The organism is Modestobacter sp. SYSU DS0875 (assembly GCF_054050915.1).
In genome coordinates this window covers 1-111,298 of the sequence record NZ_JBJHAH010000011.1, presented here as the reverse complement: position 1 = coordinate 111,298, position 111,298 = coordinate 1, and the positions used below count along the sequence as shown (strand labels likewise).

General features: G+C 74.9%; 115 protein-coding genes and 1 riboswitch (1 of these 116 cut by a window edge). Of the genes, 56 read left to right on the top strand and 59 right to left on the bottom strand.

Annotation, left to right across the window (positions count from 1 at the left end):
• Positions 1 to 319 carry the 3' portion of a pyridoxamine 5'-phosphate oxidase family protein gene (locus ACI79Y_RS09055; protein WP_457158155.1) on the top strand. The gene continues 137 nt to the left of window position 1, outside the view, so only the last 319 of its 456 coding nucleotides appear in the window; its start codon lies off the left edge, out of view; the stop codon is at positions 317 to 319.
• A 26-nt stretch (positions 320 to 345) separates the two neighbouring features.
• Here ACI79Y_RS09055 and ACI79Y_RS09050 read toward each other — a convergent pair whose 3' ends face one another.
• From ACI79Y_RS09050 to ACI79Y_RS09000, 11 genes are all read right to left on the bottom strand, one after another.
• The gene (locus ACI79Y_RS09050) at positions 346 to 1,023 is read right to left on the bottom strand and encodes a response regulator (RefSeq protein ID WP_457158154.1); all 678 of its coding nucleotides are present in this window, start codon (positions 1,021 to 1,023) and stop codon (positions 346 to 348) included.
• 248 nt (positions 1,024 to 1,271) lie between these two features.
• Positions 1,272 to 4,007, bottom strand: a complete 2,736-nt coding sequence (locus tag ACI79Y_RS09045) for an endo-1,4-beta-xylanase (protein WP_457158153.1) — start codon at positions 4,005 to 4,007, stop codon at positions 1,272 to 1,274.
• Positions 4,008 to 4,317: 310 nt separating this feature from the next.
• A complete protein-coding gene (locus ACI79Y_RS09040) occupies positions 4,318 to 5,175 on the bottom strand; it encodes a class III extradiol dioxygenase subunit beta (protein ID WP_457158152.1) in 858 nt (285 codons plus the stop codon).
• Positions 5,175 to 5,549 (bottom strand): protocatechuate 4,5-dioxygenase subunit alpha, encoded by a 375-nt coding sequence (gene ligA, locus ACI79Y_RS09035; RefSeq protein ID WP_457158151.1) that lies wholly within the window; start codon positions 5,547 to 5,549, stop codon positions 5,175 to 5,177. The genes ACI79Y_RS09040 and ligA overlap by 1 nt, the downstream gene beginning before the upstream one ends.
• Before the next feature lie 55 nt (positions 5,550 to 5,604).
• The gene (locus ACI79Y_RS09030) at positions 5,605 to 5,883 is read right to left on the bottom strand and encodes a muconolactone Delta-isomerase family protein (protein ID WP_153361195.1); all 279 of its coding nucleotides are present in this window, start codon (positions 5,881 to 5,883) and stop codon (positions 5,605 to 5,607) included.
• Positions 5,884 to 5,902: 19 nt separating this feature from the next.
• Positions 5,903 to 6,604: an alpha/beta fold hydrolase gene (locus ACI79Y_RS09025; protein WP_457158150.1), complete on the bottom strand. Its 702-nt coding sequence runs from the start codon at positions 6,602 to 6,604 to the stop codon at positions 5,903 to 5,905.
• Positions 6,601 to 7,305 carry a 4-carboxy-4-hydroxy-2-oxoadipate aldolase/oxaloacetate decarboxylase gene (locus tag ACI79Y_RS09020; protein ID WP_457158149.1) on the bottom strand — a complete coding sequence of 235 codons (705 nt, stop codon included), beginning with the start codon at positions 7,303 to 7,305 and terminating at the stop codon, positions 6,601 to 6,603. The genes ACI79Y_RS09025 and ACI79Y_RS09020 overlap by 4 nt, the downstream gene beginning before the upstream one ends.
• Entirely contained in the window at positions 7,302 to 8,027 is a 726-nt protein-coding gene (locus ACI79Y_RS09015; protein WP_457138534.1) for a PIG-L deacetylase family protein, read from the bottom strand. Before ACI79Y_RS09015 ends, ACI79Y_RS09020 begins: the two co-directional genes overlap by 4 nt.
• Positions 8,028 to 8,204: 177 nt before the next feature.
• Positions 8,205 to 8,909 (bottom strand): response regulator transcription factor, encoded by a 705-nt coding sequence (locus ACI79Y_RS09010; RefSeq protein ID WP_457158148.1) that lies wholly within the window; start codon positions 8,907 to 8,909, stop codon positions 8,205 to 8,207.
• Positions 8,906 to 10,447, bottom strand: a complete 1,542-nt coding sequence (locus ACI79Y_RS09005; protein ID WP_457158147.1) for a GAF domain-containing protein — start codon at positions 10,445 to 10,447, stop codon at positions 8,906 to 8,908. The genes ACI79Y_RS09010 and ACI79Y_RS09005 overlap by 4 nt, the downstream gene beginning before the upstream one ends.
• Positions 10,448 to 10,565: 118 nt before the next feature.
• Complete coding sequence (locus ACI79Y_RS09000; protein ID WP_457158146.1) at positions 10,566 to 10,742, bottom strand: hypothetical protein; 177 nt, start codon at positions 10,740 to 10,742, stop codon at positions 10,566 to 10,568.
• 350 nt (positions 10,743 to 11,092) lie between these two features.
• On the opposite strand from ACI79Y_RS09000, the gene ACI79Y_RS08995 reads away from it, so the two are divergent.
• A complete protein-coding gene (locus ACI79Y_RS08995; protein WP_457158145.1) occupies positions 11,093 to 12,559 on the top strand; it encodes an aldehyde dehydrogenase family protein in 1,467 nt (488 codons plus the stop codon).
• Positions 12,560 to 12,583: 24 nt separating this feature from the next.
• Here the strand turns inward: ACI79Y_RS08995 and ACI79Y_RS08990 are convergent, their stop codons facing one another.
• Complete coding sequence (locus ACI79Y_RS08990) at positions 12,584 to 14,353, bottom strand: FAD-dependent oxidoreductase (RefSeq protein WP_457158144.1); 1,770 nt, start codon at positions 14,351 to 14,353, stop codon at positions 12,584 to 12,586.
• Between the two features lie 226 nt (positions 14,354 to 14,579).
• Here ACI79Y_RS08990 and ACI79Y_RS08985 point away from each other — a divergent pair, with 226 nt between their 5' ends.
• A complete protein-coding gene (locus tag ACI79Y_RS08985) occupies positions 14,580 to 15,407 on the top strand; it encodes an IclR family transcriptional regulator domain-containing protein (RefSeq protein ID WP_457158143.1) in 828 nt (275 codons plus the stop codon).
• Between the two features lie 69 nt (positions 15,408 to 15,476).
• Here ACI79Y_RS08985 and ACI79Y_RS08980 read toward each other — a convergent pair whose 3' ends face one another.
• Genes ACI79Y_RS08980 through ACI79Y_RS08960 form a run of 5 tightly spaced genes read right to left on the bottom strand, consistent with a single transcriptional unit; the run spans position 15,477 to position 19,739 of the window.
• Positions 15,477 to 16,445, bottom strand: a complete 969-nt coding sequence (locus tag ACI79Y_RS08980; protein ID WP_457158142.1) for a quinone oxidoreductase family protein — start codon at positions 16,443 to 16,445, stop codon at positions 15,477 to 15,479.
• A gap of 1 nt (position 16,446) precedes the next feature.
• Positions 16,447 to 16,806 carry a hypothetical protein gene (locus ACI79Y_RS08975; RefSeq protein ID WP_457078909.1) on the bottom strand — a complete coding sequence of 120 codons (360 nt, stop codon included), beginning with the start codon at positions 16,804 to 16,806 and terminating at the stop codon, positions 16,447 to 16,449.
• The gene (locus ACI79Y_RS08970) at positions 16,803 to 17,699 is read right to left on the bottom strand and encodes a DODA-type extradiol aromatic ring-opening family dioxygenase (protein WP_457158141.1); all 897 of its coding nucleotides are present in this window, start codon (positions 17,697 to 17,699) and stop codon (positions 16,803 to 16,805) included. Before ACI79Y_RS08970 ends, ACI79Y_RS08975 begins: the two co-directional genes overlap by 4 nt.
• Complete coding sequence (locus ACI79Y_RS08965; RefSeq protein ID WP_457158140.1) at positions 17,692 to 18,549, bottom strand: citryl-CoA lyase; 858 nt, start codon at positions 18,547 to 18,549, stop codon at positions 17,692 to 17,694. Before ACI79Y_RS08965 ends, ACI79Y_RS08970 begins: the two co-directional genes overlap by 8 nt.
• The gene (locus ACI79Y_RS08960) at positions 18,546 to 19,739 is read right to left on the bottom strand and encodes a CaiB/BaiF CoA transferase family protein (protein ID WP_457158139.1); all 1,194 of its coding nucleotides are present in this window, start codon (positions 19,737 to 19,739) and stop codon (positions 18,546 to 18,548) included. The genes ACI79Y_RS08965 and ACI79Y_RS08960 overlap by 4 nt, the downstream gene beginning before the upstream one ends.
• Positions 19,740 to 19,973: 234 nt before the next feature.
• On the opposite strand from ACI79Y_RS08960, the gene ACI79Y_RS08955 reads away from it, so the two are divergent.
• The 3 genes from ACI79Y_RS08955 to ACI79Y_RS08945 all read left to right on the top strand — a co-directional run bounded on the left by ACI79Y_RS08955 (position 19,974) and on the right by ACI79Y_RS08945 (position 22,532).
• Positions 19,974 to 21,476: an amidohydrolase family protein gene (locus ACI79Y_RS08955; RefSeq protein ID WP_457158138.1), complete on the top strand. Its 1,503-nt coding sequence runs from the start codon at positions 19,974 to 19,976 to the stop codon at positions 21,474 to 21,476.
• A 124-nt stretch (positions 21,477 to 21,600) separates the two neighbouring features.
• Positions 21,601 to 22,005: a superoxide dismutase, Ni gene (gene sodN / locus ACI79Y_RS08950; protein WP_457158137.1), complete on the top strand. Its 405-nt coding sequence runs from the start codon at positions 21,601 to 21,603 to the stop codon at positions 22,003 to 22,005.
• Positions 22,002 to 22,532 carry a flavin reductase family protein gene (locus ACI79Y_RS08945; protein WP_457158136.1) on the top strand — a complete coding sequence of 177 codons (531 nt, stop codon included), beginning with the start codon at positions 22,002 to 22,004 and terminating at the stop codon, positions 22,530 to 22,532. The genes sodN and ACI79Y_RS08945 overlap by 4 nt, the downstream gene beginning before the upstream one ends.
• Here ACI79Y_RS08945 and soxR read toward each other — a convergent pair.
• From soxR to ACI79Y_RS08925, 4 genes are read right to left on the bottom strand one after another with little or no spacing between them, the layout of a single operon-like run.
• Positions 22,452 to 23,018: a redox-sensitive transcriptional activator SoxR gene (soxR, locus tag ACI79Y_RS08940; RefSeq protein WP_457158135.1), complete on the bottom strand. Its 567-nt coding sequence runs from the start codon at positions 23,016 to 23,018 to the stop codon at positions 22,452 to 22,454. The two genes, ACI79Y_RS08945 and soxR, sit on opposite strands and share 81 nt — an antisense overlap.
• The gene (locus ACI79Y_RS08935; protein ID WP_457158134.1) at positions 23,015 to 24,388 is read right to left on the bottom strand and encodes an FAD-dependent oxidoreductase; all 1,374 of its coding nucleotides are present in this window, start codon (positions 24,386 to 24,388) and stop codon (positions 23,015 to 23,017) included. The genes soxR and ACI79Y_RS08935 overlap by 4 nt, the downstream gene beginning before the upstream one ends.
• A complete protein-coding gene (locus ACI79Y_RS08930; protein ID WP_457158133.1) occupies positions 24,385 to 24,939 on the bottom strand; it encodes an NAD(P)H-dependent oxidoreductase in 555 nt (184 codons plus the stop codon). Before ACI79Y_RS08930 ends, ACI79Y_RS08935 begins: the two co-directional genes overlap by 4 nt.
• Positions 24,936 to 25,997 (bottom strand): LLM class flavin-dependent oxidoreductase, encoded by a 1,062-nt coding sequence (locus tag ACI79Y_RS08925; protein WP_457158132.1) that lies wholly within the window; start codon positions 25,995 to 25,997, stop codon positions 24,936 to 24,938. Before ACI79Y_RS08925 ends, ACI79Y_RS08930 begins: the two co-directional genes overlap by 4 nt.
• A gap of 90 nt (positions 25,998 to 26,087) precedes the next feature.
• Here ACI79Y_RS08925 and ACI79Y_RS08920 point away from each other — a divergent pair, with 90 nt between their 5' ends.
• The 12 genes from ACI79Y_RS08920 (at position 26,088) to ACI79Y_RS08865 (ending at position 34,451) form a co-directional block, all read left to right on the top strand.
• On the top strand, positions 26,088 to 26,564 hold the full coding sequence (locus ACI79Y_RS08920; RefSeq protein WP_457158131.1) for a MarR family winged helix-turn-helix transcriptional regulator: 477 nt from the start codon (positions 26,088 to 26,090) through the stop codon (positions 26,562 to 26,564).
• 9 nt (positions 26,565 to 26,573) lie between these two features.
• Positions 26,574 to 26,903 carry a putative quinol monooxygenase gene (locus tag ACI79Y_RS08915; RefSeq protein ID WP_457158130.1) on the top strand — a complete coding sequence of 110 codons (330 nt, stop codon included), beginning with the start codon at positions 26,574 to 26,576 and terminating at the stop codon, positions 26,901 to 26,903.
• 86 nt (positions 26,904 to 26,989) lie between these two features.
• On the top strand, positions 26,990 to 27,841 hold the full coding sequence (gene pdxY, locus ACI79Y_RS08910) for a pyridoxal kinase PdxY (protein WP_457158129.1): 852 nt from the start codon (positions 26,990 to 26,992) through the stop codon (positions 27,839 to 27,841).
• A 16-nt stretch (positions 27,842 to 27,857) separates the two neighbouring features.
• On the top strand, positions 27,858 to 28,571 hold the full coding sequence (locus tag ACI79Y_RS08905; RefSeq protein WP_457158128.1) for a sulfite exporter TauE/SafE family protein: 714 nt from the start codon (positions 27,858 to 27,860) through the stop codon (positions 28,569 to 28,571).
• Between the two features lie 44 nt (positions 28,572 to 28,615).
• Positions 28,616 to 29,095: a heme-degrading domain-containing protein gene (locus ACI79Y_RS08900; RefSeq protein WP_457158127.1), complete on the top strand. Its 480-nt coding sequence runs from the start codon at positions 28,616 to 28,618 to the stop codon at positions 29,093 to 29,095.
• Between the two features lie 270 nt (positions 29,096 to 29,365).
• Complete coding sequence (locus ACI79Y_RS08895) at positions 29,366 to 29,554, top strand: RGCVC family protein (RefSeq protein WP_457158126.1); 189 nt, start codon at positions 29,366 to 29,368, stop codon at positions 29,552 to 29,554.
• Positions 29,555 to 29,588: 34 nt separating this feature from the next.
• Positions 29,589 to 30,479: a pentapeptide repeat-containing protein gene (locus tag ACI79Y_RS08890; protein WP_457158125.1), complete on the top strand. Its 891-nt coding sequence runs from the start codon at positions 29,589 to 29,591 to the stop codon at positions 30,477 to 30,479.
• Between the two features lie 28 nt (positions 30,480 to 30,507).
• Positions 30,508 to 31,545: an L-glyceraldehyde 3-phosphate reductase gene (mgrA, locus tag ACI79Y_RS08885; protein ID WP_457158124.1), complete on the top strand. Its 1,038-nt coding sequence runs from the start codon at positions 30,508 to 30,510 to the stop codon at positions 31,543 to 31,545.
• A gap of 42 nt (positions 31,546 to 31,587) precedes the next feature.
• Positions 31,588 to 31,806, top strand: a complete 219-nt coding sequence (locus ACI79Y_RS08880) for a hypothetical protein (RefSeq protein WP_457158123.1) — start codon at positions 31,588 to 31,590, stop codon at positions 31,804 to 31,806.
• Positions 31,807 to 31,912: 106 nt separating this feature from the next.
• Positions 31,913 to 32,863: a metal ABC transporter substrate-binding protein gene (locus tag ACI79Y_RS08875; RefSeq protein ID WP_457158122.1), complete on the top strand. Its 951-nt coding sequence runs from the start codon at positions 31,913 to 31,915 to the stop codon at positions 32,861 to 32,863.
• Positions 32,854 to 33,573 (top strand): metal ABC transporter ATP-binding protein, encoded by a 720-nt coding sequence (locus ACI79Y_RS08870; protein WP_457158121.1) that lies wholly within the window; start codon positions 32,854 to 32,856, stop codon positions 33,571 to 33,573. Before ACI79Y_RS08875 ends, ACI79Y_RS08870 begins: the two co-directional genes overlap by 10 nt.
• Positions 33,567 to 34,451 (top strand): metal ABC transporter permease, encoded by an 885-nt coding sequence (locus ACI79Y_RS08865; protein ID WP_457158120.1) that lies wholly within the window; start codon positions 33,567 to 33,569, stop codon positions 34,449 to 34,451. The genes ACI79Y_RS08870 and ACI79Y_RS08865 overlap by 7 nt, the downstream gene beginning before the upstream one ends.
• Positions 34,452 to 34,562: 111 nt before the next feature.
• Here the strand turns inward: ACI79Y_RS08865 and ACI79Y_RS08860 are convergent, their stop codons facing one another.
• The 6 genes from ACI79Y_RS08860 to ACI79Y_RS08835 all read right to left on the bottom strand — a co-directional run bounded on the left by ACI79Y_RS08860 (position 34,563) and on the right by ACI79Y_RS08835 (position 43,382).
• Positions 34,563 to 37,202 carry an FtsX-like permease family protein gene (locus tag ACI79Y_RS08860; RefSeq protein ID WP_457158119.1) on the bottom strand — a complete coding sequence of 880 codons (2,640 nt, stop codon included), beginning with the start codon at positions 37,200 to 37,202 and terminating at the stop codon, positions 34,563 to 34,565.
• Complete coding sequence (locus ACI79Y_RS08855) at positions 37,199 to 37,945, bottom strand: ABC transporter ATP-binding protein (protein WP_457158118.1); 747 nt, start codon at positions 37,943 to 37,945, stop codon at positions 37,199 to 37,201. Before ACI79Y_RS08855 ends, ACI79Y_RS08860 begins: the two co-directional genes overlap by 4 nt.
• A complete protein-coding gene (locus ACI79Y_RS08850; protein WP_457158117.1) occupies positions 37,942 to 38,535 on the bottom strand; it encodes a PadR family transcriptional regulator in 594 nt (197 codons plus the stop codon). Before ACI79Y_RS08850 ends, ACI79Y_RS08855 begins: the two co-directional genes overlap by 4 nt.
• Before the next feature lie 152 nt (positions 38,536 to 38,687).
• The gene (locus ACI79Y_RS08845; RefSeq protein WP_457158116.1) at positions 38,688 to 40,109 is read right to left on the bottom strand and encodes an NADP-dependent succinic semialdehyde dehydrogenase; all 1,422 of its coding nucleotides are present in this window, start codon (positions 40,107 to 40,109) and stop codon (positions 38,688 to 38,690) included.
• A 129-nt stretch (positions 40,110 to 40,238) separates the two neighbouring features.
• Positions 40,239 to 41,567 (bottom strand): threonine/serine ThrE exporter family protein, encoded by a 1,329-nt coding sequence (locus ACI79Y_RS08840; protein ID WP_457158115.1) that lies wholly within the window; start codon positions 41,565 to 41,567, stop codon positions 40,239 to 40,241.
• A gap of 201 nt (positions 41,568 to 41,768) precedes the next feature.
• Positions 41,769 to 43,382 carry a BCCT family transporter gene (locus ACI79Y_RS08835; RefSeq protein ID WP_457158114.1) on the bottom strand — a complete coding sequence of 538 codons (1,614 nt, stop codon included), beginning with the start codon at positions 43,380 to 43,382 and terminating at the stop codon, positions 41,769 to 41,771.
• A 219-nt stretch (positions 43,383 to 43,601) separates the two neighbouring features.
• Here ACI79Y_RS08835 and ACI79Y_RS08830 point away from each other — a divergent pair, with 219 nt between their 5' ends.
• Together ACI79Y_RS08830 and ACI79Y_RS08825 are read left to right on the top strand one after the other, a co-directional pair.
• Positions 43,602 to 45,122, top strand: a complete 1,521-nt coding sequence (locus ACI79Y_RS08830; protein WP_457158113.1) for an acetyl-CoA hydrolase/transferase family protein — start codon at positions 43,602 to 43,604, stop codon at positions 45,120 to 45,122.
• Between the two features lie 105 nt (positions 45,123 to 45,227).
• The gene (locus ACI79Y_RS08825) at positions 45,228 to 47,042 is read left to right on the top strand and encodes an alkaline phosphatase D family protein (RefSeq protein WP_457158112.1); all 1,815 of its coding nucleotides are present in this window, start codon (positions 45,228 to 45,230) and stop codon (positions 47,040 to 47,042) included.
• 38 nt (positions 47,043 to 47,080) lie between these two features.
• Here the strand turns inward: ACI79Y_RS08825 and ACI79Y_RS08820 are convergent, their stop codons facing one another.
• The 3 genes from ACI79Y_RS08820 to ACI79Y_RS08810 form a co-directional block, all read right to left on the bottom strand.
• The gene (locus ACI79Y_RS08820; protein WP_457158111.1) at positions 47,081 to 47,518 is read right to left on the bottom strand and encodes a hypothetical protein; all 438 of its coding nucleotides are present in this window, start codon (positions 47,516 to 47,518) and stop codon (positions 47,081 to 47,083) included.
• A gap of 139 nt (positions 47,519 to 47,657) precedes the next feature.
• Entirely contained in the window at positions 47,658 to 48,764 is a 1,107-nt protein-coding gene (locus ACI79Y_RS08815) for an NAD(P)-dependent alcohol dehydrogenase (RefSeq protein WP_457158110.1), read from the bottom strand.
• Positions 48,765 to 48,951: 187 nt separating this feature from the next.
• A complete protein-coding gene (locus ACI79Y_RS08810) occupies positions 48,952 to 49,302 on the bottom strand; it encodes a hypothetical protein (RefSeq protein WP_457158109.1) in 351 nt (116 codons plus the stop codon).
• A gap of 113 nt (positions 49,303 to 49,415) precedes the next feature.
• Here ACI79Y_RS08810 and ACI79Y_RS08805 point away from each other — a divergent pair, with 113 nt between their 5' ends.
• Positions 49,416 to 49,859, top strand: a complete 444-nt coding sequence (locus ACI79Y_RS08805) for an Hsp20/alpha crystallin family protein (protein ID WP_457158108.1) — start codon at positions 49,416 to 49,418, stop codon at positions 49,857 to 49,859.
• A 78-nt stretch (positions 49,860 to 49,937) separates the two neighbouring features.
• On the opposite strand, the gene ACI79Y_RS08800 is transcribed toward ACI79Y_RS08805, so the two are convergent.
• Together ACI79Y_RS08800 and ACI79Y_RS08795 are read right to left on the bottom strand one after the other, a co-directional pair.
• The gene (locus tag ACI79Y_RS08800; RefSeq protein ID WP_457158107.1) at positions 49,938 to 52,085 is read right to left on the bottom strand and encodes an amylo-alpha-1,6-glucosidase; all 2,148 of its coding nucleotides are present in this window, start codon (positions 52,083 to 52,085) and stop codon (positions 49,938 to 49,940) included.
• Between the two features lies 1 nt (position 52,086).
• Complete coding sequence (locus ACI79Y_RS08795) at positions 52,087 to 53,268, bottom strand: glycosyltransferase family 4 protein (RefSeq protein WP_457140956.1); 1,182 nt, start codon at positions 53,266 to 53,268, stop codon at positions 52,087 to 52,089.
• A gap of 177 nt (positions 53,269 to 53,445) precedes the next feature.
• Here ACI79Y_RS08795 and ACI79Y_RS08790 point away from each other — a divergent pair, with 177 nt between their 5' ends.
• Entirely contained in the window at positions 53,446 to 54,036 is a 591-nt protein-coding gene (locus ACI79Y_RS08790; protein ID WP_457158106.1) for a hypothetical protein, read from the top strand.
• Between the two features lie 12 nt (positions 54,037 to 54,048).
• On the opposite strand, the gene ACI79Y_RS08785 is transcribed toward ACI79Y_RS08790, so the two are convergent.
• Positions 54,049 to 55,110, bottom strand: coding sequence for an SDR family oxidoreductase (locus tag ACI79Y_RS08785; protein ID WP_457158105.1), 1,062 nt, complete (start codon positions 55,108 to 55,110; stop codon positions 54,049 to 54,051).
• A gap of 333 nt (positions 55,111 to 55,443) precedes the next feature.
• Between ACI79Y_RS08785 and ACI79Y_RS08780 the strand changes: the two genes are divergently transcribed.
• The gene (locus ACI79Y_RS08780; protein ID WP_457158104.1) at positions 55,444 to 56,517 is read left to right on the top strand and encodes a DUF3616 domain-containing protein; all 1,074 of its coding nucleotides are present in this window, start codon (positions 55,444 to 55,446) and stop codon (positions 56,515 to 56,517) included.
• A gap of 9 nt (positions 56,518 to 56,526) precedes the next feature.
• On the opposite strand, the gene ACI79Y_RS08775 is transcribed toward ACI79Y_RS08780, so the two are convergent.
• The gene (locus tag ACI79Y_RS08775; RefSeq protein ID WP_457158103.1) at positions 56,527 to 57,378 is read right to left on the bottom strand and encodes a hypothetical protein; all 852 of its coding nucleotides are present in this window, start codon (positions 57,376 to 57,378) and stop codon (positions 56,527 to 56,529) included.
• Positions 57,379 to 57,431: 53 nt separating this feature from the next.
• The gene (locus ACI79Y_RS08770) at positions 57,432 to 58,022 is read right to left on the bottom strand and encodes a dihydrofolate reductase family protein (protein ID WP_457158102.1); all 591 of its coding nucleotides are present in this window, start codon (positions 58,020 to 58,022) and stop codon (positions 57,432 to 57,434) included.
• Between the two features lie 77 nt (positions 58,023 to 58,099).
• On the opposite strand from ACI79Y_RS08770, the gene ACI79Y_RS08765 reads away from it, so the two are divergent.
• A complete protein-coding gene (locus ACI79Y_RS08765; protein WP_457158101.1) occupies positions 58,100 to 58,708 on the top strand; it encodes a TetR/AcrR family transcriptional regulator in 609 nt (202 codons plus the stop codon).
• 22 nt (positions 58,709 to 58,730) lie between these two features.
• On the opposite strand, the gene ACI79Y_RS08760 is transcribed toward ACI79Y_RS08765, so the two are convergent.
• From ACI79Y_RS08760 to ACI79Y_RS08750, 3 genes are all read right to left on the bottom strand, one after another.
• Positions 58,731 to 58,913, bottom strand: a complete 183-nt coding sequence (locus tag ACI79Y_RS08760; RefSeq protein WP_457158100.1) for a hypothetical protein — start codon at positions 58,911 to 58,913, stop codon at positions 58,731 to 58,733.
• 74 nt (positions 58,914 to 58,987) lie between these two features.
• On the bottom strand, positions 58,988 to 59,806 hold the full coding sequence (locus tag ACI79Y_RS08755; RefSeq protein WP_457158099.1) for an HDOD domain-containing protein: 819 nt from the start codon (positions 59,804 to 59,806) through the stop codon (positions 58,988 to 58,990).
• A gap of 65 nt (positions 59,807 to 59,871) precedes the next feature.
• Positions 59,872 to 61,962 carry a putative bifunctional diguanylate cyclase/phosphodiesterase gene (locus ACI79Y_RS08750; RefSeq protein ID WP_457158098.1) on the bottom strand — a complete coding sequence of 697 codons (2,091 nt, stop codon included), beginning with the start codon at positions 61,960 to 61,962 and terminating at the stop codon, positions 59,872 to 59,874.
• Positions 61,963 to 62,231: 269 nt separating this feature from the next.
• On the opposite strand from ACI79Y_RS08750, the gene ACI79Y_RS08745 reads away from it, so the two are divergent.
• Positions 62,232 to 63,407, top strand: coding sequence for an acyl-CoA dehydrogenase family protein (locus tag ACI79Y_RS08745; RefSeq protein ID WP_457158097.1), 1,176 nt, complete (start codon positions 62,232 to 62,234; stop codon positions 63,405 to 63,407).
• Positions 63,408 to 63,414: 7 nt separating this feature from the next.
• Entirely contained in the window at positions 63,415 to 64,578 is a 1,164-nt protein-coding gene (locus ACI79Y_RS08740) for an acyl-CoA dehydrogenase family protein (RefSeq protein WP_457158096.1), read from the top strand.
• Here ACI79Y_RS08740 and ACI79Y_RS08735 read toward each other — a convergent pair.
• Positions 64,551 to 65,222, bottom strand: coding sequence for a universal stress protein (locus ACI79Y_RS08735; protein WP_457158095.1), 672 nt, complete (start codon positions 65,220 to 65,222; stop codon positions 64,551 to 64,553). The two genes, ACI79Y_RS08740 and ACI79Y_RS08735, sit on opposite strands and share 28 nt — an antisense overlap.
• Before the next feature lie 191 nt (positions 65,223 to 65,413).
• Between ACI79Y_RS08735 and ACI79Y_RS08730 the strand changes: the two genes are divergently transcribed.
• Genes ACI79Y_RS08730 through ACI79Y_RS08705 form a run of 6 tightly spaced genes read left to right on the top strand, consistent with a single transcriptional unit; the run spans position 65,414 to position 70,659 of the window.
• On the top strand, positions 65,414 to 66,559 hold the full coding sequence (locus ACI79Y_RS08730) for an LLM class flavin-dependent oxidoreductase (protein WP_457158094.1): 1,146 nt from the start codon (positions 65,414 to 65,416) through the stop codon (positions 66,557 to 66,559).
• Positions 66,556 to 67,176: an FMN reductase gene (locus ACI79Y_RS08725; RefSeq protein WP_457158093.1), complete on the top strand. Its 621-nt coding sequence runs from the start codon at positions 66,556 to 66,558 to the stop codon at positions 67,174 to 67,176. Before ACI79Y_RS08730 ends, ACI79Y_RS08725 begins: the two co-directional genes overlap by 4 nt.
• 22 nt (positions 67,177 to 67,198) lie before the next feature.
• A complete protein-coding gene (locus tag ACI79Y_RS08720; protein ID WP_457158092.1) occupies positions 67,199 to 68,050 on the top strand; it encodes an alpha/beta fold hydrolase in 852 nt (283 codons plus the stop codon).
• Between the two features lie 23 nt (positions 68,051 to 68,073).
• Positions 68,074 to 68,574 (top strand): cation:proton antiporter regulatory subunit, encoded by a 501-nt coding sequence (locus tag ACI79Y_RS08715; protein ID WP_457158091.1) that lies wholly within the window; start codon positions 68,074 to 68,076, stop codon positions 68,572 to 68,574.
• A gap of 9 nt (positions 68,575 to 68,583) precedes the next feature.
• The gene (locus ACI79Y_RS08710) at positions 68,584 to 69,738 is read left to right on the top strand and encodes a cation:proton antiporter (protein ID WP_457158090.1); all 1,155 of its coding nucleotides are present in this window, start codon (positions 68,584 to 68,586) and stop codon (positions 69,736 to 69,738) included.
• 30 nt (positions 69,739 to 69,768) lie between these two features.
• A complete protein-coding gene (locus ACI79Y_RS08705; protein WP_457158089.1) occupies positions 69,769 to 70,659 on the top strand; it encodes a maleylpyruvate isomerase N-terminal domain-containing protein in 891 nt (296 codons plus the stop codon).
• 90 nt (positions 70,660 to 70,749) lie between these two features.
• Here ACI79Y_RS08705 and mftD read toward each other — a convergent pair whose 3' ends face one another.
• The 6 genes from mftD to ACI79Y_RS08675 all read right to left on the bottom strand — a co-directional run bounded on the left by mftD (position 70,750) and on the right by ACI79Y_RS08675 (position 75,944).
• Positions 70,750 to 71,991, bottom strand: coding sequence for a pre-mycofactocin synthase MftD (mftD, locus tag ACI79Y_RS08700; RefSeq protein WP_457158088.1), 1,242 nt, complete (start codon positions 71,989 to 71,991; stop codon positions 70,750 to 70,752).
• 177 nt (positions 71,992 to 72,168) lie between these two features.
• Positions 72,169 to 72,768: a YceI family protein gene (locus ACI79Y_RS08695; RefSeq protein WP_457082645.1), complete on the bottom strand. Its 600-nt coding sequence runs from the start codon at positions 72,766 to 72,768 to the stop codon at positions 72,169 to 72,171.
• A gap of 140 nt (positions 72,769 to 72,908) precedes the next feature.
• The gene (locus ACI79Y_RS08690) at positions 72,909 to 73,826 is read right to left on the bottom strand and encodes an aggregation-promoting factor C-terminal-like domain-containing protein (protein WP_457158087.1); all 918 of its coding nucleotides are present in this window, start codon (positions 73,824 to 73,826) and stop codon (positions 72,909 to 72,911) included.
• Positions 73,827 to 73,841: 15 nt separating this feature from the next.
• Positions 73,842 to 73,990, bottom strand: a riboswitch (cyclic di-AMP (ydaO/yuaA leader).
• Between the two features lie 163 nt (positions 73,991 to 74,153).
• Entirely contained in the window at positions 74,154 to 74,801 is a 648-nt protein-coding gene (locus tag ACI79Y_RS08685) for a class I SAM-dependent methyltransferase (RefSeq protein ID WP_457158086.1), read from the bottom strand.
• 48 nt (positions 74,802 to 74,849) lie between these two features.
• Positions 74,850 to 75,398: a universal stress protein gene (locus ACI79Y_RS08680; RefSeq protein WP_457158085.1), complete on the bottom strand. Its 549-nt coding sequence runs from the start codon at positions 75,396 to 75,398 to the stop codon at positions 74,850 to 74,852.
• A gap of 114 nt (positions 75,399 to 75,512) precedes the next feature.
• Positions 75,513 to 75,944 (bottom strand): DUF5709 domain-containing protein, encoded by a 432-nt coding sequence (locus ACI79Y_RS08675; protein WP_457158084.1) that lies wholly within the window; start codon positions 75,942 to 75,944, stop codon positions 75,513 to 75,515.
• Between the two features lie 177 nt (positions 75,945 to 76,121).
• Here ACI79Y_RS08675 and ACI79Y_RS08670 point away from each other — a divergent pair, with 177 nt between their 5' ends.
• The 4 genes from ACI79Y_RS08670 to ACI79Y_RS08655 all read left to right on the top strand — a co-directional run bounded on the left by ACI79Y_RS08670 (position 76,122) and on the right by ACI79Y_RS08655 (position 79,700).
• Positions 76,122 to 76,514 (top strand): cupin domain-containing protein, encoded by a 393-nt coding sequence (locus ACI79Y_RS08670; RefSeq protein ID WP_457158083.1) that lies wholly within the window; start codon positions 76,122 to 76,124, stop codon positions 76,512 to 76,514.
• 36 nt (positions 76,515 to 76,550) lie between these two features.
• Positions 76,551 to 77,462: a Dyp-type peroxidase gene (locus ACI79Y_RS08665; RefSeq protein ID WP_457158082.1), complete on the top strand. Its 912-nt coding sequence runs from the start codon at positions 76,551 to 76,553 to the stop codon at positions 77,460 to 77,462.
• 78 nt (positions 77,463 to 77,540) lie between these two features.
• Positions 77,541 to 79,277, top strand: coding sequence for a pyruvate dehydrogenase (locus ACI79Y_RS08660; protein ID WP_457158081.1), 1,737 nt, complete (start codon positions 77,541 to 77,543; stop codon positions 79,275 to 79,277).
• A gap of 192 nt (positions 79,278 to 79,469) precedes the next feature.
• Complete coding sequence (locus ACI79Y_RS08655; RefSeq protein WP_457158080.1) at positions 79,470 to 79,700, top strand: DCC1-like thiol-disulfide oxidoreductase family protein; 231 nt, start codon at positions 79,470 to 79,472, stop codon at positions 79,698 to 79,700.
• A 158-nt stretch (positions 79,701 to 79,858) separates the two neighbouring features.
• Here the strand turns inward: ACI79Y_RS08655 and ACI79Y_RS08650 are convergent, their stop codons facing one another.
• The 3 genes from ACI79Y_RS08650 to ACI79Y_RS08640 form a co-directional block, all read right to left on the bottom strand.
• Complete coding sequence (locus ACI79Y_RS08650; RefSeq protein WP_457082663.1) at positions 79,859 to 80,152, bottom strand: hypothetical protein; 294 nt, start codon at positions 80,150 to 80,152, stop codon at positions 79,859 to 79,861.
• A gap of 153 nt (positions 80,153 to 80,305) precedes the next feature.
• A complete protein-coding gene (locus ACI79Y_RS08645; RefSeq protein ID WP_457158079.1) occupies positions 80,306 to 81,895 on the bottom strand; it encodes a DUF222 domain-containing protein in 1,590 nt (529 codons plus the stop codon).
• A 71-nt stretch (positions 81,896 to 81,966) separates the two neighbouring features.
• On the bottom strand, positions 81,967 to 82,737 hold the full coding sequence (locus tag ACI79Y_RS08640; protein WP_457158078.1) for an SDR family oxidoreductase: 771 nt from the start codon (positions 82,735 to 82,737) through the stop codon (positions 81,967 to 81,969).
• A 46-nt stretch (positions 82,738 to 82,783) separates the two neighbouring features.
• Between ACI79Y_RS08640 and ACI79Y_RS08635 the strand changes: the two genes are divergently transcribed.
• Positions 82,784 to 83,437 carry a hypothetical protein gene (locus tag ACI79Y_RS08635; protein ID WP_457158077.1) on the top strand — a complete coding sequence of 218 codons (654 nt, stop codon included), beginning with the start codon at positions 82,784 to 82,786 and terminating at the stop codon, positions 83,435 to 83,437.
• Positions 83,438 to 83,515: 78 nt separating this feature from the next.
• The gene (locus ACI79Y_RS08630; protein WP_457082671.1) at positions 83,516 to 84,352 is read left to right on the top strand and encodes an HpcH/HpaI aldolase/citrate lyase family protein; all 837 of its coding nucleotides are present in this window, start codon (positions 83,516 to 83,518) and stop codon (positions 84,350 to 84,352) included.
• A gap of 56 nt (positions 84,353 to 84,408) precedes the next feature.
• On the opposite strand, the gene ACI79Y_RS08625 is transcribed toward ACI79Y_RS08630, so the two are convergent.
• Positions 84,409 to 85,194 (bottom strand): putative protein N(5)-glutamine methyltransferase, encoded by a 786-nt coding sequence (locus tag ACI79Y_RS08625; protein ID WP_457158076.1) that lies wholly within the window; start codon positions 85,192 to 85,194, stop codon positions 84,409 to 84,411.
• A gap of 78 nt (positions 85,195 to 85,272) precedes the next feature.
• Here ACI79Y_RS08625 and ACI79Y_RS08620 point away from each other — a divergent pair, with 78 nt between their 5' ends.
• Together ACI79Y_RS08620 and ACI79Y_RS08615 are read left to right on the top strand one after the other, a co-directional pair.
• Positions 85,273 to 86,010 (top strand): hypothetical protein, encoded by a 738-nt coding sequence (locus ACI79Y_RS08620; RefSeq protein WP_457158075.1) that lies wholly within the window; start codon positions 85,273 to 85,275, stop codon positions 86,008 to 86,010.
• Positions 86,007 to 87,029 carry a hypothetical protein gene (locus ACI79Y_RS08615; protein WP_457158074.1) on the top strand — a complete coding sequence of 341 codons (1,023 nt, stop codon included), beginning with the start codon at positions 86,007 to 86,009 and terminating at the stop codon, positions 87,027 to 87,029. Before ACI79Y_RS08620 ends, ACI79Y_RS08615 begins: the two co-directional genes overlap by 4 nt.
• Positions 87,030 to 87,035: 6 nt before the next feature.
• Here the strand turns inward: ACI79Y_RS08615 and ACI79Y_RS08610 are convergent, their stop codons facing one another.
• Positions 87,036 to 87,170, bottom strand: a complete 135-nt coding sequence (locus tag ACI79Y_RS08610; protein WP_457158073.1) for a D-glutamate cyclase family protein — start codon at positions 87,168 to 87,170, stop codon at positions 87,036 to 87,038.
• Between the two features lie 100 nt (positions 87,171 to 87,270).
• On the opposite strand from ACI79Y_RS08610, the gene ACI79Y_RS08605 reads away from it, so the two are divergent.
• The 6 genes from ACI79Y_RS08605 to ACI79Y_RS08580 are packed head-to-tail and all read left to right on the top strand — an operon-like array spanning position 87,271 to position 92,767.
• On the top strand, positions 87,271 to 88,518 hold the full coding sequence (locus ACI79Y_RS08605) for an NRAMP family divalent metal transporter (protein ID WP_457158072.1): 1,248 nt from the start codon (positions 87,271 to 87,273) through the stop codon (positions 88,516 to 88,518).
• A 14-nt stretch (positions 88,519 to 88,532) separates the two neighbouring features.
• A complete protein-coding gene (locus ACI79Y_RS08600; protein WP_457158071.1) occupies positions 88,533 to 89,294 on the top strand; it encodes a LamB/YcsF family protein in 762 nt (253 codons plus the stop codon).
• Positions 89,294 to 89,908 (top strand): 5-oxoprolinase subunit B family protein, encoded by a 615-nt coding sequence (locus tag ACI79Y_RS08595; protein ID WP_457158070.1) that lies wholly within the window; start codon positions 89,294 to 89,296, stop codon positions 89,906 to 89,908. Before ACI79Y_RS08600 ends, ACI79Y_RS08595 begins: the two co-directional genes overlap by 1 nt.
• Positions 89,905 to 90,756, top strand: coding sequence for a 5-oxoprolinase subunit C family protein (locus ACI79Y_RS08590; RefSeq protein WP_457158069.1), 852 nt, complete (start codon positions 89,905 to 89,907; stop codon positions 90,754 to 90,756). The genes ACI79Y_RS08595 and ACI79Y_RS08590 overlap by 4 nt, the downstream gene beginning before the upstream one ends.
• Positions 90,753 to 91,445 (top strand): spermidine synthase, encoded by a 693-nt coding sequence (locus tag ACI79Y_RS08585; RefSeq protein WP_457158068.1) that lies wholly within the window; start codon positions 90,753 to 90,755, stop codon positions 91,443 to 91,445. The genes ACI79Y_RS08590 and ACI79Y_RS08585 overlap by 4 nt, the downstream gene beginning before the upstream one ends.
• Positions 91,442 to 92,767 carry a DUF2254 domain-containing protein gene (locus ACI79Y_RS08580; protein WP_457158067.1) on the top strand — a complete coding sequence of 442 codons (1,326 nt, stop codon included), beginning with the start codon at positions 91,442 to 91,444 and terminating at the stop codon, positions 92,765 to 92,767. Before ACI79Y_RS08585 ends, ACI79Y_RS08580 begins: the two co-directional genes overlap by 4 nt.
• Positions 92,768 to 92,816: 49 nt before the next feature.
• Here the strand turns inward: ACI79Y_RS08580 and ACI79Y_RS08575 are convergent, their stop codons facing one another.
• A complete protein-coding gene (locus ACI79Y_RS08575) occupies positions 92,817 to 94,169 on the bottom strand; it encodes an MFS transporter (protein ID WP_457158066.1) in 1,353 nt (450 codons plus the stop codon).
• A gap of 150 nt (positions 94,170 to 94,319) precedes the next feature.
• On the bottom strand, positions 94,320 to 95,624 hold the full coding sequence (locus ACI79Y_RS08570) for an alpha-amylase family protein (protein ID WP_457158065.1): 1,305 nt from the start codon (positions 95,622 to 95,624) through the stop codon (positions 94,320 to 94,322).
• Between the two features lie 100 nt (positions 95,625 to 95,724).
• Between ACI79Y_RS08570 and ACI79Y_RS08565 the strand changes: the two genes are divergently transcribed.
• The 6 genes from ACI79Y_RS08565 to ACI79Y_RS08540 all read left to right on the top strand — a co-directional run bounded on the left by ACI79Y_RS08565 (position 95,725) and on the right by ACI79Y_RS08540 (position 101,282).
• On the top strand, positions 95,725 to 97,143 hold the full coding sequence (locus ACI79Y_RS08565) for an MFS transporter (protein ID WP_457158064.1): 1,419 nt from the start codon (positions 95,725 to 95,727) through the stop codon (positions 97,141 to 97,143).
• Positions 97,144 to 97,301: 158 nt separating this feature from the next.
• Positions 97,302 to 98,015 (top strand): DUF4129 domain-containing protein, encoded by a 714-nt coding sequence (locus ACI79Y_RS08560; RefSeq protein ID WP_457158063.1) that lies wholly within the window; start codon positions 97,302 to 97,304, stop codon positions 98,013 to 98,015.
• Positions 98,012 to 98,509: a hypothetical protein gene (locus ACI79Y_RS08555; protein ID WP_457158062.1), complete on the top strand. Its 498-nt coding sequence runs from the start codon at positions 98,012 to 98,014 to the stop codon at positions 98,507 to 98,509. The genes ACI79Y_RS08560 and ACI79Y_RS08555 overlap by 4 nt, the downstream gene beginning before the upstream one ends.
• Positions 98,506 to 99,501 (top strand): AAA family ATPase, encoded by a 996-nt coding sequence (locus ACI79Y_RS08550; protein WP_457158061.1) that lies wholly within the window; start codon positions 98,506 to 98,508, stop codon positions 99,499 to 99,501. Before ACI79Y_RS08555 ends, ACI79Y_RS08550 begins: the two co-directional genes overlap by 4 nt.
• A 3-nt stretch (positions 99,502 to 99,504) precedes the next feature.
• The gene (locus tag ACI79Y_RS08545; RefSeq protein ID WP_457158060.1) at positions 99,505 to 100,803 is read left to right on the top strand and encodes a DUF58 domain-containing protein; all 1,299 of its coding nucleotides are present in this window, start codon (positions 99,505 to 99,507) and stop codon (positions 100,801 to 100,803) included.
• On the top strand, positions 100,800 to 101,282 hold the full coding sequence (locus ACI79Y_RS08540) for a hypothetical protein (protein WP_457158059.1): 483 nt from the start codon (positions 100,800 to 100,802) through the stop codon (positions 101,280 to 101,282). Before ACI79Y_RS08545 ends, ACI79Y_RS08540 begins: the two co-directional genes overlap by 4 nt.
• A 6-nt stretch (positions 101,283 to 101,288) precedes the next feature.
• On the opposite strand, the gene ACI79Y_RS08535 is transcribed toward ACI79Y_RS08540, so the two are convergent.
• Genes ACI79Y_RS08535 through ACI79Y_RS08525 form a run of 3 tightly spaced genes read right to left on the bottom strand, consistent with a single transcriptional unit; the run spans position 101,289 to position 103,152 of the window.
• Positions 101,289 to 101,693 (bottom strand): ankyrin repeat domain-containing protein, encoded by a 405-nt coding sequence (locus tag ACI79Y_RS08535; RefSeq protein ID WP_457082697.1) that lies wholly within the window; start codon positions 101,691 to 101,693, stop codon positions 101,289 to 101,291.
• A 42-nt stretch (positions 101,694 to 101,735) separates the two neighbouring features.
• Positions 101,736 to 102,488, bottom strand: a complete 753-nt coding sequence (locus ACI79Y_RS08530) for a dienelactone hydrolase family protein (protein WP_457158058.1) — start codon at positions 102,486 to 102,488, stop codon at positions 101,736 to 101,738.
• Positions 102,489 to 102,531: 43 nt separating this feature from the next.
• Positions 102,532 to 103,152, bottom strand: coding sequence for a hypothetical protein (locus ACI79Y_RS08525; protein ID WP_457158057.1), 621 nt, complete (start codon positions 103,150 to 103,152; stop codon positions 102,532 to 102,534).
• Between the two features lie 177 nt (positions 103,153 to 103,329).
• Here ACI79Y_RS08525 and ACI79Y_RS08520 point away from each other — a divergent pair, with 177 nt between their 5' ends.
• On the top strand, positions 103,330 to 104,874 hold the full coding sequence (locus ACI79Y_RS08520) for a UDP-N-acetylglucosamine 1-carboxyvinyltransferase (RefSeq protein WP_457158056.1): 1,545 nt from the start codon (positions 103,330 to 103,332) through the stop codon (positions 104,872 to 104,874).
• Positions 104,875 to 105,119: 245 nt separating this feature from the next.
• On the opposite strand, the gene ACI79Y_RS08515 is transcribed toward ACI79Y_RS08520, so the two are convergent.
• From ACI79Y_RS08515 to ACI79Y_RS08505, 3 genes are read right to left on the bottom strand one after another with little or no spacing between them, the layout of a single operon-like run.
• Positions 105,120 to 105,698 carry a hypothetical protein gene (locus tag ACI79Y_RS08515; protein WP_457158055.1) on the bottom strand — a complete coding sequence of 193 codons (579 nt, stop codon included), beginning with the start codon at positions 105,696 to 105,698 and terminating at the stop codon, positions 105,120 to 105,122.
• Complete coding sequence (locus tag ACI79Y_RS08510; RefSeq protein ID WP_457158054.1) at positions 105,695 to 106,279, bottom strand: hypothetical protein; 585 nt, start codon at positions 106,277 to 106,279, stop codon at positions 105,695 to 105,697. The genes ACI79Y_RS08515 and ACI79Y_RS08510 overlap by 4 nt, the downstream gene beginning before the upstream one ends.
• A gap of 38 nt (positions 106,280 to 106,317) precedes the next feature.
• Positions 106,318 to 106,797 (bottom strand): PPOX class F420-dependent oxidoreductase, encoded by a 480-nt coding sequence (locus tag ACI79Y_RS08505; protein WP_457141405.1) that lies wholly within the window; start codon positions 106,795 to 106,797, stop codon positions 106,318 to 106,320.
• A gap of 111 nt (positions 106,798 to 106,908) precedes the next feature.
• Between ACI79Y_RS08505 and ACI79Y_RS08500 the strand changes: the two genes are divergently transcribed.
• Positions 106,909 to 108,225, top strand: a complete 1,317-nt coding sequence (locus ACI79Y_RS08500) for an AI-2E family transporter (RefSeq protein WP_457158053.1) — start codon at positions 106,909 to 106,911, stop codon at positions 108,223 to 108,225.
• An 85-nt stretch (positions 108,226 to 108,310) separates the two neighbouring features.
• On the top strand, positions 108,311 to 109,264 hold the full coding sequence (locus tag ACI79Y_RS08495; protein WP_457158052.1) for a proteasome assembly chaperone family protein: 954 nt from the start codon (positions 108,311 to 108,313) through the stop codon (positions 109,262 to 109,264).
• A 123-nt stretch (positions 109,265 to 109,387) separates the two neighbouring features.
• Here the strand turns inward: ACI79Y_RS08495 and ACI79Y_RS08490 are convergent, their stop codons facing one another.
• Positions 109,388 to 109,591 (bottom strand): hypothetical protein, encoded by a 204-nt coding sequence (locus ACI79Y_RS08490; RefSeq protein ID WP_457158051.1) that lies wholly within the window; start codon positions 109,589 to 109,591, stop codon positions 109,388 to 109,390.
• 392 nt (positions 109,592 to 109,983) lie between these two features.
• Between ACI79Y_RS08490 and ACI79Y_RS08485 the strand changes: the two genes are divergently transcribed.
• Positions 109,984 to 111,237, top strand: coding sequence for a globin domain-containing protein (locus ACI79Y_RS08485; RefSeq protein ID WP_457158050.1), 1,254 nt, complete (start codon positions 109,984 to 109,986; stop codon positions 111,235 to 111,237).
• Positions 111,238 to 111,298: the final 61 nt, after the last annotated feature.

Genomic DNA, 111,298 nt, shown 5'->3' with positions numbered 1-111,298 from the left:
CGTCGTGGGGGCCGAGATCGTGATCCCCACCCGCCGCGGCAGCAAGGTGGCCGCCGCGAGCCGCGGTGCGGTCGTCGCCTTCGAGGTCGACGAGCACGACCGGACCGACCGCACCGGGTGGAACGTGACCGTGGTGGGTGCCTTCCGGCTGATCAGCGATCCCGCGGAGGTGGCGGCGCTGGACGCGGCCGGCGCCCGGGCCTGGGCGCCGGCCGACGACCCCTGCTACGTGGCGATCGGCACGACTCTGCTCCGCGGCCGGCGCATCTCGCTGGGGGCCGCGGTCCCGGCGGCCACCGCCCCCCTCGCCGGCGCCTGACCGGCACCGGACGAGGGGCGGGGGGATCAGCGCGGCTGCGCCGATCCCGGGGTGCCGCGCAGCTCGGTGGCGAGGATGGCCGCCTGGGTGCGCCGCTCCAGGCCGAGCTTGGCCAGTAGGTGGGACACGTAGTTCTTCACGGTCTTCTCGGCCAGGAACATCCGCTCGCCGATCTGCCGGTTGGTGAGCCCCTCGCCGATGAGCTCCAGCACGGTGCGTTCCTGGTCGCTGAGCTTGGCCAGCGGGCCGCTCGGCTCGGCGGCCCGGCGCATGCGCTCCATCACGGCCGCGGCGGCGGTGGGGTCCAGCAGCGACCCGCCCCCGGCCACGGTGCGCACCCCGGAGACCAGGTCCTGGCCGAGGATCTGCTTCAGCAGGTAGCCCGATGCGCCCGCCATGATCGCCTCGAAGAGCGCCTCGTCGTCGCTGTAGCTGGTCAGCATGACGACCTTGAGGCCGGGCATCGTGGAGCGCAGCTCGCGGCAGACGCTGACCCCGTCACCGTCCGGCAGCCGCACGTCGAGCACCGCGACGTCGGGGCGGAGCGCGGGCACCCGGGCGAGCGCCTCCGCAGCGTTCTTCGCCTCCCCCACGACGGTGATCCCGGGGTCGGTCTCCAGCACGTCGGCGACGCCGCGCCGGACGATCTCGTGGTCGTCGAGCAGGAACACCCGCACCGGGGTGGTCGCCGCGTCCGTGGTCACCAGCTGCCTGCCTCTCCCGCTCCGGTGTCTCCGAGCGTGCGACCTCCCACGCTAGGGGCTGTCGACCGCACGGGACACGGGCCCAAGGTCCCGAGCGGCGCCGGACCGGGTGGACCGGCCCCTTCGTCCCTCGCCGGGTTCCGCCGAGGGCGGCGCCGCTGACCGGCTCCGCGGGAACGCGACCGGCCCCCGTCCACCTGGGGTGGACGGGGGCCGGCTGCGTGCGGTGGGCTCTCAGGCCCGCGCGGTCACTTCCGGACGTCGATGGTGACCGAGGTGGTCGCGGTCACCGGCGCCCCGAAGGAGTCGGTCATCGACAGGGTGCAGTCGAACGACGCCGTCCCGACCTGCGTGGGGTTGCCGCGCAGGGTGAAGTTGGCGTTCTGGCCGGCTGGGTAGTCGCGGTTGCCGACCTGCCGGGCCGACCCGGGGGCCAGCTGCAGCGTCATCGGCGACCCGGCGGTCTGGGTGCAGGAGTACTGGAAGCTGTCGCCCAGCAGCACGCCCTTGCCCTTGTTGCCGAACTGCACGACCAGCTGGACGGTCTGCTTGACGTTCGCCCGCACGACCGGCCCGTTGTTGATCTGCTGGTAGAGCCGCGTGGTGGTGGCCGGTGGGGTGACCACCACGTCGAAGGATCCCGGCGTGGCCACGTTCCCGGTCGCGTCGGCGGCGGTGCAGGTGACCGTCGTGCTGCCGATCGGGAACAGCGCGCCCGAGGGCGTGTCGCAGGTCGGCACGATCGCGCCGTCCCGGGTGTCCCCGGTGACCGGTGGGGTGTAGGTCACCGTCGCGCCGTCGACGCCCGTGGAGGTGGCCAGCACCGGGTCCTTGGCGGCGATCCGCGGCGGCGAGACGTCCGCCGGACGGGCCGGCAGCCGGCTCGGGTCGACGATGCCCCAGTAGGCCGGGGTGACCTGCAGGTCGTCGTCGAACGGGGTCGGCTGCTCCCAGGGGCGGGCCGCCGGCCAGGTGCGCAGCCAGCTCCGGGCGTTGCTGATGCCCCACACGGTCACCGACTCGATCGACCCGGAGTACTCGCGGAACACCGAGAACAGGTCACGCCAGTAGTAGCCCAGCTCGGCGGCCGCGTCGGCGTCGTCGGCGTAGGCCGGCGCGTGCTGCGGCACCGTGCCGTTGCTGACGTCGGCGCCGTTGTTCTCCTTGGAGTCGCTCACGTCGAGCTCGGTGATCGCCTGCAGCAGCGGGCGGCCGGTCTCGGCGCTGAGCCGTTCCACACCGGCGAGGGAGTCGCCCACCCACTGCACCGGGCGGGCGAAGTCCACGTGCACCTGGTGGCCGACGCCGTCGATCGGCACGCCGCGCTCGATGAGGCTGCGGACCAGCTCGAGGTAGTCGGCCCGCTTCTCCGGCATCTCGGTGTTGTAGTCGTTGATGAACAGTGCGGCGTCCGGGAAGTACCGGTCCGCGAGCCGGAACGCCTCGTCGACGAACTGCTCGCCGAGCACCTGGAACCAGCGGCTGTCCCGCATGTCGTGCGGGTTGGCGTTGGCGCCGTCGTTGATGACCTCGTTGACCACGTCCCAGGCCCAGACGGGTGAGTCGCCGTCGGGGTACCGGGCGTCGATGTGGTCGGCGATCCCCTTGATGTGCGCCTCCAGCCGGGCCCGCAGCAGGGCCTGGTCGGCGGGGCTGCTGGTCAGGTCGCGGTCGCCGTCCTTGAAGAACCAGGCCGGGGTCTGCGAGTGCCAGGCGAGCACGTGGCCGTAGACGTCGACGTCGTTGGCGTCGGCGAAGTCCAGCAGCCGGTCGAGGTTGGTGAAGTCGAAGTTCCCCTCGGTGGGCTGCACGACCTCGGGCTTGCCGTCGTTCTCCGGCGTGATGGCGCCGTAGTGCTTGGTCACCAGCTGGGCGGCCCGGCCCACGGTCTCCCGGGAGTCGATGGCCACGCCGACGTGCTCGAAGCCCTGGTCGCTGAGCACGTCCTGCAGCGCCGGGACGTCCTGGATCGGCGTCTCGGCGAACGGGGCGACGGTGACGTCGTCGATCAGGAAGCTCGTGTTCGCGTCGCCCTCGACGTACAGCTGCGCCGAGTCGATCGGCGCCCCGAGGGTGTAGGTGCCACGCAGCCGGGTCCATTCGGCATCGGTGACGACCGCGCTGGCGCCGCCGATGTTCTCGTAGTTGGTCTGCGTGCCGCGGTTGCGCTGGATCGAGGCGCGCAGCGACGCCGAGCCCTCGCCGGGCGCCAGCTTGGCCCAGACGGTCACCTGCACGGTCTGGCCGACGGCCAGGTTGCGGGTGACGTCGACGGCCGGGCCCTGCCAGTTCTGCAGCCGGTTGGTGGCCAGCAGGCTGGCCGACCCGCTGTGGGCGTCGGAGGTCGTGCGCTCGACCCGGGCGTCACCGCGCGGGCCCCAGCCCTGCAGCCCGTCCTCGAAGTCGGTGGCCAGCGGGGCCAGCGTGCCCGGCTCCTGCGGCGCGGCCGCCTCGCCGGCGATGGTCACGTCGTCGACGAAGAAGGCCTGGGTGGCGTCGGGGCTCTCGAAGTACGGCTCGAGCTGGCTGACGGCGCCGGCGAACTCGTAGGTGCCGCTGACCTTCGTCCAGCTGCTGTCGGAGACCGCGACCTGGAAGGCCACGGAGTCGTAGGCGGCGCTGCCCCCGGTCGGCGTCCGGGCGATGCTCAGCGTCACCAGGTCCTCGCCGGAGCCCGCGGGCAGCTTGACCCAGCCCTCGATGGTGTAGCTCCCGGCCGGCATGAACGACCGGGCGTCCAGGCCCGGGCCGTGCCAGGCGTCGCCGCGGCCGGTGACCGCCAGGCTCGCCTCGCCCGTACGGGCCTCCTCGGTGCTGACCGCCACCTGGGCGGCGCCGCGGCCGAACCAGCCGTCGGTGCCGGTCTCGAAGCCGGTGGTGTGCACCGTGGTCGGTGCGGCGGTGGCCGCGGGCGCGGCGACCACGCCGGCCCCCGCCACCAGGCCGAGCATCGCTGCTCCGCCAACCAGACGTCGTTGTCTCATGTGCTCGTGTTCTCCTCGGGATGGATCGCGCAGCCACTGTGCTTCCGGATGGATCCCGGGCGGTTATCGAAACTTTCCGGTACCGCGCCGACCGAAGTGAAGCTCACCACTTCGGGGGAAGTCAATGGATCGGGGACGACGAATCTCCGGCGAACGCCGCGTGTCCGCGGCGCGGCGAGCTCATGGCGCCGGTGACCCGCACCCGCCACCACCCCCGCACCCGACCACCACCCCCGCACGCGACGGAGCCCGGCCCCGCGACGCGGGACCGGGCTCGGTGTCGGGAGGCGCGACGGGTGCGCCGCCGACGTCAGGCGGGCTGGAGCACCTTGTTCTCGAAGAGCGCCAGCGCCGCCGCGGTGTTCGACGCCGCCACGAAGTAGGTGTCGTGCACCCGCGTGACGTCGTCGTTCAGCGCACCGCGCATGATCAGCCACATGATCATCTCGATGCCCTCGGAGCCGGCGAGCCGCACGTAGTCCTCGCGGGACAGCGCCGCCAGCTTCTCCGGGTCCGTCTGGATCTCCTCCAGGAACTGCCGGTCGAAGTCGGAGTTGATGAACCCCGCCCGCGCACCGGCCAGCTGGTGGGACATGCCACCGGTGCCCAGCACCCCGACCGTGACGTCCTCGGGGAAGCTCCGGATCGCCCGGCCCAGCGCCTTCCCCAGCGCGTAGCAGCGCGCGGCGGTCGGCTGCGGGTACTGGATGACGTTGACCAGCAGCGGCACGACCGGGCACGGCCACGCCTCCCCCGGGTCCGGCGTCCACACCGACAGCGGCACGGTCAGGCCGTGGTCGACCTCCAGCTCCTGGAAGACGGTGAGGTCGAAGCCCTCGTCGACCAGGTTCTCCAGCAGGTGCAGGGAGAGGTCGGGGTGGCCGACCACCTCGGGCACCGGCCGCTGGCCGAAGCCCTCGTCGGCGACCGGGTAGCGCTCGGCGGTGCCGATGCCGAAGGTCGGCACGATGTCCAGGTCGATGCCGTTGGCGTGGTCGTTGTAGATCACGATCGCCACGTCGGGCTTGTGCTCGGCCAGCCACTCACGGGCCGGCTGGTAGCCGTCGAACAGCGGCTTCCAGTTGTCGTCCTGGGTCTTGTCCCGGTCCATCGCCGCGCCGATGGACGGCACGTGCGAGGTCGCCAGCCCCCAGATCACCTCGGCCATCAGGACCGCCCTCCCGCGGCGAGCGCCGCCTTGAACTCGTCCTCGGTCATCCCGGTGAACACACCGCCGAGGTACTGCATGGAACGCCCGTCCATCATGGCGAGCTTGTAGACGTAGAAGATGCTCCCGCCGAGGTCGATCATCGCCTGCCAGTCCCGCTCGGTGACCGCGCGCGTTTGCTCGGGGGTGAGCCCGAACTCCGCGCAGTAGGCCGGCTCGTCGGACAGGAAGCGGTCCCGGGCCTCCTTCGTGCGCAGGCTCATGAACAGCTTGTTCATCTTCAACCCGCGCCGACTGGTGGCGCCGTCGAAGATCGGCGTGCCCGGCACGTCGATCTTCGGCCGCGGTGGTGCGCTGGACTGTTCGGTGGTCATGAGGGCCTCCTCGCCCGTCGGCCGTGCTCCCTGCTGGTGTCCGTGCCGGTGCCGTTCACGTGCGCTCCTGCGGGTGGGTGGCCAGCGCCTCGACGTGCACGTCGAGCCAGGGGGCCATCGGCAGCGACATCAGTGCGTCGTGCAGCTCGGCCGGGTCGGCCGCCTCGTAGAGGCCGACGGTGGCGTTGCGACCGGGCACCCGCCACAGCCGCTTGAGCACGCCCGCCTCGCGCAGCTCGACCGCGCGCGCCCGCTCACCGGCGCGCAGCTCCGCCCGCCGCTCGGGCGGGAAGTCGGCGGGCAACCGGTTCTCCGACCGGACCAGGAACTCCATCTGCAGGTCTCCTCCCCGCTCAGGCCAGCTCGTGCAGCACGTCGGCCAGCGCCTTCGGCGCGGTCACCATCGCCTCGTGCCCGGTCTCCAGCTCGTGCACCGGCCAGCCGCGCTCCCGTGCCCGGTCGGCCTGCGACTGGAACACCCGCATCCAGCTGACGCACTCGATGAACGCGGCCGGCACCCCGTCGGCGGCACCGGAGAGCCGCAGCGGGTCGGTGTAGGTCTTCCACGGGTGCGCGGTCAGCCGCGGGGTCAGCCAGTCGACGTCGGCCTGCTCGGTCACCCCGAGCACCGACAGCTTCCGCACCGGGACCAGCCAGCCGAAGCCCTGCTCGGCCGCCGACTCCGCCCAGTGGTGGGCCACCGTCTCCGGCTGCAGCGAGACCGCGGTCTCCCCGTCCGACCCCACGAAGGCGTCCAGGAACACCCGCCGGCGGATGCGCTCGGGCACCCGGTCGGCGACCATGCTGATCACGTGGCCGGCGTAGCTGTGCCCGACGAGCACGACGTCGCGCAGGTCCAGCAGCTCGATCAGCCGGACGACGTCCTCGGTGTGGGTGTCCAGCCCGACCTGGGGCGAGAGCAGGTGCGCCCGCTCGGAGAGCCCGGTGAGCGTGGGGGCGTGCACCTCGTGACCGGCGGCGCGCAGCAGCGGCGCGACCCGGTCCCAGCACCAGCCGCCGTGCCAGGCGCCGTGCACGAGGACGAAGGTGCTCATGCCCGTTCCTCCAGCTCGCTCGCGGGGACGTAGGTGACGCCCAGGGCGGCCAGCTTCTCGCGCATGCCGTAGACGTCGAGGCCGAGCACCCCGGCCTGGAACTGCTCGCGCTTGGCCTGCTCGTTCGCCTCCCGCGCGGTGGCCGCCTCGGCCACCGCGGGCGCCTCGGCGCGCGGGACGACGAGCACGCCGTCGTCGTCGGCGACGATCACGTCACCGGGGCGCACCAGGGCGCCGGCGGCGACGACCGGCACGTTCACCGATCCGGGCGTGGCCTTGACCGTGCCCTGCGCGGAGACCGCCCGCGACCACACCGGGAAGCCCATCGCGGTCAGGTCGGCGACGTCCCGGACACCGGCGTCGATCACCAGGCCGAGCACCCCGCGGGTGGCCAGCTGGGTGGCGAACAGCTCGCCGAACATGCCGTCGGTCGACGGCGAGGTCGTGGTCACCACCAGCACGTCACCGGGGCCGCACTGCTCGATGCTGGCGTGGATCATCAGGTTGTCGCCGGGCTGGCTGAGCACCGTGACGGCGCGGCCGGCGATCCGGGCGCCGGGGTAGATCGGGCGCAGCACCGGGTGGGTGAGGCCGCGCCGGCCCATCGCCTCGTGCGCGGTGGCCACCCCGGCCTTCGCCAGCACCGCGACGGCGTCGGCGTGCGGGCGCGGGGTGTCGGTGACGATCACGTGCCGGCTCACCACAGCTGGTCCCCCACCGTCGGGAAGGTGCGCTGGAAGGCCTCGGCCTGGGTGACGCCCTTCGGGGCGCCGTTGCGCCGGGCCTGCACGCCGCGCCGGGTGCCGAGCTGGGTGTAGTACTCGACCAGGTGCCCCTGCCCGCCGCCCATGCACTGCATCGCCTTGCTCTTGAGCTCGAACACCGGGGTGATGTCCAGCAGCAGCTCGGGGACGAACCCGCAGACCTCGGGCTGGTGCGGCTCGAACTGCAACACCTGCGCGGCGCCCAGCGGCGTCGCACCCGGGTCGTGCCCGTGCGCCTGGGCGACCATCCGGGTGAGCAGCGTCGTCTCGTGCGCCAGGTTGTGGTCGCGGTTGTACGGGTCGTTGGCCACGTGGGTGAGGAGCACGTCGGGCAGCCGCTCGCGCATCACCCCGACGATCCGGTCCTGCGCGGCCTCGTCGACCCGCAGCGGGTAGTCGCCCAGGTCGAGGAAGTCGATGCTGGCACCGAGCAGCCCCGCGGCCTCGGTGGCCTCGGCCCGCCGGGCGTCCTTGACCCCCTGGAGGGTCATCCCCTCCTTGGCCCAGAGCCCCTGCGACTCACCGCGCTCGCCGAAGCTCAGGCAGAGCACGTGCACCGACGCACCACGCTGGGCCGAGAGGGCGATGGCTCCCCCCGCCCGCCAGACGAAGTCGGCCGAGTGGGCGCTGATCACCAGCACGGACGGGTTGTCGGGCATCGGGTGCGCGCGCTCCTCGGTTCGGGGTGCCGCCGTCGGGAGTGACCGGTGACACCTCCACGCTAGGCCCGCGAGACCTCCGGCGGTATCCGTCGGCGGTCAGCTCGTGACCGGGCACTGCGGCAGGTGCCGGCTACGTCATCCGTCGCAGTCATCCGTCGCAGTCATCCGTCGCAGTCAGCTGGGCGGTGGGATGAGCCCGTCGCGGATGGCCAGCAGCGCGGCCTGGGTGCGCGAGGTCAACTGCAGCTTGGAGAGCACGTTGCTCACGTGCGTGCGGGCGGTGCGCTCGCTGATCACCAGCCGGTCGGCGATCTCCCGGTTCGAGTGGCCCTGCGCCACCAGCACCAGGATCTCCCGCTCCCGGGTGGTCAGCGCGGCCAGCCCCACCTGCGGCCCGGACATCCGCCGGGTCAGCTGCCGGGCGACCGCGGAGTCCAGGTGCACCTCCCCCGCCGCCGCGGCCCGCACCGCGGCGACCACCTCGGTCGGCTCGGCGTCCTTGAGCACGTACCCGGAGGCACCGGCGGCCAGGGCCGCGTGCACCCGCTCGACCTCGCCGAAGCTGGTCAGCACCACCACCGCGACGCCCGGGTGCACCCGGGCTATCGCCTCGGTGGCCTCGATGCCGCCCATCCGCGGCATCTGCAGGTCCATCAGGACGACGTCGGGCAGGTCGGCGCCGGTGGTCTGCCGCTGGGCCAACTGGGCCAGCGCGTCCTGCCCGTCGCCGGCCTCGGCGATCACCTCCAGGGCGGGAACGGCGTCGACGTAGGCGAGGATCCCGCGCCGGACGACGGCGTGGTCGTCGACGACCATCAGCCGGATCACCCCCGTCGCCGGCGCACCGGCCTCCTGACCCCCCTGCTCCTGCTCGCTCACCGGTCCAGCCCTCCCTGGGTCCGCTCTCGTCCCTGCTCGACCAACGGCAGCGTGAGCCGCACCTGCCAGCCACCACCGTCGCGCGGCCCGGCGGTGCAGCGCCCGCCCCACCGTTCGGCCCGCTCACGCATCGACACCAGCCCGAGCGTGGGGCCGGCCGGTGCCTCCGCCGCACCGCGCCCGTCGTCCAGGACGGTCACCACCAGGCAGTGCTCCGCCGGGTCGAGGTCGAAGCGGACCTCCACCGTGGAGGCCTGCGCGTGCTTCACCACGTTGTGCAGCGCCTCCTGCACCACGCGGTAGACGTCCTCCTGCACCGTCAGCTCCCAGGCGGGCTCGACGTCGCCCTCGGCGAGCACCTCGATCACCAGGCCGGTCCGGACCTCGACGCTGTCGGCGTGCGCGCGCACCGCCTCGACCAGGCCCCGGTCGGCCAGCTCCAGCGGCCGCAGCTCGAAGACCAGCCCGCGCAGGTCGGCCAGGGCGCTCTGCGCCAGCTCGGCCAGCTCGCCGGCGGCGGCCCGCACCCCGGCCGGCCCGGCGTCCCCGGCGTCCAGCTGGGCGCGCAGCGCGCCGGCCTGCAGCCGCATGGAGAACAGCTGCTGGACCACCGAGTCGTGCAGGTCCCGGGCCAGCCGGCGACGCTCGTCGGACTCCGCCTCCGACCGGGTGTGGGCCAGCAGCGCCGCGATGTGGATGGCGACCGCGGCCTGGTCGGCCATCGCCTCGAGGAAGGCCAGCGAACTGGCGCTGGGGTCCTCCCCCGGCTTGTAGTACGCGTTCATGACGCCGACGGTGCGCCCGCCGACCACCAGCGGGACCGAGGCGAAGCTGTCCCACTCGGGGGTGTCCATCACCGCGTGCAGCGGCGCCCAGCGGGGGTCGGCCATGATCACCGGCTTGCGGTGCCGGACGACCACCGGCCGGCCGGTGGCGAAGGCGTCCATGAAGCGGACGTGGGCCCCCAGCCGGCGGACCGCCGACAGCCGCTCGGTGAAGTCCGCGGCGTCCCCGAACCCCGCCATGCCCAGCACGCGCACCTCGGCCCGCGGGTCGTCCAGGGCGAAGATCTGCACCGCGCCCAGCTGGGCGGTCCGCACCACCTCCTGGGCCACCGCGTCCAGGGTCGTCCGCAGCGAGCGGACGCCGGCCACGCGGGCCGCGGCCCGGGTGATGGCGGTCAGCCGGTCCTGCTGGCGCAGCTCGTCGGTGACGTCGCTGAACCAGACGGCGGCGTGCCCGTCGGGCAGCGTGGTCAGCCGGTACTCCAGCGTGCGTCGACGGCCGTCCGCGGTGGTGACCGCCTGCAGCGCGCCGCTGCCGTCGGGCACCCCGAGGCCGGCGGGCGAGGTGCCGAAGGGGACGAACCCCGGTGGCAGGTCACCGTCGGCCAGCCCGAGGATGACCCGGCCGGCGCGGTTCACGCGGACCAGCCGGCCGTCGGGGTCGAGCACGCCGAGACCGTCGGCGGACACCTCGACCAGGGCGACCAGCAGCTCCTGCGCCGTCCGCTCCTGCGCCACCGTCCCTGCGCCCATCGCCACCCACCCCCAGCTCGGGTCCGGCCGCACCGGTGCGGCCGTACGACCAGAGCGTGGCAGGTCGGGCGTCGGGGCAGGACGGGGTGTCACCCCGCGGGGGTCCGCCACCGGTCGGTCACCCCGCGGCGGGGCCGGGGACGTCGTGCCCGGGGACGTCGTGCCCGGGGACGTCGTGCCCGGGGACGTCGTGCCCGGGGACGTCATGGCCGCCACCCTCGGCCAGCGTGCCGGCGGAGCGCGGCACGACCGTCGCGCGCGGCGCGGCGGGCGACGTCCTGGCGGTGGTGGGCACGGACCTGCTCCTCTCGACGCGGGTCGCGGGGTGCGCGGTTCCGTCGGTCGCGTGACCGGCGGCGCCCGCTGCTGTGATGGAACCCGGAACGACAACGGCTGTCGCGCGCGCCGGGGCGCGATCGCCCTACGTCATCCGTCCCGGAGCCGACCACGCCGCGGGATCGGGCACCGGCACCGGCGGGACAGATGACGTAGCCGGGCCCGCCGCCGGGTGGCGGGTCCTGTGACGAGTTGCGGACAGCTGTCCGATCCGCCTTCCGTCGAGCCGTCGGCCTGCCTACGGTGGACGGTGAACCACCCCGGGCCGTACGTACCGGCCCTGGTCACCGCCGACCCCCGGGAGCATCCGTGCCGTCCCTCGCAGACCTGCCCGAGATCACCACGAACCTCTTCATCAACGGAGAGGTGCACACCGCCGACGACTCACTCCAGGTCATCGATCCCTCCGACGGCGTCTCGATCGTCGGCTACGCCGCCGCCGCCAGCGCCAAGCAGGCCGAGCAGGCCGTCGCCGCCGCGCACCGCGCCTTCCCGGCCTGGGCCGCCCGCACCCCGGCCGAGCGCGCCGAGCTGATCACCGCCGCCCTCGCGCCGCTGGAGGCCGACCGGCCGGCGACGGCCGAGGTGCTCACCCGGGAGAACGGCAAGATCCGGATGGAGTCCTTCATCGACTCCATCGTGTTCGCCCACCGCTTCGGCCTGGCCACCGCGCTGGTCGACGAGGTCGACCGGGTCGTCGAGCTGCCCGCGCCGCCGACCGACCTGCGCATCTCGTACCTGCCGCTGGGCGTCGTGACGATCATCGTGCCGTTCAACTGGCCGCTGGCGATCCTCGCCGCCTCGCTGCCGCAGGCGCTGCTCGCCGGCAACACCGTGGTGGTCAAGCCGCCGCCGTCCTGCCCGCTGGCCACCGTGCGCACCGTGCAGCAGGTCGCCGAGCTGCTGCCCCCGGGCGTGCTCAACGTGGTCACCGGCGCCGACGCCGAGATCGGTGGTGCGCTGATCCAGGACGACCGGGTGAAGAAGGTCTGCTTCACCGGCAGCCCCGGCGGCGGCAAGCGGATCATGGCGATGGCCAGCGAGTCGCTGACCCGCGTGGCGCTCGAGCTCGGCGGCAACGACCCCGCGCTGATCCTGGCCGACGCCGTGCTCGACGACGACGCGTTCCAGAAGCTCTACGCCGGCACGTTCGACTCCACCGGCCAGATCTGCATGGCCGCCAAGCGGATCTACGTGCACCGCTCGCGCTACGAGGAGGTCGTCGAGGGCCTGTCCGCGGCGCTGTCCGGGGTCCGGCTGGGCCACGGGCTCGACGAGGGCGTCAACATGGGCCCGCTGCACAGCCCCAAGCAGAAGGAGTACGTGCAGGAGCTGGTCGACCACGCCCGCTCCGCCGGCTTCGAGGTGCGCGAGTTCGGTGAGCCGGCCCCGGGTGCGGACACCTCCCGCGGCAACTTCCTGCGGCCCTCCATCGTGCTCGACCCCAGCGACGACGCCCGCGTCGTGGTCGAGGAGCAGTTCGGGCCGACCATCCCGATCCTGCCCTTCGACGACGAGGAGGACGCGATCGCCCGGGCCAACGACACCTGGTCGGGCCTGTGCTCCTCGGTGTGGACCGGTGACCGGGACCGCGCCGCCGCGGTGGGCGCCCGGCTGCGCACCGGCTACACGTTCGTGAACTCCCACGGTGCCGGCGTGCTCGACGAGCGCGCCCCCTTCGGCGGCTTCGACGGCAGCGGGATGGGCCGCGAGCTGGGCATCGAGGGCATCCGCGAGTTCATGGACACCCACTCGGTCGGCCTGCCGCCGCGCTGACCCCCGCCGCCGTGCTCGGGAGGGTCAGCCCCTCCCGAGCACGGCGGTCAGCGCCGCCCGCAGCCAGTCGGCGGCCTGCCCGGCCGACTCCGGCGCACCGAGGTGCCGGGCGGCGACGTAGCAGTCCGGCCGCACCAGCAGCACCCCCGCGTCGCCGATCTCCCGCAGTTCCGCCCAGGTGCCGTAGGGGTCCTCGAACGGCTCCCCCGGCCCGATCGACACCGGGGTGATCGAGAGCCCCAGCTCCTCGCCCAGGGCGGCCGCCGCGTCCAGCCACGGCTGCCCACCGATCCCGGTGACCACGCTGAACCGGCCGGAGCCGACCAGGTCCAGGGTCGACACCCGGTGGCCGGCCCGGGTCACCCAGGTGTGCGGCAGCTTGGCGCCGGGCCACGTGGTGGGCTGGGCGTAGAGCACCGGGTCGCGCCGGTACGCCGGCATCGGCGTCCCGTCCGGCACGACGGCGCCGGATGCGTAGCGCTGGTTGTGCTCGACGCCGTGCGCGTCGAACTCGTGCGCCTTGAAGGCGATCGCCTCCCGCAGCGCCGCCCGCACCTTCTCCCCCTCGGGTCCCGGCGCCTTGCGCAGCGCGAGCTGCTGCTCCAGCCGCTCGACGTCGGTCGTGTCGGTCAGGTCGAGGGCGGCGAGGATGCGGCCGGTGTCGGCGATGCTCTGGTTGGCCCGCTCGACGATCTGCCGGGCGATCGGCGCCCGCTCGGCGTCGTAGCTGTCCAGCAGCCGGGGCGAGGCCGTGCCGGCCACCACGTGCGCGAGCTTCCAGGCCAGGTTGTAGGAGTCCTGGATGGAGGTGTTGGACCCCAGGCCGTTCGTCGGCGGGTGCCGGTGCACGGCATCACCGGCGCAGAACACCCGCCCGCGCGACAGCGTGGTGGCGAAGTGGTGGTTGACCGTCCACGGCGAGCGGGAGGTCACCTCCATCTCGAAGTCGTCGGTGCCCACCAGGGCCACGGCGAGCTCCCGGACGACGTCGTCGGTGAGCGTGGGCGGCCCGGCGGCGACCTCGTAGCCCCACATCAGCATCCACTCGGTCCACGGCTTGATCATCCGGAGCACGCCGAGGCCGACGCCCTCCTTCTCCGCGCCGGGCTGCAGCATCCAGTACAGGACCGAGGGGCGGTGCGCGACCAGGTGGGTGAGGTCGGCCCGGAAGACGATGCTGAGCGCGCCGGCCACCGCACCGGGGCCCTCGAAGGGCAGGTCGAGGTCGGCGGCGACGACGCTGCGCGCCCCGTCGGCGCCGACCAGGTACCGCGACCGGATCGTGTACTCGGCACCGGTCAGCCGGTCGCGCACCGTCGTCGTCACGCCGTCGTCGTCCTGCACGTGGCGCAGGTACTCGGTGTCGAACCGCAGCCGGGCGCCCCGCTCCTGGGCGGCCTTGGCCAGCACCGGCTCGGTGATCGTCTGCGGCGCGTCGAGCATGGTGCAGGGGCTGGCCAGCTCGTAGTCGGCGTGGCGCAGGGTGTCGGTGCCCCAGGAGGGGATCCGGCCCAGCTCCTCACCGACCAGGCTGGTGCAGAAGGTGGTGTTGCCCATCTGGTCCCACGGGGTGGCCAGCGCCAGCAGCGTCTCCTCGACGCCCATGTCGCGCATCGCCTCCATCGTGCGCTGGTTGGTGATGTGCGCCCGAGGGGTGTCCGACAGCCGGCTGTACTTGGTGACCAGCAGCGTGCGGGTGCCGTAGCTGGCCAGGAAGAGCGCGGCCGACGCACCCGCCGGACCTGATCCGACCACCAGCACGTCGGTCTCGACGTCGGCTCCGCCAGCGCTCATCTGCATCTCCCGGGGCTTCGAGGGTGGCGCGTACGGCGGTCCGCAGCACGGCCACCCAAGGCCTACCGAGACCCGCGCGGTGTGTCAAGGGTCACATCCGGTCGTTGTACCGGCACGAACGATGCGGTAGTTGAACGGACGACTGTCCGTTGCTGCGTCAGCAGGGGTGACCGGCCGTCCGCCCCGTGCCATCCTGAGCGCGGCCGGACGACGGAAGGGGCCACCGATGGCAGGGCGCGGCAGCGGGCCGGACTTCGTGGAGGCCCTCGCGCGCGGGCTGGACGTGCTGGCGTGCTTCGGCGCCGACCGGCCGACGATGACGCTGAGCGAGGTGGCCACCGCCGCCGGGCTGGCCCGGCCCACCGCCCGGCGGTTGCTGCTCACCCTCGAGGAGCTGGGGTTCGTCCGCACCGCCGGGAACGGGTTCCAGCTGACCCCGAAGGTGCTCACCCTCGGCATGGCCTACGTCGGTGCACTGGGCCTGTGGGACGTCGCCCGGCCGCACCTGGAGACCTTGGTGGCCCAGACCGGGGAGTCGTCGTCGATGGCCCAGCTCGACGGCTCGGACATCGTCTACGTCGCCCGGGTCGCGGTGCCGAAGCTGATCGCGCTGCGCGTGGAGATCGGCACCCGCTTCCCGGCGGCGCAGACGTCGCAGGGCAAGGTGCTGCTGGCCGCCCTCTCCCCCGCCGAGCTGGCCGCCGTGCTCGCCCAGCCCAGCCGGGCCGGTCTGCCGCCCTACATCGGTTCCTCGGCCGAGCAGCTGCACAGCGAGCTCACCGAGGTGCGGGCGCGGGGCTGGGCGCTGGCCGACGAGGAGCTGGCGCCCGGCGTCCGCTCGGTCGCCGTTCCCGTCCGCGACGGCTCCGGCGCCGTGCGTGCCGCGATGAACGTGACCGTGCACGCCGCGGAGACCAGCACCGACCGGCTGCTCGGCGAGCACCTGCCCCGGCTGCTGCGCACCGCCGGTGACGTCAGCGCCGAGTGGGCGCTGTGGCAGTCCCGGCCGCACGTGGAGGTGCCCCGCAACACCGAGGTCCGCGGCACCGCCTGATCCCCGGTTCCGCCGAGATGGCCATTCTGGCGGGGGCGCACCCCGCCAGAATGGCCATCTCGGCGGGAGTCAGGCGGGGACGAGCACCGACCGGCGGCCGCCGGCGGCGGTGGCCGCCCAGGCCTCGGGCGCGCGGTCCAGCGGCAGCACCTCGTGCTCGACGCCCAACGCGCCGGCCGCCGCGTGCCCGAGCACCGCGGTCAGCGCCGCGGCCCGCTGCTCCGCCGTCAGCGCGTTGTTCGTGTAGCCGAGCACGTCCGCGGAGCGGCTGCGCAGCACCGCGGAGGAGAACTCGGCGGCGTCGGAGCCCGAGCCGCCCAGGTTCACCAGCCGACCGCCGTGGGCGAGCACCCGGCTGGCCGCGGTGGCCGCCTCGCCGAAGACCGGGTCGACGACGACGTCCACCGCACCTCCGCACGCGGCTCCGAGCCGCTCGGTGAGCGCGGCGGCGTCTCCGCCGGTGCGCACCACCTCGTCGGCGCCGGCGCGGGAGGCCCGTTCCGCGGCGGCGTCGGACCGGCACAGCCCCACCACCCGGCCGGCGCCCAGTGCCCGGGCGGCGCCGACGGCGACCTGGCCGACCGCCCCGCCGGCGCCCAGCACCAGCACCGTCTCCCCCGGCTGCAGCCGGGCGCGCCAGGTCAGCGACATCCACGCGGCGACGGCGGACAGGCCGAGGGCCGCCACCGCCGGGTCGGGCACCCCGTCGGGCAGCGGCACCAGGTCGGCGTCCGGGACGGCGCAACGCTCGGCGAGGCTGCCGTCGCCGGGCGCCATGCCCGCGGACGTGGCGAACCAGACCCGGGTGCCGGCCGCCAGCGCGCCCGACTCCTCGACCACGCCGACGCCCTGCACGCCCGGGACGTAGGGCACTGCCGGGCGGCCGAAGTAGGAGGTGCCCGAGGCGCACAGCAGGTCCAGCGGGACCACCGGCGCCGCGGTCACCCGCACCGTCGTCGACCCCGGGCCGGCTCCCGGGGCGGGGTGCTCCCCCACCACCGGCGGCCGGCCCTGCTCCTGCACCAGGACCGCGCGCACGTCAGGTCGCGATGTCCGGGTACGGCATGGAGATGTGCTGCATCGCCCTGCCGTAGGCCTTCTGGTACTCCAGCGGCCCGTGGTCGCGCTCGAACATGGCGATGAACAGGGTCAGCGTGAGGAACGGGTGCGCCCCCAGCTGGAACAGCGCCACGTGGTCGTGCTCGCGCAGCGCCCGCCGCTCCTCCTCGGTGAACGCCAGCCAGGTCGTCTTCTCGTCGACGATGCAGTTGAGCAGCTGGTTCGCCCGCTCGCGCTCCCACCACTCGACGGTTCCGGCCGGGTCCTCGCGGTACCGCTCGACCAGCTCGGGGTCGCGGTCGACGGTGTAGAGGAACTTGTCCAGCAGGTACTTGCTCACGCCGGCACCTCCGTCCCAGCAGCGGCCGTCCCGGCCGGCAGGCCGTGGGGGTACCAGGTGAAGTACGCCTCCATGGTGTGGAACAGGTCCAGGGTGTCCACGTGGTCGGCCTTCTGCCCCTCCCCGGCGACGCCCATCATCAGCATGAAGTCCATGAAGCCGTGGGTGGCGTTGCCCGGGTGGTGCAGCGACTCCAGCGAGACCTCGGCCAGGCAGCCCTCGATGTCGCCGCTGGCGATCCACTCGACGGCCTTGCGGTCGAACTCCGGGTCGGGCCCGTGCTCACCGAACTGGCGCGGCCCGCCCAGCTCGAGGCTGAGGTGGCCGGTGCCGATGATCGCCACGCGCTTGTCGGACTCCCAGGACTCCACCCAGGTGCGCAGCGCCTTGCCGAGCTGGACGAACCGCTTCGGCTGCGGCAGCGGCGGGGCGAAGATGTTCGTGTAGACCGGCACGATCGGCAGGTCGGCCTGCGGCCGCAGCGTGATGATCGGGCAGGTGACGCTGTGGTCGATGCGCAGCTCGTTGCTGAACGCCAGGTCGAACCCGTCGTCCAGGCCGGTGCGCAGGATGTGGGCGGCGAGTTCCTCGTCGCCCTTGAGCAGCATCTTCGGCAGGCCGAACTCGCGTTCCTCGTTGTACCAGTTGGCGTCGAAGAACGGCGCCTTGCCGACGAGGAACTGGGGCATGTTGTCCAGCCACAGCTGGTGGAAGTGGTCGCTGCCGACCATCACCAGCACGTCGGGCTCGGCCCGGGTGAGCGTCTCCCGGAACGCCTCGATCTTGGCCACCCACTCGTCGGCGAACGGCGGGCGGTCCGCGCCGGTCGACGTGCTGGCCCGGTAGTAGAACGGGTGGTGGGTGGACGCGATGACCGCGGCCAGCTCAGCCATGGGTACCTCCGTTGGTCTCAGTGGGAGGAGGGGTGGACGGAAGGTCGTCGGGAACGTACGGGTCGGGGGCGACGGACCGGTTGTTCAGGTCGACCGAGAGGAAGACGTCGTTGGCCACCGGGTGCCGCAGCTCCTCGGCCAGCTGGCCGATGAGCCCGGCGGTGCGGGCCAGCAGCGCGAAGCCGCGCAGCAGCTCCAGGGGCAGGCCGAGGTCGGCGAGCGCGGCACCGCAGACGCCCGCGCCGTTGAGCGGCAGGGTCTTCCCGAGCACCTGCGGGTGCACCCGGCCGATCGCGGCGAACAGCGACAGGTGCGGGCCGTAGAGCCCCTCCTCCGCGGCGATCTCGAACAGCCGCGGGGTGCGCGGGTCGCCCTGCTTGTGCACGTGGTGGCCGAGCCCCGGAACGAACCGCCGGGCGGCGCGCTGCGCGGTGACGGTCTCCAGGGCGAGGGCGTCCCAGCCGGCGTCGTCGGTGGGCAGGTCGCCGTCCACGCCGGTGAGCACCTCGTGCAGGAACCGGCCGCAGTCCTCGGTGACGCCGAGGAAGCGCGAGCCGCCGCCGAGCAGCCCGGCGGCCAGCGCGCCCTGCACCGAGTCGGGCGCGGACAGCCAGGTCAGGCGGGTGACGATCGCCGTCGGGGTGAAGCCGTGGTCGGCGAGCGCGGCCAGCACCGCCTCGAAGACGCGGGTCTCCCCCGGGGTGGGACGGCGCTGGGTGGCCAGCCAGAACGCCAGCTCGCCGAAGCCCACCGAGCCCATGACGTCGCGGGCCAGGTCGGTGCCGAGCAGGGTGATCGACTCCAGGCTCGAGGCCCCCAGCGCGGTGGGGTACTCGGGACGGTCGCTCATCGCGCGTCCTCCTGCGGCTCGGTCAGCCAGCGCCGGAGCTCCGCGCCGTGCTCGTCCAGCCCGGGCGGGGGCAGCCGGTAGTCGGCCGGGGTGTCGGAGAAGGTGATCGGGTTGCGGACCGAGGGGACGGCCGAGCTGCCGTCGCCGACCGACACGACCGGGTCCAGCCCGATCCGGTCCGCGAACGCGACTCCCTGGTCCACGGTGTTGATGGGACCACACGGGACGCCCGCGGCGATGATGTCGGCGAACCACTCGTCCTTGGTGCGGGTGCGCAGCCGCTCGACCAGCAGCGGGCGGAGCTCGTCCCGGTTGGCGGTGCGGTCCTCGTTGCGGCTGAACCGCGGGTCGTCGGCGAGCTCGGGGACGCCGAGCACCTCGACCAGCTTGCGGAACTGCCCGTTGTTGCCGGCGGTGATGATCAGGTCGCCGTCCGAGCACGGCAGCGGCTCGTAGGGGAACAGGCTCGGGTGGCTGTTCCCCATCCGGAACGGCACCACCCCGCCGGCCACCACGGCGCTGGCGTGGTTGACCAGCCCGGAGAGCGCCGAGGACAGCAGGTTCACCTCGACGTGCTGCCCGCGGCCGCTCTCGTGCCGGGCGTTGAGGGCGGACAGGACCCCGATGGTGGCGTGCAGCCCGGCCATCACGTCGAACACCGAGATGCCGGCCCGGTACGGGTCGCCGTCGGGGTCGCCGGTGAGGCTCATCAGCCCGGAGATCGCCTGCACGATGAGGTCGTAGCCGGGCAGCTCGGCGCCGCCGGGCTGGCTGCCGAACCCGGTGATCGAGGCGTAGACGACCGCCGGGTTGGTCGCGCTGACCGTCGCGTAGTCCAGGCCGAAGCGGGCCAGGCCGCCGGTCTTGAAGTTCTCCACGACGACGTCGGCGCGCCGGGCCAGCTCGCGCGCCACGGCGACGTCGGCGGGGTCCTTGAGGTCCAGGGCGATCGACCGCTTATTGCGGTTGACGCCGAGGTAGTAGGTGGAGACCCCCTCGCGCACCGGCGGCTGCCAGGTGCGGGTGTCGTCGCCGTTGGGGCCCTCGACCTTGACCACCTCCGCCCCGAGGTCGGCCAGCAGCATGGTCGCGTAGGGGCCGGCCAGGATCCGGGAGAAGTCGGCGACCAGCAGGCCGCTGAGCGGGCCCGGACGGGGGGCGGCGCTGGGCGGACCGGGGTGCTCGGGCATCGGGACACGCACTCCTCGATGGTGAGGGCCGCCATGCGGACGGCCGTCCGGCGGACGCCCGGAGTCTTCGACGGCGCGCCTCCGGTGTCAACCCCGGCGATGGCGCGGCGCCGGCCGCGCGCCCACACGACATGCTCCCCTTGACATGTGGCGGGCGCCACGATGAAGGTGAGCCCGCATGTGGTGACCGTTGGACGGACGCCCGTCCGCAAGCTTCGATCCCCTGGAGGAACCGTGTCCGATCCCGACACCGGAGTCGCGGACCAGCCGGCCGGCCGGCCCGTCGTGCTGCGTGGCGGCACCGTGCTGACCATGGACGACGCACACACCGTGCTGCCCGAGGCCGACGTGCTGGTGGTCGACGACCGCATCGCCGCCGTCGGCACCGCCCTCGAGGTGCCCGCCGGGACCCTGGAGATCGACGCCACCGGCGGCATCGTGATGCCCGGCATGATCGACACCCACCGGCACATGTGGCAGACCGCGATGCGCGGCTACGGCGCCGACTGGACGCTCACCCAGTACTTCGTCTGGTACTACCTCGAGCACGGCAAGGCGTTCCGCCCCGAGGACGTGCACGCCGGCAACCTGGTGTCGGCGTGGGACGCGCTGGAGGCCGGCGTCACCACCACCGTCGACTGGTCGCACGGCCTGCAGACCGTCGACCACGCCGAGGCGGCCGCCGACGCGCTGCTCGCCGTCCCCGGCCGCTTCGTGCTCGCCTACGGCAACATCCAGGCCGGCCCCTGGGAGTGGACCGCCGATCCAGCGGTCCAGGGCTTCCTCACCCGCCGCCGCGACGAGGGGCGGCTCGGCCTGCAGCTGGCCTTCGACGTCACCGGCGACCCGGCCTTCCCGGAGAAGGCGGCCTTCGAGGTCGCCCGCGAGCTCGGCCTGCCGGTGACCACCCACGCCGGCGTGTGGGGCGCGACCAACGACGACGGCATCCGGCTGATGCACGAGAACGACTTCATGACCCCGGAGACGGTCTACGTGCACGCCGCCACGCTGACCACCGACTCCTACCACCGGATCGCCGCGACCGGGGGCTCGATCTCGGTCTCCACCGAGTCCGAGCAGAGCGCCGGGCAGGGCTACCCGCCCACCTGGCAGGTGCGCCGGCACGACATCCCGGTCTCGCTGTCGATGGACACCAGCGTCTGGTGGAGCGGCGACCTGTTCTCCGCGATGCGGACGACGCTGGGCGCGGACCGCTCGCGCGAGCACCTGGAGGCGCACGCCAAGGGCGAGACCGTCACCCACGTGCACCTGCGCGCCGAGCAGGTCGTCGACTGGGCCACCCGCGGTGGCGCGAAGGCGCTGGGCCGCGACGACCTCGGCAGCCTCGAGGTGGGCAAGAAGGCCGACGTCGTGCTGATCAAGAACGACGCGTCCCCGGTGTCCTTCCCGCTGCTGAACCCCTACGGCCACGTGGCCTTCCAGGCGCAGCGGGGCGACGTGCACACCGTGCTGGTCGACGGCCGGGTGGTGAAGTCCGCGCACCGGCTGGTCGGGGCCGACCTCCCCGCGGTGCGCGCCACCGTCGAGTCGACGGTGGAGCACCTGCGCTCGACCCTCGGCGAGGAGGTCTGGGCCCAGGGCATGAACCCCGACCTCCCCGGCGACGAGGTGCTGGACAACCCGTACACCTACACCGAGTACAAGTCGCACTCCACGCACGGCGCCCGGGGGCGCGTCTTCGGCGAGCCCTCCGACGACGTCCACCGCACGCACTGACCGCCGCTTCCCCGCCCGCGCCACACCCCGGCGCGGGCGGGGTTGCGCTCAAGTGCAGGTGAGGGGGTTGGCTCAGGCGGACGCCGGCCGCACCGGTCGGCGCCGTCCGAGAGGAGCTCCCCCGATGCCCCGATTCCGCGCGCTGTTCTCGCGCACGACCGTCTCGGCCCACTGCGACCTGCCCTGCGGCGTCTACGACCCGGCCCAGGCCCGCATCGAGGCCGAGTCGGTGAAGGCCATCCAGGAGAAGTACCAGAGCAACGAGGACCCGGTCTACCGGACCCGGGCGATCATGATCAAGGAGCAGCGGGCCGACCTGGTCAAGCACCACCTGTGGGTGCTGTGGACCGACTACTTCAAGCCCCCGCACTTCGAGAAGTACCCGCAGCTGAACGAGCTGTTCAACAAGGCCACCAAGCAGGCCGGCGCCGCCGGCGGCAAGGGCAGCATGGACCCCGCCGAGGGTCAGAAGCTGCTCGACCACATCGCCGAGATCGACAAGATCTTCTGGGAGACCAAGGCGGCGTGAGCGAGGACCTCCCTGCCCCCCGGACGGCGGCGGTCTCGGCCGGCGCTCTCCGGGGGGCGTTCGGGGCGGTGCCGACCGGCGTGGTCGCCGTCGGCGGCCTGGTCGACCGCGCCCTGGACGGCCCTCTCGACGGCACCGCGCCGCTGGCGATGGTGGCCTCCACCTTCACCGGCGTCTCGCTGGACCCGCCGCTGGTGTCGCTGTGCGTCCAGCACGGCATCCGCACCTGGCCGGCGCTGCGCGCGCTGCCCCGGCTGGGGATCAGCGTGCTCGCCGAGGGGCAGGGCGAGCTGGCGCGCGCCCTCGCCTCGCGCCGTCCGGAGCGGTTCGACGCGGTGGACTGGACCGCCACCGCCGACGGCGCGCTGCGGATCGAGCCCGCGACGGCGTGGTTCGAGTGCGCAGTGGAGTCCGAGCTGCCGGCCGGGGACCACCTGATCGTGCTGCTACGGGTGCTCGACCTCGACGTCGTGCCGGGGCGGGCGCCGCTGATCTGGCACGGCAGCGCGTTCGCCGCCCTCGGCTGAGCCGGGCGCCGGTCGGTCGGGGCGAGCGGCCCGCCGGGGCGCCTGCCACCGGGCTCCGGCGCCCAGCGACCCGGCCGCGTCGCCGGGGTTGACCAGTGAACAGGTGGCCAGGGACAGACACCCGCAGCCGATGCACGAGCCGAGGTCGACCCGCAGCCGCTGCAGGCCGGCGACCGCCTCGTCCACCCGCGCCAGCCAGGCGCCGGTCAGCCGGGACCACTCCTCGGTGGTCGGCGCCCGGTCGGCGGGCACCTCAGCGAGCAGCTGCTGGATCTCCGCCAGCGACAGCCCGACCCGCTGGGCCGCGGCGACCACCGCGAGGCGCCGGAGCACGTGCCGGGCGAAGAACCGCTTGTTGCCCGGCCCGCGCACCGAGGCGACCAGCCCGCGGGACTCGTAGAAGCGCAGGGTCGGCAGGCTCAGCCCGCTGCGCCGGGACACCTCGCTGATGCTCAGCAGCCCGGCACCGGCACCGGGACCGGTCACTCCGCGACCGGTCCCCGCGCCGCGCGGAGCAGCTCCGCCCGGTCGACCACCTTGACGCGCTCCCGCCCGGCCTGCTCGCCGAGCGAGCGCTCGAAGGCGTCCACCAGCTCCCAGCCGGACCACTCGACCAGGTGCACGCCGCGCTGCCGCAGCAGCTCCGGCACCGCGTCGGGGTCGCGCTGCCCGGCCCGGGGCAGCCCGGGCAGGTCGGCGACCAGGTGCTCGACGGTCTCCCCCGCATCGGACTTGGTGTGCCCGATCAGGCCCACCGGCCCGCGCTTCACCCAGCCACTGGCGTACAGGCCCGGCAGCGCCGAGCCGTCCGGCCCCAGCACCCGCCCCTCTGCATTGGGTACGAGCCCGGCGACGGCGTCGAACGGCACACCGGGCAGCGGGGAGCTGCGGTAGCCGACCGCGCGGTAGACCGCCTGCACGTCGAGCACGGAGGTCTCCCCGGTGTCGACGACGGTGCCGTCGCCGGCCAGCGCCGTGCGGGCCAGCTCCACACCGGTCACCCGGTCGGTGCCCAGCAGCCGCGCCGGGCGGGTGAGGAAGTGCAGGTGCAGCCGCCGCGGCGCGGTCCGGGTCGCCGGGTCCTGGGCGGCGTAACCGGTGAGCGTCTCCACCACCTGGGCCAGCTGGTGGGATGCGGTCACGGCCGCGCGCGACGCGTCGTCGAACTGCAGGTCGGCGGGGTCGACGACGACGTCGACGCCGGGCACCTCGCCGAGCTCACGCAGCTCCAGCGGCGTGAACCGGGCCTGCGCCGGACCGCGGCGGGCGAGCAGGTGCACGTCGGTGACGGCACTGGCGGCCAGCTGGGCGCGGACGGTGTCGGGTACGTCGGTGTCGGCCAGCCCCGCGTCGTCGCGGACGAGCATCCGGGCGACGTCCAGCGCGACGTTGCCGGCCCCGACGACGGCGACCGCCGGGCTCTGCAGCGGCCAGTCCCGCGGGGCCTCGGGGTGCCCGGCGTACCAGGAGACGAACTCCGCGGCCCCGTGCGAGCCGGGGAGCTCGGCGCCCGGGACGCGCAGCTCGGCGTCCCGGTTCGCGCCGGTGGTGAGCACGACCGCGTCGTAGGCGTGCCGCAGGTCGTCCAGGCTGAGGTCGGTGCCGAACTCGACGTTGCCGAGGTAGCGGATGCCCCCGCGGGCGACCATCCGGTGCAGCGACCTGGTGATCATGCGGGTGATCCGGGGGTGGTCGGGGGCGACGCCGTAGCGGACCAGCCCGAACGGCGCGGGGAGCCGCTCGAGGAGGTCGACCTCGACCGCCACCTCCCGGTGCCGGCTCAGCGCGTCGGCGGTGAAGAACCCGGCCGGACCCGCGCCGACCACCGCCACCCGGTACGGACCGGCGGCGCTCACGATCGCCCGACCCGGCTGCGCAGCAGGTCGGCGACGTCGGCCAGGCCGACCTCCACCCGGCTGTACACCTCCGGGTCGAGCACCAGCGCGCCGTCGAAGGACCCCGCGCTGGCGTAGAACCCGACCGGCACGGTGAGCGCCTGGAAGAAGCCGAACAGCGGCCGCAGCTGGTGCTCGATGACCAGGGCGTGCCGGTCGCTGCCCCCGGTCGCCACCAGCAGCACCGGCTTGTTGGCCAGCGCGTACTGGTCGACCAGGTCGAACAGGTGCTTGAACATGCCGGGGTAGGACCCCCGGTAGACCGGCACGGCCGGAACGAGCAGGTCGGCGGTCTCCACCGTGCGCAGCGCCGCCTCCACGTCGGGCGGGACGTCGTCGCGGGTGACCGCGCCGGTGAAGCCGGCACCCAGCCCGTACACGTCGACCCGGTGCACCTCGATCGGCATGAGGTCGGCGAGGGTGTCGGTGACCACCCCTGCCAGGCCCAGCGTCTTCGACCCCTCGGTGCGCGGACTGCCGTTGACGACGACGACCTGCAGCGCCCGGCTCACGCCCCGGCCCCCGCGGGCGCCCGCACCTCCCGGCGCAGCACCGGGGCGACCTCGGTGCCGAACAGCTCGATCGCGGCCAGGTGCTCGCGCTGCGGTACGCCACCGAAGCCCAGCTGGACGTTCGCGCGGGTGACGCCGTACAGCTCGGCGAAGGTGGCGATCTTGTCGATGACCTCCTGCGGGCTGCCCACGACGAGGCCGCCGCCGGGGGTGGCCTGCGCGTCGAACGCGCGCCGCGGCAGGTCGAAGCCGCGGCCGCGCTGGTGGTTGTTCTCCCGCATGCCCACGGAGAAGTACGGGAACATCGTGTCCCGCGCCGCCTGGCTGGTCCGGCCGACGTAGCCGTGGGTGTTGATGCTGATCGGCAGGGCCGCCGGGTCGTGCCCGGCCTCGGCCGCCGCCTGCCGGTAGTAGCCGACGGTCGGCACGTGGGAGTTCACCGGGCCGAGCAGGATGGCCAACGCCATCGGCAGCCCGAGCATGCCGGCGCGCACCGCCGACGACGGCGTGCCCCCGACGCCCACCCAGATCGGCAGCTCCTCCTGCAGCGGGCGCGGGGCGACGTCGGCGGCCACCAGCGGGGCCCGGTACCGGCCGGACCAGGTGACCGGGTTGGCGCCCCGGATCGCCAGCAGCAGGTCGAGCTTCTCGGCGAAGAGCTCCGCGTAGTCCTCCAGCGAGTAGCCGAACAGCGGGAAGGACTCGGTGTAGGAGCCGCGCCCGGCGATGAGCTCGGCCCGCCCGCCGGAGATCAGGTCGAGGGTGGCGAAGTCCTGGAACACCCGGACCGGGTCGTCGGAGCTGAGCACGGTCACCGCGCTGGTCAGCCGGATCCGCTCGGTGCGCGCGGCGGCGGCGGACAGCAGCGGCACCGGCGAGGAGGCGATGAAGTCCGAGCGGTGGTGCTCCCCCACCCCGAAGACGTCCAGCCCGACCTGGTCGGCGAGGACCGCCTGCTCGATCGTCTCGCGGACGCGGGTCTGCGGCGACGGCGTGGTGCCGGTGGACAGGTCCGGAGTCACCTCGCCGAAGGTGATGATGCCCAACTCGAAGGCCACGGGGCTCCCTCTCTCTCGTGCGGGTGGTCTGCGCACCACCGTACGCCGATTACCTGACGTATCAGCGAATCGCCGGTTACCCTCCTCGGCATGGACGACGTCGCCTGGCTGGACGACCGGGAGGAGCGGGTGTGGCGCGCCTTCCTGGCGCTGGGCCGCGCGGTCGACGTCGCCGTCGACCGGCAGCTGACCGCCGAGGGGCTCTCCACCGCCGAGTACGCGGTGCTCGCCTCGCTGTCCGAGGCGCCCCAGGACGCGGTGCGGGCCCGGGAGCTCGCCCGCGAGATCGGCTGGGAGTCCAGCCGGCTGGCCCACCAGCTGCGCCGGATGGAGAAGCGCGGGCTGCTCACCCGCGGCCAGTGCCCCGACGACGCGCGGGGCACGATGGTGCACCTGACCGCCGAGGGGCGGGCGGCGCTCACCCGTGCCGCGCCGGGCCACGTGCGCACCGTCCGCGCGCACTTCGTCGACCTGCTCACCGCGGAGGAGCAGACGGCGCTGGCCGCGGTGCTCGAACGGCTCACGGCCGCCTCCGCCGACACCGCGGGGAACCGGCCCGCTGGCTAGCCTGGGCCGGTGATCCTGATCGTCGTGAAGTTCCCCGTCCGCCCCGAGTTCGCCGACCGCTGGCCCGAGCTGGTCGCCGAGTTCACCAGCGCGGTGCGCGCCGAGCCCGGCAACGTCATGTTCGAGTGGTCGCGCAGCGTCGACGAGCCCAACAGCTACCTGCTGGTGGAGGGCTTCGCCGACGCCGACGCCGGCGCCGCGCACACCTCGTCCGCACACTTCCAGAAGGCGATCGGCGAGATGCCCGACTGGGTCGCCGCGACCCCGTCGATCATGTACGTCGACTCCGCCGACCTCTCCGGCTGGGGCCCGATGGCGGAGGTGCAGCCCCGCGGCTGACCGCGGTCCGCGCACCGGCCGGGAGACGCCTCCCGGCCGGTGTGCGACCGTTTCCGCATGGTGAGCAGGGCATCGGTGACCCGAGCATGGTGAACGTGCTGTCCATCCAGTCGCACGTGGCCTACGGCCACGCCGGCAACGCCTCGGCGGTCTTCCCGCTGCAGCGGCTGGGCATCGAGGTCTGGCCGGTGCACACCGTCCAGTTCTCCAACCACACCGGCTACGGGTCCTGGACCGGCCGGGTCTTCGACGGCCAGGCCGTCGAGGAGGTCGTGCAGGGGATCGCCGACCGCGGCGTGCTCAGCGGCTGCGACGCGGTGCTGTCGGGCTACATGGGCTCGGCCGACATCGGCCACGCGGTCGTCGGGGCGGTCGCCGAGGTCCGCGCCGCGAACCCCGACGCCGTGTGGTGCTGCGACCCGGTGATCGGCGACGTGGGGCGGGGCGTCTTCGTGCGGCCGGGCATCCCGGAGTTCATGCGCGAGGTCGCCGTCCCGGCCGCCGACCTGGTCACCCCGAACCACTTCGAGCTCGACCTGCTGGCCGGCACCCGCACCACCTCGCTCGCGTCGGTGAAGGACGCCGTCGCCGCGGTGCAGGCGCTGGGCCCCCGCGTCGTGCTCACCACCTCGCTGATCGCCGAGGACACCCCCGACGACGCCGTCGACCTGCTGGCCTCGGAGGGCGGGCGGCACTTCCGGGTGCGCACCCCCCGCCTCGGGGTCTCGGTGAACGGCGCCGGCGATGCGATCGCCGCGCTCTTCCTCGCCCACTGGCTGGAGACCCGCTCGGCCGCCGAGTCGCTGGGCCGCGCGGCCGCGTCGGTGTTCGGGCTGCTGCGCCGCACCGCGGAGGCGGGGTCCCCGGAGATCCTACTGGTGGCCGCCCAGGACGAGTACGTCTCCCCCACCCAGACCTTCGACGTGACCGAGGTCTGAGCCGGGCGCCCGGGACGTGATCGCCTGGCTGCTCAGCGGCCTGGTCGTCGTGGTGGCCACGGTGGCCCAGGCCACCGCGGGTGTCGGGTTCGGCATCGTGGCCGGGCCGCTGGTCCTCCTCGTCCGGCCCGACCTGGTCCCGGGGCCCCTCCTGCTGGTCGGGCTCCTCGTGACCGTGAGCGTCGCGTGGTCGGAACGGGCAGCGTGGGAGCCGCGGGTGCTCCGGGGAGCCGCCCTGGCCAGCGTCCCCGGCGCGCTGGCCGGCGTGCTCCTGCTGCGCGCGGTGGACGACACGGCGCTCGCCCTGACCATCGGGGGTCTGGTCCTGGTCACCTGCCTGGTTTCCGCGGTCGGCCTGCAGCTGCCCTCAGGCCCGCGGGCCCTCCGATGGGCCGGCCTGACCGCGGGCGTGTTCTCCACGGTCGCTGCGGCGCCCGGGCCGCCGATGGTGGTGACCTACCGGCCGGACCGTGCGGCGACCCAGCGGGCGAACCTCGCGCTGTTCTTCGTGGTCACGTCGGTGGTCTCGCTGGCGCTGCTGGCCACCGGCGGCGAGCTCACCGGACGGGCGGCCCTGAGCGGCGTCGCCCTGCTGCCGTTCGTGGTCGTGGGGCACCTGCTCGCCCGCCCGGTCCGGCGCCGGTTGAGCCTCGGCGTGGTCCGCCGGCTGGCGCTGGGGCTGTGTGCCGCCTCGGGCCTGCTGCTGCTGGTGACGACCCTGGCCGGCTGACGACCGATGCGGCCGGCGCCCGGGGCATCGGGTAGGAACGGCGCATGGCCGACGACTTCCCCTCCTGCACCCAGCTGCTCGCCGAGGAGCAGGAGCTGCAGTTCACCCGGTTCAGCAACGACGACGCCTGGGACCTCGGCCTGGCCCTGGTCACCCGGGCCCGCGCCGAGCAGCTGCCGGTGGCGGTGGACGTCAGCCGGAACGGCCACCAGCTCTTCCACGCCGCGCTGCCGGGCACCGCGCCGGACAACGACACCTGGATCCGCCGCAAGGCCGCCGTCGTCGACCGGTTCGGGCACAGCTCCCTCTACGTCGGGCAGCGGGCCCGCGAGGCGGGGACGACGTTCGAGGAGCAGTTCGGGCTGGACCCCGACGAGTACCGCGCCCACGGCGGGGCGTTCCCGGTGCTGGTGCGCGACGTCGGCCCGGTCGGCGTCGTCGTGGTGTCCGGGCTGCCGCAGGTCGCCGACCACGAACTGGTGGTCGCCGTCCTGCGCGAGCTGGTCGCCCCGCGGCGGGCCTGATCCGCCCCGCCGCCGGCTACGGGGCGGGGCGGGGGCTCACTGCTTGCGACGCGGTGCTCCCGGCGGGGCGCGCGCCGTCGGGCACCGGCACCGGCACCGACACCGACACCGACACCGACACCGACACCGACACCGACGTAGCGGCGGGCCCACGGTCACCGGCGTAGCGTCGGGCCCACGGTCACCTCGCCGGTCCTGGACAGCCGTCCGGGACGGCGATCCCCACCCGGGGCACCACCGCCGCACCGTCGGCGGAGTCAGGCTCCTGCCATGACCGCTCCCGCGCACCTCCCGACCGCCGCGCCCGCCCTGCGGGCCCCCGCCGTCCGCTCCGGCGACGAGCCCGGCTGCCCCGCCTGCGTCCACGCGAGGGACGCCCACGACGCGATCGGGGCCCGGTTCTGCCGGGCCACCGCCGCTGGGACACTGGACCGCGGCTGCGCCTGCCGCATCGGCTGATCCCGGCAGCCGATCCCGCTGCAGAGAGGCTGCCGTGCCCGTCCCGCGCACCCCCCTCCCCCTGCTGGCGGAGGCGCGGCGGGACCTGACCGCCGACTGCAGCCGGTGTACCGGGCTGTGCTGCGTCGCGCCGGCGTTCGCCGCCTCCGCGGACTTCGCCATCGACAAACCGGCCGGCACCCCGTGCCCGAACCTGCAGGCCGACTCCCGCTGCGGCGTGCACGACCAGCTGCGCGACCGGGGCTTCCCCGGCTGCGTCGTCTTCGACTGCTTCGGTGCCGGGCAGCGGGTCACCCAGGACGTCTTCGGCGGCGCGGACTGGCGCACGGACCCGAGCACGAAGGCGGCGATGTTCGCGGTCTTCCCGGTGATGCGGCAGCTGACCGAGCTGCTCTGGTACCTGACCGAGGCCCGCGCCCTCCTGCCGGCCGGGCCGCTGTCCGCCGAGGTCACGGCGGCCCGCGCCCGCACCGACGAGCTCACCCGGGCGGCCGCCGACGAGCTGGCCGCACTGGACGCTGCCGGGCTGCGGCGCGAGGTCGGCGAACTGCTGGGGCGAGTCAGCGAGGTGCTCCGCGCCGCCGTGCCCGACCGGGCCCGGGACCGCCGCGGCGCCGACCTGATGGGCGCGGCCCTGCGCGGCGCGGACCTGCACGGGGCGAGTCTGCGCGGCGCCTACCTGATCGGGGCGGACCTGCGCGGGGCCGACCTGCGTCACGCCGACCTGCTCGGTGCGGACCTGCGCGCCGCCGACCTGCGGGGCGCCGACCTCACCGGCGCGCTCTTCCTGACCCAGCCGCAGCTGACCGCAGCCACCGGGGACGCCGGCACCTCCCTGCCCGCGGCGCTGACCCGCCCTGCGCACTGGTCCACCGGCACGGCAGCCACCGACCGCCCACGCCGCCGCCCGGCCCGGCGTCGCTGACCCGCTGCCCGCCAGGCACGATCTGCCCATGGCCTACTCCGCGGACCCCACCCGCTACGACGCGATGACCTACCGGCGGACCGGCGCCAGCGGGCTGGACCTGCCCCTGCTCAGCCTCGGCCTGTGGCACAACTTCGGCGACGACGTGCCGCTGGAGCGGCAGCGCGCGATCCTCCGCCGCGCCTTCGACCTGGGGATCACCCACTTCGACCTGGCCAACAACTACGGACCGCCCTACGGCAGCGCCGAGGTCAACTTCGGCCGCCACCTGCGCGACGACCTCCGCCCGTACCGCGACGAGCTGGTCATCTCCACGAAGGCCGGCTATGACATGTGGCCCGGCCCGTACGGCCAGGGCGGCGGCTCGCGCAAGTACGTGCTCGCCAGCCTGGATCAGTCGCTGCAGCGGATGGGCCTCGAGTACGTCGACGTCTTCTACAGCCACCGGCCGGACCCGAGCACGCCGCTGGACGAGACGATGGGCGCGCTGCACACGGCCGTGCAGTCGGGCAAGGCGCTCTACGTCGGCATCTCCTCCTACTCCCCGGAGATGACCCGGGAGGCCGCGCGCATCCTCGCCGACCTCGGCACGCCGCTGCTGATCCACCAGCCCTCGTACTCGATGCTCAACCGCTGGATCGAGACCGAGGGCCTGCTCGACGCGCTGGCCGAGGTGGGCGCCGGCTGCATCGGCTTCTCCCCGCTGGCCCAAGGGATGCTCACCGACAAGTACCTGGGCGGGGTGCCCGAGGGATCCCGCGCCACCCAGGGCAAGTCGCTGGACCAGGGCATGATCACCGAGGAGTACCTGACCCACGTCCGGGCGCTGGACGAGCTCGCCGGCGCACGTGGGCAGTCGCTGGCGCAGCTGGCACTGGCCTGGGCGCTGCGCGACGAGCGGGTCACCTCGCTGGTGATCGGCGCCAGCAGCGTCGGGCAGCTGGAGCAGAACGTCGCCGCGCTGGAGAACCGGGAGTTCTCCGCCGATGAGCTCGCCGCGATCGACCAGCACGCCGTCGACGCCGGCATCGACATCTGGCGCGGCGCCCGCGAGGGCACCCTCTGACCGCGGGTCCCCGATGTCGGACCGCCCGCCACCGTCCGCGTGGTGGGGACCCACCTCCCCGCCGCCGTCGTCCTGGCGGCGCCTCCGGCCGGCTCGACGTCCGAACTGCTGCTCGAGGTCAGCAAGGCCACCGACGGCGTCACGGCGACGGACGGGCTCGTGATCGACGACGAGCTGGACGGCCGGCGCGGCGCGTACCGGTTGCTGCTCACCCTGCACCTCTGCCTGGGGGCAACCGACTCCCCGGAGTGCGCGGGCTGACCTCCCCCGCCGACACCACGTACCGGTGGGAGGGCGTCACTCGGGGACTCGGTCGGGTGCACACTCGTGTTTTGACAATGGTTGTCATTATCGAGAGCATCGAGGCATGCACCCACCGCGCCGCCGCTCCCTCGCTCTCGCCGTACCGCTGACCGTGGGGCTGTTGCTCGCCGGCTGCGGGTCCTCCGCAACGGCCGGTACCGGCGAGGAGCTGCGGGTGGTGGCGTCCTTCTACCCGCTGGCCTGGCTCAGCGAGCAGGTCAGCGGCGACCTGGCCACCGTCACCCAGCTCACCCCGGACGGGGCCGAGCCGCACGAGTACGAGCTGACCCCGCGGGACGTCGCGGCGACGGGCGAGGCCGACGCCGTGGTCCACCTCCCGACTCTGCAGCCCGCCGTCGACGCGGCGGTGGCGCAGCAGGCGGGCGACCGGGCGTTCGACGCCGGCGCGGCGGCCGACCTGTCGCTGACGTACGAGGCACACGACCACGAGCACGCCGACCACGAGCACGCCGACGAGGAGCACGGGGAGACCGTGACCGACCCGCACTTCTGGCACGACCCGATGCGGATGGCCGACGTCGGCGACGCGCTGGCCGAGTTCCTGGGCGCGGTCGACGAGGAGCACGCCGAGCAGTACGCGGCCAACGCCGGCGACCTGCGGGCGCAGCTCGAGGAGCTGGACGGCGAGTTCCGGGTCGGCCTGGCCGACTGCGCGACCCGGGAGCTGGTGACCAGCCACTCCGCCTTCGGCTACCTGGCCGACGCCTTCGACCTGGAGCAGTTCGGCATCAGCGGGCTGGCCCCCGACGCGGAGCCCTCGACCAGCGCGCTGACCGAGGCGACGGAGTTCGTCCGCGAGCACGACGTGCGCACGATCTACGTCGAGACGCTGGTCAGCCCGGCCGTCGCGGAGACAGTGGCGCGGGAGACCGGGGCGCAGACCCGGCAGCTGGACCCCATCGAGGGGCTCACCGACCAGTCGCAGGGCGATGACTACCTCGCGCTCATGCGGGTCAACCTGGCCAGTCTCCAAGAGGGTCAGCAGTGCTCCTGAGCGCCCGCCCCGGCCCCGCGCCCGAGCTGCTGACGCCGGGGCCGGACGCCGTCCTGTCGGTGCGGGGTGGAGTCTTCGGGCACGGACGGCGGCCGGTGCTCAGCGGGGTCGACCTGGCGGTCCGGCCCGGGGAGGTGGTCGCCGTCCGGGGCCCCAACGGGTCCGGCAAGTCGACCCTGGTGCGCGGGCTGCTGGGCCTGTGCGACGTGCTGGGCGGAGAGGTGCGGCTGTTCGACCGGCGGCGTGCCCGGTTCCGCGACTGGCACCGGGTGGGCTATGTGCCCCAGCCGCACACCGTGACCGGCGGCGTACCGGTGACCGTGCGGGAGCTGGTCTCCACCGGCCGGCTCAACCGGCTGCGCCCGTGGCAGCGTTTCGGGTCGGCCGACCGGTGCGCGGTCGACTGCGCACTGGAGGGCACGGCCCTGGCCGGGTTCGACCGCCGGCCGCTGGCCGAGCTCTCCGGCGGCCAGCAGCGCCGGGCGCTGGTCGCCCGCGCACTGGCCGGTGACCCGGAGCTGCTGCTGCTCGACGAGCCGACCGCCGGCGTCGACGCGGCCAGCCAGCGGGTGCTGGCCGGCACGCTCGCCGGGCTCGCCGAGACCGGTGCCGCCGTCGTGGTGGTCCTGCACGAGCTGGGTCCGCTCGCCGGCGTGGCGACCCGGGTGGTCACCCTCCCCGGCGCGCCGGCCGGGCCCGCGCCGTGCTGAGCTACGAGTTCATGCAGCTGGCCCTGGCGGCCGCTGTGCTCGTCGGTCTCACCGCGCCCACGGTGGGGGTCTACCTGGTGCAGCGCCGGCTGTCGCTGATCGGGGACGGCCTGGGGCACGTCGCGCTGCTCGGGGTGGCGGTGGGCCTGGTCACCCGGTCCGCGCCGGTGCTCACCGCGCTGCTGACCACGGTGGCCGGCGCGGTGGTGGTCGAGGTGCTGCGGGCCCGCCGGTCGGCGAGCGCCGACGTCGCGCTGGCCATCCTGTTCCACGGCGGCCTCGCCGGCGGGCTCGTCGTCGCCACCCGCGCCCCGGCGGGCACCCCGATCACGCTGGACGGCTACCTGTTCGGCGCCCTCACCACGACCACCCGGGCCGACCTGGTCCTGTTCGCGGCGATGGCCGCCGTCGTGCTGACGGTCACCGTCGGGCTGGGCCGGTCGCTGTTCACCGTCGCGCTCGACGAGGAGCACGCCCGCGCCGGCGGGCTGCCGGTGCTGCGGCTGAACCTGCTGCTGGCGGTGGTCACCGCTGCCACGGTCACGCTGTCCATGCGGGTGATCGGCCTGCTGCTGATCAGCGGGCTGATGGTGCTCCCGGCCGGCTGTGCCCAGCTGGTGGCCCGCAGCTTCCGGGCCGCCCTCGCCGTCGCGGTGCTGGTCGGGGTGACCGTGGCGGTGAGCGGCACGGTGGTCTCCTACTACGCCGACACCCCCTCGGGCGGGACCATCGTGCTGATGGCGGTGGCGGCCTACGCGGTGCTCGGCATCGCCAGGACCGCCCGCCGGCCCGCCCGCCGCCGCGCCCGGACAGCCGTCGACGCCGTCACGCGGGGGCACCCGGCGGACGAGGCGGTGCCGCTGCGCGTGCCCGGCTGAGCGCGGCAGCCACGGTGCGCCGCCGGGGCGCCCGACGTTCGCGGCTGCGGTCGTGCGCCTCGCGGGCCAGCTGCGCCGCGGCCACCACCGAGGCGCGCTCCTGCGGCCCGTTCACCGGAGCCGGCCGGCCATCGGCAGCCGGGAGCGGACGAACAGCCCGGTCCCCACGACGGCCAGCAGCGGGACGACGACGGCGACGACGGTGAGCAGCAGCCAGGGGACGTCGATCAGCGGCCGGGCCCCCATCCCGTAGTCGGTGCTGGTCAACGGGTAGGCGACGGCGATGCCGGGCCCGAGCCCCACCAGCACGCCGAGCAGCGCACCGGTACCGCCGATCACCGCGGCCGACCCCATCGCCACCAGCCGCCGGGTGCGGGGCGCCGCACCGACCGCCGCCAGGGTGGCGAGGTCCGGCCGGGCATCGGCCAGCGCCAGCCCGGTCGCGGTCAGCGTGGCGATGAGCACCAGCGCCCCACCGACGACGAGCAGCAGCACCCGGCCGATGGCCAGGTAGTCGGTCCAGCCCCGCTCCACGTACACCGAGGTGCCGGACGAGAGCGCGGTCAGCGCCTCCCGCAGATCCGTCTCCTCGGCCTCGGTCACCGGGGCGTCGGGACCGCCGACGATCAGCTCCGAGGTCGCCACCGGCACGGGCAACCGGTCGGCCAGCGCCGGCGGGACGGCGACCAGCGCCGGCACGAGCAGGGTGTCGGTCGTGGAGACGGCGATCTCCGTGGCCGGCAGGGTGGCGCTCCCCAGCGGGCGCTCGGTGCTGCCGGTCCACTCGCTGGCCTGCAGGGTCACCCGCCCGGAGTCGACGGCGCCCTCACCGAAGACGACGGCCCGCCCCGCCGCGAACGCGGCGCCCACCTGATCGCGCACCTCGGGCGGGGTGGTCGCGACGAGGACGTCGGCGTCCACCACGACCACCTCGCTCCCCAGCAGCTGGGCGTAGGAGCCGACGCCCTCGGGGAACCACCCGCACTCCGCGACCCCGGCTCCGCAGTTCGCACGGGTGACCGCGAGCTGTTGCTGGCTGCCCTCGTCCCGCACCGCCGTCCGGACCCGGCTGACCGGGCGGTCGGGCACTTGCGCGCCAACCACCTGCTCGACGTCGGCCCAGTCCAGCTGGTCGGCAGGGCCGAAGAGCCGGACCGTGGCCGCGCCCATCGGCGCCTGCGCGATGTAGTCGCGCTCGCTCTGCGCGCTGTCGCTGTTGCTGCCGATGCCGAGCGCGGTGATCCCGGCGACGGTGGCCATCACCGCGGCCACCGCGGGTGCGGTGCGGGTGCGGTTGCGGGTGGCGTCCCGGACGGCGAGCCGCGCGGCGGTGGGCAGCCGCCCGGCCAGCGGCGCGAGCAGCCCGACCAGCCACGGCGTCGCGACCACCGCGCCCAGCACGAGCAGCACCGCTCCCCCGGCGACGCCGAACTCGTTCCCCTGCGCGCCCGCCACGGTCAGCACCAGGCCGACGGCGGCGGTGGCCAGGCCCAGCACCGGCAGCTTCCGGGAGCTCCGCACCTGGCCGCGGCGGCCGGTCAGCGTGGTGACGACGTCGGTCTCCGCAGCCTGCCGGGCGGGGACGGCGGCTGCCGCCAGCCCGGCCAGCGTCCCGGCGGCCACCACGGCGAGCACGTCGAGGAACGGCACGTCGAACGGGCCGAACACCAGGTCGGACCGGCTCTCCACCACCGGCACGGCGACCGCGGCCAGCCCGGTCCCGAGCGCGGCGCCCAGCACGGCGGCCCCGCCGCCGAGCACCACCCCGGAGGCGAGGACGACGCGCCGCAGGTCGCCCGGGGCGCCGCCGGTGGCGGCCAGCAGCGCCAGGTCCCGACGCTGGCGGCGCAGCCCGACGGCGAAGGCCGGCCCGGCCAGCAGCACCACCTCCAGCAGCAGGCCGGTGACGATGAGCGCGAGCACGGCCACCTCGGCGGTGCCGAGCCCCCGGCTCTCCGACCAGCCGGGCGGGTAGAAGGCCGCCTCGGCCGGCGGGTCCGCGACGACCGCCCGCGAGATCGCCACCAGCCCCTCGTCGTTGAGCTCCTGCACGGCCGCCCAGTCCAGCCCGTCGGGGACGGACACGTAGAACTCCGCGGTCGAGCGGTCCAGCAGGTCGGCGTCCGCCGGGGGCACCACCGCGAACGGGCCGTCCCCGGGCCGGGAGGCGAGCACCCCGACCACCGTGGCCGGGACGTCGTCCCGGGTGAGGGCGAGCTCGTCGCCGACGGCGACGCCGCGGCGGGCGACGGAGCGGCTGACCGCCACCTCGCCGGCGGCCACCGGCGCCCGACCGTCGACCACCTCGTACGCGCCCTGCCGCAGCGGGTCGGTCAGGTCGTCGGCGTGGCCGTCGACCGTGGCGTACCCGGCGTCGGTCCGGTACGTGAGCGGGCCGGTGCGCACCTCGGTCAGCTCCGCGCCCGCAGGCAGCAGGTCGAGCACCTCCGCGGCGGACCACGGCGGGTCGGCCGGGACGCCGTCGGTCCGGACCAGGTCGCCAGTCGACGGATCGGCCCACACCTGGTCGCGGGTGACGCCCTCGATCCGGGCGTCGGCGGCCCCGAGCGTGGCCGGCAACTGCTCTGCGGCGCTGACCTGCGAGCTCCGGTAGAGCGTGTCCCCCGCGACGATGGCGAGCACCGGCAGCCCGACCATGAGCAGCACCAGGGCACTGCGGCCCCGCGCGCGGAGCGCGTCCCGGCGGGCGATGCGCAGCGCCAGGCGCCAGCGCACCAGCCAGGCGCTCACGCGCCGCCGCCCGCCGGGAGCAGCGACTCCGCGCCGGTGACCGGGCCGCTGGTGTCCACGACGACGCCGTCGCGCAGGAACAGCACCCGGTCGGCCCAGGCCGCGTGCCGGGCCTCGTGGGTGACGAGCACGCCGGCCGCCCCGGCGGTGCACCGGGCCCGCAGCAGGCGGAGCACCTCCTCGCCGGTCGCGGAGTCCAGCGCACCGGTGGGCTCGTCGGCGAGCAGCAGGCGGCGCGGGCCGACCAGCGCGCGGGCGATCGCCACCCGCTGCTGCTGGCCGCCGGACATGTCGTCGGGGAACCGGTCGGCCAGTTCGCCGACGCCGACCTCCTCGAGTGCGGCGCGTGCCTCGGCCCGGGCCTGGCGGCCGCGGACGCCGTCCAGTTCTCGGGGCAGGGACACGTTCTCCACCGCAGTCAGCGCGGGGATGAGGTTGAGGTCCTGGAACACGTAGCCCACGTTCCGCCGGCGGACGGCGGCGAGGGCGGCGGCGGAGAGGCGGGTGAGGTCCTGGCCCTCGACGAGGACCTGCCCGGCGGTCGGGGTGTCCAGCCCGCCCGCGATGTGCAACAGCGTCGACTTGCCCGAGCCGGAGGCGCCCATGACCGCGACCAGCTCGCCAGGGGCCACGGTGAGGTCGGCCCCCCGCAGGGCGTGCACGACCAGGTCACCCTGCCGGTGCTCGCGGGTGACCCCGGAGAGCTCGAGGACCGGGGTGGACCCCTGTGCCGCGGTGCTCATCGCCGTCCCCGCTTCCCGGCCGGGACGGCCTCCGGGGCCGGCTCGGGGGCGGCCGCCGGGACCGCCGTCCGGGCGGCCGCGGCCCGGGCGACCCGCGCCTCGCAGTGGTCCAGCCAGCGGATCTCCGCCTCGGCCCGGAACACCAGCGAGTCGAGCACCAGGGACCAGGCGAGGTCGTCGGCGCCCTCGCGCGTCTTGAGCCGGGTGAGCTCCTGCAGCGACGTCATGGTGGCCGAGCGCTGGGTCTGCACGACGGCGATCACGTCGACGCCCGGCGTCGTGACCGCCAGCGCCAGCTTGATCGCCAGCTCGTCGCGGGGCGCGGCCTTGGTGCCGACCGGCGTGCCGAACCAGGTGCGCACCTCCGCCCGGCCGGCGTCGGTGATCCGGTACGCGATCCGCCCGTCGCCGTCCGGCGCCCCGTCCTGGGCGACCAGCCCGTCCCGCTCGAGGCGGTCGAGGGTGGTGTAGACCTGCCCGACGTTCAGCGGCCAGGTCGCGCCGGTGGCCGAGTCGAACTGGGCGCGGAGCTGGTAGCCGTGGCTGGGGCCGCGCTCCAGCAGCGCCAGCAGACCGTGTCGGATGGACATGGATACGGAGTATGCATACTCGGTATCCACGTGCCAAGGGCGGCGCGCGCGTCTCTGTCGACCGTCCGGAGCGCACCACCGACCCCCCCGCCAGAAGGGCCATGATGGTGGCCTCGCGACCCGCCATCATGGCCCTTCTGGCGATCCGGGGGTCACTCGGAGGCGGTCGCGGTGTTCCCCTGCGCCTGCTGGTCGCTGCGCGGCCCGACCCAGACGGTCTTGGCGTTCATGAACTCGCGCATGCCGAGCTCGGTGAGCTCGCGGCCGTAGCCGCTCTGCTTCACCCCGCCGAAGGGCAGCTCCGGGTAGCTGGTGGTCATCCCGTTGACGAACGCCATGCCGGCGGCGATGTCGCGGACGAACTGGGCCCGCTCACCCTCGTCCTCGCTCCACAGGTTCGAGCCCAGCCCGTACGGGTGGCTGTTGGCGATCTCGATCGCCTGGTCGAGGCTGTCGACGGTGAACAGCGCGGCCACCGGGCCGAACACCTCTTCGTCGTAGACGCGCATCTCCGGGGTGATGCCGGTGAGCAGGGTCGGCGGGTAGAACCAGCCGGGCCGGTCCGGCCGCTCCCCGCCGACGACGACGGTCGCCCCCTTCTCCACCGCGTCCCGGACGTAGGACTCCACGTCGTCCCGCCCCGACTCGGTGGCCAGCGGCCCGACCTTCGTGCCGGGGTCGCGGGGGTCGCCGACCGGCAGGGCGGCGAGCTTCTCGGCGAACAGCCGGGTGAACTCCTCGGCGACGTCGCGGTGCACGAAGAACCGCTTGGCGGCGATGCAGCTCTGCCCGTTGTTCTGGCAGCGGGCGGTGACGGCGACGTCGGCGGCCCGGTCCAGGTCGGCCGAGGGCATCACGATGAACGGGTCGGAGCCGCCGAGCTCCAGCACGGTCTTCTTCAGCACGTCGCCGGCGATCGAGGCGACCGACTGCCCGGCCGGGGCGCTGCCGGTGAGCGTGGCGGCGGCGACCCGGTCGTCGCGCAGCACCCGCTCGATGGTGCCCGACCCGATCAGCAGGGTCTGGAACACGTCGGCCGGGAAACCGGCCTTGCGGAACAGCTCCTCCATGTACAGCGCGGTCTGCGGCACGTTGCTGGCGTGCTTGAGCAGCCCGACGTTCCCGGCCATCAGCGCGGGGGCGGCGAACCGCATCGCCTGCCAGAGCGGGAAGTTCCACGGCATGATCGCCAGCACGACGCCGATCGGCTGGTACACCACGTAGGCCTGCTCGGCGCCCACCGCGCCGGCGTCCCGGGGCTCCGGCTCGAGCAGGGCCGGGCCGTGCTCGGCGTACCAGCGCAGCGCGGCGGCGCACTTGCCGATCTCCGCCTTCGCCGCCGCGAGCGTCTTGCCCATCTCGGTGGTCATCAGCTCGGCGACGTCGTCGGTGTCGGCGTCCAGGGCGTCCGCCGCCGCGCGCAGCCAGCGCACCCGGTCCTCGACGGAGGTCAGCCGGTAGCTGCGGGCCGCCGCCGCGGCACGGGCCAGCTTGTCCTCCAGCGCCTCGTCCGACAGCGGGTCGAAGGTCTTCAGCGTCTGCCCGGTGGTCGGGTCGATGGTGGCGATGGCCATGGGGGCTCCTGTCGTCGTCCTCGGGTGCGGGTCCGGACGGCGGCGCTCGACACAGGGCGCTCGGGCGGTCCGGACGGGCACCGGTGCGCCCTGCACCTGCCCTCCACCAGGCCGGCGAAACCGCTCCGGTCAGGCCTTCCGGCGCCGCAGCGGGCCGACCATCCGGGGGCCGCTGGTGCGCCGCTCGGAGCGCTGGACCTCCCGGCGCGCCGGCTGGGCGAGGAAGCTGCCCAGGATGACCCCCGCGGCCAGCGCGAGACCGATCGAGATGGCCTGGCTGAGCAGCAGGAAGCCGGTCCCGGTGTCGCCCGAGGCCAGGAAGAGCATGCCGCGGTAGATGGTCAACCCGGGCAGCAGCGGGATGATCCCCGCGGCGACCAGGATGAGCGGTGGGACCCGCTGCCGGTGGGCGAACACGTAGGCCCCCAGCCCGACGACGACCGCCGCCGCGCCGGTCGAGAGCGCGGCGTCGAACTGGAAGTGGTCCAGGGCACGGAAGGCGCCCCAACCGAGCGCCCCGGCCGCTCCGGCCGCGGGGATCGTCCGCCGGGGTGAGTAGTTCGCCGCGGCCGCCGCAGCCGCGGAGACGACGGCGGCGAGGAACTGCGCGGGCAGCTCCCCGAGGCCGGTCGCCGGCGGCTGGCTGATCGCGAGGTCCATCCCGAGCCGGTCGGCGAGCGAGAGCACGGCGGCCACCCCGGCCACGATCCCGGCGGTCAGCACGAACACCTCGAAGGCCCGTGCACTGGCCGTCAGCAGGAACCCGGTGATGGCGTCCTGCACCGACCCGACCAGGGTCACCCCCGGCAGCAGCAGCACGATGCCGCTGGCCACCACCAGGGAGGGCCGCACGCCGAGGTCGGCGGCCATCATCACCATGGCGACCGCGGTCGCGAAGGCCGCCCCCAGCGCGTTGGCGTAGAAGTCGGGCACGTGCCGCCGCGCGAGCGCGCCGGCCACGCGGTCCACGACCACGGTCGTGGTGAAGGCGACGGCCGCGACGAGCGCGCCCCCACCCATCAGCACGGCGATGGCGCTGGCCAGCGTGGCCCGGAAGGCGGCGACCGCCCAGCGCGGGTAGGGGTGCCCCGCCCGGCGGATCCGCTCCAGCCGCGCCATCGCCTCCTCCGGCGTGGTGCGCTGCTCCACCAGGTCGGCGACCATGTTGTCGATCTCGGTCACCCGGGTGTAGTCGGGCGTGCGGACCTGGACCAGCCGCACGCTGGTGACCGGTGCGACGTCCGGCGCCCGCACGTAGGAGAGCGTGATCGAGGTGAAGGTGACCTCGCAGACCACCCGATCCAGCCCGCAGGCACGGGCCAGCGCCACGATGGTGGCCATCACGTCGGCGGCCCCGGCCCCGCCGGAGAGCAGGATCTCGCCCGCACGCAGCGCGAAGTCCAGGATCCGGTAGGCGTCACGCTCGTCCGGCTCCGGGAGGTGCACCGGCTCACGCACCAGCAACTGCCCCGGACGCCCTCCCCCGCGTCGGCGTCCAGCGACCACCTCGACCTCCTGCCCCGTCCTCCTCGACACCTGCCGCGGTCCGTTCCGCCCGCCCCGGCCACCCTCCCAGGCGGCAGGCGCCGGGGGCAGCACCGGCGGGTGTGCTCCCGGCCACCCGGGCCACCCGGCGCCGGCCGGCGCCGGGGCGACGGGTCAGGCCGGTGCACCGTCCTCGGCGGCGCGGCGCTCGGCCTCCTCCGGCGGGAGCACCTTCCGCCAGCGCCTGGTGCGCAGCGGCGGCACCTCCCCGGCATCCTCGCGCAGTGCCCGCAGCAGGCTGTAGATCATCACGTAGCCGAGGACGAAGAACGGCAGGCCGACCACGATGATCACCTGCTGCAGCGCCTCCAGTCCGCCGGCGCCGGTACCGCCCAGCAGGGTGCTGGCGACGACGGCGACGCTCAACGCCCAGAACACCCGCTGCCGGGTGGGCGCGGGGTCCTCGTGGCCGTTGGCGATGGTGTCCATCACCAGGGCGGCGGAGTCCACCGAGGTGACGAAGAAGACGACCACCAGCAGGATCGCGACGACCGACACGACCGTGCTGAGCGGGAACTGCTCGAGGAAGACGAACAGCGCGCCGGGGACGTCTCCCTGCTCGACCACGGGCCCGGTCAGCGTGCCGGGGTCGGTGCGCTCGATGTCGAAGGAGGCCCAGCCGAACACCCCGAACCACACGACGCTGAAGCCCACCGGGACGGCCAGGACGCCGATCACGAACTGGCGGATCGACCGCCCCCGGGAGATGCGCGCGATGAAGATCCCGACGAACGGTGACCAGGTGATGGTCCAGGCCCAGTAGAAGACGGTCCAGTTGTTCTGCCAGCCGCTCTGGTTGACCGCGTCGGTCCAGAAGGCCAGCTCCGGCAGCCAGGACAGGTAGATGCCGGGCGTCTCGATGGTGCCTCGCAGCAGGAGCAACGTCGGGCCGGTGACGACGACGAAGCACAGCAGCGCGACCGCCACGATGATGTTCAGGTTGGACAGCCGCTTGATCCCGCGGGTCACCCCCAGGGCCACGGAGACGATGGCGACCGCCGACACCGCGGCGATGATCAGCACCTCGACCAGCCGGTTCTGCGGCACGCCGAACAGCGCGGCCAGCCCGCCGTTGATCTGCAAGGTGCCGAGCCCGACCGACACGGCGATGCCGAACATCGTGCCGACGATCGCGGTGACGTCGATGGCCGCACCGATCGGCCCGTGGATCCGGTCGCCCAGCAGCGGGTGGAAGATCGAACTGACCCGGGGCGGCAGGTTCCGCTTGTACATGAAGTAGGCGAAGGCCAGCGCCGGCAGTGTGAAGATCGTCCAGGTGTGCAGACCGAAGTGGTAGAGCGTGAACGCCATCGCCTCCCGGAAGGCGGCCGGCGACCCGGGCTCCACGTCCTGCATCGGCGGGTTCGCCAGGTGGTTGACCGGCTCCGCGACCCCCCAGAACAGCAGGATCGTGCCGATCCCGGCGGCGAACAGCATGCCGAACCAGGCAGCGCCCGAGTGCTCGGGCCCCTCCCCCTCCGGACCGAGCCGGATCCGACCGAACCGGCTGGCCGCCATGTACAGCAGGAACACCAGGAACACCGTCACGCCCAGGACGTAGAACCAGCCGAGGTTCTCCAGGATCCAGCCGGTCACCGCCGCGAAGAGCCGGTCCACCTGCTCGGTGAACAGCAGGGTCGCCACCACGAAGACCAGCGCGACCAGCGCGGACGCCGAGAAGATGACCGACCCGGTGCGCACGCCGAGTGCCTCGAGAGAACGCTTCACGGCTGCCTGCATGAGCTGGGGGTCCGTCCTCCCGTGATGGATCGCAACGGTTGGCTCATCTGCCCGGTCACCGCACGGCGGAAACGGCCGATGTCGCCCTCGATCCCCCGGAGCGCCCGTGGCGAGCCCGGCCCGCAGCGGGCGGGACCGACGTCCCGCCCGTAGCGTCGGCGGCACGACGGGCCGCGCACCGGGCGGCCGCGGGAGCTCGGAGGTCGGATGGACGCCGGACGGATCCGGAACGCCGCACTGGCCCGGAAGGTGGTGCCGGCCGAGGAGGCCGCCGCCGTCGTCCGGCCCGGCGACACCGTCGGGATGAGCGGCTTCACCGGCGCCGGCCACCCGAAGGCGGTGCCCGGGGTGCTGGCCCGGCGGATCACCGAGGCGCACGCCGCGGGCGACCCGTTCCGGATCGACCTGTGGACCGGTGCCTCGACCGCCCCGGACGTCGACGGCGCGCTCGCGACCGCCGACGGGATCGGGCTGCGGCTGCCCTACCAGTCCGACCCGGTGCTGCGGGAGAAGATCAACCGCGGGGAGACCGAGTACGTCGACGTGCACCTCTCGCACGTGGCGCAGCTGGCCTGGGAGGGGTTCCTCGGCCCGCTGGACGTCGCCGTGGTCGAGGTCAGCGCGATCACCGAGGACGGCCTGCTCGTCCCGTCGTCGTCGGTGGGGAACAACAAGACCTGGCTGGACCTGGCCGACCGGGTGGTGCTGGAGGTCAACAGCTGGCAGCCGGCCGGGCTGGCCGGGATGCACGACGTCTACTACGGCACCGCCCTGCCCCCCAACCGCAGCCCGGTGCAGCTCGTCCGGCCCGGAGACCGGATCGGGGTGCCGCACCTGCGGGTCGACCCGGACAAGGTGGTCGCGGTCGTGGAGACCGACGCCCCCGACCGCAACACCCCCTTCGCCCAGCCGGACGGGACGGCGCGGGCGATCGCCGGCCACCTGATCGAGTACCTCGAGCACGAGGTGTCCCGGGGCCGGTTGCCGGCGGACCTGCTGCCGTTGCAGTCCGGGGTCGGGAACGTCGCCAACGCGGTGCTGGCCGGCCTGCAGGAGTCGCGGTTCGAGCAGCTGACCGCCTACACCGAGGTGATCCAGGACGGCATGCTGGACCTGCTCCGGTCGGGCACGCTGTCGTTCGCCTCGGCGACGGCGTTCTCGCTGAGCCCCACCGCGATCGCCGACTTCACCGCGCACGTCGACGAGTTCCGCGACCGGATCCTGCTGCGGCCGCAGGAGATCAGCAACCACCCGGAGATCATCCGGCGGCTGGGCGTGCTGGCGATGAACGGGATGATCGAGGCCGACCTGTACGGCAACGTGAACTCCACCCACCTGATGGGCAGCCGCATCCAGAACGGGATCGGCGGGTCGGGCGACTTCGCCCGCAACTCCTACGTCTCCTTCTTCGTCAGCCCGTCGACGGCCAAGGGCGGGGCGATCTCCTCGATCGTGCCGATGGTCTCCCACGTGGACCACACCGAGCACGACGTCGCGGTGGTCGTCACCGAGCAGGGCCTGGCCGACCTGCGGGGGCTCTCCCCCCGGCGGCGCGCTCAGCTGGTGATCGAGAAGTGCGCGCACCCGGACTACCGGCCGATGCTGGCCGACTACCTCGAGCGGGCCGAGCGCGGCGCCTTCGGGATGCACACCCCGCACCTGACGGCCGAGGCGCTGAGCTGGCACACCCGGTACGTCGAGACCGGGTCGATGCTGCCGCCACGCTGAGGCGGCGGCGACACGCCGGGAGCCCGGCCCGGCGGCCAGCAGGGCGACGTCCGGTGTTCACCCGGTGCCCGTCGAATGGTTGCTGCGGTCACCGAGAGTGCCCGCATGCCCCTCGATGCACCCCTGTCCCGTCGCACCGTGTTCAAGGGCGGCGCCGCCGCGGCGGCCGCCGCCGCCCTCGTCGGCCTCACCCCCGAGGCCGCCCGCGCCGCCGTGGCCGAGACCGCCCGCTCCGGCGTCTTCGGCTTCGGCGTCGCCAGTGGTGACCCCACGGCCACCGAGCTGCTGCTCTGGACCCGGGTGACGCCCACCCCCGAGTCGCTGCCCGGCAGCCGGCGCGGGCCGGCCGTCCCGGTCCGCTGGGAGGTCGCCGCCGACGAGGCGTTCACCGAGATCGTGCGCAGCGGCAACGTCGTCGCCGACGTCAGCCGCGACCACACGGTCAAGGTTGTGGTGAACCGGCTGACCCCCTACACGCGCTACTTCTACCGGTTCACCTGCGCCGGGCAGACCTCCCCGGTCGGCCGCACCCAGACCGCCCCGGACGAGCCCGGCCGGACCCACGCGCTGCGGATGGCGTTCGTCTCCTGCAGCAACTGGACCGGCGGGTACTTCACCGCCTACCGCGGGATCGCCGCCAGGGACGACCTGGACTTCGTGCTGCACCTCGGCGACTACCTGTACGAGTACGGCAACTCGCCGCGGGTGGCCGGCGCGGCCGGCTCCGGTGACCGGTACGGGCCGAACGCGCTGATCGGCATCCGGGACCACGAGCCGGTCCACGAGATGGTGTCGCTGGAGGACTACCGGATCCGGCACGCGCTGTACAAGACCGACCCGGACCTGCAGCGGGCGCACCAGCAGCACCCGTGGATCGTCATCTTCGACGACCACGAGATCACCAACGACGCCTACGACTTCGGCGCGGAGAACCACGAGCGGGACGACGACCCGGCCACCCCCTACACCGAGCCGGGCAAGCCCGACGGCGTCAAGCCGGAGGGCGACTTCCTGTTCCGCCGGGCCAAGGCGTTCCAGGCCTACCTGGAGTGGATGCCGATCCGGGAGCCCGCGATGTGGCAGCCGCACCCGAGCAAGGGCCGGCAGTTCTTCCGCCGCTTCAGCTTCGGCGACCTGGCCGAGCTGTCGGTGATCGAGACCCGGCAGAACCGCAGCGAGCAGGTGCCGGCCACCGTCGACGGCGAGCTGAACCCGGCGCTGGCCGACCCGCGGCGCCACCTGCCCGAGCCGCCGCAGCTGGACTGGCTGACGAAGGGCATCCGCACCGGGCGCACCGACTGGCACCTGGTCGGCAACCAGACGGTGTTCGCCCGGGTGTTCGCCGTCCCCCGCCCGGGCACCGTGCCCGGCTCGGTGTTCAACACCGACCAGTGGGACGGCTACCAGGCCGACCAGCGCACGGTGCTGGAGGCGATGGCGGCGGCCCAGCGGACCGACCCGGTGGTGCTGACCGGCGACATCCACTCCTCGTGGGCCAACGACCTCCCGACCGACTTCGGCGGCTACCCCGGCGACGGCAACTCGGTGGGCGTGGAGTTCGTCTGCCCGTCGGTGACCAGCAACGGGTTCAAGGAGGCCGTCGGATCGGCCGCCGCCGCGTCCGCCACCACCGCCGCCTTCCAGGCCGCCAACCCCTGGGTGCGGTACCTGGAGGGCATCGGGCACGGCTTCGTCGTCCTGGACGTGACGCCGGAGCGGGTGCAGGCCGACTACTGGTTCATCCGCAGCAACGGGGACAAGGGGCTGGCCGTCGACCCGCGGCTGGACCCACGGGCGACGGTCGGCTACGAGACGTCCTTCGCCTCGGTCAAGGGCTCGCGGAAGGTGAGCGGGCCGGTGTCCCAGCTGGGCGCCCGCAGCGACTTCCCGCGCGACGCGCGGGTGGCCGTTCCCCGCTGACCCGCCGGCTGACCGCCCCGGCTCGTGAGCCGGGGCGGTCAGCCCGCGTGCGCCCGGTCGTCGACGAGGTGGACGACCGGCAGGCCGCAGGCCTTCTGGATCTTGGCCGGCAGGTTGCCGCGCAGCCAGCGGGAGAGGCCCAGCGGCAAGGTGGAGACGATCACCTCGTCGGTGGGGAACCGCCCCAGCGCCAGGCGCAGCGCCTCCATCGCGTCGGGGTCGCCGACCTCGCCGTCGGCCTCGCCACCGAGCTCCCGGATCTCGGTGAGCGCGCGGTCCAGCCGCTGGGCGGCCAGCGCATAGGCTCGCTCGTCCGACGACGGCGCACCGGCGGGGACGTCGGCCTGGTCGTGCACCGGGGTCGCCGGGACGACGACGTGGAACTGGTGCGGGCCGGCGGCGACCCGCTCCTGCACCGCGGCGAGGAGTCGCTCGCCGCCCAGGGTCTGATTGGCGAGGACCAGGGTCTTCGGCATGGTGCGTTCCCCTTCCGGCGCTGGTGGGTTCCGTCCAGGGCGACGGTAGGCCCGACCGGCCGGTCTGCGGTAGGCCGGCGGACGTCGCCCGGTCGACCACCGTGCGACGGTCCGCCGAACTCCCGGGCCGGGCTGCGGCTCAGGCCTCGGGCATGGTGATGACCGGCTTGACCACCGCGCCGCTGTACGAGGCCTCCATCGCCTCGCCGATCCGCTCCAGCGGGAACCGCTCCACCAGCCGGTCGATCGGGAAGCGGCCCGCGGCGTAGAGGTCCATCAGCGCACCGATCAGCCGCTCGCTGCGGCCGCTGCCGCCGAGGGTGCCGACGATCGACTTGCCCCACAGCGTGCTCATGTGGTCGGCGCTGAACTCGGCCCCGGCCGGCGCCCCGCCGATCAGGATCGCCGTGCCGCGCATGCCGACGGAGTCGATGGCCTGCCGGATGACCGGCAGGATCCCGGTGCACTCCAGGGCGAAGTCGGCCTGGCCGCCGCAGATGTCGGTGATCGCCTGCACCGGGTCGGTGTCGCCGGCGTCGACCACCTCGGTGGCGCCCAGCTCCCGGGCCAGCTGCAGCCGGGACTCGTGCCGGTCGACGGCGATGATGGTGCTGGCCGCGGAGTTGCGCGCGGCCATGACCGCCGCCAGACCCACGGTGCCCGCGCCGTAGACGACCAGCGAGGACCCGGGCAGCGGGCGGGCGGTGTGGAAGACCGCGCCGGCACCGGTCGCCAGCCCGCAGGCCAGCGGCCCCATGAGGTCGACCGGCAGGCCGTCGGGGACGGGCACCAGCGAAGTCGCCGTCGCCAGCGAGTGGGTGGCGAACGAGGACTGACCGAAGAACCCCCCGGCCAGTGCGTCGCCGTCGGCCGTGCGCAGGCCGGAGGTGCCGACCGGCCGGTGACCGCTGAAGGCCAGCTCGCCCAGGTTCAGGCAGTACCGGGGCTCCCCGTCCAGGCAGTTGCGGCAGTCGCCGCACCACGGCCAGCCCATCACGACGGCCTGGCCCTCGCGGACGTTGGTGACGCCGTCGCCGACGGCGACGACCGTCCCGGCGCCCTCGTGGCCGAGCACGCCGGGCAGCGGGAAGGGCATCTGCCCCTCCCGGGCCAGCCCGTCGGTGTGGCAGAAGCCGGTCGCGGTGACGCGGACCAGCACCTCGCCGGATCCGGGTTCGTCCAGTTCGACGTCCCGGACGACGAACGGTGCGTCCGGCTGCTCGACGACGGCGGCGGTGACCTTCACGTGCGCTCCCCGCACCGGGCCGGTCGGCGGCGGCCGCGCCGGTGCGCCCACGGACCGTCGCGCCGGAGGCGTCCGTGCCCCGGCGTGCCCCCAGTCTGCCCACGGCGGTCGCGGCCCGGGCGAGCGGATCGGACCGGCAGGTGCGCCCAGGACATCGGTCCCGGGGAGCCGGCGGACCGGGCCGAGCTCAGGAGCGCTTCGCGTCCAGCCGGTCGAGCAGGTCCTTCGCCGCCCGGCGGACCTCCTCGTGGCCGTTCTGCGACGCCCGCTGCTCGGCGTGGATCAGCGCCGCCCGGTTGACCGTCGCGAAGTCGCCGTAGGGGAAGCGGAACCGGGCCTTGGTGCCCTCCCCCGCATCGGTGTCCTCGGCGAGGTACCAGCGGCTCCACTCCTCGCGGCCCTCGTCCTCGATCTCGGAGTTGCGCTCCTGGGTCGACGGCGCGGCGTCGGACCACTCGGTGGTGTCGTCGTACTCCCCGGCGTCGATGAGCTGCTGGGCGTGCCGGACGCCGGCCTCGTTCACTCGGTAGCTGGGCATGCGCCCGCCCTACCCGGAGTCGGCGCCGGAACACCCGGCCGGCCGGGGAATCTACAACGGCGACTGCACGTTTGGTGAAGTGCCCGACGAAGATCCCCGAGAGGAGGACCACGATGGCACTGCCCGTTCTCTCCCGTCAGCGGAACCTGGCGACCCGCGACCCCTTCCGTGAGCTGGACGAGCTCTACGACCGGTTCACCTCGCTCTGGCAGTCCGAGCTCGGCGGGGTGGTCGACCGCTGGGTCCCCTCCGCCGACCTGGAGGAGACCGACGACGCCTGGTCGCTGGAGCTGGAGCTCCCCGGCGTCGCCCGCGACGACGTCGACGTCCAGCTGCAGGACCGGGTGCTCACCGTCTCCGGTGAGGTCCAGGAGAAGGAGCGCACCGGGGTGCTGCACCGGCGCACCCGACGCGTGGGCGCCTTCCAGTACTCGGTGACGCTGCCCGGTGAGGTGGACGCCGACGCGGTGCAGGCGCACCTGCACGACGGCGTGCTGACCGTCCGGGTGCCCAAGTCAGCGGCGGCCAAGCCGCGCCGGATCGCCATCAGCAGCTGATCAGCTGCGCACGCTGATCGGCACGCGTGCGAACGGGCCAGGAGCTCCGAGCTCCTGGCCCGTTCGCGCGCGTGCGGGTCAGGCGGAGCGGGCCGGCGCCGGCTCGGCCGGCCGGAGCCCGTCGGCCGCCCAGCCGTCGGGCAGCCCGGTCACCTCCGCCCGGTCCCCCACCGCCTTGATGCGGACCTGCTGGGCGCCCCCGAGGTCGAGCCCGTCGAGCACCACCCGGCCCCACGACTCGGGGAGCCGCGGCCGGAGCCTCAGGCGCCGACGCGGCACGTCGAGCTCGAGGCCCAGCAGCGCCCGCACCAGCAGCAGGGGCGCCGCGCTGGCCCACGCCTGCGGGGAACAGGAGGTCGGGTAGGGCACCGGTGGGTCGAACTCGGCCCGGCTGAACCCGCAGAACAGCTCCGGCAGCCGCCCACCGAACGCGGCCGCGGCGTCCAGCAGCCCGTCGGCCAGGTGCTGGGCGAGCTCGACCGCTCCGGGCACGTGCGCGTACCGGACCAGCCCGGCGACCGCGAGCGCGGTGTCGTGCGGCCACACCGACCCGTTGTGGTAGCTCATCGGGTTGTAGGCGCCCATGCCCTCGGCGAGGGTCCGCAGCCCGAACCCGCTGTCCATCGCGGCGTCCGCCAGCCGCTGCACCAGCACGACGGCGTGCTCGTCGGTCACGATCCCGCTCCACAGGCACTGGGCGGCATTGCTCGTCAGCGCGTCCAGCGGCCGCTTGTCCCGGTCCAGGGCGACGGCGAACCAGCCGCGGTCGGGCAGCCAGAACCGCTCCGCGAACGCGTCCTTCAGCTCGGCGGCGCGCCGGCGCAGGCGGGAGGCGGTCAGCGGGTCGCCGAACGACTCGGCGAGGTCGGCCCGCGCCAGGCGGGCGGCGTAGGCGTAGCCCTGCACCTCGGCGAGCGCGATCGGTGGCTCGCCCAGCCGGCCGGCGGCGTCGTTGACGCCGTCGAAGCTGTCCTTCCACCCCTGGTTGAGCAACCCCCGGTCGGTGGCTCGCTGGTACTCCAGGAAGCCGTCGCCGTCCCGGTCGCCGTACCGGTCCATCCACTCCAGCGCGGCGTCGGCGGCCGGCAGCAGGGCCCGCACCTCGTCCTCAGCCGCACCCCAGCGCCAGGCCTCGGTCAGCAGGGAGACGAACAGCGGCGCGGCGTCGACGGTGCCGTAGTACCGGCTGCTGCCCAGTGCGCTGTCCCGGTCGGGACCCAGCCGCAGCTCGTGCAGGATGCGTCCGGGCTCCTCCTCGTTCAGCGGGTCCACCGTGCGCCCCTGCAGCCGGGCGAGCGTCTCCAGCGTGCCGAGCGCCAGCGAGGTCTCCAGCGGCAGGGCCATGTGGGCCGTGAGCAGGCTGTCCCGGCCGAAGAGGGTCATGAACCACGGTGCGCCGGCGGCGACCACCGGCCGGTCGCCGAGCTGGTCCCGGATCTGCAGCACACCGAGGTCGTCCTCGGTGCGGCGCAGCACCTCGGCCAGCACCGGGTGGTCGGCGGTGACCGCGGTGCTCGCGCGCCGCCACTCCCGCAGCTGGTGGGCCGGGCGGCTGGTCTCCATGCCCTGCCCGCGGTCCACCCGGGGCGGCACGAGCCGGCCCTCCAGAACAGGCTGCACGGTCACCTCGGTCGACCAGCGCCCGCGCGGGGGCACGACGACCCGCCAGGTGAACGCCGACGGCGTGACCACCACGTCGCCGGTCGCGCTGACCCGCAGCCCGCGCTCCCCGTCGCGACCGGCCAGCACGAGGGCGGTGCCCTCGACCTGCGCCATCACCTCGCCGGCGTCGGCCCGGCCGGCCTTCACCGCGAACAGGTCGGCGAAGTCGGCGCCCAGCCAGAGCGTCAGGGTCGCCGTCGTCGCCTCGGCCGCCAGGTTCTGCAGCGTGACCACCTCGCGCAGGCCGTCGGCCACCAGTCGCTCACGCACCAGCAGCAGCGTGCTGTCCGCCCGGCCGCCCGCCGGGGGACGACGGAGCACGAAACGGGCACCGTAGGTCTCCTCCGGCTGCACGGACAGCGGCTGCGGCACGCCGCCGTCCAGGCGCAGCTCGAGGCGGGAGAGGACCCGGGCGTCCCGGAAGTACAGCCCCTGGACGTCGCCCGGCACGACGTCGCCGGTGGCGGTGGACAGGCAGAAGGTCGAGCCGTCGACGAGCGTGACCAGCCCGCCGTCGGCACCGATCCGCACCGGCTCGGTGGCGTTGAGCGGCCCGTCGGTCACCTCAGCCCACCTCCCCCAGGTGCCGGCCGGTGGCCGCCGGCCCGGTCGCGCTCGCCAGCGCCCGCCGGTAGGCGGCCTCGTAGCCGCGGGCCATCGCCTCGGCGGAGAAGTGCGTGGCCACCCGGGCCCGGCAGGCCGCCGGGTCCAGGTCGCGGACCGCGTCGAGCGCGGCGGGCAGGTCGGCCGGGGTCTCGCAGACCAGCCCGGTCACCCCGTGGTCGACCACCTCGGGGACGGCGCCGCCGCGCAGCGCCACGACCGGTGTCCCGCAGGCCATCGCCTCGATCATCACCATGCCGAAGGGCTCCTCCCACTGGATCGGGAACAGCAGGCAGCGCGCGCCCAGCAGCAGCTCCCGCTTGGTCACCGCGTCGGCCACGCCGACCACCCGGTCGGTGTCGCGGAGGCGGGGCCGCACCTCCCGCTCGAAGTACTCCTTCTCGATCGGCTCCTGGCACTTGCCGGCCAGCACCAGCGGGAGCCCGGCCGCGTGCGCGGCGTCGAGGGCCAGGTGCGGCGCCTTCTGCGGGTGGAAGCGGCCGAGGAACAGCGCATGGTCGCCCTTGTCGGCGGCGAACGGCCAGGCGGCCAGGCGCAGGGCGTTGTGCACGACGCCGAGCCAGTTCAGGTCCGGCACGAGCTCCCGCTGCCGGTGGCTGATGCCGACCAGCCCGACGTCGGCGCCCAGGTCGCGGTAGAGCCGTTCCGCGTCGGCGTCGACCGGGCCGTGCACGGTCAGCACGGTCGGGACGCCACGGGCACCCAGCACCGCGGCGTTGAGCGGGCCGGCCAGCGTGTGGTCGTGCACCACGTCGAGGCCCTCGGTGTCGGCCAGCTCCAGGAGGGCCCGCCGGGCAGCGGCCGCGTGCACGACCTCCGGCGCGGGCTCGCCGAGGCGCTCGGGGACGGCCGTCGGCCACAGCGGGCGGAACCGGGCGCGCGTGCCGTCCCGGCCCGCGCCCAGCAGGGTCACGTCGTGCCCCCGGTCGACCAGCGCGTCGGCCAGGTCGGCCACGACGGCCTCCACGCCGCCGTAGGCACCCGGGGGGACGTCGAAGTAGGGCGGCGCGACGAGGGCCACCCGCAGCGGCGCGCCGGTCCGCTCGGGGGTGGGTCCGCCGTTGGGCACCGCGTGCAGGACGGGCGCCGGCGGGGAGACGGTCTTCTGGGTGTCGACCAGCACAGGGATCCTCCGCGAAGGACTACTGGACCAGTGGACGGACGACGCTGTCCGGGGCAGCGGCACACCGGGCCCGGGCCACGGCTCGCACCGCTCCCGTGATCTCTCATAGCACCGGCGCGGTCGGTGCTCAAGTCGGACGTCCGGCCGGCCCGTCCAGTGCTGGGCGATCATGGCCCGGTGACCGGCACCGACGACGCCCCGCCCCCGGCGGCCTGCCCCCTGCCGACCCGCCGTGCGGTGCTGCTGCCGCCGGTGGACCCGACGACGGCGACGGCGCTGCTGCAGGCCACCGGGCAGGGCGGCTGGCTCACCCCCGAGCCGGGTGGCCGGACCGTCTTCACCGGCGAGGTGCCGGCGGCCGGGGCGCTGGCCCGCGCGCTGGGGCACGGCACGGGGGCACCGGGGGCGGTACTGCTCTGGGCCGACCCCTCGGGGCCGGAGGCCGGGTTCGTGCTGCTGCACCGCGGCGACGTCGTCACCGCGCACAGCTGGACGGCGTCCGGCGCCGGGGAGCTGGGTGAGCCGGCGATCGCCGCCCGGGCGACCGGCCGGCCCGAGGTGGAGCCCGCGCTCCGGGCCCTGCTCGCCCGGCCGGCGCCGGACCCGCTCGCGCAGCTGCCCGAGCTGGCCGACCTGCTCCGGCTGCCCGCGGCGGCACTGCCGCTGCTCACCGCCGCGGTGCCGCCGCCGGGCACCGTGCACGTGCCCGCCCCGGCTCAGCGGCGCGGCCTGCTGCGCACCGTCACCGGAGCCCTCCGCCGCCGGTGACGGTGCGCCGGCTCAGCGCAGCGGTGGGATGACCTTCCGGGCGGCGAGCTGCTCGAACAGCTCGACGAACCGGTCCTCGGTGTCCAGGCAGTCGGCGAACCCGGCCCGGCGCAGCTTGATCGTGGAGCTGACGTTGTCGAAGCCGCTGGTGAAGATGAACTGCCCGAACTCCCAGCCGACCAGGTCCTCGTAGGGGGTGGGCACCAGGTCGTGCCGGGCCACCAGCCGCTCCCACACGTCGCGGCGGCCGGCCATCGCCTCGGCCAGCGGCACCGGCTGCGGCTCGGCCGGCTCCATCCCGAAGGCCCGGGCGAAGGCCGGGAACAGGTGCCGCCAGCGCAGCTGGTCGCCGTTGGTCACGTTGTAGACCTCGCCGTCGGCGGCCGGCTCGCTCCCGGCCCACACGGTGGCGCGGGCCAGCAGCTCGGCGTCGGTGACCTGGTACAGGGCGTCGTAGGCGGCGAGGCTGCCCGGGAAGCGCAGCGGCTGGCCGAGCTCCTTGCTGATCGCGGCGTACACGGCGATCACCATGAGCAGGTTCATCGGGTTGCCGACGGCGTAGCCGATGACCCCCTCGGGCCGCAGCACGGTGAGCCGGAACCCGCGCTCGGCGGCGACCTCGCGGAGCAGGTCCTCCTGGTCGTAGTAGAAGTTCGGCTGGACGATCCGCGGGTCGCTCTCCTTGGCCGGGGTGTTGAAGAACCCCATGTGCGCGCCGTAGGCCTTGCCGCCCTGGTACAGCGTCACGTGCTCCAGCGGTGCCCCGGCGGCGGCCAGCCCGTCGAGGGTGTTGCGGAGCATCCCGACGTTGACCTCCGACAGCTCCCGGGCCGTCGGCCGCTCGGCGTAGGCGCCGAACACCAGGTGGGTGGTGTCCGCGGCCGCACGCAGGCCGTCCCGCGCCGCCGAGGCGTCACGCAGGTCCACGGCCAGGTGCTCCCAGCCGGCCTCCCGCGGGGTGCGCCGGCTGACCCCGCGCACCCGCCAGCCCGGCCGTCGGGCGTACTCCGCCGCGGCGTGCGCCCCGATCACCCCGCCCGCGCCGGTCACCAGCACGCTGCCCTGTTCCGCCATCCCGCTGCACCCCTCGTCTCGCCGATCGTCCGAGGGCGTCCATGCCCGCCGGCGCGACGGCGAACCGGGAAACGGCTGTGGCGCTCGCCCCGTCCGGCCCGGATCAGCCGACGAGCTCGCCGATCGGCGACTTCTCCCTGCGCGGCTCGCCGCGGCCGTGGGCGTTGCCGCACCCGGGACCCGAGCTGCCGGCACGCACCTGGCCGCGCACCTCGCTCACGACGGCGCCGAGCGAACCGGCCGACTGCCCCCGCAGGAGGACGATGCGCCCGCAACGGCGCCCCGGGCCCGGGGGCTCCCGGTCGCCCGGGTCGGCGTGCCAGGCTGACCGGCGTGACCGTCGAACGCACCGTCCGGTTGTCCTTCGGTTCTGCCTCGCGCGCGGCGCAGACCCACACCAACCTCTCCGCCGTCCGCAGCGACGGCCCGGTGTTGTGGGTCGCCGGCGACGAGACCGCGACGATCGAACGGCTCGTCGCCGACGACCCCGTGCACCCCACCGGCTACGGCGACGAGACCACCTTCCGGCTGGCCGACCTCGTGGACCTCCCCGGCGCCGAGGACGAGGAGGCCGACGTCGAGGGGCTGGCCCGCGCCGGCCACTTCCTGTGGGCGGTGGGGTCGCACAGCCTGCGGCGCAAGCGGATCAAGGACAAGCACGACGGCGACAAGGCGCTGCGCCGGTTGGCGAAGGTGACCGGGCAGGTCAACCGGCAGGTGATCGTGCGGCTGCCGGTCGCCGAGGTCGACGGTCTGCCGACCCCGGTGCCCGAACTGACCGTCGACGGCACCCGGCACACCGCGGCGGTCTTCGGTGCCACCGGCCCTGATCTGCGGGACCTGCTCGCCGACGACGAGCACCTCGCCCCGTTCCTGCCCCTCCCGGGCAAGGACAACGGGCTGGACGTCGAGGGCATCGCAGTGGCTGGTGACCGGGTGTACCTGGGGCTGCGCGGCCCGGTGCTGCGCGGCTGGGCCGTCGTCCTGGAGCTGCGCCCGGAGCCGGACCCGGCGGCGCCCGGGCGCCTGCTGCTGAAGCCGTTCGCCGGCGGCCGCCGGTACCGCAAGCACGTGCTGGACCTGGCCGGACTGGGCGTGCGCGACCTGTGCCCGCACGGCGAGGACCTGCTGGTGCTGACCGGCCCGACGATGGACCTCGACGGGCCGGTGCACGTGTTCCGCTGGCACGGGGCGCTGACCGCCGAGACACCGCAGGTGGTGCGCGGCGAGCAGCTCACCCGCGAGGTCGACCTGCCCTTCGGGGTCGGCGACGACCACGCCGAGGGGATCGGGCTGCTGCCGGGCGACGACGCCCGGCTGCTGGTGGTCTACGACAGCCCGGCGCCGTCCCGGCTGGACGACGCCGGCGGCGTCACCGCCGACGTGGTGCGGCTGCCTGCCCGCTGACCCGAGGGTTCAGAGCCCGGGCCCGAGGGTGGCGACCGTCGCCCGCACCTCCGCGGCGGTGGCCGGCTCGACCGGCAGCGAGGCGAGCAGGGTCGGCACCTCCTCCGGGAGCAGCCCCTCGGCGAGCAGCAGGTCCAGCAGCCGGTCGGCCTGGGCCGGTGGCACCGGCAGGGTCAGGCCGGACTCCCGGACGGCGGCCTCGGCGAGGAACAGCGCGCCGGCGAGGTCGTCCCGCGTCGGGTCGGGTGCGGGCGGGGCGGGGGCGGCCGCGCGGGTGACCGCCTCCGCGGCCCGCACCAGCGACAGCGGCAGCCCCTCGGCCTCCACCTGCACCAGTGGTGCGCTCCCGATGGCGGCGAGCACGAGGTGCTCGGCGTCGATCCGCAGCGGCGCCTCCCACTCCCCCACGCGGACCACCTCGACCAGGTCCCGGCCGTCCTCGCCGAGCTCGTCGAGCAGCTCCGCCCACGCCGCCGCGCGGGTGTCCCGGGCGCGTTCGGCGGCGAGCACGCAGGTCTCCAGGGTGAACGGCTCGATCACCTCCCGGTCGAAGCGCTCGGCGACCAGCGTGCCGTCGGCGGTGACCGCGTTGAGGGCGTCCTGGAAGCTGCCCGGCCGGGCGTCACCCAGTTCCAGCCGGCCGTCCTCCTCACCGGAGAGCGGCTGGCCGGTGACGGCGCGGGCGCCGATGGTCAGCCCGGTGCTCACCACCCGGCCGCGCACCCGCAGGTGGTGCGGCTGGTCGGACAGCCCCACCGCCCAGGCGCAGGCCTCGGCGATCAGCGCACCGGCGCGCTCGCGCAGCACCTCGCGGGCCAGCAGGGCCATGAAGTCCGCATCGAAGGATCCCGAGTCGTACACGCCCTCCACTGTCCCCCCGACCGGCGTCGCGTGCCGGGGACGGCCGGCCGGCGCTACCGGCCGGGGGTGTCGATCGACGGCGCCGCGTAGGTCGCGAGCACGACCCCGCCGGGCAGCTGCTCGACCCCGACGGCCTGGAGATAGCGGGTTCGCCCGCCGCCCCGGAACAGCGGCACGCCGTCGCCGAGCAGCACCGGGTTGACCTTCAGCTGGATCTCGTCGATGAGGTCGACGATCTGGCCGGCGAGGTCCCCACCGCCGCACAACCAGATGTCCCGGCCGGGCTCGGCCTTCAGCTCGGCGACCCGGGCGGCCACGTCGCCGGCCAGGGTCTCGACGGCGGACGAGCCGTCGAGGGAGCGGTGGGTCACGACGATCTGCCGCAGGTGCGGGTAGGCACCGTCGCGCAGGCCCGCCGCCACGGCCGGCGCGTGGGTCCGGCTTCCCATCAGGACGGTGTCGAAGCGGCGGGGTGCCGCCGTCACGCCGAGCGCGTCGCGCAGGTGCGCGGGGCAGGTCTCGGGGTGACGGGTGAAGAGGTCCGCCAGGGTCTCCGGCCGCACGGGGAAGTGCGAGAAGTCGCCCGCCGGGTCGGCGATGAACCCGTCGATCGAGGTGGCGACGTAGTACACGAGCTGGCGCACGGGCACGCTCCGATCACAACAGGTGTGCTGGTTCCGGCAACCTACAACACCTGTGGTGGTTCGCGTACCGTGGCGGCATGGTGTCGAACCCCCGCCGCCGGTCGGCCGTCACCGACGCCGCGTTGCAGATCCTCGGCCGCAACGGCAGCCGTGCGCTCACCCACCGGGCCGTCGACGCGCTCGCCGACGTGCCACCGGGCACCTGCGCCAACTACTTCCCGACCCGCGCGGCCCTGCTGCTCGCCATGGCCCAGCGGATCTTCGACCGGCTCGCCCCGGACACCGCGCGCCTCGCTCAGCTCGAGCTGGTGCCGGACCGGGACGCGTTGGCGGAGTACGTGGGCTACGTCGTCGAGCGGCTCACCACCGATCCCGACCTGGCGCGCGCCCTCATCGAGCTGCGGCTCGAGGCCTCGCGGTCGCCCGACGTCTTCGCGGCCCTCGCTCCCTTCCTGCGTCGGGGTCTGGACGACGACGTCACGTTCCACGACGGCCGCGGTCTCGTGGGCGGGCAGCCGGTGGTCCTCCTGCTGCACCACCTGGTGAACGGCATCTTGCTCGACCACCTGACGATCCCGCTCGACCCCCAGCGTGATCCGGTGTCGATCGCCAAGAAGGCCACCCGGCTGCTCGGCGCGCACCGGGCGGCGGCCGGAGCCGGCCCCGACCGCACCGGCGACCAGTGACCCTGTCGTCGTGCGCTTCGCGCTACTCGTGGGCGCGTGTCCCCGAGGGCGGACTGCGACGCAGCACCGGCCAGGCGTAGGCGACCAGGAGCACCAGGCCGATCGCCGTGAGGATCAAGCCGAGCGCGGTCAGGTCCCGGAACAGGTCCACGAGGCCGACGACGAGGAACACGATGCCCGGCCCGAGCAGCAGCGACTGACGCACTCGATCTCGACGGTCCACGGCACCCCCAGCAGCACCGTAGCCCGCGAGCGGCTCCCTCAGCAGGGACACCTTGCCTAGCTCAGCAGGGCGCTGCGCAGCTCCTCGGCGTCCACGCGCACCTGGGAGAGGATCGGCAGCACGTCGCGTTCCCGCAGCTGCCCGCAGGTCAACCCGGTGATGCTCTGCTCCTCGTGGTCGTCGTCGGTCAAGCGGGCGCCGACCTCGAAGGCGGCCCGCAGCAGGGCCCCGGCGAACGACCCGAGGTCGTCGACCTGCTTGAGCGGGGTGACCATGTCCGGCGGGAAGCCCCACTGCTCCAGCGCCACCGCGGTCAGCCGCAGCGCGGAGATGCCGTACCGCTGGACCTCCGCCGTGCGCCGCCCGGTGAAGGAGCGGTGGCCCGCCCACAGCTCCGGGTAGCCCTGCGGGTCGTTGTGGTGCAGGAGGGCCACGCCCATCTGGGCCAGCAGCCCCTGGCACAGCGCGTCCTGCGGCCGTTCTGCGAACCGCGGGGCCAGCGTCGAGGCGGCCAGCGCGACGTTCGTGCTGAGCTCCCAGAAGTCGTCGGGCAACCGCGACTCGTCGTCCAGGTCGGTGAGCGCGACGGTGGCCATGGTGCGCACGGTGGCGAAGCCGATCACGGTGACCGCGAACTGCAGCGAGGTGACCCGGCCGCGCATCCCGTAGAAGGCGGAGTTGGCCAGCTTCATCACCCGGCCGGCGAGCGCGACGTCGGCGCTGAGGATGCGGGAGAGCTCCTTGGCGCTGGCCTGGTCGGAGTTGGCGACCGAGACGATCTGCGCGGCCACGGGACGCTGCGCGGCCATCGTGTCGATGCTGGCCAGCACGCGCTCGAGGTCGAACGTCGGCGCGGCGGCGAGGGGGGTGGTCACGACGGCTCCAGGTCTGGCGGGTCGGGGAAGGCGGGCCGGGCTGGGACCGGGCTCGCGTGAGGCGGTCACCGGCGGGCGGCCGCGGCGAACCAGGCGGTCGCCTCGGCGCCGGCCAGGGGAGCAGCCAGGCTGAACCCCTGCAGGTAGGTGGCCCCGAGCTCGGCGAGCAGGCGGGCCTGTGCGGGGGTCTCCACGCCCTCGGCGACCGTGCACAGCCCCAGGTTGTGCGCCAGCGCGATCACCGCGGAGGTGATCTCGGCGTGCCCGTCGGCGAGCTCGGCGACGAAGGACCGGTCGACCTTGAGGCAGTCCACCGGCAGGTGCCGCAGGTAGGCCAGCGAGGAGTAGCCGGTGCCGAAGTCGTCGATGGAGATCTGGCAGCCCAGGTCCCGCAGCGACTGCAGCACCGCGCGGGCCGCGGCCGGGTCCTTCATCAGCGCCGACTCGGTGATCTCGACCGACAGCCGGTCGGCGGACAGCCGGTGCCGGCGGAGCGCGGAGGCCACGTGGTCGTGCAGGTTGCCGTCGAGCTGGAGCGCGGAGACGTTCACGTGCGCCCGGTGCGGGGCCGCGGCGCCCAGCTCCCGGTCCCACTCGGCCAGCTGCCGGCAGGTCTCGTCGAGCACCAGCAACCCGAGGCCGGCGACCAGGCCGCTCTCCTCGGCCAGCGGCACGAAGACGCTGGGGCTGATCGCGCCGCGCTCGGCGTGCTGCCACCGGGCCAGCGACTCCACCGACGTCGCCGTGCCCACGACGGCGTCGAAGATCGGCTGGTACATCAGGGTGACCTCGCGCCGCTCGATCGCCGACCGCAGCTCGGCGACCAGCCGCAGCTTGTCCCGGGCCTGCGCCCGGGCGTCGGAGTCCAGCACGGTGATCCGGCCCTTGCCGCCGGACTTCGCCTGGTACATGGCGATGTCGCAGTCGCGGATCAGCTCCTCCGCGGCCTGGTGCTCGGCGGTCTGCACGGTGACCCCGACGCTGGCCTGCGGCCGCAGGTCCACGCCGCCCAGGCGGACCGGCCGGCGCAGCTGCGCCCCGATCCGCTCGGCCAGGGCGACCGCGTCGGCCTCGCTGACCTGCTGGCAGACGACGACGAACTCGTCACCCCCGAACCGGGCGACCAGGTCCCCGGGGCGCACGGTGGCCCGCAGCCGCGAGGCGACCTCGACCAGCAGCTCGTCACCGGCGGCGTGGCCGAGGGAGTCGTTGACGACCTTGAAGTTGTCCAGGTCGAGGAAGATGCAGGCCAGCCCGCCGGCGCCGGGCACGAACCAGGTGCTGACGTGGTCGGCGAGCAGCGTGCGGTTGGGCAGCCCGGTCAGCGGGTCGTGGTTGGCCTGGTGGGCCAGCCGGGCCTCGAAGGCCAGCCGCTCGGTGATGTCCTCGATGGTGCCGACGAAGCCCGCGCCGACACCGGGGGTGAACAGGTGCGCGAAGCGGATGACGGTGGTGAGCTCGGTCCCGTCGGGGCGGACCAGCCGGGCCTGCGCCTCCCCCTCGGTGCCGTCCTCTCCGCCGAGGAGCACCCCGGTGGCCTGCTCGATCACCTCGTCGAGGTCGTCGGGGTGGACGACGTCCATCCAGCCGGTGCCCAGCAGCTCCTCGGCCTGCTGCCCGGCCAGCGCGCAGAACGCGTCGTTGACGTGGGCCAGCCGCATGCCCTGCTCGGAGAGGAGCGTGGGGATCGGCGAGCGCTCGGTGAGGGTGGCGAAGCGCCGCTCGTGCGCGTCGGCAGTCGCGCGCAGCGCCCGCTCGGCCTCGTTGGACGTGGCCCCCAGCCGCAGGGTCCAGCGCCGGCCGCCGGGCGCCGGCACCGCGGAGACCGAGCACTCGAGCGACTCCCCGCTGGCGCAGCGCACCGGCAGGGTCATGACGACGGCGCGCTCCCGGCGCAGCAGCAGGCGCAGCAGCAGGCGCAGCTCACCGCCCCGCAGGGAGGGGAGCAGCTGGTCGACCGGGAGCGCCCGCAGGTCCTCCTGCGCGTAGCCGAGCACCGCGACGGCCTTCTCGTTGCTCCAGGCCACGCGGGCGACGCCGCCGGTGCGCTCCACGACCAGGATGGCGCTGGAGGAGCTGACCGAGACCCCGTGGAAGACGGCGGCGACCACCTCCGGCGAGGGCTGGTCGCCCGCCACCGGTGCTCTCGCTGCCACGTCGTCCTCCGCTCCGCCCCGGGCGCGGTGCCGCGTCCTGCGCCCACCTTCGTCCTCCGGCGATCCGGGCTCCAGCCGATCTGGGGCCGGTTCCCCCCTTCGGGCGGGGTGCACCGGCGCCCGAGCACGGGTGGTCACCGCCACCGGCCGGCTCCTATCGTCCGCGCCGGACGGGCGGCCGGAGACCCCCGGTTACCCATCGGTAGCCGGTGTGGGATGTTGGGATCCACGTCACAGACGGCAGAGCCGCCGTCGGGAATGGGGCTCCCATGCGCTTGCACCTGTCACCGGAGGACGAAGCGTTCCGGGACCAGCTGCGCACCTTCTTCACCACCTCGGTGCCGCAGTCGATCCGGGAGGCCGTCATGGCCCACCGCGAACTGACCAAGGAGCAGTTCGTCCAGGCTCAGCAGGTCCTCAACGCGGCGGGCCTGGCCGTGCCGCACTGGCCGGTCGAGTGGGGCGGCCGGGACTGGACGCCGCTGCAGCGCCACATCTGGCGCGAGGAGATGCAGCTGGCCGGCGTCCCCGAACCGCTGGCCTTCAACGCCAGCATGATCGGCCCGGTCATCGCCACCTTCGGCTCGCAGGAGCAGAAGGAGCGCTTCCTGCCCGCCACCGCCAACCTGGACATCTGGTGGTGCCAGGGCTTCTCCGAGCCCGACGCGGGCTCCGACCTGGCCTCGCTGCGCACCACCGCCGTCCGCGACGGCGACGACTGGGTGGTGAACGGTCAGAAGACCTGGACGACGCTCGGGCAGCACGCCGACTGGATCTTCTGCCTGGTGCGCACCGACCCGACCGCGGAGAAGAAGCAGCGCGGCATCTCGCTGCTGCTCTTCCCGATGGACTCCCCCGGGGTGACGCTGCGGCCGATCGAGCTGCTCGACGGCGGGTTCGAGGTCAACGAGGTCTTCTTCGAAGACGTCCGGGTGCCGCGGGAGCTCCTCGTCGGCGAGGAGAACCGCGGCTGGGACTACGCCAAGTTCCTGCTCGGCAACGAGCGGGTCGGCATCGCCCGGATCGGGTCGACCAAGCGGATGCTCATCGACGCCAAGGAGCACGCCCGCGGCATCACGGTCAACGGGGCCCCGCTGGCGGCGGACCCCTACGTCCGGGCCCGGATCGCCGAGCTGGAGAACGAACTGCTCGCCCTGGAGCTGACCGCGCTGCGGGTGGTCGCCACCTCCGCCGACGGCAAGCCGCACCCGGCGTCCTCGGTGCTCAAGCTGCGCGGTTCGGAGCTGCAGCAGGCGGCCACCGAGCTCCTGGTCGACATCGCCGGACCGCTGGCGGTCGCCTCGTTCACCGGTGCGGACTCCGACGTCCCCGAGTGGGCGCAGGTCGCCGCACCGCACTACCTGAACCACCGCAAGGTCTCGATCTACGGGGGTTCCAACGAAGTGCAGCGCACCATCATCGCCGGCTCGATCCTGGGACTGTGACCTGACCGTGGACTTCAGCTACGACGACGAGCAGAACGCCCTCCGCGAGGCGGCACGAGCACTGCTGAGCCGCGCGTACGGCGACAGCGAGCAGCGCCGGGCGGTGGTCGCCACCGAGCCCGGCTTCGACGAGAAGACCTGGAGCCGGCTGGCCGAGATGGGTCTGCTCGGGCTCCCGTTCGCCGAGGCCGACGGCGGGATGGGCGCCGGCCCGGTCGAGGTGTCGATCGTCGCCGAGGAGATCGGCCGGGTGCTGGCCCCGGAGCCCTTCGTCGAGGCCGTCGTCCTCGCCGGCGGGCTGGTGGCCGACCTGGGCAGCGGCGCCCAGCGGGCGCAGGTGCTCGGCGCGCTCGCCGAGGGTCGGCTGCTGCCGGCCTTCGCGCACGCCGAGATCGGCACCCGGTGGGAGCCGGTGGCCCGGTCGGTCACCGCGCGCCGCGCCGACGACGGGGCCGGCGGTGCCTGGACGCTGACCGGGGTCAAGGAGCCGGTGCCGAACGGCGCCCGCGCCGATCTGCTGGTGGTCAGCGCGCTGGTCTCGTCCGGAGGCGCCCCCGGCGCCTCCCGGTTGTTCCTGGTCCAGGGCGACGCCGCCGGTCTCACCCGGACCGGCCACCGCAACCACGACGGCACCCGCTCGGCGAAGGTCACCTTCGCCGGCACCCCGGCCGAGCCGCTGGGCGAGGGGACCGCCGACCAGGCGGCCGCCGTCGAGCGGGCCCAGGCCCGGGCCCGGGTGGCGTACGGGCACGAGGCGCTCGGTGCGATGGAGACCGCGCTGACCACCACGGCGGAGCACCTGAGGACGCGTCGGCAGTTCGGCGTCCCGCTGAGCAGGTTCCAGGCGCTGACCCACCGAGCGGCGGACATGTACGTCTCCCTGGAGCTGGCGCGCAGCACGGCCCTGTGGGCGACCCTGGTGGTCGACGCCGACGGCGACGTGGTCGCCGCCGCGGACCGCGCCCGGCTGCAGGTCAGCCGGGCCGGCCGGCACATCGGCGAGGAGGCGATCCAGCTGCACGGTGGCATCGGCGTGACCGCCGAGTACTCGGTGGGCCACTGCACCAGCCGGCTCGTCGCGATCGACCACCTGCTCGGCGACGGCGACTGGGCGCTGTCCCGGCTCGCCGCCTCGGTCGACTCCTACCCGGCGGTCGACCCGCTGGGCTGAGCCTGCCGCACACCCGCCTCCGGTGGGCCGGCCAGCAGCACCGGCGTCGTCGCCTGCCTGGCGACCTGCTCCGCGACGCTGCCCAGCACCCGCTGCGACAGGCCCTGTCCCCGGCGGCCCAGCATCAGCACGTCCGCGCCCTCGGTCCGGGCCACGTCGACCAGCACCCGGCTGGGCCGGCCGCAGCCGATCTCCAGCACCGGCTCGGTGGCGGTGCCCAGCCAGCGCGCCCGCTCGGCCAGCAGGTCGTGCGCCGCGGCGCGGACGTCGGCGTCGTCGAACTCGGCGACGTCCGGGTCGACGACGGTGATCAGCACGAACCGCGTCCCCGCCCCGCCGAGCAGCCGGGCCGCGTCCCGGACCGCCTGGTCGGACTCGCGCGACCCGTCGACCGCGACCAGGACGGTCCGCCCCGGACCCGGCTCCTCCGGGTTACCGCCGCGCGCCGACCGGCGGTCCAGCACGACCACACCGTGGCGTCCCCGCTCTGCCGCGATCGGCAGGAAGAGCGGGCCGAGCACCACCCCCGGCAGCCACCACCGCCCGGTGCGGTGCCCCTGCCGGCCGAGCAGCACCACGACCGCGACGACGCCGGCGGTGACCCAGACGGCGAGGACGATGAGCACCCAGAGGAACGTCGGCACGTCCCCACCATCCCCGCTCGGCCGCCGGCCCGGGGGTGCGGCAGGTCCCCGGCCGTAGGTCCCCGGCCGTAGGGCCCCGACCGTAGGGCCCTTGGCCCCACCACCGCGCGGGAATGGACTGCGGGCCGGTACGGTTCCACGACAATAGTTGTGCTTTCAACCAGTGCAGTTCGGACGAGAGGGAGCACGCCATGCAGTTCGGGGTCTTCACCGTCGGCGACGTGACGCCCGACCCGACCACGGGTCGCGCGCCCACCGAGGCCGAGCGGATCAAGTCGCTGATCACGATCGCGCGCAAGGCGGAGGAGGTCGGGCTGGACGTCTTCGCCCAGGGCCAGCACCACAACCCGCCGTTCGTGGTCTCCTCCCCCACCACCACGCTGGGCTACATCGCGGCGAGGACCGACGAGCTGATCCTGTCGACGTCCACGACGCTGATCACCACCACCGACCCGGTGAAGATCGCCGAGGACTTCGCCACCCTGCAGCACGTCGCCGATGGCCGCGTCGACCTGATGATGGGCCGCGGCAACACCGGCCCGGTCTACCCCTGGTTCGGCAAGGACATCCGCGACGGCATCCCGCTCGCGGTGGAGAACTACCAGCTGCTGCGCCGGCTGTGGCGGGAGGACGTCGTCGACTGGCAGGGGCAGTTCCGCACGCCGCTGCAGGGCTTCACCGCCACGCCGCGCCCACTCGACGGCGTCCCGCCGTTCGTGTGGCACGGCTCGATCCGCAGCCCGCAGATCGCCGAGCAGGCGGCCTACTACGGCGACGGCTTCTTCCACAACCACATCTTCTGGCCTGCCGAGCACACCCAGCGGATGGTCGAGTTCTACCGCCGGCGGTTCGAGCACTACGGCCACGGCACCGCCGACCAGGCCATCGTCGGGCTCGGCGGGCAGGTGTTCATGCGGAAGAACTCGCAGGACGCCGTCCGGGAGTTCCGCCCGTACTTCGACAAGGCACCGGTCTACGGCGGCGGCCCGTCGCTGGAGGAGTTCAGCACCCAGACCCCGCTGACCGTCGGCTCGCCGGAGCAGGTGATCGAGCGGACGCTCGGCTTCCGCGACTACGTCGGTGACTACCAGCGCCAGCTGTTCCTCATCGACCACGCCGGGCTGCCGCTGAAGACGGTCCTCGAGCAGCTGGACATCCTCGGCGAGGAGGTCGTGCCCGTGCTGCGCCGGGAGTTCGCCGCGCTCAAGCCGGCGCACGTCCCCGAGGCGCCGACGCACGCCTCGCTGGTCGCAGCCGCCGGTGGTGCCCACGACTCGTCGGTCTCCGCCGTCGACGACGTCACCGGGCGCACCGTGGAAGGAGCGCAGGCCCGATGACCACCCGAACCCTCGCGGTGGTCAGCGCCGGGCTGAGCACCCCCAGCTCGACCCGGCTGCTGGCCGACCGGCTCGCCGCAGCCACGGTCGAGGCGCTGCGCGACCGCGGCGACGACGCCACCGTCGAGCTCGTCGAGCTGCGCGGGCACGCCCGCGACCTGGCCGACCACCTGACGACGGGCTTCGCCAACGAACCCCTGCAGGCCTCGATCGACACCGTCGTCGGGGCGGACGCCGTCATCGCGGTGACCCCGGTCTTCTCGGCCAGCTACTCCGGGCTGTTCAAGACGTTCTTCGACGTGCTGGACAAGGACGCGCTCATCGGGAAGCCGGTCCTGCTGGGTGCCACCGCGGGGACGGCGCGGCACTCGCTGGTCGTGGAGCACGCACTGCGACCCCTGTTCGCCTACCTGCGGGCGGTGCCGGCGCCCACCGGGGTCTTCGCCGCCGCAGAGGACTGGGCCGGCGGCGGGATCGACCGGTCGCTGGCCGAGCGGGTCGAGCGGGCAGCCGGCGAGCTGGCCGGACTGGTCGCGGGCCGGCCGGTCAGCGACCGCCCGGCCGACCCGTTCGCCGACCCGACCACCTCCTTCGAGGAGCTGCTGAAGGGCCGGTGACCCCGTCGGGCAGGATCCGGGGATGACCCCGCCGACGTGGTTCACCCAGGCCCTCGCCGCCCAGCCCGAGCACCGTGACGTCGTGGTGGCCGGCGCCCGCGTGCACGTGCGCACCTGGGGACCGGCCGGCGCCCCGGGCGTGGTGCTGGTGCACGGCGGCGCCGCCCACTCGGGCTGGTGGGACCACGTCGCCCCGCAGCTGACCGGGCACCGGGTGGTCGCCCTGGACCTCACCGGGCACGGCGACAGCGACCACCGCCCCGAGTACGACCCGTTGGTGTGGGCCCGCGAGGTGGTGGAGGTCGCCGCGTCCGCCGGGCTGGACCGGCCGCTGGTGGTCGGGCACAGCATGGGCGGCTGGGTCGCGGTCACCGCCGCGGTCGAGCACCCGGCCGAGGTCAGCGGCGTGGTGGTCATCGACTCCCCGCTCAACGACGCGCCCCCGGACGAGAGCCGGCTGCGCGAGCGGCGCCGCCCGCACACGGTGCACCCCACGCTGGACGCGGCGATGGCGCGGTTCCGCACCCTGCCGCCGCAGGAGGTGTACCTGCCGGAGGTCCGCGACCACGTCGCCCGCGGCTCGCTGCGCGCCGTCGACGGCGGGTGGACCTGGGCCTTCGACCCGGAGTTCTTCGGCACCCGGCTGCGGCTGCGCGACCTGCTCCCCCAGCTGCGCCGGCCGGCCACCCTGCTGCGCTGCGCGCACGGGCTGGTCACCGCGGAGATGGCCACCGAGATGGCCGGCCTCACCCCCGGGCCGCTGCCCGTGGTCGAGCTGCCCGCCGCCGGGCACCACCCGATGCTCGACCAGCCGCTGGCCCTGGTCGCCGCGCTGCGCACCCAGCTGGCGCTGCGGCCCCCGCCCGCGCGCTGACCCCCGACTGCCACGATGGGCCGGTGACGGTGAGCCCCGTGGAGTTCGTCGAGACCCTGCTGCCCGGCGTCGGTGTCCGCTACGAGCTGACCACCCGGGCCGGCCAGCCGGTCGGCATCGTGGTCCGCCGGGAGGGGGCGGTGGAGCTGGTCGTCTACGACCGGCGCGACCCCGACCAGGCGCGGGAGGTCCTCCAGCTGGACGCCGACGAGGTGGCCGCGGTCGCCGAGGTGCTCGGCGCGCCCCGGGTGACCCAGCGGTTCGCCGACCTGTCCCGCGAGGTGCCCGGGCTGGAGTCCACCCGGGTCACCGTGCCCGCCGGGTCGCCGTTCGCCGGCCGGCCGATGGGCGACACCCGCGCCCGCACCCTGACCGGCTGCTCGATCGTGGCGCTGGTCCGCGGCAGTGACGTCGTCACCGCACCCGGGCCGGAGCAGGTGCTGCAGGTGGGCGACGTGCTCGTGGCGATCGGCTCGGGATCCGGCCTGGCCGCCTTCGCCGCACTGCTCACCGGCCAGTCCTGAGAGCCGGCGGTGGAGCACGTCGCGGCGCTCCTCGTCGAGCTGGGTCTGCTGTTCCTCGGCTTGTCGGCGCTGGGACTGCTCGCCCGCCGGCTCGGGCTGTCCCCCATCCCGTTCGTGCTGCTGGCCTCCCTCGCGCTCGGCGAGGGCGGGGTCGCCCCGCTGACCACCGCCGAGCCGTTCCTCGAGGCGGCCGCCGAGATCGGCGTCGTCCTGCTGCTGCTGGCGCTCGGCCTGGAGTTCTCCGCCGCCGAGCTGTTCGGCTCGCTGCGCCGGCACGGACCCTCGGGGCTGGTCGACCTGCTGCTCAACGCACCACCGGGGTTCGCCGCCGGCCTGCTGCTGGGGCTGCCCTGGCAGGGAGCGCTGGCGATGGCCGGCGTCACCTGGATCTCCTCCTCCGGGATCGTCGCCCGGCTGCTCGGCGACCTGGGCCGGCTGGGCAACCGGGAGACCCCCGCGGTGCTGTCGGTCCTGGTGCTGGAGGACGTCGCGATGGCGCTGTTCCTCCCGCTGCTGGTGGTCGCGCTGGCCGGCGGCGGACCGCTGCAGGCCGTCGCCGGGGTCGCGCTGGCCGGCGGCGCCGTGCTGCTGGTGCTGCTGGCCGCCAGCCGGCACGGGCACCGGCTGGGCCGGGTACTGGACCACCCGGACGACGAGCAGGTGCTGCTGCGGCTGTTCGGCCTGACCCTGCTGGTCGCCGGCGCGGCGCAGGCGCTGGGCGCCTCGGCCGCGGTCGGCGCCTTCCTGGTGGGCATCGCCGTCCCGGTGTCGCTGGCCGAACGGGCCCGGGCGGTGCTCTCCCCGCTGCGCGACCTGTTCGCCGCGACCTTCTTCGTCGCCTTCGGGCTGTCCACCGACCCGGGCGGCCTGCTGCCGGTGCTGCCGGCCGTGCTGCTGCTGGCGCTGGTCACCGCGGCCACCAAGCTGGGCACCGGCTGGTTCGCCGCCCGCCGCGACGGCGTGGCGGTGCCCGGCCGGCTGCGCGCCGGGGCGGCGCTGGTGGCGCGCGGGGAGTTCTCCGTGGTCATCGCCGGGCTGGCGGTCACCGCCGGGCTGACCGACGTCGGGCCGCTGGCCACCGGGTACGTGCTGGTGCTGGCGATCGGCGGGCCGGTGCTGGCGCGGTTCGTCGAGCCGTTGTCGACCCGGCTCCGGCCCGCCTGAGCGGCGCGGGGCGCGGGTAGGGCGCCGGGCATGAGCGCAGCCCGCGGGATGACCGACGCCGGACGGGACGAGGTCGGCCGGCTGGTGCTGGGCGCCTGGGACGGCTTCCTGGCCCAGGCCGACGCCGTCGACCTGCACCGCCGCACCCGGTTGCCGGGCTGGCGCGCCCAGGAGGTCTGCACGGACCTGGGCGTGTGGCCGGACGCCGCCGCGCTCGACGACCTGGTCGCCGGCGCCCGGTCCGGTGCCACCGGCACCCCCGCGGACCCGAACGTGGTCAACGCGCGGGTCACCACCGCGCACCGGGACGCGAGCCGCGCCGAGGTGCTCGCCGCCCTCGAGCGCGCCCGGGCGGCGACGGTGCGCTACCTGACCGAGGCGCCGGCCGAGCTGGACACCGCCCCGACGGTGTCCACCGTGGGGCGGCTGCCGCTGCTCAGCGTCGTCCTCGGGCAGGCGTACGAGCTGGCCGTGCACGGCCTGGACCTGGTCTCCGCCGGCGCCCCCGCGCCGCCGCGGGAGAGCCTGCAGGCCGGCCTGGCCGCCCTCGCCGACGTGACGGGCGCGCTGACCACGGCCGCGGGCATCACCGCGGGCGCCACCCTGACCACCCCCGACGGCGGCTGGACGTTCGCCGCGGCCGACGGCGGCTGGACCGTGAGGCACGTGCCCTCGGGGCGGCCGGCCGGCCCCGCGGTCGAGGCGCCGGCCGACCTGCTGCTGGACGCCGCCTCCGGCCGGGCGAACCCGGTGGCCGCGCTCGCCCGCCGTCGGCTCGCGGTGCACCAACTGGCCGGGCTGATGAGGCTGGCGCCGGTCGTCGAGTCCGCGCCCGGCATCCCCGGCGGCCCCCTCCTGCAGCTGGCCGCCCGCACCCTCGGCGGCGCGGGTGGGCTGCTGGGCCGGCTGCGCCGCGGCTGACCGTCACAGGCAACGGTGCAGCTCCGGCCAGAACCCCTCGGCGCCAGCAGCCATCGGCGCCCGGCACACGTCACCGGGCGCCGGGTCCGATCAGGCCCGGGCGGGCCGGTGCTGCGCGGGGACGCTCTCCGCGGGTGCGTCGGCGACCTGGTCGACGCCCAGGTACCGCTCGAAGCCGGGCGGGACGACGACGTCGTCCCGGCACAGGTCGGCCACCGACTCCCGTCCGAGGCCGACCATCGCCGAGCCGAGGCCGTCACGCAGCACGTCGAGCACGTTCTCCACGCCGGCCTGCCCGTTGGCCGCCAGGCCCCAGAGGTAGGCGCGACCGATCATCACGGCCTTCGCGCCCAGGGCGAGGGCCTTGGCGACGTCGCCGCCGCGCCGGATGCCGCCGTCCAGCAACACCTCGACCTGGTCGCCGACGGCCTCGGCGATCGCCGGCAGGGCACGGATGGAGGCCGGGGTGCCGTCGAGGTTGTTGCCGCCGTGGTTGGAGACGGAGATCGCGGTGACCCCGGCGTCGACGGCCCGCCTGGCGTCGTCGACGCGCATCACGCCCTTGAGCATGAACGGCCGGTCATCACCCCACAGCTCCCGGAGCCAGGCGACGTCCTCCCAGGTCGGCATGGGCGACTGCATCCACATGCCGTAGGCCTCGAAGAAGGTGGGCGCCGGGTCGCCGGGGTGGGCGACCATGTTCGGCACGGTCAGGTCGGGCAGCTTCCTGGTCCGGGCGAAGTCCCACAGCCAGCTGGGCTTGAGGGCCACCTGCGGGGCGTACCGCCGCACCGCCTCGAGGTTGATGCGTTCGGGGATGAACGGGCTGCCCCAGTCGCGGCCGTAGGAGAACGACCAGTCCAGCGTGGCGATCAGCCCGGCCGCCCCGGCCCGCCGGGCCCGCTCGACCTTGGCGGCCATCAGGTCGCGGTCGCCGACCCAGTAGAGCTGGAAGAAGGTCTGCGGGTTGGCGGCGATGACCTCCTCCATCGGCTTGCTGGCCATCGACGAGAGCCCGATCGCGGTGCCGCGGGCGGCCGCGGCCCGCGCCACGGCGACCTCCCCGTCGGGGTGCACGGCCTGCACCCCGGTCGGGCTGATCAGCACCGGCAGCGCGAGGTCCTGGCCCATGACGCGGGTGGCCGTCTGCCGGCCGTTGGCCAGCCCGGCGGTGTGCGGGGCGAAGCCCAGCTCGGCGAAGGCGGCCAGGTTGTCGTCGACGGTCAACCCGCGCTCGGAGCCGGCGACCAACGCCCCGTAGACGCCCTTCGGCAACCGCCGCTTTGCCCGGCGCTGTGCCTCGGCCACCGTCTCGAACCACGCGTTCGCCATCTGCGCACTCCCCTGCTGCTCGGACCGGGGGACGCCGTCGTCCCCCGGTGCCTGCGGCCGCAGCCGCTGGCACTCAGTGCCACCGTAGCCGGGGAGAAGTGGTCTGGGACACAAGCCTTCCGCCTCCCGGACACCGCCCGCCGGGGCGCGCGACCCGGCGCGCGGTGACGCGCCGGGTCAGCCGGCTCGGATCGCCGAGACGTCGAACTCCACCTGGATCCGGTCGCTGACCAGGACGCCACCGGTCTCGAGGACCGCGTTCCAGGTCAGCTCCCAGTCGCTGCGCTTGATCGCCAGCGCGCCCTCGAAGCCGACCCGCGTGTTGCCGAACGGGTCCAGCGCCGAGCCGGTCAGGGTGAAGTCGATCTCGACGGTGCGGGTGACGTCCTTGATGGTCAGGTCGCCGGTGACCCGGTAGACCTCGTCGTCGACCTGCCGCACCGCGGTCGAGTCGAAGCGCATCTCCGGGAACCGCTCGACGTCCAGGAAGTCCGGCGAGCGCAGGTGCGCGTCGCGGTCGGGGGCGCCGGTGTCGATGCTGGCGGTGCGGATGCGCAGCGACACGGTGCTGGCACCCGGGTCGGCGGTGTCGAGATGGGCGGTGCCGGCGAACTCGGTGAACGCGCCGCGCACCGTCGTCACCATCGCGTGCCGTGCCCGCACGCCGATGCGGGTGTGCGCGGCGTCGACGACGTAGTCGCCGGTCACGTCGGCCAACGCGGCCGTCGCGGCGTCGAAGTCCGAGGCCGCGGGCTCGGGTGCCCGGTGCTTGCCCACGGTTCAGCCCTCCTGGTCGGGGTGGTCCACCCGGTGATCCTGACCGATGGGGGTGACATTCGGGCAGGGCGGTGACGTGCTGGGCACGCGAGGAGGGGCCGCCCGGTGCGAGCGGCCCCTCCTCGTCGGTGCTGGGTCGATCAGTACCAGCCGGCGGACTGCGACTGCGACCACGCGCCGCACGGCGAGCCGTACCGGTTGTTGATGTAGATCAGGCCGGCGTCGATCTGACGGTAGCCGTCGGAGGTCTTGGCGATCCCGGTGCCCTTCCAGGTGGAGTCCAGGAACTGCGGGATGCCGTAGGCGGTGCTGCGCGGGTTCTGCGCGTTGGGGTTCCAGCCGCTCTCCTTGCCCCACAGCTTCTCCAGGCAGGAGAACTGACCGGCGTCCCCGCCCAGCTGGGACAGCGCGTAGCTCTGGAAGGAGCCGGCCGGCGCGGCGGGGGCCGGGGCGGGGGCGGGGGCACCGCCACCGGAGGACCGGGAGCCGGACTGCGACCGCGGGGCTGCAGCCGCAGCCGCCTGCTCGGCCTTCCGCGCCTCCTCGGCTCTCCGTGCCTCCTCGGCCTTGCGCGCCTCCTCGGCCTTGCGCGCCTCCTCCGCGAGCCGCGCCTCCTCGGCCTTGCGCGCCTCCTCGGCCAGCCGTGCCTCTTCCGCGGCGACGGCGGCGGCCTGCGCCTGCTGCGCGGCGGCCTCGGCCTCCTGGCGCTGGCTGCGGTCGGCCGCCAGCGCCCCGAGCCGGTCGCCGACCTGCCCCTCGGCGACGACGGTGCTGGCGTGCTGGGCGGTGAGGCCCAGCTGGCTGGCGATGCTCACCGGCTCGGGCGCCGCGGTGGCCTGCGCGCCGGTCTGCCCGCTCACGACGACGTTCACCACGACCGCGCCGACCGCGGCGGCGGCCAGGTACATCGCCGGACGGCGCAGGCCGGCCGGGGGCGCCAGGCGGCGGGCGCGGCGGGAGGTCTCCTCTCCGGCGACGGGGAGGACCGTGGTGGGCAGGTCTCCGTCGGCCGGCAGGTCGTGCCCGGCGTGGTCGTGCGGGGTGGCGCGTGGGGACATGAAGGAGGGGGCTCCGGGCTCTTCCGTGGCCGCCTACCGGGTTAGCTGACGGATTCGGGCGGGAAGGCGCCCTACCCGGCCGGGCGCGTGCCCGGGCGGGATTCACCCCAGTGCTGCGGTGGGTCCCCGGATCGCTGCGATCAGCGACTCGGCGGCATCCGGCGCGGGCTCCCCGGGTGGGGACGTGACGTCCGGCCGGACCCGCCCACGGTAAGGCGCTTTACGACCTCGTGACAATGCTCCGTCGCCAGTTCGTCGGGATGTGCCACGACGCCCCTGGTCAGCGGGGTGTGATCCGTCCCGCAGGTCGCGCCGGTCGCACGCGTCTCAGGGCAGGCGCCAGACCGTCGTCCGGCGGACCTGCCCACCGTCGGCGTCCGGGACGGCGTGGGTGGCGGCCGGCAGCAGCCCTTCCCGCGGCAGGTAGGCGCGGCCCGGGTCCCCGAGCAGGACGGTGGCGCCGCGCAGCCAGTGGGTGCCCAGGTACGGCAGCACCCGGGCGGTCATCTCTCGGTCGTAGCAGACGTCCCCGGCCAGTACGACGTCCACGTCCGGCCCGTCCTCGCCCAGCACGTCGCCCACCACCTCGATCCCGGTGACCCCGTTGAGCTCGGCGTTGAGCGCGACCGCGGCGTGCGAGTAGGGGTCGACGTCGCTGGCGACGACGTGCGCGGCCCCGGCGAGCAGCGCCGCCACGGCGACCAGGCCGCTCCCGGCACCGAGGTCCAGCACCCGCTTGCCGGCGACCAGCTCCGGGGTGTCCAGGACGTACCGGGCCAGCGCCTGGCCGCCGGGCCAGGCCGCGGCCCAGAACGGCGGGTCCTGGCCGGCGCCGCCGGCCTCGGTCTCCATCGCCTCCCACAGGGCGACGACGTCGTCGGCGACGTGCAGCCGCACCTCGGGCACCAGGGTGGGCCGCTCGACCCGGGTGTGGGCCTGCAGGAAGGACGGCGGGACGCGGTCAGGGGCGGGCACCCGGACAGTGGACACCCACGGGCCCGGCCGCGCCCCGCCGGGGTGGTCTCAGTCCTCGCGGTCGCTCCGGACCACGGTGACGGGGCAGGGCGCGTGCCGGGTGACCTGGTCGCTGGTCGAGCCGAGCAGCAGGCCGGCGAAGCCACCGCGGCCACGGGCACCCACCACCAGCACGTCGGCCTGCCCGGCGGCGGCGATGAGCGCCTTCACCGGTGAGGTGTGCGCGACGTGGCAGGTGACCCCCGCGGCGCGGTCCTGGCCGAGCGCCGCGACGACGTCGGCCTCCAGGTCGGCCTGGACCGCCTTCTCGTAGTCGCTCACCGGCGGGACGTAGCCCGGCGACCAGCTGGCCGGCTGGGGCGCGGTGGCGATCCGCCAGGCACGGACGACGTGCAGCGGCCACCCGGCCCGCTCGGCCAGGCCGGCCGCCCACACGAGCGCCTCCTGGGCGCACCCGGAACCGTCGTGGCCGACGACGACGCCGCCCCCGACCGCCCCGGTCGACGTCTCCGCGGACGCCATGTCCCCAGCCGCGTTGCCCATGGCCTCGTCGACCTCCGCCGCGAGCGCGTCCCGCGTGCCGTCCTGCTCGGTCACCGCGTCCTCCTGTCCGTGCCCACCTGCCCCGTGTCTGCCACCGGCGACCGGGCTGGCTGCTCGCACCAGCCTGGCCCACCGGGCCGCCGGTCGCACAGAGCCGGAGGTCCCGGGTCAGCCGCCGTTCCGCACGAGGTGCACCGCGGCCTCCTCCGCCGACGCCCCTCCCCCGTCGATGCCCTCGTCCTCGGCGTACAGCTCGGCCTCCCGGTCGACCAGGCCGTCGTCGTCGGCGTCGGCCAGCCGGCCCGCGCGGTCGTCGCCGACCTCGTCGTCGAGGAGCTCGCCGTCGGTGCCGGCGTCGTCGCCCAGACCGTCACCCTCGTCGTCGCGGTCGTCGGTCCCGCCGTCGCGGAGCTCGCGGGCCAGCCGGCCGGAGAGGCTCTCGCCGGCCTCCTCCTCGCGCTCGGTGGTGCCCCAGCCGGTCGACACCCACGGCCGGTCGGGCGGGGACCAGCCCGCGGTGTCGTCGTCGGTGTCCGGTTCGAGGGTGTCCGAGACCGCGGCCACGGTGGCCGGGTCGGTGCCGTCGTGGTGCGTGCGCATGGCTGCCTCCGGGGGCCGGGCGGCGCTGACGGCGGTCAGCATCCCCCCGCGCGGCCACATCCACCAGGGTGTCGGGGACGGGCTCTCGGATCGCGCCGTCGGCCGACCTGCTCTTGACTGACCGTCGCGACCGGCGCGCGCCGGTCAGCGGATCGAGGGAACGGAGGACCGGCGTCCATGGAGCACTTCACCATCGCCACCGTCGCCGAGCAGAGTGCCGACTTCCGTCGGGTGCTGTGGACCGGCGAGCACACCCAGCTGGTGATCATGACGATCCCGCCGGGCGGGGAGATCGGCGAGGAGGTGCACGACGTCGACCAGATCCTGACCTTCGTCAGCGGCACCGCCAGGGCCAGGGTCGGCGGCCAGGAGAAGAAGGTCGCGCAGGGCGACCTGGTGGTCGTGCCGGCCGGCAAGAAGCACAACTTCGTCAACGACGGGGTCAACCCACTGGTGCTCTACACCGTCTACGGGCCGCCGGAGCACGCCGACAAGGCCGTGCACAAGACCAAGGAGGAGGCCGACGCGCTCGAGGAGGCCGGCAAGGACGAGCCGCCGTCCAGCGACTGACGCTCGCGACGTGCCGGGTCCGGCAGGCTGCACGACGTGACGTCGCAACCGGGCATCTTCGCCCTCGGCACCCCTGAGCACTGCCACCTCGAGCTCGACCTGGAGCCCGGCCGCTCCGCGGAGGACCTGGTCCGCGGGGTGGCCGGGCTGACCGGTCCGCTCTCCACGACCGGCGGCGTCAACGTGGTCGTCGGCTTCCGTCCGGAGCTGTGGGCCGCCGTCGCCCCGGCCGACGCACCGGCCGACGCCGCGGGGTTCGACGAACCGGTCGTCGGCGCCGGGCGCTACCGGATGCCGGCGACGCAGCACGACGCCTGGGTGTGGGTGGCCGGCGGCGACCGGACGGCGGTGTTCGACAACGCCCGGGCGGTGCTCGCCGCCCTCGCCGGTGTGGCCCGGGTGGCCGCCGAGGTGACCGGCTGGCTCTACCGGCACGACCGCGACCTGACCGGCTTCATCGACGGAACCGAGAACCCGTCCCTGCTGCGGGCGGCCGAGGTCGCCGCGGTGCCGGCCGGGGAACCGGGCGCCGGGGCGAGCGTCGTCCTGTTCCAGGTGTGGCGGCACGATTCCGCCACCTGGGAGTCGCTGGGCGAGTACGGCCAGGAACGGATGATGGGCCGGACCAAGGCGGACAGCATCGAGCTCCCCGACGACGAGCAGCTGCCCAGCGCGCACGTCGTGCGCACCACCGTGGAGGTGGACGGCGAGGAGCGGCAGGTCTTCCGGCGCAACGTGGCCTACGGCGGGGTCACCGACCACGGGACGGCGTTCGTCGGCTTCGCCCGGGACCGGTGGCGGCTGCACGAGATGCTGCGCCGGATGGCCGGGGCGACGGACGGTGTCCGGGACGGCCTGACCGGCTTCCTCACCCCGCTGACCGGCGCCTACTACACCTGCCCGGCGGTCGAGGCGCTCGCCCGGTTCGCCCCGCCCGAGCAGGACTGACCCCGTTCATGTTCAGCCCACCGGCCACGGGTAGGAGTGCGGCAGCAGGCGTCCGACCCACCGTCCGGAGGAGCACCCGTGGCACATCCGACCGTCGCCGTCCAGCTCGTGCAGATGCTCCGCGCCGCGGGGGTGGAACGGATCTACGGCGTGGTCGGTGACTCGCTGAACCCGATCGTCGACGCCGTCCGGCACACCGACGGCATCGAGTGGGTGCACGTGGCCAACGAGGAGGGCGGCGCCTTCGCCGCGGCGGCCGAGGCGCAGGTGACCGGGCGCCTGGCGGTCTGCGCGGGTTCCTGCGGGCCGGGCAACACCCACCTGATCCAGGGGCTGTACGACGCGCACCGCAGCGGGGCGCCGGTGCTGGCGATCGCCTCGCACATCCAGTCCCAGGAGATCGGGACGGCCTTCTTCCAGGAGACCCACCCGGAGCGGACGTTCCAGGACTGCTCGTCCTGGTGCGAGGTGGTCACCCCCAAGCAGATGCCGCAGGCGCTCCGGGTGGCGATCCAGACCGCCGTCGGCGAGCAGGGTGTCTCCGTCGTCGTGCTCCCCGGTGACCTGGCCGCCGAGGAGTCCGGTGGCGAGACCGTCGAGTCGGCGATGGTGGCCCGCCCCTCCCCCGTCCGGCCGCCGGCCGAGCAGGTGCAGGCGCTGGCCGACGCGATCAACGCCGCCGGCACGGTCACGCTGTTCTGCGGCGCCGGCTGCCGGGACGCCCACGACGAGGTGATGCAGCTGGCCGAGCACGTGCTCGCCCCGGTGGGGCACGCACTGGGCGGCAAGGAGTTCATCCAGTACGACAACCCCTACGACGTCGGCATGAGCGGCCTGCTCGGCTACGGCGCGGCGCACAAGGCGACGCACGAGGCCGACCTGCTGGTGCTGCTGGGCACCGACTTCCCGTACGTGAACTTCCTGCCGCAGGCGCGGACCGCGCAGGTCGATGCGGACGCCGCCCATCTGGGGCGGCGCAGCCCCCTCGAGGTGGCCGTGCACGGCGACGTCGGGGAGACGATCCGGGCGCTGCTGCCACTGCTGGAGCGCAAGACCGACCGGAGCTTCCTGGACGGGATGCTGCGTGACCACGCGGCGTCGCTGGAGAAGGTGGTCGACGCCTACACCCACCGGGTGGAGAAGATGCGGCCGATCCACCCGGAGTACGTGGCCGCGCAGCTGGACGAGCTCGCCGCGGACGACGCGGTGTTCACCGTGGACACCGGGATGTGCAACGTGTGGGCGGCGCGCTACCTGACGCCGAACGGCCGGCGGCGGGTGATCGGGTCGTTCCGGCACGGGTCGATGGCCAACGCGCTGCCGCACGCGATCGGGGCCCAGTTCGCCGCGCCCGGGCGGCAGGTGGTGTCGATGAGCGGGGACGGCGGGCTGGCGATGCTGCTCGGCGAGCTGATCACCGCCCGGCTGCACCGGCTGCCGGTCAAGATCGTGCTGTTCAACAACGCGTCGCTCGGCATGGTGAAGCTGGAGATGATGGTCGACGGCATCCCGGACTTCGAGACCGACCACGAGCCGACGGACTTCGCCGCGATCGCGGCCGCGGTCGGCATCCGGTCGATGCGGGTGGAGGACCCCCGGGAGGTGCGGGACACCCTCGCCGCGGGGCTGGCCGCGCCGGGGCCGGTGCTGATGGAGTTCGTGACCGACCCGAACGCGCTGTCCATCCCGCCGGCGATCACCGGTGAGCAGATCCGGGGGTTCGCGGCGACCGCGTCGAAGATGGTCCTGGGCGGCGGGGTCGGGAAGATGATCGACCTGGCCCGCAGCAACCTGCGGAACGTCCCGCGGCCGTGACCCGCACCCGTCCGTGGAGGTGACCGTGGCCCGGCCGGTGCTGCTGTTCGACGGCGACTGCGGCTTCTGCCAGCGGGTGGCCGGCTGGGCGCCGCGGGTGCTCCCCGCCGACGCGGAGGTGCTGGCCTGGCAGGCGGCCGACCTGCCTGCGCTGGCACCACGGCCGAGCGGGCGGCGCGTGAGGTGCTGTGGGTGCGGCGGTCGGGGCGGGTGGACGGCGGCGCTCAGGCGGTGGCGCACGCGCTGCTGGTGAGCCGCCGGCCGCTGCCGTTGCTGGGCCTCCTGCTGGTGCTGCCGCCGGTCCGCTGGCTCGCCGCGGCGGTGTACCGGCTGGTGGCGGCGAACCGGATGCGCCTGCCCGGCGGCACGCCCGCCTGCGCGCTGCCCACGCCACCGCCGGTCCGGGACCGCGGCGCCGGCTGACGCCGGCCAGTGCGGCCGCCCACCGCCCGCACTGATGACGCGAGCGTGCGGTCAGGCGGTCGTGCAGTCAGCCAGTCGTGCGGCCGGATCGCATGGGCAGGGCGGTCGTACGGCTGACGCGCGTGTGTCAGCCGCACGTGGGCGGAGCGCGCGTGCGGTCAGGCGGCGTGGCGGCGGGGTTCGCGGACCCCGTACCAGCCGGTGAGCAGGTGACTGCGCACCGAGGCAGGCAGCGCGCCCCACCGGAGGAGGGCGGCACGGGCGGGGAGTGCGCTGGCGGCAGCGAGTTGACCCAGTTCAAGCACGCGCTCCGGGCGCGGGCAGAACGGAGTGCGCTCGTGCAGCCCCGAGGCCAGGTGATGGTCGAAGGCCGCGAGGATGTCGGCCTGGTGCTCGGGGTCGAACCACTGCGGGCTCCGCGGCGAGCCCTGCGGGACGTCCTGACGGATCACGCTGCTCTTATCGGCACGAGCCTGCGTCGCCGGGACTCGAGTGGTCGACGAAGCGCGGCACAGCAACTACCGGCACACCAGTCACACCGATTGGACGGTGACCCGGCTCGCTGACCAGAGCCGTGCACGGTCGCAGCACCTCTCCCCGCAATCTCAGAAGGGCGGCGGGTCGTCGGCGGGCTCGGTCGGTCGTGATTCGGGGCCGGCGACTGGTGGCTCGGGCCCGCCGAATCGCTCGGCCGGTTCCGGCGGAGGTGGTCGGAGGCCGGGTGGTCGGGTGGTGCGGGTGACCCCGCTCGGGGTGGTGACCTGCAGCGTGCCGTCGGGGGTCATGGCGAAGTGCCAGCCGGGGGCGTGGGTCTTGAGCCGGTGGTGGCTGCGGCACAGGCAGCAGAGGTTGGCGCAGTCGGTCTCACCGCCGCAGGCGTGGGGGACGACGTGGTCGAGGTCGGCCCACCCCACGCGCTGGCCGCAGTTGGGGAAGCGGCAGCGCCGGTCGCGGGTGGTCACGAAGGCCCGTTGCCGTGCGGTGGGCTCGTAGCGCTCGGTGGGTGGCGGCGGCCCGAGCACCGGACAGCTGCACGACGCACCCCCGTCGCCCTGCTCGGCGTCGTTCTGCTCGGCGTCACGTTGCTCGGCGTCGCTCTGCTCGCCGTTGCTGGGGCCGGGGTGGTCGGGGCAGCCCCGCTCCGCCAGCCGCGCCAGCTCGGCCGGGGTGAGGGTGGCCAGCAGTTCCCCGTCCGGGCCGGTGATCGCGAACGTGAGGGTGCCGCCCTCAGGAGCGGCGAGCCCGAGCGCGCCGACCCGGGTGAGCAGGTCGCGCAGGTGGGCGGCGGTGATCGGCAGCCCGCTCACCTCACCCGGCGTCACCCCGCCCTCCAGCGCCGCCAGCGCGGCGGTGACCGTCAGGTTCGCCGCCACCAGCGGCAGGCCGTGGTCGGCGGGGCGGCGGACCAGCGCCGACAGCACGTGGGTGCGCAGCGCCCCGATCGGCCGGGGGTCACCGTCGGCCTTGAGCATCCGCGCCAACTGGTCGAGCAGATCGTGGCACTCGGCGGCCTCGTCGGCCGGCAGGTCCGCGGCCAGCACCGCCCGCCCATCAGCAGCGGAGGGATAGACGTACACGTCGGCGGCCTTCTCCGCCTCCGCCCGGCGCTCCTCGGCCGCGGCCGAATCGAACCGCAGCATGAGTTCGGTGGCGCGCTTGCCCAGCCCGGTCACCGACACGTCGGTCGCTTCACCCAGCAGCGCGTCCTCCACCCGGCCGGCGACCTCGGCGCTGGTGTGCTGCAACGCGTCGGCGAGCTGCTGGGCGCGGCGCTCGTCGAGCTCCCCGGCCCGCAGCGCGGCGAACGTGGCCGGCAGCTTCCGGGCCCAGGTCAACGCCCGGGTCAGCCGGATGGCCGCCGTTCCCCGCCCCACGTTGAGCACCGTGGCCAGCTCGGCGGTGAAGAACTCACTCACCTCACCGTCGGCCGGCTGCGCCGTCCACCCCGCCCGCCGCGCACCCGGATGGTCCGGCGGTGGATCAGCCGACCCCGGACGGTCGGCGGCCAGGGTGAGGATGAGCTCGGCTTCGTAGGCGGTGTCCTGCGCGCGGCGCCGCTGCACCCGCTGCAACTCCGCGGCCAACTCCTCATCGCTCAGCCACGCCGCCGGCAGCCGGGACGGCTCGACCGGGTGCTCCACCACCCAGTCGAGCAACACCCCCTCGACCACGCTCGACCCACGCCTCCGCGACATGAACCGAACATACGTTCGATCACCGACAGTTCCGGCGGCACGCGCAGGCCGCTCGCCCCAGGATCTGGCCGCTACAGCCCGCCGGCCACCCGCAGCACCGCACCCGTGCAGTAGGACGCCTCCGGGGACAGCAGCCAGGCGACCGCCGGCGCGATCTCGTCGGGCCGCCCGGCCCGTCCGAGCGGCACCCGGCCGACCACGCGGGCGGGCCGGCCGGGATCCCCCGCACCGGCGTGGATGCCGGTCTCCACCAGTCCGGGCGCGACGGCGTTGACGCGCACGCCGTCGTCCGCCAGCTCTTTCGCCAGGCCGACGACCAGCGCGTCGACCCCGGCCTTGGCGGCGGCGTAGTGCACGTACTCGTGGGGTGACCCCAGCGTCGCCGCGCTGGAGGAGACCGCGACGATCGCACCGCCCGGCCCTCCGCGCCGCCGTGACATGGTTCGGGCCGCCTGGCGGGCGCACAGCACGACGCCGAGCAGGTTGACGTCGAGCACCTGCCGGACGACGTCGACCGGGGTGTCGGCCAGGTCGCCGAGGTGCGCGGTCACCCCGGCGTTGGCGACCAGCCCGGTCACCGGGCCGAGCTCGGCGGCGGCCGTGGCGAAGAGCGCGTCGACGTCGGCCGGCTCGCTGACGTCGGCCCGGACGGCCACCGCCCGCGCGCCGGCCCTGCGTGCACCGGCGACCACCTGCTCGGCACTGCCCTCGTCGGCCCGGTAGCCGACGGCGACGTCGTGGCCGTCGCGCGCCAGCCGGGCGACCACCGCCGCACCGATGCCGCGCCCTCCCCCGGTGACGACGGTGACCGGACGGGACGCCGACTCGGCGGGGGCGCTCACAGCGGTGATCCTCGGTCCTGTCACCCCCCGACGGCAGACTCGGGGTGTGGAGACCTCCCCCGACAGCACGGCACCGGCACCGGCACCGGCCAGCACGCCGGAGGACGACAGCCGACCGCACGCGGTGGTCGCCCGGCTGCGTCCGCTGCTGCTCGCCGTGCAGGAGGCGCTCGCTGCGGGGATCGCGGTCAGCCGGCGGATCCACGCCGAGCACGGGTGGCAGCCCTCGGCCGACCGGCACCTGGACCACCAACTGGTCCGCCGGGAGGCGATGGAGCGGCTGCGGCCCTTCGGCGCGCACCTGGAGGACGGCCCGCTGAGCGGCCAGCTCGACCTGCTCGACCCGGGGTCGGACAACCTCGGCCTGCCGATGAGCGGCCTGATCCTGCACACCCCCACCGACGTGCTGCGGGTCTGGCACTCCGACGACGGCGAGCTGCCGGCCGCCGACACCCAGGGGCTGCGCGCGTTCTACCGGCAGCGGCCGGTGCTGCAGACCCAGCTGGCCCTCGACGACCCCGCCGAGGCCGGTCCCGCCCGCTCGCACGTGGCGCTGCTGTGGGCCGACGGCCGGCTGCCGGGCGGCGGGCCGGGGCTCGTCCGGTTCGACCTGGTCCGCCCCCGCGGCACGATCGGCCGGCGGGTCGACGTCGACTGGCACGTGGGCCTGCTCGACCGGCTCGCCGCCCGTGCGGCCTGACCGGTCCGGCCGCGCGCCGCCGCGACACGAGCGGACCCCGGGCGGGCCGGACGGCGGCCGGGGCCCCAGAATGGCCGGGTGCACAGAGGCAGGAACGTCGACCCAGAGATCGCCCGCTCGTGGCTGCTCGTCAACGGCGCCCGCAAGGAGCTGTTCGACGAGGCGCACGACTCCCGCGCCGACCAGATCGTCCTCGACATCGAGGACGCGGTCGACCCGGCCCGCAAGCCGGAGGCCCGCGCCGACGTCGTCGAGTGGCTCTCCAGCGGCGAGAAGCGCGCGTGGGTGCGGATCAACGACCACTCGACGCCCTTCTGGGCCGACGACGTCGCCGAGCTGGCCGGGCTGCCCGGCCTGAACGGCGTCATGCTGGCCAAGACCGAGGCCGCCGAGCACGTCACCGAGACCTACGACCGGCTCGGCGGCAAGACCCCGGTGCTCGCGCTGGTCGAGTCCGCGCTCGGCATCGAGGAGGCGGTGAACATCGCCCGCGCCCGCGGCGCGTTCCGCCTGGCGTTCGGCAGCGGCGACTACCGCCGCGACACCGGCACCAGCGCCGACGACCTGGCGATGGCCTACCCCCGCTCCCGCCTGGTCGTGGCCAGCCGGGTGGGCGGCCTGCCCGGCCCGATCGACGGGCCGACGGTGAGCACCAGCCACCCGATCCTGCGCGAGCAGTCCGCGACCACCGTCTCGCTGGGCCTCACCGGGAAGCTGTGCCTGCAGATGGACCAGCTGCCGGTGATCAACGAGGTCATCAGCCCGACGCCGTCCGACGTCGCCTGGGCGCGGGACTTCCTGGCCGACTTCGACGCCCGCGGCCAGGTCATCCGCGACGGCAGCGACCTCCCCCGGCTCGGCCGGGCCCGCAAGATCGAGAAGCTGGCCACCGCCTTCGGCGTCCAGCCGATCTGACGCGCCGGCGCGACCGACCGACGGCCCCCACCCACCGGGTGGGGGCCGTCGTGCGTTCAGGGGCGGGTACCGACGACGACGGTCGCGTCGAGGTCCTCGTCGTGCAGCACGGTGGTGCGCAGCCCGCCGGTGGCCACCGCGGCCTCGGTGACCGCAGCCTGCTCCTCGCTGGTCTCGATGAGCAGTGATCCGCCGGGCGAGAGCCACCCGCCCGCGCCGGCCGCGACCCGGCGGTGCACCGCGACGCCGTCCGGTCCGCCGTCCAGCGCGACCCGGGCCTCGTGCTCGCGCGCCTCGCGCGGCATCAGTGCGATCGCGTCCGTCGGCACGTAGGGGGCGTTGACCACCAGCACGTCCACCTGCCCGCGCAGCGACCACGGGAGGGCGTCGAACAGGTCGCCCTGCCGCACCCACGCGCCGAGCGGTGCCAGGTTCCGGCGGGCGCAGGCGACCGCCACGGGATCGATGTCGGCCGCGTGCAGCCGCACCGCGCCGACGGCGACCGCCACGGCCAGCCCGACCGCACCGGTGCCGCAGCACAGGTCGACGACGACGCTGCCCCGCCCGGCCCTGGCCACCGCCTCGGCCGCCAGGAACTCGGTACGGCGGCGCGGGACGAACACGCCCGGCGCCACGGCCACCCGCAGGCCGCAGAACCCGGCCCAGCCCAGCACCTGCTCCAGCGGCTCGCCGGCCACCCGCCGGGTCACCAGCTGCTCCAGGTGCCGGGGCCCGCGCGCGGCCTCGGCCAGCAGCTCCGCCTCCTCCTCGGCGAACACGCACCCGGCCGCGCGCAGTCGGGCCACCACGGTCGCGTGCGTGGTCGGATCGGGAGACGGCATCAGGTCGTCAGTGTGCGCCTGTCCCCCGCGACCGCATCGGGTCGATACGGTTCCGCTGACGAGCGGGAGGAGGGGCGCGTGGACCAGCGGGGCACCGGCTTCCCGGCGTTCGTCGCCGACGCGGAGCCCGACCTGCTCGGCACGGCGTTGCTGCTGACCGGGAACCGGTCCGCGGCCCGCGAGCTCCTCGTCGTGGCGCTGGCCCGCACCCACCGCCGGTGGCGCCACCTGGGGTCGCCCGGCGAGGCGCGGGAGGAGACCCGCGACGTGCTGGTCCGGGCCTCGCTGCGGGACGCCGGGGGCGGTGACGCGGTGGTGGTCGACGCCAGTGGCGACCACCAGCTCCCCGACGCCGACCGGACGTGGCTGCGGGCGCTCGCCGCCCTCGACCCGCGCACCCGGGCCGTCGCGGTGCTGCGGCTGCACGAGCAGCTCGACGAGCCGGCGGTCGCGGCGCTGCTGAGCTGCTCGACCACCGACGTCGCCGGAGCGCTCGCCGAGGCGCTGGCCGTCCTCGGGCCACTGCTCGCGGACGCGAACGCCGCACCGGGCGGCGCCCCCGCGGCACCCGCACCCACGCCCACGCCCACGCCGGGACCAGCCGCGGTCACCCGCGCACCCGCTGACGACGACGCGCTGGAGCACGACCCGGACGACGACCCGGACGCGGTCTATCGCCGGCCCGCCACCTCGCCGCCACCCCGCGCCCCCCGTCCACGGCCGACGCCGCTCCCTGCCCCCGTGCCGGTGCCGGCCGAACCGGACCGTCCGCCAACCGATGAGGACCCCGACGCGATCTACCGGCGGCCGTCGTGACGACCCCGGTCGAGCAGGCCGTCGCCGCCCGGCTGCGCGAGCTCACCGCCCTGGCCGATCCCCCGGACGGCACGAGCACCGCGGCCAGGGCGGCCGCGCTGGCCCGGAGTCGCCGCCGCCGCGCGGTCGCGTGGTGCGCCGGTGCCGTGGCCGTCGTCCTGCTGGCCACCGGCGCGTCGTTCGCCGGGACGACGGCCCGGGCGCCGGGCGCCGACCGGGCACCCCGGGCTCCGGTCGTCACCCCGCCTCCCGTCCTCTACGACGTGCCGGTGCGCGGCTCCCTCGCCGACGACGAGGAGTTCCTGGCCGCGGTGGCCGCGCTCGACTGGAGCCTCGACGTCGGGCTGGATGGCGTCTCCTACGGCGGGGACGCGCCGGCGCCGGAGCCGGGCACCCAGCGCGTGGTCTACGCCGGCGACGTCCCCGGGGGGCACCGCTGGGTCGTGGTGATCGCCCGCGCCGGAGCGCAGTGGACCTGGGCGTGGTTCACCGGCCCCCGGGGTGCCGAGCCCGCCGCGCTGACGCCCACCGTCACGTCGATGCCGATCACCGGCCGCGAGCGGCTGGCGCTCATGGACGCTTCTGCGGACACCGGGCCGCTGCTCGTCCTGGCCGAGCCCGGCGCGGTGGCGGAGTACTCCCCCAGCCTGGACCGTGCGCCCGACGGCGACCTGGTCCGCGACTTCGACCCGCTGCCGATGGTCGACGGGGCACCGCTGGGCGTGGTGGCGACACCCATCACCTGGGGCGCCGGTCAGGTGCGGATGAGCGCGGGCGCGCTGCCCGTCTACCCGTTCACCACCGGCGAGGGGCCGAGGTACCTGGAGTTCCCGACCGGCCCGATCGACGGCACCGACCTCCCGCCGTGCCTCGAGCAGCTCGGGATCGACGTCCAGCTGTCCCCCGACGGCCACCTGGAGGGCTGGGGCGACTCGCCCCCCGGCGAGCTGAGCAGCGCCGAGCAGGCGGCCCGGGAGGAGCAGATCGCTGCCTGCTTCCGCACCGCCGCCGGCGGATAGGGCCGCTCAGAGCTGCCGGTGGGCGGCGTCGGGGACGTCGGTGACGAACATGCGCCCCGGCGCGTGGGTGATCGCGAACGGCGGGCGGGACGCCCTCTGCGCCGCCTGCGGCGTGACCGCGCATGCCCAGAACACCGGCACGTCACCGGTCTGGAACTAGGTTCGGTCGCCAGCGGCACGATCCCCCGGCCAGTGACTCCGCCGCGGGCACCCCGACCCTCCTCCGCACCGGGAGCCAGCCATGGCAGCCGAACCGCAGCCCACCCCCGCCGAGCCGTCCACCGCGCCCGGCGGACGGCTGGCGTCGAGCACCCGGTCCACCCTGCTGGGCGCGATGTTCCTGATGGCCACCTCGGCCATCGGTCCCGGCTTCATCACCCAGACGACGACCTTCACGGTGCAGCTGGGCGCCGCGTTCGCGTTCGCGATCGTCATCTCGATCCTGATCGACATCGCGCTCCAGCTGAACGTCTGGCGGGTCATCGGCGTCAGCGGGCGGCGGGCCCAGGAGCTGGGCAACCTGGTCGCCCCCGGCCTGGGCTGGGTGATGGCCGCCTTCCTGCTGATCGGCGGGCTGGTGTTCAACATCGGCAACGTCAGCGGCGCGGGACTGGGCACCGACGCGATGCTGGGGCTCGACCCGAAGATCGGCGGCGCCCTCTCCGCGCTGATCGCCATCGGCATCTTCCTGAGCAGGCGGGCCGGGGTCGCCGTCGACCGGATCGTCGTCGCCCTCGGGCTGGTGATGATCGTGCTGACCAGCTACGTCGCGATCACCTCCGGCCCGCCGGTGGGCCAGGCCCTGCGCAACGTGGTGCTCCCCGAGGAGATCGACGTCCTGGCGATCACCACCCTGGTCGGCGGCACGATCGGCGGCTACATCGTCTACGCCGGCGCGCACCGACTGCTGGACTCGGGCGTCTCCGGCCCCGGCCGGGTCCGGGACATCACCCGGGGCTCGGTCACCGGCATCCTGATCACCGCGGTCATGCGGGTCGTGCTGTTCCTGGCGATCCTCGGCGTGGTCACCGGCGGTGCGGCGCTCGACCCGACCAACCAGGCGGCGTCGGCCTTCGAGCAGGCCGCCGGCGAGGTCGGCCTGCGGGTCTTCGGCATCGTGCTGTGGGCCGCGGCGATCACGAGCGTCATCGGCGCCTCCTACACCTCGGTGTCGTTCGTGACCTCCCGGACGGCGACCTCCGACCGCACCCGCACCTGGCTGGTCGTCGGGTTCATCGCGGTCACCTCGCTGGTCTACGTGCTGATCGGCACCGCACCCACCACGCTGCTGGTGTTCGCCGGGGCGTTCAACGGGCTGCTGCTGCCGATCGGGATCGCCGTCCTGCTGTGGGTGGCCACCCGCCGCACCGACCTGCTGAACGGTTACCGCTACCCGCGCTGGCTGCTCGCGATCGGCTGGGTCGCCTGGCTGCTGACCCTGTACCTGGCGGTGCGGTCGATCCAGCCCGTCATCGACCTGTTCTCGTGAGGGAGGCTGGACCCATGACCGCTGTGGACCTCAACTCCGACCTCGGTGAGGGCTTCGGCCAGTGGACGCTCGGCGACGACGACGCGCTGCTGGGCGTCGTCACCAGCGCCAACGTGGCCTGCGGCTACCACGCCGGCGACGCCACGATCATGCGGCGCGTCTGCGCGAGGGCCGTCGAGTCCGGCGTGGCGATCGGCGCCCAGGTCGGCTACCGCGACCTGCCCGGCTTCGGCCGGCGGTTCATCGACGTCGAGCCCGAGGCGCTGACCGCCGACGTCGTCTACCAGATCGGTGCACTCGAGGGCTTCGCCCGGATCGCCGGCGACCGGGTGCGCTACGTCAAGCCGCACGGCGCGCTCTACAACGCGATCGTCCACCACGAGGAGCAGGCGGCCGCGGTGGTCGCCGCCGTCGTCGCCTACGACCGGGAACTGCCGGTGCTCGGGCTGCCCGGCTCGGCGTGGCTCCGGCTGGCGGCCGAGGCCGGGCTGACCGTGGTGCACGAGGCGTTCGCCGACCGCGCGTACACCCCCGGGGGCACGCTGGTCTCCCGCCGGCTGACCGGCGCGGTGCTGCACGACCCGGCCGAGATCGCCGCGCGGTGCGTGGCGATGGCCACCGGCGAACCGATCCGGGACGTCGAGGGCGGGGAGCTGACGCTGCGGCCGGGGTCGATCTGCGTGCACGGTGACACCCCCGGCGCGGTGGAGATCGCCCGGCAGGTCCGCGCCGCGCTGACGGACGCCGGCGTGGAGCTGTCGGCGTTCGCGGCCTGATGCGCCTCCTCCCCAGCGGCAGCGCCGCCCTGCTGGTCGAGCTGGACGGGCTCGACGACGTGCTCGCGCTGTACGCCGCGCTCAGCGCCGACCCGCCCCCCGGGGTGGTCGACGTCGTCCCGGCCGCCCGCACGGTGCTGCTGGTGACCGACCCCGCGGTCACCACCCTGGCCGCGGTCGCCGACGCCGTGCGGGCGACGCCCCCACGCCCGGACGCGCAGGCCGCCGGCGACTCCGTCGAGCTGCCGGTGCACTACGACGGCGCTGACCTGGCCGAGGCCGCCGAGCTGCTCGGGCTCACCCCGGCCGGGCTGGTCGAGCGGCACACCGGCGCCGAGTGGACGGTGGCCTTCTGCGGCTTCGCCCCCGGTTTCGGCTACCTCACCCAGCCCGGCGGACAGTGGGACGTGCCCCGGCGGGCGACCCCGCGCACCAAGGTGCCGCCGGGCTCGGTAGCGCTGGCCGGGGAGTTCAGCGGCGTCTACCCGCGCGAGTCCCCCGGTGGCTGGCAGCTGATCGGCCGCACCGACGTCGCGGCGTTCGACCTGGACCGCGACCCGGCGGCGCTGCTCCGGCCGGGCACCCGGGTGCGCTTCACGGCGGTGCCGCGATGAGCCTGACCGTGCTCGCCACCGGGCCGCTGACCACCGTGCAGGACGGCGGCCGTCCGGGGCAGGCCGCGCTGGGCATCGGCCGCTCCGGCGCCTGCGACCGGGCGTCGGCCGCGCTGGCCAACCGGCTGGTGGGCAACCGCGCGGACGCCGCCGTGCTGGAGGTGACCCTCGGCGGGCTCGCCGTCCGCGCGGAGGCCGACCTGCTCGTGGTCACCACCGGCGCGCGCTGCCCCGGTGCCCCGCACGACGCCCCGACCGTGCTCCGCGCCGGCAGCGAGCTGCGGCTGGGCCCGCCGGCCAGCGGGCTGCGCACCTACCTGGGCGTCCGTGGCGGCATCGCCGTCCCGCCGGTGCTCGGCTCCCGGGCCACCGACCTGCTGGCCGGGCTCGGCCCCGCGGTGGTCGCCGCCGGCGACGTGCTCCCGGTCGGCGAACCGGTCGACCCGGCGCCCGGCGTCGACCTGGCCCCGGTGCCCGACCCGCCGGACGGCGAGGTGACGGTCGCCGTGCTGCCCGGGCCGCGGCAGGACTGGTTCGGCGACGCCGGCTGGGCCGCGCTCACCGGCCAGTCGTGGACGGTGACGAGCGAGAGCAACCGGGTGGGGCTGCGGCTGGACGGTGCCCCACTGGAGCGGCTGCGCACCGGGGAGCTGCCCAGCGAGGGGATGGTGCGGGGAGCGCTGCAGGTGCCGCCGTCCGGGCTGCCGGTGCTGTTCCTGGCCGACCACCCGGTGACCGGCGGCTACCCGGTGATCGGCTACGTCACCGACGCCGACGTCGACCGCTGCGCCCAGCTCCGCCCCGGCCAGTCGCTGCGGTTGCACCCTGCCGCACACTCGTCCCCGTGATCGACGAGGACGTGCAGCTGCTCGGCCGGGCCGGCGGCCCGCACGGCGAGGTGGCGCTGCGCCGGCGCACCGGCGACGACGGCGTCGCGCACCTGGAGTTGATCGTCGACGGCGTGTTCGCGATGGACGACGTCGACACCTCCACCGAGCGGGCGCTGGCCACCGAGGCGCTGGCCCGCTGCGCCGGCGCGGGGCTGCGGGTGCTGGTCGGCGGGCTGGGGCTGGGCTGGACGGCGGCCACCGTGCTGGCCGAACCGCGCGTCGGCGCCGTCGACGTGGTCGAGCTGCAGCCGGCGCTGGTCGGCTGGGCGGGCGACGGGCTGCTCCCCGCGCTGCCCGCCGACCCGCGGCTCCGGCTGCACACCGCCGACGTCGCCGCGCACCTGGCCGACCACCCCGGGAGGTACGACGCGGTGCTGCTCGACGTCGACAACGGTCCGGCGTTCCTGGTGCACCAGGGCAACGCCGGGCTCTACGAGGGGCCGGGGCTCACCCGCGCGCTGGCCGCCCTGCGGCCCGGTGGGGTGCTGGCCATCTGGGCGAGCGACCCGGTGCCCGAGCTGGCCGACCAGCTGCGGAGGCTGCCCGAGGCCACCGCCGTCGAACACCTCGTGCTCCCGGTCGAGCGCGACGGCCGGGCCTTCGACCACGCGATCGCGATCGCCCGGCGCACCGGAGGCCGGTCGTGACGAACAAGGGCAGCGCGGAGAGCTCCCGGCTCCCGCTGTGGGTCGGACCTCTGGTCAGCGGGGTCGTGGCGGCGGGCGCGGCCGTGGTACTGACCATGATCCGGCCCTCCGGCGGCTGGCTGACGCGGCTGTGGCCCGGCGACCAGGCCGCGGCGTCCACGCTGTTCCAGGTGGTCGCCACCGCGGTGGTCACCATCACGACCCTGACGTTCAGCCTCACCGTGGTGGCGCTGCAGCTGGCCAGCCAGCAGTTCTCCCCGCGGCTGCTGCGCGAGGTCACCCAGGACCGCGTCTCCAAGGGCGTACTGGCGACCCTCACCGGGGCGTTCGTGTTCAGCATCGTGGCGATCCGGCAGCTCAGCAGCTCCTCGCCGGTGCCGGTGGTCAGCGCGCTGGTCGCGCTGCTGCTGGGCATCGCCGCGTTCGCCGCGGGCCTGACGTTCATCTCGCACATGACCCGGCTGCTGCGGGTGGACACCCTCATGCTCAAGGTGCACGACGAGACGAAGCGGGCACTCGCCACCTTCTACCCGGACTACGACGAGCCGCTCGACGACCCCGAGCAGCTGCACCTCGACCAGGCCACCGGCCGGCTGGTCGCCGCCACCGCCAGCGGCTACGTGCGCAGCATCGACGTCGACCGGCTGGTCGAGGTGGCGCGGGAGCACGACGCGGTGGTGCGGATCGAGACCCGCCCCGGTGACCACGTGGTCCGGCGGACCCCGGTCGCCACCGTCTGGTCGCGGCGGGGTGGCGAGGTGCCCGACGAGCTGGCCGACGCCGTGGTCGCCACCATCGACCTGGGCTACGAGCGGACGCTGGACCAGGACGCCGGCTTCGGCTTCCGGCAGCTGGAGGACATCGCGGTCAAGGCGGTGTCGCCCAGCATCAACGACCCGGTCACCGCGGCCACCGCGCTGGGGCACCTGGGCGACCTGCTGTCCCGGGTCGTCGGCCGCCACCTGGGCGCGAGCGTCCACCGTGATGGCGACGGCGTGGGCCGCGCCGTCGTCCCCGACCGGGACCTGCGCTACTACCTGGAGCTGTCCTGCGGGCAGCTGCGCCGCTACGGCGGCGACGAGCCCACGGTGCTGACCTCGATCCTGCAGATGCTGCGCGACGTGGCCGTCTCCTGCCGGGACGACGAGCAGCGGGCCGAGATCGCCCGCGCGGCGGACGACGCCGTGGTGCAGCTGCCCGAGCAGGCGGCCGGGGACGACGCCGAGGCGGTGCGCGACATGCGCCGGCGGGTGCAGCTCGCGCTGGGCGGCGACCTCGTCGGCGCCTTCGCCGACCGGGCCGGGGAGACCCGCTCGATCTGAGCCGGGCTCAGCGTCGGCCGGCGGCGCTCCGTCCGTCGGCCGGCGACACTCATTCGTCGGCCGGCGGCTGGTAGGCCGAGCGGCCGCGCAGCCGGGCCCCGACCGCGATGTGCAGCGGGGCGATCACGACGCCGTCCCGGGCCAGCCGGGCGCGCAGCGCCTTGCGGTGCCGCAGGACGCCGACCAGCCCGACCGCCCAGAAGACGTACTGCACGGAGAACGCGGCCCGGAAGGCGTCCCGGCTGTAGTCGGTGGTGCCGCCGGGCGTGAGCAGGTCCAGCACCGCGCCGATGGCCAGGATGGTCAGCAGCGATGCGACGAACCCGCCGACGTTGACGACCCCGCTGGCGCTCCCCGCGCGCTCGACCGGGTTCTCGGTGCGGGCGTAGTCGAAGCCGATCATCGACCCCGGGCCGTTGGTGCCGAGCACGAGCACCAGGACGACGAGCAGCCACAGCGGCGCCCGCCCCGGCCAGAGCAGCACGACGGTCCAGGTGACCGCGGTGACGCCGAGGATGCCGAAGACCAGCACCGAGCGGCGCATCGGCCAGCGGCCCACCAGCCGGCCCAGGAACGGGCCGAAGCCCATGCCGACCAGCACCAGCAGGGTGAGCAGGGTGGCCGCCGTGCCGTCGCTGAGCCCTTCGCCGACGGTGAGGAACGGGAAGCCCCACAGCAACGCGAACACGGTGCCGGAGAACTGGGTGACCAGGTGCGTGTACATCCCGATCCGGGTGCCCGGCTCCCGCCAGGTGGCCACCAGGTTGGCGCGCACCTGGCCCAGCCCGGCCGGGGTGGCCACCGGGGTGCCGGGCGGGGCGTCGGAGAGCGCGACCAGCACCAGCACCGCGGCGAGCACGCCAACCGCGGAGGCGCCGAGGAACGTGGCCGGCCAGGAGGTGTCGCGCAGCAGCGCGACCAGCGGGTACGCGGCGACGATCTGGCCGATCTGGCCGAGGATGCCGGTCAGCTGGGTGATCACCGGGACGGTGCGGCCGGTGAACCACAGCTGCACGACCCGCAGCACGCTGATGAAGGTCATCGCGTCGCCGGCGCCGACCAGCACCCGGGCGGCGACGGCGGTCGGCACGTCGGTGGCCAGCGCGAGGACGGCCTGCCCGGCGGACATGGTCAGCGCACCGGCGACGATCATCGCCCGGGAGCCGAACCGGTCCAGCGCCACGCCCACCGGCACCTGGAGGCCGGCGTAGACGGCCAGCTGCAGCACCAGGAACAGCGAGACCGCCGAGGCGCCGGCGTCGAACCGCTCCTGCGCCTGCACGCCGGCCACGCCGAGCGACCCGCGGTGGAAGATCGCCACCGCGTAGGCCAGCAGCCCCACGCCCCACACCAGGTAGGCCCGCCTCGGGGTGCGGGCGGCCGGGGCGGGGGCGGTGGTCACGTCCGAGAACGACACCACACCGGTGCCCGGCGTTCCAACCGGGCGCGGTGAGATGCCCCACCAGGCCCTGGTCTCCGCCGGGCAGAGCCGGGTGGCCCGATGGGGAGCCGTGCCACGGCGCGGCTCCCCATCAGGCCACCCGGCTCGAGCTCAACCCTCGAGCACCGCCCAGCCGTGCGGCTCGAGCCGGACTCCGTCCCGCTGCACCTGCCCCGCGCCGGCCAGCAGCGCGCCGGCGCCCGGTGCGGGCACCAGCGCGGGGGTGTCGGCGAGGTTGAGGGCCACCAGCAGGCGCTCGCCGTCGGCGCTGCTGGCGTAGCTCAGCTGCCGGTTGTCCCGGTGCAGCACCTCGGTGCGCGCCGCGTGCAGCCAGCGGTGCCGGCGCCGGAGCCCGATCAGCTCCTGGTGCAGCCGGAACGTCGGCTCCCCGAACGGGGCCAGCTCCGCGGGCGTCGCCGGGAACGGCGGGCGCACCGCCTCGTCCCCGCCGGCGCGGTCCTCCTTCACGCCGGTGAACGCCTGCTCGTCACCGGCGTACACCGACGGCGTCCCGCCGACGGTGAACAGCACCACCAGCGCGTGCGCCAGGTGCCGGGGGTCGGTGAGCCGGCTGGCGATCCGGGTGACGTCGTGGTTGCCGACGAAGGTCAGCGGCACGAAGGTGCCCAGGAACTCGTCGTGCCGGCCCAGCGCGTGCGCGAGCTCGTGCAGGTTGCCGTCGTTGAGCGAGCTCCAGACGGCCTTCCACAGCTCGTACTGGGTCACCGAGTCCATCCCGGACCCGCGCACGATCCCGGCGTAGTCGCCGTGGATGACCTCGCCGACGACGTACGCGTCCGGGTGCCGCTCGCGCACCCGCGGCAGCACGCCCGCCCAGAACGAGGGCGGCACGGCGTAGGCGGCGTCCAGCCGCCAGCCGTCGGCGCCGCGGTCCAGCCAGTGCGTCATCACGTCGGTGACCAGGTCGGCCACGGCGGGGGCGGAGTGGTCCAGGGCGACCAGCTGCCCGTGCCCTTCGAAGGTGTCGTACTCGGGCTCCGCGCCCGGGCCGTGCGGCCAGCGCAACCGGAACATCCCGGCGGTGGGCGCGTCCGGCCCCTGCTCCAGGACCGCCCGGAACGCCGGGTGCCCGCGGCCGACGTGGTTGAACACACCGTCCAGCAGGACCCGCAGCCCACGGTCGTGGCAGGCGGCGAGCAGCGCGTCGAAGTCGGCGTCGTCGCCCAGCCGCGGGTCGATCCGCCGGTGGTCCTCGGTGTCGTAGCCGTGCGTCCCGCTGGCGAACACCGGCCCGAGCGCCAGCCCGTTCACGCCGAGCTCGACGGCGTAGTCCAGCCAGTCGACCAGCCGGGGCAGCCGGTGCCGCACGACGTCGTCGCCCCGTTGCTGCTCGGCCCCCACGAAACCCAGCGGATAGACGTGCCACCACACCGCGTCCTGCACCCAGCCGGGCATCGCACCTCCCCCTCGTCGGCGCCCCACGTTACCGACGGGTACCTCCGCTGACCGGAAGCCCCCGGCCCGGTGCGGCCGTCCGCGGTTACCGTCCAGTTCCGTGACGCAACCAGCCGCCCGCACCAGCACGGCCGCCGCGGGCAGCGCTCCCCCGGCGCTGGTCCCGGTGCTCATCTACCTGGCGATGCTGGTCGCGGTGATCAGCAGCCTGGGCGCGCCGCTGATCCCCGCCATCGCCGAGGCCAACGACGTCTCGGTCACCAGCGCGCAGTGGGCCCTGACGGTGACCCTGGTGGTCGGCGCGGTCGCCAGCCCGGTGATCGGGCGGCTGGGCGACGGACGGCACCGGCGCACCGTGGTGCTGGTCGTGCTCAGCGTCGTGGTGCTCGGCAGCGTGCTCGCCGCCCTGCCGCTGGGGCTCGGCTGGCTGATCGCCGGCCGCGCGCTGCAGGGGCTGGGACTGGCCGTCACCCCGCTGGCGATCGCCACCGCCCGCTCGGCGCTGCCCCCGGACCGGGCCCGCTCGACCGCTGCGGCGCTGTCGGTGACGGTCGCCGCGGGCCTGGGCCTGGGCTACCCGCTGACCGGACTGATCGCGGAGCTGGGCGGGGTCCACGCGGCGTTCTGGTTCGGCGCCGTCGCCAGCGCGATCGCCCTGGTCGCCGCCGCCGTGGTCTACCCGCGGCCGCCGGAGACGGCCGCCCGCCGCCTCGACCTGCTCGGCGCCGCCCTGCTGGGGGTCGGCCTGACCGCCGGGCTGCTCGCGCTCGGCGAGGGCGAGGACTGGGGCTGGACCTCGCCCGTCGTGCTCGGGCTCGTCGCGCTGTCCCTCGCCAGCCTGGCCGGCTGGGCGGTGTGGCAGCTGCACGCCGACGCGCCGCTGGTCGACCTGCGGCTGGCCCGCGGGCGCACCGCGGCCACCGCACACGTCGGCGCCCTGCTGATCGGCCTGGCCAACTACCTGCTGCTCACCTCCGTGCCGCGGCTGGCGCAGACCCCGGAGTCGACGGGCTACGGGTTCGGCTCCTCGATCGTCGTCGCCGGCCTGATCCTGCTGCCGTTCTCCGTGGGGAGCTTCGCCGCCGGCTGGGTGGCCCGCCCGCTGGACCGGCGGGTGGGCGCCCGCTGGGTGCTGCCGATCGGCGCGCTGGTGCTCGCCGTCGGGGAGCTGCTCGTCGGCTTCGCCCGCACCGACCTGTGGCAGCTGTTCGCGGCCATGGCCGTCGCCGGCCTGGGCGTGGGGACGACGTTCGCGGCACTGCCCGGGCTGATCGTCACCGCCGTGCCCGCCGGGGAGACCGGCAGCGCGATGGGCCTGAACCAGGTGATGCGCTACATCGGCTTCGCCGTCGGCAGCGCGCTCAGCGCCACCGTGCTGGAGATCGCCACCCCCGCCGGCGCCGCGTACCCGACCACGGGCGGCTACACCGGGATCGCGCTGATCGGCTGCGGCGCCTGCCTGCTGCTCGTCGTGCTCACCCTCGCGCTCGGGCGGCGCGCCCCCACGCCGGCCACCTGACGGTCGGGCCACCCACCGACCGTCGGCGGGGAGGTACAGCCGCTGCACCCGAGTCCGGCACCCCGCGTCGTCGCACGTCGATGCAGTGGCTGCACCGACGCGCGCACGACCGGCTGACCGTGCTTGCCCTGGGCCGGCCGGGATGGTCGAGTGCGGTGATGGCCGCTCCCCCGCCCACCGCCCCCGGGCGCCCCGTGCTGCGCACGGCGGTGGCGGTCGGCGCCCTGCTCGCGGTGCTGGTGCTGGCCGCCCTCGCCGCACGCGGCGGCTCCTACGCGACCCCGCTGCCGCCGTCCGCCGCCGAGGACGCCGCCACCAGCCCGGCGGTCCCGTCACCGGCGCTGCCCACCCCGGACGGGGACGCGGTCGGTCCCACCACCCGGGCGGGCGAGCCGGGCCGGAACGTCATCGGCGAGGTCACCGTCTGGCTGGTGCTGCTCATGGCGCTGGCCGGCCTGGGGTTGCTGGTCGCCATGGGCACCCGCTGGCGCCCCCGGCTGCCCGGCCGCCGGCCGTCCGCGGCGGCGGCCACCGTCGGCCCGGCGGCCGACGCGCTGCCCGCCGCGGTCGACCGGGCCCTGGCGGCGGTCGAGCAGCCCGACGCCCGCGACGCGGTGGTGGCGGCGTGGCTGCTGCTCGGCCGGGCCGCCGCCGACGCCGGCACCCCGGCGCACCCGGCGGAGACCTCCGCCGAGTACGGAGCCCGCCTGGCCGAGGTGCACGGGCTGCCTGCGGAGTCGGTCGACGGGCTGGCCGAGCTGTACCGCACGGCCCGGTTCTCCTCCGCTCCCGTGGGCCCCGCCGAGCGCGCCGCGGCCCGCGCCGAGCTGGAGCAGCTGCGTGCCGCGCTGGCCGCCGGGGACCGGCGGTGAGCCCCCGGCTGACCGCGGCGCTCGCCGTCGCCGGCGGCGCGGCCGTCGGGGTGCTCGCGATCGTCATCGGGCGGCTGTCCGGCTGGGCCCTGTCGATCCCGGTCGCGCTCGTCGCCGGCGTCGCCGGGGGGCTGCTCGTGCTGGCCGGCTCCCGGGTGAGCGCCACCGACCCGGTGACCGAGCTGTCCGCCGACCCGCCGGAGGCGGCCACCGCGGCCTCCTTCGGGGACCTCGCCTCGCTGCGCTTCGCGGTGGAGCAGGACAGCCGCGATCCGCGCCGGTTCGAGACCCGGCTCCGGCCGCGGCTGGTCGCGCTGGCCACCGACCGGCTGTGGCTGCGGCACGGCCTGGACTGGCGCACCGCCGAGGGCCGCGCCGCCGCCACCCCGCTGCTGGGGCCCGCCCTGCTCGCGCTGCTGGTGGCGCCCCCGTACTCCCTGCGGTCGACCCCGCAGGCCATCTCCGACTGGACCCGCGACCTGGAGGCCCTGTGAGCGCCCTGCCCCCTCCCCCGGAGCTCGACGCCGCCCGCACCGCCGCGCTGGGCGCCGCCGTGCTGGACCGGGTCGGCGAGGCCGTGGTCGGCAAGCGCGACCGGCTGGAGCTGGTGCTCGCCGCGGTGCTGGCCGGCGGGCACGTGCTGCTGGAGGACCTGCCCGGCCTGGGCAAGACGCTGGCCGCCCGCTCCTTCGCCCAGGCGTTGGGGCTCAGCTTCCGCCGGGTGCAGTTCACCCCCGACCTGGTGCCGGCCGACGTCACCGGCTCCTTCGTCTACGCCCAGCAGCGCGGCGACTTCGAGTTCCGGCCGGGCCCGCTGTTCGCCGGGCTGGTGCTCGCCGACGAGGTGAACCGCACACCGCCGAAGACGCAGAGCGCGCTGCTGGAGGCGATGCAGGAGCGGCAGGTGACCGTCGAGGGGCGCACCTTCGCCCTGCCCGACCCGTTCTGCGTGCTCGCCACCGCCAACCCGGTCGAGTACGAGGGCACCTACCCACTGCCCGAGGCGCAGCTGGACCGGTTCCTGGTGCGGGTCTCCTTCGGCTACCCCGCCCCGGAGGAGGAGTGGCAGGTGCTGTCCCGGCGACTGGCCCGGCAGCGGGAGGAGGTCGAGCTGGCCCCGGTCGTCGACGCCGGCACGCTGCTGGCGATGCGCCGGGCCGTCGAGCGGGTCGAGGTCGAGGAGTCGGTGAGCCGGTACTGCGTCACGCTGGCCGCCGCCACCCGCGCCCGGCCCGAGGTGCAGGTCGGCGCCTCCCCCCGCGGCGCCCTGGCGCTGGTGCTCACCGCCCGCGCGCTGGCCGTGCTGCGCGGCCGGGACCACGTCGTGCCCGAGGACGTGAAGGCCGTCGGCGTGGCCGCGCTGGGGCACCGGCTCACCCTGCGGCCGGAGACCTGGATGAACCGGGTCGGCGCCGACGACGTCGCTGCCGCCGTGCTCGGTGAGGTGCCCGTGCCGGCCAGCCGGCTCGCCGGCAGCGTCGGCTGAGCGGTGCGCTGGCAGCCCACCGCGGCGCTCGTCCGGGTCACCGTGCTCCCGGCGGCGCTCGCGCTGCTCGCCGTCCTGGTCCGCCGGGTCGACCTGCTGGTGCTCGCCGCCCCCCTGGCGCTGGCCGCGCTGGCGCTGACCCACCGCCCGGCCGGTGCGCCCCGGGTGGACGTCGACCTCGCCGACGCTGCGGTGCCCGAGGGTGCTCCGCTCCCGCTGACCGTCCGGGTGGACGGCGGGCCGGGCGCGCAGACCGCCGCCGTCGCCGTCGCCACCCCCGGCTGGGTGCAGCCGGCCGGCGGCGGGACGGTCGACCGGGTCGACCGTCCCGCCGCCGGCGGGCGGCTGTCGGTGACCGTCGACCTGCTGGCCCGGCGCTGGGGCAACGCCACCGTCGGCCCGGTGCTGGTCACCCTCTCCGCCTGCGGCGGGCTGCTGCGCGCCGGCCCGGCGCAGCTGCCCGCCCGCCGGGTGCGCGTGCTCCCGCTGTCCGCGCCCTACACCGGCGCCGCGCTGGTGCCCCGGGCGCGGGGCGGGATCGGGCTGCACCGCTCGCCGCACCGCGGGGAGGGCACCGAGCTGGCCGGGGTGCGCGCCTTCGTGCCCGGGGACCGGATCCGCCGGATCAACTGGCGTACCTCGCTGCGCGCGGGCGAGCTACAGGTCACCGCCACGACCACCGAGCGGGACGCCGACGTCGTGCTGCTCGCCGATGCCCGCTTCGACGCCGGCACCAGCGAGGGCATCGGCGGCCGGGCCAGCGGCGTCGACGTCACCGTGCGCGCCACCGCCGCCCTGGCCGCGTTCTACCTGCAGCTCGGCGACCGGGTCGGGCTGGTGACCCACGCCGCCACCGGCCGGGTGCTGCCCGCCCGCGCCGGCCGCGGCCAGCTGGACCGGCTGCAGTCGGCGCTCCTGGACACCGCGGCGCCGCGCACCGGGGGCGCCGAGCCGCGGATGCCGGTGCCGGCCGGCCTGGACCCCCGGGCCCTGGTGCTGATGGTCAGCCCGCTGGTGGGCCGGCACGCCGGGGAGACAGCGGCGGCGCTGAGCCGGGCGGGGCACCCGGTGGTGGTGGTCGACACCCTGCCGGCCGACGCGCTGCCGGCAGGCGGCGACGACGGCCCCTGGGCCGGGCCGGTGACCCGGTTGTGGCTGGTGGAGCGGGACACCCGGATCCGGCAGCTGCAGTCGCTGGGCGTGCCGGTGGTGCCCTGGGCCGGCCGGGGCACGCTGGACGCCGTGCTGGTCGAGCTCGCCCGCGCCGCTGCGCGGTCCGGTGGCCGCGGGGTGCGCCGGTGAGCCCCCGGGTGGCGCTGGCGCTGGCCGGGCTCGCGGCGCTGCTGCTGCCGGCCCCGGAGCTGACCGTGCTCGGCGTGGGCCTGACCGTCGCCGGCCTGGTGGCGCTGGGCGCGGCGGTGGTCGCGCCGGGCTCGACGGCCCCCGCGGTGCTCATCGGGGTCGCCGCCCTGTCCTGGCTGGCCGGCGGTGACGCCGGTGCCTGGGGCCGGCTGACGGCGCTGGCGTTCGCGCTGGCCGTCGTGCACGCCACGGCGGCGCTGGCCGCGGTCACCCCGCGGACGGCGCGGGTGCCGGCCCGGCTGCTGCTGCGCTGGGTCGGCTGGGCGGCGGGAGCCACCGCCGGCGGCGCGCTCGCCGTCGCCGTCGCCGGCCTGCTGCCGGTACCCCCGGCGGTGCCGACCACCGTCGCCGCCCTCGTCGGGCTGGCGGCGGCCGGAGGCGCGCTGCTCTCGGCCCGCGCCGTGCGCCCGGCGGACTGACCGTGGTCAGCCGGCCGGGCGCTCCAGCAGGGCGCTCATCTCCGGCAGCTCGAAGAACTGCGCCGTGGCGCGGGCGCTGGGCCCGCCGGCGTCGGGGTCGGCGCCGGCGGCGAGCAGCGCGCGCACCGCGTCGGCCGACTGCTTGAACACCGCGGCCGCCAGTGCGGTCTGGCCGCGGTCGTTGGCCCGGTCGGGCTCGGCACCGCGCTCCAGCAGCGCGGCGACCGTCTCCGGGTGACCGTGGTAGGCCGCCAGGATGAGCAGGGTGTCGCCCTTCTCGTTGGTCAGGTCCACCGGCACGCCGGCGTCGACGTAGGCGGCGAGCTCCTCGGTGTGCCCGGCCCGGGCCAGACCGAAGACCCGCTGCGCCAGGTCGAGGACACCCTGCTCGATCGGCTGCTGCTCGCTCATCCCGCGAGCGTAGGCACGGCGACGGGCGGAGCGAGCAGGTGGTCAGCCGGCGGCGACCCGGTCGGTCAGCGCGAGCACGTGCCGCCAGGCGTCGTCGCAGGCCTCGGCCCACTCCCCGAACGCCCGGTCGAAGAAGGAGTGCGGCGCGCCCTCGTAGACGACGTCGTCCACGTCGGCACCGGCGGCGCGCATGGTGGCGGCCAGCTGCCGCTGCTCCTCCACCGGCGTCGCCGAGTCCGCGCCGGCGATGATCATCACCACCGGCTTGGCGGCGCGCTGCGCGGCGTCCCCGACCATGGACGGCCGGCCGTAGAAGCCGGCCGAGCCGGCGATGTCCAGGTCGCCGCCGGACTGCCGCCAGGCGTGGCTGCCACCGAAGCAGAAGCCGACGGTGACCACCGGCAGCGCCGGGTCGGTGCGGCTGCGCAGGTAGGCCGCGGCAGCGGCGGTGTCGGCGTCGACGCCCTCGGCGGTGGTCTGCGGGATGTGGCTCTGCCAGTCGAAGTCCTCCTCGCGGCTGCCGGTGGCGGCCACCCCGGCCGTGCGGCCGAAGTAGTCGATGGCGACCGCGGGGAGGCCGGCCTCGGCGAAGCGCTCGGCGAGGGCCACGTAGTAGGGGTGCAGGCCACGGATGTCGGGGAGGACCACCACGCCCGCCCTCGCCGGTCCCGCGGGGGCGGCGAAGGCGGCGGTGAACTCGGTGCCGTCGGCGGCGGTCAGGGTCAGCGAGCCGCGCTCGGCGACGTCCCCGCTGCGCGGCGGGGCGGGCGGGCGGCTGTCGTGGTCGTGGCACATGCCGACGTGTCTACCGCTGCCCTCCGCCCCGCGCAGCGGGAGCTCAGCCCCGGCCCCCCGTGGCCCCGCCGCCGGTGTCGCCGCCGCCCCCGTCGCCGCCACCTCCGTCGCCGTTGCCGTGGTCGGCCGCGAAGTCCGGCGCGCTCGGGTCACCGCCGAAGACCTTGGCCGCCACGTCCCGGCGCACCTCGGTGACCCAGTCGTGCTGGCGGTTGGCCTGCCGGATCAGCCGGTCGAGCAGGTCGGCGTCGATCCGGCTGTCGACGGTGGCTGCGATCCGCAGCGTCTCGAAGCCGCTGCGCTTGCCCCGCACGGCGGAGGCGAGGAACTCGAACTCGAGCAGCTCGCTGGACGGGGACCGGCTGAGCAGGTGACCGTTGAGCTTCACCCGGCTGGCCTTCTCGGCGACCCAGCTGGCCCACTGCTTGTACTGCCGCACCGGGAAGCCCAGCGCCCGCGCGACCCCGGTGATCGCGGTCTTCTCCTCGCGGAGCTCGTCGAGCAGCTGCCGGAGGGCGTGCTCGTGCTCCCTCCCGCGGTGCACCCCGATCATCCGGGAGACCAGCTCGATGCCGCCGGCGGCCGCGGCGATGTGGTCGTTGACGTAGACGGCCAGCAGCTCGGGGTGGGACACGGAACCGGTCGGCGCCGGGGTCTGGGGCACGGGTTCTCCTCGTCAGCAGGGGCCGGCCGTGGGCAGGGTCCGGCGCCCCCATCATGTCCGGTGCTCGCCGGTTCGACACCCGGCGTCCCTCCGTGCGGAGCGCGAGCCTCCCCGGCCGACCGGGGAGCTCCGCAGCACGATCGTCCGGATCTCATGTGTGAGATATCGTGACCGACGATGATGCTCACCGAGGAAGCCACCGGTCAGTCACTCCGCCAGATCGGCGCGCTGGTCCGCGACGCCCGCCGGCACCACGGCCTCACCCAGGCCCAGCTCGCCGAGCGGCTGAACACCAGCCAGAGCGCGATCGCCCGGATCGAGCAGGGCAACCAGAACCTCACCCTCGAGCTGCTCGGCCGGCTGTCGGCGGCGCTGGAGAGCGAGCTGATCACCGTCGGCCGCCCCGGCCCCACCCACCTGCGGGTGCGCGGCGGCACCCCGCTGTCGGGCAGCGTCACGGTGAAGTCGTCGAAGAACGCCGCCGTCGCCCTGCTGTGCGCGTCGCTGCTCAACCGCGGGCGGACGACGCTGCGCAACGTCTCCCGGATCGTCGAGGTCGACCGCATCCTCGACGTGCTCACCTCGATCGGCGTCTCGGCCACCTGGGACGAGGCCGGCCGGGACCTCACCCTCGTCGTCCCCGAGCAGCTGGACCTGGCCGCCATCGACGCCGACGCCGCCCGGCGCACCCGCAGCATCATCATGTTCCTGGGCCCGCTGCTGCACCGCGCCGACGTCTTCGAGCTCCCCTACGCCGGCGGTTGCAACCTGGGCACCCGCACCGTCCAGCCGCACATGATCGCGCTGCGTCCCTTCGGCCTGGAGGTGGAGGCGCGCGCCGGTGAGTACCACGCCACGGTGCGCCCGACGGAGGGCCGGGACCGGACGATCGTGCTCACCGAACGCGGCGACACCGTGACCGAGAACGCCCTGCTGGCCGCCGCCCGGCACGACGGGACGACGACGATCCGCAACGCCAGCCCCAACTACATGGTCCAGGACCTGTGCCTGTACCTGGAGAAGCTGGGGGTGCAGATCGTCGGCTTCGGGACCACGACGCTGGTGGTCACCGGCCGGCCGGTGCTCGACGCCGACGTCGACTACACGATCTCGGAGGACCCGGTCGAGGCGATGAGTCTGCTCACCGCCGGCATCGTGACCGGCTCGGAGCTGACCGTGCGGCGGGCGCCGATCGAGTTCCTGGAGATCGAGCTGGCCACGCTCACCGAGATGGGGCTGCGCTACGAGCTGTCCCCGGAGTACCCCGCCGAGAACGGCCGGACCCGGCTGGTCGACGTCACCATCCACCCCTCCCAGCTGCGGGCACCGATCGACAAGGTGCACCCGATGCCCTTCCCGGGGCTGAACATCGACAACCTGCCGTTCTTCGCGGTGATCGCAGCGACGGCGACCGGCGAGACGGTCATCCACGACTGGGTGTACGACAACCGCGCCATCCACCTGTCGGACCTGACCCGGCTCGGGGCCGACGTCCGGCTGCTCGACCCGCACCGGGTGCTGGTCTCCGGGCCGACCCGGTGGTCGGGGGCGGAGATCGTCTGCCCGCCGGCGCTCCGTCCGGCGGTCTGCATTCTGCTGGCGATGCTGGCGGCGAAGGGCCAGTCGGTGCTGCGCAACGTCGACATCATCGCCCGGGGGTACGAGCAGCTGTACGAGCGGCTGGTGGAGATGGGTGCCCAGATCGAGGTCTTCAGCGACTGAACAAGGACCCCGTCCTCCTCACCCCTCGCAAGCTCGGGGCGAGCCTCTGGACGGGGCCGCGGGACAAGCTCGGGACGGGGACGCCCGGCGCGACTGGCCGCCGCCGACCACGTCCCCGGCTGAGCTTGTGCTCTGCTCATCCCGGGTGAGCAGAGCACAAGCTCCACCGGACACACCCAGGGCCAGACCACCCCGCGGCCGGTCACCCAGCTCCGACGCGGCGACCGCGGAGTCCGCTGCCGCGATCAGCCGCGGAGCAGGACGGCGACGCCGACGCAGGCCAGGGCCCACAGGCCGCTGGCCAGGGTGCCGATGATGAACCGCTCCGCGGCGACCGGCGCCTTCACCTCGTGGAACCGGCCCAGCCCCTTCACCGCGACCAGCACGGCCAGCCCCTCCTGCCAGCCGGCCAGCACCGTCCCGGCGATGACCGTGCGCTCCAGGACCCCGATCCAGGCGCCGCCGCGCAGCACCTCCGGGTCGGCCACGCTGCGCGGAGCCGGCTTGCCGACGACGGGCTCGGCACCGGCAGGGGCCGGCGCGGGACCGGCCGCCGGCGCATCTCGCTGCGGATCGGCGGCGCGCAGCACCGCCATCGCCACCGGGCCACCGCCCAGCGCGGCGGCCGCCACCGCGAGGACGACGGCCGCCGCGTCCACGACGTCCCCGGTGCGCCCGACGCGCCAGGCCAGCACGGCCGCCACGGCGAGCAGCACGACGAGGGCCAGCGCGCCGATCGGGGTGCGCACCCGCTCCCCGCGCAGCGTCAGGCCCGCGCCGGCCGCGGCCAGCGCACCGAGGACCAGCAGGGCGGCGACGGTCATCCCGCCGCCCGCGCGAGCAGCCGGGCCGCGGTCGGCCGCAGGTCGCGTTCGACCTCCCACAGCCCGGCGGCCAGGCGCTGCCCGACCGCCTGGCGGCTGATGCCCAGCTCGCCGGCCGCCTCGGCCTGGGTGCGCCCGCCCTCCACCAGCCGGACCGCCTCCTCCGCCTGGTCGCTGCGCCGCTCCAGCAGGGCGGCGAGCGCCGTCAGCACCGCCTGGGCGTCCGCCGCCGTGTCCGGCACCGGCCCGCGCACCGCGATCCGCACCGGACGCCGCTTGGCCGCCTCGACCGCGGCCCGCGCGGCGATGAAGGCCGGACCGGCACCGGCCCGGGTGCTGGCCGGCAGGGGCCGCTGGACGGGCCCTGTCCCGATCCCGATGCTCCAGTCGCCCTCCCGCACCAGCCGCCGGACCACGTCCACCACCGCGGCCGGGTCGTCGAGCAGCCCCTGGAACTCATCACCCGCAGTGCGCTCGAAACGCAGCACCACGGGTACGCCGGCGAGCACCCGCAGGGCGGCCGGCACCCGGTCGGGGGCGCGACGGCTGGCCCGCTGGTCGACGGTCACCACGAACGACACCAGGCAAGTGCAGCAGCTTGCTTCGGCAAAAGCAAGGCTCAGGGCTTTGCGGGCGTGTCCTGGTTCAGCTCCGGCGGGAACCCGCCGGTGGCCACCGGCCCCCAGCGCTCGATCGTCACCCGGAGCAGGACCTTGCCCTGGCGCTGCATCGCGGCCCGGTAGTCGTCCCAGTCGGGGTGCTCGCCGCTGATCGACCGGAAGTACTCGACCAGGGGCTCCAGCGCGTCGGGCAGGTCGAGCACCTCCGCCCGGCCGTCCACCTGGACCCACGGCCCGTCGAACTCGTCGGAGAGGACGCACAGGGACACCCGCGGGTCGCGGCGGGCGTTGACGACCTTGGCTCGCTGCGGGTAGGTCGACACGACGATCCGCCCCTCCGGGTCGACGCCGCAGGTCACCGGCGAGAGCTGCGGCTCGCCGTCGGCCCGGCGGGTCATCAGCAGTGCGTGGTGGCGGGGGCGGACGAAGGCGAGCAACCCGTCGCGGTCGACGCGGTCGGCGGTGGCGGTCTTCGGCATGCCGGGAACCTACGACGCACCCCCGACAGCCCGCCCGACGGGGCGGGGTGGGAGAGGTGGATCGCGTCGCTTCGGCGCGTGCCCGTCGCCCGGGTGTGCTGGGATCAGCGCATGCCCGACCAGAGTCCCGAGCCCCGTCCCGAGACGCCGTCCGACCAGAGGGCGACCGGCCCGGAAGGTTCCGGGGCGACGACTCCCGACGCCGGCTCCAGCCCGGGAGCGCCCACCCACGACGACACCATGGTGCCCACCCGGTCTCCCGTGCCCGGCCCGGAGCGCGCGCGCCGTTTCCAGACCGCCGCGCGCGTCCTCGCGATCGGCTCCGGGGAACTGGTGCTCGTCGTGCTCGGCCTGATCATCATCGGGTACGTCCTGGGCCAGCTCTGGGTGGTACTGCTGCCCGTCGTCCTCGGCCTGCTGTTCACCACCGTGCTGTGGCCGCTCGCCCGGTTCTTGCGCAAGCACTCCTGGCCGCCGGCCCTGGCCGCCCTCGTGACGCTGCTGCTGTTCCTCGCAGCCTTCGGCGGCATCATCGCGTGGATCGCCCCGCAGGTGATCAACCAGGTCGAGGACCTGGCCGACCAGTTCAGCGCCGGTCTGCAGGAGATCCAGCAGTGGCTGGCCGGCCCGCCGCTCAACCTGGGCGACGGCCAGGTCGACGAGGCGATCGACGGCGTGATCGACCAGGTGCAGTCCAACGCGCAGAACATCGCCGGGTACGCCTACACGACCGCCACCGCCATCGGCAGCATCGTCATCAACCTGGTGCTGGCGCTGGTGCTGACCTTCTTCTTCCTCAAGGACGGGCCCCGCTGGGTGCCGTGGCTCGCCGCGCAGACCGGTCCCAGCGCCGCACCGCACGTGGCCGCGCTGTCGCTGAAGACCTGGAAGACGCTGTCGGAGTTCATCCGCCAGCAGGCGCTGGTCGGCTTCGTCGACGCGTTCTTCATCGGCATCGGGCTGCTCATCCTGGGCGTCCCGCTGGTGGTCCCGCTGGCGGTGCTCACCTTCTTCGGCGCCTTCGTGCCGATCATCGGTGCCTTCACGGCCGGTGCGTTCGCCGTGCTCATCGCCCTGGTCAGCAACGGGTTCACCACCGCGCTGATCGTCCTCGGCCTGATCATCGTGGTGCAGCAGATCGAGGGCAACGTGCTGCAGCCGATCCTGCAGGGCCGCGGGCTGAACCTGCACGCCGCCGTGGTCATCCTCGCGGTGACCGCCGGCGCCAGCCTGGCCGGCATCATCGGCGCCTTCCTCGCCGTGCCGGTCGCCGCCCTGATCGCGGTGGCCTACCGGTACGGACGCGACGTCCTCGACGGGCTGTCCCCGGAGGTGGAGCCCGACGGCACCCGCCGGGTGCTCGCCGGGAACACCGGGGGGGCCGAGCTGGTGAGCGAGTCCGCGGAGGACCCGAACCCGGTCAGGTGACCCGGAGGAGGGACGGCGGGAATGCCGCCGTCCCTTCCGGGGCTGGACCTGTCGACCCGTTGGACCGTTCCCAGGAGGCCGCACCGTGCCGCAGCGACCGGAGGACCTCGTCGAGGTGCTCCCCGGGGCAGAACCGTTCCTCGCCCGCGAAGAGCGGATCGGCTCACCGGAGGAGCGGCCCGGCCTGGTGCTGGTGCACGACCTGGCCGGGGAGTTCGACGCCGCGCACGCCGCCGCCCTCGCCGGCTCGCACCTGCTGGCCACCCTGCCGCACGAGCTGATCGCGCGGTTCGACGTCGACAGCTTGGTCGACTACCGCGGTCACCGGCCGCGGATGACGTTCTCCGGTGACCGGTACGAGTCGATCACCTCCCCGGAGATCAACCTGTACGCGCTCGAGGACGACGGCGGGCGCCCGTTCCTGCTGCTGCACGGCACCGAGCCGGACTACGCGTGGGAGCGCTTCGTCGCCGCGGTCGCCGGACTGGTCGAACGACTGGGGGTGACCACCGTCGTCGCGCTGCACGCCATCCCGATGCCGGTGCCGCACACCCGGCCGGTCACCGTCACCGCGCACGCGACCCGGCGCCAGCTGATCGAGTCCTACCCGGTCTACTGGGGCGAGATGCGCATCCCCGGCAGCGTGGGCGCGCTGCTGGAGCTGCGGCTCGGTGAGGCCGGCGTCGACGCCCTGGGCGTCGCCGCGCACGTGCCGCACTACCTCGCCCAGGCCACCTACCCGGCGGCCTCGCTCACGCTGCTGGAGCACCTGGAGCAGCTGACCGGCCTGCACGTGCCCACCGAGACGCTGCGCGAGGCGGCCGAGGCCAACCGCACCGAGGTCGACGAGCAGATCGGCCGGTCGGCGGAGAACACCTCGGTGGTGGCCGCGCTGGAAGAGCAGTTCGACAGCTTCACCGCGGCGCGGGAGGACACCGGCCTGCTGGGCACCGCGGGCCAGATGCCCAGTGGTGACGAGCTCGGCGCCGAGCTGGAGCGCTTCCTCGCCGAGCAGGACCGCAAGCGCCCCCGCGACTGACCGACCCCGCCGAGCAGAACCCCGGTGGCGAGCAGCCCCGCCACCGGGGCCGCGCACCGTCAGCGGTCGTCCTGGCACATCGCCGGCACGGCCCCTGACGGAGGTCGACTGTCCCCCTCCTGCTCACCAGGCCCGACCCAGGCGGTCGCGGTGGGCGGCCGACAGGGCGGCGTGCACCCGGGCGCCGCGCACGACGTCCGCGGCGAGCTGGTGCGCCGCAGCGGACCACGACCCTGGCACCGACCGGTCCCGGGCCGGTGTACCGGCGCGGCCCATCGCCCGGAAGAACACCACCACCAACACCACGAACACGACGCTTGCCCACATGCTCCGCTCCCTCGTCCGTCGTCGGGCGAGCTGCCCGACGGGGCGAGGATGCGCAGCAACGGGACGGCAGACCAGTGGCCGGTGGGACAGCCAGGGCAGCGGAACTGCCAGAACCGGCCGACCGGCCCGGCGGCGCGCTGGACACCCGTCCGCCGAGCGGACCGTCTGCGCCGGTGACCGCCCGCCGCAGCCAGGCCGGCCGGCTCCCCGCGCCGGTCGGCGGCGACCCGGTGTGCTGACTGGAGCGCGTCTGTCCCGGGTGCGGTCAGCTCCTGCGGACCTGGTCCGAGGGACCAACGTCCCTCGACCAGCCGGGGCCCCGGCGCCGAGAGTGGGGTGTCCCCGCGGCACCGTCCCCTGGTGCCGCACGCCCTCTCCAGGAACGAGGCACTGTGCTCTCCGATCGCTCCCGCCCGGTCATCGAGGCGACCCTCCCGGTCGTCGCCGCGAACATCGAGGAGATCGCCCGCCGGTTCTACGGCCACATGTTCGGCGAGCACCCGGAGCTGCTGGACGGCACCTTCAACCGGGGCAACCAGGCCGAGGGCACCCAGCAGGTCGCGCTGGCCGGCTCGGTCGCCGTCTTCGCCAGCGCCCTGGTCACGACCCCCGAGCAGGTCCCCGAGCAGCTGCTGTCCCGGATCGCGCACAAGCACGTCTCGCTGGGCATCACGCCGGCGCAGTACGACGTCGTCCACGAGCACCTGTTCTGGGCGATCGTCGACGTGCTGGGCGACGCGGTCACCCCAGAGGTGGCCGCCGCCTGGGACGAGGTCTACTGGCTGATGGCCTACGCGCTGATCAACATGGAGCGCGGCCTGTACAGCGCCCGCGGGGTGCGGCCGGAGACGGTGTGGCGCGAGTGGCAGATCGCGGAGAAGGTCGAGGAGACCCCCGACGTCGTCACCTTCCGGGTCAAGCGGGTCGACGACCGGCTGGTCAAGACCTCGCTGCCCGGCCAGTACGTCTCGGTGAAGGTGCAGATGCCCGACGGGGTGCACCAGCCGCGCCAGTACAGCCTCACCCGCGCCGACGACGGCGAGCACCGCCAGTTCTCGGTGAAGCGGGTGCGCGGCGGCGGCAAGCCCGACGGCGAGGTGTCCAACCTGCTCTGCGACCGGGCGCAGGTCGGCGACGTGCTCACCCTGTCGCTGCCCTTCGGCGACGTCGTGCTCGACGACTCCGGCCGGCCGGTCGTGTTCGTCAGCGCCGGGATCGGGATCACCCCGATGGCCGGCATGATCTCGCACCTGACCGCCGCCGGGTCGCACCTGCCGATCACCGTGCTGCACGCGGACGCCGACGAGGAGTCCTTCGCGCTGCGCCGGCAGGTGCTCGACGACGTGCGGTCGCTGCCCGGCGCCGCGATGCACGTCTGGTACGAGCGCGGTGCGCAGAGCAGCCTGCCGGTCGACGGGCTGCACGCCGGGATCATGGACGTCTCGCAGGTCGAGCTGCCCGAGGGGGCGGCGTACTACCTGTGCGGCCCGCTGCCGTTCATGCGGGCGGTCCGCAGCTCGCTGATCGGCCGGGGCGTGCCGGCCAAGGACATCCAGTACGAGGTGTTCGGCCCGGACCTGTGGCAGGCCGACCTGGCCACCGAGGCCGCCCCGGGCGCCGAGCAGGAGCCGGCTGCCCAGGCCTGACCCCGGCATGCGCCAGGTCCCGGCCCACCGGCCGGGAGGCCGTCCGGGACCTGGCGCCTGG

Coding starts and splice junctions, on each gene's coding strand:
- ACI79Y_RS09045 (WP_457158153.1), bottom strand. CDS start 4,007: ATGAGACAACGACGTCTGGTTGGCGGAGCAGCGATGCTCGGCCTGGTG.
- ACI79Y_RS09040 (WP_457158152.1), bottom strand. CDS start 5,175: ATGGCCGAGGTGATCTGGGGGCTGGCGACCTCGCACGTGCCGTCCATC.
- ligA (WP_457158151.1), bottom strand. CDS start 5,549: ATGACCACCGAACAGTCCAGCGCACCACCGCGGCCGAAGATCGACGTG.
- ACI79Y_RS09030 (WP_153361195.1), bottom strand. CDS start 5,883: ATGGAGTTCCTGGTCCGGTCGGAGAACCGGTTGCCCGCCGACTTCCCG.
- ACI79Y_RS09025 (WP_457158150.1), bottom strand. CDS start 6,604: ATGAGCACCTTCGTCCTCGTGCACGGCGCCTGGCACGGCGGCTGGTGC.
- ACI79Y_RS09015 (WP_457138534.1), bottom strand. CDS start 8,027: ATGCCCGACAACCCGTCCGTGCTGGTGATCAGCGCCCACTCGGCCGAC.
- ACI79Y_RS09005 (WP_457158147.1), bottom strand. CDS start 10,447: ATGGGCGCAGGGACGGTGGCGCAGGAGCGGACGGCGCAGGAGCTGCTG.
- ACI79Y_RS08990 (WP_457158144.1), bottom strand. CDS start 14,353: ATGAGCGCTGGCGGAGCCGACGTCGAGACCGACGTGCTGGTGGTCGGA.
- ACI79Y_RS08985 (WP_457158143.1), top strand. CDS start 14,580: ATGGCAGGGCGCGGCAGCGGGCCGGACTTCGTGGAGGCCCTCGCGCGC.
- ACI79Y_RS08970 (WP_457158141.1), bottom strand. CDS start 17,699: ATGGCTGAGCTGGCCGCGGTCATCGCGTCCACCCACCACCCGTTCTAC.
- ACI79Y_RS08965 (WP_457158140.1), bottom strand. CDS start 18,549: ATGAGCGACCGTCCCGAGTACCCCACCGCGCTGGGGGCCTCGAGCCTG.
- ACI79Y_RS08960 (WP_457158139.1), bottom strand. CDS start 19,739: ATGCCCGAGCACCCCGGTCCGCCCAGCGCCGCCCCCCGTCCGGGCCCG.
- sodN (WP_457158137.1), top strand. CDS start 21,601: ATGCCCCGATTCCGCGCGCTGTTCTCGCGCACGACCGTCTCGGCCCAC.
- ACI79Y_RS08920 (WP_457158131.1), top strand. CDS start 26,088: ATGGACGACGTCGCCTGGCTGGACGACCGGGAGGAGCGGGTGTGGCGC.
- pdxY (WP_457158129.1), top strand. CDS start 26,990: ATGGTGAACGTGCTGTCCATCCAGTCGCACGTGGCCTACGGCCACGCC.
- ACI79Y_RS08900 (WP_457158127.1), top strand. CDS start 28,616: ATGGCCGACGACTTCCCCTCCTGCACCCAGCTGCTCGCCGAGGAGCAG.
- ACI79Y_RS08895 (WP_457158126.1), top strand. CDS start 29,366: ATGACCGCTCCCGCGCACCTCCCGACCGCCGCGCCCGCCCTGCGGGCC.
- mgrA (WP_457158124.1), top strand. CDS start 30,508: ATGGCCTACTCCGCGGACCCCACCCGCTACGACGCGATGACCTACCGG.
- ACI79Y_RS08875 (WP_457158122.1), top strand. CDS start 31,913: ATGCACCCACCGCGCCGCCGCTCCCTCGCTCTCGCCGTACCGCTGACC.
- ACI79Y_RS08855 (WP_457158118.1), bottom strand. CDS start 37,945: ATGAGCACCGCGGCACAGGGGTCCACCCCGGTCCTCGAGCTCTCCGGG.
- ACI79Y_RS08850 (WP_457158117.1), bottom strand. CDS start 38,535: ATGTCCATCCGACACGGTCTGCTGGCGCTGCTGGAGCGCGGCCCCAGC.
- ACI79Y_RS08845 (WP_457158116.1), bottom strand. CDS start 40,109: ATGGCCATCGCCACCATCGACCCGACCACCGGGCAGACGCTGAAGACC.
- ACI79Y_RS08830 (WP_457158113.1), top strand. CDS start 43,602: ATGGACGCCGGACGGATCCGGAACGCCGCACTGGCCCGGAAGGTGGTG.
- ACI79Y_RS08825 (WP_457158112.1), top strand. CDS start 45,228: ATGCCCCTCGATGCACCCCTGTCCCGTCGCACCGTGTTCAAGGGCGGC.
- ACI79Y_RS08820 (WP_457158111.1), bottom strand. CDS start 47,518: ATGCCGAAGACCCTGGTCCTCGCCAATCAGACCCTGGGCGGCGAGCGA.
- ACI79Y_RS08810 (WP_457158109.1), bottom strand. CDS start 49,302: ATGCCCAGCTACCGAGTGAACGAGGCCGGCGTCCGGCACGCCCAGCAG.
- ACI79Y_RS08805 (WP_457158108.1), top strand. CDS start 49,416: ATGGCACTGCCCGTTCTCTCCCGTCAGCGGAACCTGGCGACCCGCGAC.
- ACI79Y_RS08785 (WP_457158105.1), bottom strand. CDS start 55,110: ATGGCGGAACAGGGCAGCGTGCTGGTGACCGGCGCGGGCGGGGTGATC.
- ACI79Y_RS08765 (WP_457158101.1), top strand. CDS start 58,100: ATGGTGTCGAACCCCCGCCGCCGGTCGGCCGTCACCGACGCCGCGTTG.
- ACI79Y_RS08745 (WP_457158097.1), top strand. CDS start 62,232: ATGCGCTTGCACCTGTCACCGGAGGACGAAGCGTTCCGGGACCAGCTG.
- ACI79Y_RS08730 (WP_457158094.1), top strand. CDS start 65,414: ATGCAGTTCGGGGTCTTCACCGTCGGCGACGTGACGCCCGACCCGACC.
- ACI79Y_RS08725 (WP_457158093.1), top strand. CDS start 66,556: ATGACCACCCGAACCCTCGCGGTGGTCAGCGCCGGGCTGAGCACCCCC.
- ACI79Y_RS08720 (WP_457158092.1), top strand. CDS start 67,199: ATGACCCCGCCGACGTGGTTCACCCAGGCCCTCGCCGCCCAGCCCGAG.
- ACI79Y_RS08705 (WP_457158089.1), top strand. CDS start 69,769: ATGAGCGCAGCCCGCGGGATGACCGACGCCGGACGGGACGAGGTCGGC.
- mftD (WP_457158088.1), bottom strand. CDS start 71,991: ATGGCGAACGCGTGGTTCGAGACGGTGGCCGAGGCACAGCGCCGGGCA.
- ACI79Y_RS08690 (WP_457158087.1), bottom strand. CDS start 73,826: ATGTCCCCACGCGCCACCCCGCACGACCACGCCGGGCACGACCTGCCG.
- ACI79Y_RS08675 (WP_457158084.1), bottom strand. CDS start 75,944: ATGCGCACGCACCACGACGGCACCGACCCGGCCACCGTGGCCGCGGTC.
- ACI79Y_RS08670 (WP_457158083.1), top strand. CDS start 76,122: ATGGAGCACTTCACCATCGCCACCGTCGCCGAGCAGAGTGCCGACTTC.
- ACI79Y_RS08645 (WP_457158079.1), bottom strand. CDS start 81,895: ATGTCGCGGAGGCGTGGGTCGAGCGTGGTCGAGGGGGTGTTGCTCGAC.
- ACI79Y_RS08625 (WP_457158076.1), bottom strand. CDS start 85,194: ATGCCGTCTCCCGATCCGACCACGCACGCGACCGTGGTGGCCCGACTG.
- ACI79Y_RS08605 (WP_457158072.1), top strand. CDS start 87,271: ATGGCAGCCGAACCGCAGCCCACCCCCGCCGAGCCGTCCACCGCGCCC.
- ACI79Y_RS08600 (WP_457158071.1), top strand. CDS start 88,533: ATGACCGCTGTGGACCTCAACTCCGACCTCGGTGAGGGCTTCGGCCAG.
- ACI79Y_RS08595 (WP_457158070.1), top strand. CDS start 89,294: ATGCGCCTCCTCCCCAGCGGCAGCGCCGCCCTGCTGGTCGAGCTGGAC.
- ACI79Y_RS08590 (WP_457158069.1), top strand. CDS start 89,905: ATGAGCCTGACCGTGCTCGCCACCGGGCCGCTGACCACCGTGCAGGAC.
- ACI79Y_RS08570 (WP_457158065.1), bottom strand. CDS start 95,624: ATGCCCGGCTGGGTGCAGGACGCGGTGTGGTGGCACGTCTATCCGCTG.
- ACI79Y_RS08560 (WP_457158063.1), top strand. CDS start 97,302: ATGGCCGCTCCCCCGCCCACCGCCCCCGGGCGCCCCGTGCTGCGCACG.
- ACI79Y_RS08535 (WP_457082697.1), bottom strand. CDS start 101,693: ATGAGCGAGCAGCAGCCGATCGAGCAGGGTGTCCTCGACCTGGCGCAG.
- ACI79Y_RS08530 (WP_457158058.1), bottom strand. CDS start 102,488: ATGTGCCACGACCACGACAGCCGCCCGCCCGCCCCGCCGCGCAGCGGG.
- ACI79Y_RS08520 (WP_457158056.1), top strand. CDS start 103,330: ATGATGCTCACCGAGGAAGCCACCGGTCAGTCACTCCGCCAGATCGGC.
- ACI79Y_RS08515 (WP_457158055.1), bottom strand. CDS start 105,698: ATGACCGTCGCCGCCCTGCTGGTCCTCGGTGCGCTGGCCGCGGCCGGC.
- ACI79Y_RS08505 (WP_457141405.1), bottom strand. CDS start 106,797: ATGCCGAAGACCGCCACCGCCGACCGCGTCGACCGCGACGGGTTGCTC.
- ACI79Y_RS08500 (WP_457158053.1), top strand. CDS start 106,909: ATGCCCGACCAGAGTCCCGAGCCCCGTCCCGAGACGCCGTCCGACCAG.
- ACI79Y_RS08490 (WP_457158051.1), bottom strand. CDS start 109,591: ATGTGGGCAAGCGTCGTGTTCGTGGTGTTGGTGGTGGTGTTCTTCCGG.